Origin of the sequence: Microbacterium sp. OVT16B (assembly GCF_019969705.1) — a bacterium.
In the GTDB taxonomy this organism is placed as follows: Bacteria; Actinomycetota; Actinomycetes; order Actinomycetales; family Microbacteriaceae; genus Microbacterium; species Microbacterium natoriense.
On sequence record NZ_JAHXZA010000001.1, the window covers coordinates 2,095,434 to 2,209,006 of the forward strand.

General features: G+C 68.6%; 111 protein-coding genes and 2 tRNA genes (1 of these 113 only partly in view). 38 read left to right on the forward strand and 75 right to left on the reverse strand.

The genetic code is table 11. The features are described 5' to 3' along the window. Window positions 1-5 precede the first annotated feature (5 nt). From dinB to gatC, 4 genes are read right to left on the reverse strand one after another with little or no spacing between them, the layout of a single operon-like run. Window positions 6-1,262: a DNA polymerase IV gene (gene dinB / locus LC438_RS09980; protein WP_223586459.1), complete on the reverse strand. Its 1,257-nt coding sequence runs from the start codon at window positions 1,260-1,262 to the stop codon at window positions 6-8. Between the two features lie 51 nt (window positions 1,263-1,313). Further along, the gene (gene gatB, locus LC438_RS09985; protein ID WP_223586460.1) at window positions 1,314-2,828 is read right to left on the reverse strand and encodes an Asp-tRNA(Asn)/Glu-tRNA(Gln) amidotransferase subunit GatB; all 1,515 of its coding nucleotides are present in this window, start codon (window positions 2,826-2,828) and stop codon (window positions 1,314-1,316) included. After that, window positions 2,828-4,345 (reverse strand): Asp-tRNA(Asn)/Glu-tRNA(Gln) amidotransferase subunit GatA, encoded by a 1,518-nt coding sequence (gene gatA, locus LC438_RS09990; protein WP_223586461.1) that lies wholly within the window; start codon window positions 4,343-4,345, stop codon window positions 2,828-2,830. The genes gatB and gatA overlap by 1 nt, the downstream gene beginning before the upstream one ends. After that, window positions 4,342-4,641 carry an Asp-tRNA(Asn)/Glu-tRNA(Gln) amidotransferase subunit GatC gene (gene gatC, locus LC438_RS09995; RefSeq protein WP_105674925.1) on the reverse strand — a complete coding sequence of 100 codons (300 nt, stop codon included), beginning with the start codon at window positions 4,639-4,641 and terminating at the stop codon, window positions 4,342-4,344. Before gatC ends, gatA begins: the two co-directional genes overlap by 4 nt. Window positions 4,642-4,708: 67 nt before the next feature. Here gatC and LC438_RS10000 point away from each other — a divergent pair, with 67 nt between their 5' ends. Together LC438_RS10000 and LC438_RS10005 are read left to right on the forward strand one after the other, a co-directional pair. Continuing rightward, window positions 4,709-6,409, forward strand: a complete 1,701-nt coding sequence (locus LC438_RS10000; RefSeq protein ID WP_223586462.1) for a long-chain-fatty-acid--CoA ligase — start codon at window positions 4,709-4,711, stop codon at window positions 6,407-6,409. A gap of 45 nt (window positions 6,410-6,454) precedes the next feature. Beyond that, window positions 6,455-8,284 (forward strand): DEAD/DEAH box helicase, encoded by a 1,830-nt coding sequence (locus LC438_RS10005; protein ID WP_181155903.1) that lies wholly within the window; start codon window positions 6,455-6,457, stop codon window positions 8,282-8,284. 48 nt (window positions 8,285-8,332) lie between these two features. Here the strand turns inward: LC438_RS10005 and LC438_RS10010 are convergent, their stop codons facing one another. The 4 genes from LC438_RS10010 to LC438_RS10025 are packed head-to-tail and all read right to left on the reverse strand — an operon-like array spanning window position 8,333 to window position 13,498. Further along, window positions 8,333-8,794, reverse strand: coding sequence for a hypothetical protein (locus tag LC438_RS10010; RefSeq protein ID WP_223586463.1), 462 nt, complete (start codon window positions 8,792-8,794; stop codon window positions 8,333-8,335). Continuing rightward, window positions 8,791-11,157 (reverse strand): NAD-dependent DNA ligase LigA, encoded by a 2,367-nt coding sequence (gene ligA, locus LC438_RS10015; RefSeq protein WP_223586464.1) that lies wholly within the window; start codon window positions 11,155-11,157, stop codon window positions 8,791-8,793. Before ligA ends, LC438_RS10010 begins: the two co-directional genes overlap by 4 nt. Window positions 11,158-11,195: 38 nt before the next feature. Beyond that, window positions 11,196-12,293: a tRNA 2-thiouridine(34) synthase MnmA gene (gene mnmA / locus LC438_RS10020; RefSeq protein ID WP_105674915.1), complete on the reverse strand. Its 1,098-nt coding sequence runs from the start codon at window positions 12,291-12,293 to the stop codon at window positions 11,196-11,198. Between the two features lie 44 nt (window positions 12,294-12,337). Further along, window positions 12,338-13,498 (reverse strand): cysteine desulfurase family protein, encoded by a 1,161-nt coding sequence (locus LC438_RS10025; RefSeq protein WP_223586465.1) that lies wholly within the window; start codon window positions 13,496-13,498, stop codon window positions 12,338-12,340. A gap of 92 nt (window positions 13,499-13,590) precedes the next feature. On the opposite strand from LC438_RS10025, the gene glgX reads away from it, so the two are divergent. From glgX to glgB, 3 genes are all read left to right on the forward strand, one after another. Next, window positions 13,591-15,663 (forward strand): glycogen debranching protein GlgX, encoded by a 2,073-nt coding sequence (glgX, locus tag LC438_RS10030; RefSeq protein WP_223586466.1) that lies wholly within the window; start codon window positions 13,591-13,593, stop codon window positions 15,661-15,663. 65 nt (window positions 15,664-15,728) lie between these two features. After that, complete coding sequence (locus tag LC438_RS10035) at window positions 15,729-17,801, forward strand: alpha-1,4-glucan--maltose-1-phosphate maltosyltransferase (RefSeq protein WP_374197875.1); 2,073 nt, start codon at window positions 15,729-15,731, stop codon at window positions 17,799-17,801. Further along, on the forward strand, window positions 17,798-20,002 hold the full coding sequence (glgB, locus tag LC438_RS10040; protein WP_223586467.1) for a 1,4-alpha-glucan branching protein GlgB: 2,205 nt from the start codon (window positions 17,798-17,800) through the stop codon (window positions 20,000-20,002). The genes LC438_RS10035 and glgB overlap by 4 nt, the downstream gene beginning before the upstream one ends. Window positions 20,003-20,041: 39 nt before the next feature. Here the strand turns inward: glgB and LC438_RS10045 are convergent, their stop codons facing one another. Together LC438_RS10045 and LC438_RS10050 are read right to left on the reverse strand one after the other, a co-directional pair. Further along, on the reverse strand, window positions 20,042-20,980 hold the full coding sequence (locus LC438_RS10045; protein WP_105674905.1) for a tetratricopeptide repeat protein: 939 nt from the start codon (window positions 20,978-20,980) through the stop codon (window positions 20,042-20,044). Further along, window positions 20,977-22,932: a glycosyl transferase gene (locus LC438_RS10050; RefSeq protein WP_223586468.1), complete on the reverse strand. Its 1,956-nt coding sequence runs from the start codon at window positions 22,930-22,932 to the stop codon at window positions 20,977-20,979. The genes LC438_RS10045 and LC438_RS10050 overlap by 4 nt, the downstream gene beginning before the upstream one ends. 183 nt (window positions 22,933-23,115) lie before the next feature. On the opposite strand from LC438_RS10050, the gene LC438_RS10055 reads away from it, so the two are divergent. Next, window positions 23,116-24,165 carry an AI-2E family transporter gene (locus LC438_RS10055; RefSeq protein WP_105673370.1) on the forward strand — a complete coding sequence of 350 codons (1,050 nt, stop codon included), beginning with the start codon at window positions 23,116-23,118 and terminating at the stop codon, window positions 24,163-24,165. 7 nt (window positions 24,166-24,172) lie between these two features. On the opposite strand, the gene LC438_RS10060 is transcribed toward LC438_RS10055, so the two are convergent. The 9 genes from LC438_RS10060 to rpsB all read right to left on the reverse strand — a co-directional run bounded on the left by LC438_RS10060 (window position 24,173) and on the right by rpsB (window position 30,860). Then, a complete protein-coding gene (locus tag LC438_RS10060) occupies window positions 24,173-24,892 on the reverse strand; it encodes an alpha/beta hydrolase (protein WP_223586469.1) in 720 nt (239 codons plus the stop codon). After that, window positions 24,889-25,176 carry a hypothetical protein gene (locus LC438_RS10065; protein WP_223586470.1) on the reverse strand — a complete coding sequence of 96 codons (288 nt, stop codon included), beginning with the start codon at window positions 25,174-25,176 and terminating at the stop codon, window positions 24,889-24,891. The genes LC438_RS10060 and LC438_RS10065 overlap by 4 nt, the downstream gene beginning before the upstream one ends. A 9-nt stretch (window positions 25,177-25,185) precedes the next feature. Beyond that, window positions 25,186-25,854 carry a transglycosylase SLT domain-containing protein gene (locus LC438_RS10070; protein WP_223586471.1) on the reverse strand — a complete coding sequence of 223 codons (669 nt, stop codon included), beginning with the start codon at window positions 25,852-25,854 and terminating at the stop codon, window positions 25,186-25,188. 47 nt (window positions 25,855-25,901) lie between these two features. Next, window positions 25,902-26,480, reverse strand: coding sequence for a DivIVA domain-containing protein (locus LC438_RS10075; RefSeq protein ID WP_105673368.1), 579 nt, complete (start codon window positions 26,478-26,480; stop codon window positions 25,902-25,904). Further along, window positions 26,480-27,634, reverse strand: a complete 1,155-nt coding sequence (locus LC438_RS10080) for a phosphatidate cytidylyltransferase (protein ID WP_181155842.1) — start codon at window positions 27,632-27,634, stop codon at window positions 26,480-26,482. The genes LC438_RS10075 and LC438_RS10080 overlap by 1 nt, the downstream gene beginning before the upstream one ends. Window positions 27,635-27,640: 6 nt before the next feature. After that, window positions 27,641-28,195, reverse strand: coding sequence for a ribosome recycling factor (gene frr / locus LC438_RS10085; protein WP_105673367.1), 555 nt, complete (start codon window positions 28,193-28,195; stop codon window positions 27,641-27,643). Window positions 28,196-28,262: 67 nt separating this feature from the next. Continuing rightward, on the reverse strand, window positions 28,263-28,979 hold the full coding sequence (pyrH, locus tag LC438_RS10090; RefSeq protein WP_105673366.1) for a UMP kinase: 717 nt from the start codon (window positions 28,977-28,979) through the stop codon (window positions 28,263-28,265). Between the two features lie 91 nt (window positions 28,980-29,070). Continuing rightward, on the reverse strand, window positions 29,071-29,898 hold the full coding sequence (gene tsf / locus LC438_RS10095; RefSeq protein WP_223586472.1) for a translation elongation factor Ts: 828 nt from the start codon (window positions 29,896-29,898) through the stop codon (window positions 29,071-29,073). 50 nt (window positions 29,899-29,948) lie between these two features. Then, window positions 29,949-30,860: a 30S ribosomal protein S2 gene (gene rpsB, locus LC438_RS10100; protein WP_223586473.1), complete on the reverse strand. Its 912-nt coding sequence runs from the start codon at window positions 30,858-30,860 to the stop codon at window positions 29,949-29,951. A 914-nt stretch (window positions 30,861-31,774) separates the two neighbouring features. Between rpsB and LC438_RS18775 the strand changes: the two genes are divergently transcribed. Then, on the forward strand, window positions 31,775-32,155 hold the full coding sequence (locus LC438_RS18775; RefSeq protein WP_223586474.1) for a murein hydrolase activator EnvC: 381 nt from the start codon (window positions 31,775-31,777) through the stop codon (window positions 32,153-32,155). 69 nt (window positions 32,156-32,224) lie between these two features. Here the strand turns inward: LC438_RS18775 and LC438_RS10110 are convergent, their stop codons facing one another. From LC438_RS10110 to LC438_RS10150, 9 genes are all read right to left on the reverse strand, one after another. Beyond that, window positions 32,225-33,127 (reverse strand): tyrosine-type recombinase/integrase, encoded by a 903-nt coding sequence (locus LC438_RS10110; protein ID WP_223586475.1) that lies wholly within the window; start codon window positions 33,125-33,127, stop codon window positions 32,225-32,227. Window positions 33,128-33,366: 239 nt separating this feature from the next. Then, complete coding sequence (gene dprA, locus LC438_RS10115) at window positions 33,367-34,542, reverse strand: DNA-processing protein DprA (protein ID WP_223586476.1); 1,176 nt, start codon at window positions 34,540-34,542, stop codon at window positions 33,367-33,369. Next, window positions 34,542-36,071, reverse strand: coding sequence for a YifB family Mg chelatase-like AAA ATPase (locus tag LC438_RS10120; RefSeq protein WP_105673362.1), 1,530 nt, complete (start codon window positions 36,069-36,071; stop codon window positions 34,542-34,544). The genes dprA and LC438_RS10120 overlap by 1 nt, the downstream gene beginning before the upstream one ends. After that, the gene (locus LC438_RS10125) at window positions 36,068-36,430 is read right to left on the reverse strand and encodes a YraN family protein (protein WP_105673361.1); all 363 of its coding nucleotides are present in this window, start codon (window positions 36,428-36,430) and stop codon (window positions 36,068-36,070) included. Before LC438_RS10125 ends, LC438_RS10120 begins: the two co-directional genes overlap by 4 nt. Window positions 36,431-36,529: 99 nt before the next feature. Continuing rightward, on the reverse strand, window positions 36,530-36,856 hold the full coding sequence (locus tag LC438_RS10130) for a DUF2469 family protein (RefSeq protein ID WP_017204525.1): 327 nt from the start codon (window positions 36,854-36,856) through the stop codon (window positions 36,530-36,532). A gap of 61 nt (window positions 36,857-36,917) precedes the next feature. Beyond that, window positions 36,918-37,577, reverse strand: a complete 660-nt coding sequence (locus LC438_RS10135) for a ribonuclease HII (RefSeq protein WP_105673360.1) — start codon at window positions 37,575-37,577, stop codon at window positions 36,918-36,920. Beyond that, window positions 37,574-38,308, reverse strand: coding sequence for a signal peptidase I (gene lepB, locus LC438_RS10140; RefSeq protein WP_105673359.1), 735 nt, complete (start codon window positions 38,306-38,308; stop codon window positions 37,574-37,576). Before lepB ends, LC438_RS10135 begins: the two co-directional genes overlap by 4 nt. A gap of 118 nt (window positions 38,309-38,426) precedes the next feature. Then, window positions 38,427-38,774, reverse strand: a complete 348-nt coding sequence (rplS, locus tag LC438_RS10145; RefSeq protein ID WP_105673383.1) for a 50S ribosomal protein L19 — start codon at window positions 38,772-38,774, stop codon at window positions 38,427-38,429. Window positions 38,775-38,941: 167 nt separating this feature from the next. Continuing rightward, the gene (locus LC438_RS10150) at window positions 38,942-39,430 is read right to left on the reverse strand and encodes an MFS transporter permease (RefSeq protein WP_105673382.1); all 489 of its coding nucleotides are present in this window, start codon (window positions 39,428-39,430) and stop codon (window positions 38,942-38,944) included. A 109-nt stretch (window positions 39,431-39,539) separates the two neighbouring features. On the opposite strand from LC438_RS10150, the gene map reads away from it, so the two are divergent. Next, window positions 39,540-40,322: a type I methionyl aminopeptidase gene (gene map, locus LC438_RS10155; RefSeq protein WP_105673358.1), complete on the forward strand. Its 783-nt coding sequence runs from the start codon at window positions 39,540-39,542 to the stop codon at window positions 40,320-40,322. Window positions 40,323-40,400: 78 nt separating this feature from the next. Here the strand turns inward: map and LC438_RS10160 are convergent, their stop codons facing one another. Then, entirely contained in the window at window positions 40,401-40,691 is a 291-nt protein-coding gene (locus LC438_RS10160) for a hypothetical protein (RefSeq protein WP_223586477.1), read from the reverse strand. A 75-nt stretch (window positions 40,692-40,766) separates the two neighbouring features. On the opposite strand from LC438_RS10160, the gene LC438_RS10165 reads away from it, so the two are divergent. Then, entirely contained in the window at window positions 40,767-41,360 is a 594-nt protein-coding gene (locus tag LC438_RS10165) for a histidine phosphatase family protein (RefSeq protein ID WP_223586478.1), read from the forward strand. Here the strand turns inward: LC438_RS10165 and trmD are convergent. Genes trmD through rpsP form a run of 4 tightly spaced genes read right to left on the reverse strand, consistent with a single transcriptional unit; the run spans window position 41,357 to window position 43,332 of the window. After that, the gene (gene trmD, locus LC438_RS10170) at window positions 41,357-42,052 is read right to left on the reverse strand and encodes a tRNA (guanosine(37)-N1)-methyltransferase TrmD (RefSeq protein ID WP_105673380.1); all 696 of its coding nucleotides are present in this window, start codon (window positions 42,050-42,052) and stop codon (window positions 41,357-41,359) included. The two genes, LC438_RS10165 and trmD, sit on opposite strands and share 4 nt — an antisense overlap. An 11-nt stretch (window positions 42,053-42,063) precedes the next feature. Next, window positions 42,064-42,675 (reverse strand): ribosome maturation factor RimM, encoded by a 612-nt coding sequence (gene rimM / locus LC438_RS10175; RefSeq protein ID WP_223586479.1) that lies wholly within the window; start codon window positions 42,673-42,675, stop codon window positions 42,064-42,066. Continuing rightward, entirely contained in the window at window positions 42,659-42,889 is a 231-nt protein-coding gene (locus tag LC438_RS10180; RefSeq protein WP_105673355.1) for an RNA-binding protein, read from the reverse strand. The genes rimM and LC438_RS10180 overlap by 17 nt, the downstream gene beginning before the upstream one ends. Window positions 42,890-42,894: 5 nt before the next feature. Beyond that, window positions 42,895-43,332 (reverse strand): 30S ribosomal protein S16, encoded by a 438-nt coding sequence (rpsP, locus tag LC438_RS10185; protein WP_105673354.1) that lies wholly within the window; start codon window positions 43,330-43,332, stop codon window positions 42,895-42,897. A gap of 209 nt (window positions 43,333-43,541) precedes the next feature. Here rpsP and LC438_RS10190 point away from each other — a divergent pair, with 209 nt between their 5' ends. Then, entirely contained in the window at window positions 43,542-44,690 is a 1,149-nt protein-coding gene (locus LC438_RS10190; protein ID WP_223586480.1) for a glutamate--cysteine ligase, read from the forward strand. 2 nt (window positions 44,691-44,692) lie between these two features. Here LC438_RS10190 and LC438_RS10195 read toward each other — a convergent pair whose 3' ends face one another. Continuing rightward, window positions 44,693-45,664 carry a sugar-binding transcriptional regulator gene (locus LC438_RS10195; RefSeq protein WP_105673353.1) on the reverse strand — a complete coding sequence of 324 codons (972 nt, stop codon included), beginning with the start codon at window positions 45,662-45,664 and terminating at the stop codon, window positions 44,693-44,695. A 102-nt stretch (window positions 45,665-45,766) separates the two neighbouring features. Between LC438_RS10195 and LC438_RS10200 the strand changes: the two genes are divergently transcribed. From LC438_RS10200 to glpK, 3 genes are all read left to right on the forward strand, one after another. Beyond that, entirely contained in the window at window positions 45,767-47,476 is a 1,710-nt protein-coding gene (locus LC438_RS10200) for a glycerol-3-phosphate dehydrogenase/oxidase (RefSeq protein WP_105673352.1), read from the forward strand. 95 nt (window positions 47,477-47,571) lie between these two features. After that, window positions 47,572-48,324, forward strand: coding sequence for an MIP/aquaporin family protein (locus LC438_RS10205; protein WP_105673351.1), 753 nt, complete (start codon window positions 47,572-47,574; stop codon window positions 48,322-48,324). 26 nt (window positions 48,325-48,350) lie between these two features. Beyond that, complete coding sequence (gene glpK, locus LC438_RS10210) at window positions 48,351-49,865, forward strand: glycerol kinase GlpK (RefSeq protein WP_223586481.1); 1,515 nt, start codon at window positions 48,351-48,353, stop codon at window positions 49,863-49,865. A 60-nt stretch (window positions 49,866-49,925) separates the two neighbouring features. On the opposite strand, the gene LC438_RS10215 is transcribed toward glpK, so the two are convergent. Continuing rightward, on the reverse strand, window positions 49,926-50,807 hold the full coding sequence (locus LC438_RS10215) for a LysR family transcriptional regulator (RefSeq protein WP_223586482.1): 882 nt from the start codon (window positions 50,805-50,807) through the stop codon (window positions 49,926-49,928). Window positions 50,808-50,885: 78 nt separating this feature from the next. Here LC438_RS10215 and LC438_RS10220 point away from each other — a divergent pair, with 78 nt between their 5' ends. Further along, window positions 50,886-51,791, forward strand: coding sequence for an EamA family transporter (locus LC438_RS10220; protein WP_223586483.1), 906 nt, complete (start codon window positions 50,886-50,888; stop codon window positions 51,789-51,791). Between the two features lie 5 nt (window positions 51,792-51,796). Here LC438_RS10220 and ffh read toward each other — a convergent pair whose 3' ends face one another. From ffh to LC438_RS10240, 4 genes are all read right to left on the reverse strand, one after another. Then, on the reverse strand, window positions 51,797-53,353 hold the full coding sequence (gene ffh, locus LC438_RS10225; RefSeq protein WP_105673347.1) for a signal recognition particle protein: 1,557 nt from the start codon (window positions 53,351-53,353) through the stop codon (window positions 51,797-51,799). A 12-nt stretch (window positions 53,354-53,365) separates the two neighbouring features. Next, window positions 53,366-53,866, reverse strand: coding sequence for an RNA polymerase sigma factor (locus tag LC438_RS10230; protein ID WP_223586484.1), 501 nt, complete (start codon window positions 53,864-53,866; stop codon window positions 53,366-53,368). Further along, the gene (locus LC438_RS10235; protein WP_223586485.1) at window positions 53,863-54,537 is read right to left on the reverse strand and encodes a hypothetical protein; all 675 of its coding nucleotides are present in this window, start codon (window positions 54,535-54,537) and stop codon (window positions 53,863-53,865) included. Before LC438_RS10235 ends, LC438_RS10230 begins: the two co-directional genes overlap by 4 nt. Before the next feature lie 64 nt (window positions 54,538-54,601). Then, the gene (locus LC438_RS10240; protein ID WP_105673378.1) at window positions 54,602-55,183 is read right to left on the reverse strand and encodes a TetR/AcrR family transcriptional regulator; all 582 of its coding nucleotides are present in this window, start codon (window positions 55,181-55,183) and stop codon (window positions 54,602-54,604) included. Window positions 55,184-55,280: 97 nt separating this feature from the next. Here LC438_RS10240 and lipB point away from each other — a divergent pair, with 97 nt between their 5' ends. After that, on the forward strand, window positions 55,281-55,934 hold the full coding sequence (lipB, locus tag LC438_RS10245; RefSeq protein ID WP_105673344.1) for a lipoyl(octanoyl) transferase LipB: 654 nt from the start codon (window positions 55,281-55,283) through the stop codon (window positions 55,932-55,934). Continuing rightward, complete coding sequence (gene lipA / locus LC438_RS10250; RefSeq protein ID WP_223586486.1) at window positions 55,931-56,920, forward strand: lipoyl synthase; 990 nt, start codon at window positions 55,931-55,933, stop codon at window positions 56,918-56,920. The genes lipB and lipA overlap by 4 nt, the downstream gene beginning before the upstream one ends. Before the next feature lie 59 nt (window positions 56,921-56,979). On the opposite strand, the gene LC438_RS10255 is transcribed toward lipA, so the two are convergent. The 3 genes from LC438_RS10255 to smc form a co-directional block, all read right to left on the reverse strand. Next, window positions 56,980-57,480 (reverse strand): DUF2004 domain-containing protein, encoded by a 501-nt coding sequence (locus LC438_RS10255; protein ID WP_105673342.1) that lies wholly within the window; start codon window positions 57,478-57,480, stop codon window positions 56,980-56,982. 44 nt (window positions 57,481-57,524) lie between these two features. After that, window positions 57,525-58,397: a signal recognition particle-docking protein FtsY gene (gene ftsY / locus LC438_RS10260; RefSeq protein WP_223586487.1), complete on the reverse strand. Its 873-nt coding sequence runs from the start codon at window positions 58,395-58,397 to the stop codon at window positions 57,525-57,527. 178 nt (window positions 58,398-58,575) lie between these two features. Continuing rightward, complete coding sequence (gene smc / locus LC438_RS10265) at window positions 58,576-62,121, reverse strand: chromosome segregation protein SMC (RefSeq protein WP_223586488.1); 3,546 nt, start codon at window positions 62,119-62,121, stop codon at window positions 58,576-58,578. Between the two features lie 537 nt (window positions 62,122-62,658). Here smc and LC438_RS10270 point away from each other — a divergent pair. The 6 genes from LC438_RS10270 (at window position 62,659) to LC438_RS10295 (ending at window position 68,213) form a co-directional block, all read left to right on the forward strand. After that, the gene (locus LC438_RS10270; protein ID WP_223586489.1) at window positions 62,659-62,940 is read left to right on the forward strand and encodes a hypothetical protein; all 282 of its coding nucleotides are present in this window, start codon (window positions 62,659-62,661) and stop codon (window positions 62,938-62,940) included. Between the two features lie 39 nt (window positions 62,941-62,979). Then, a complete protein-coding gene (locus LC438_RS10275) occupies window positions 62,980-64,065 on the forward strand; it encodes a GNAT family N-acetyltransferase (protein ID WP_223586490.1) in 1,086 nt (361 codons plus the stop codon). After that, window positions 64,062-65,141 (forward strand): GNAT family N-acetyltransferase, encoded by a 1,080-nt coding sequence (locus LC438_RS10280; protein ID WP_223586491.1) that lies wholly within the window; start codon window positions 64,062-64,064, stop codon window positions 65,139-65,141. Before LC438_RS10275 ends, LC438_RS10280 begins: the two co-directional genes overlap by 4 nt. 78 nt (window positions 65,142-65,219) lie before the next feature. Then, the gene (locus tag LC438_RS10285) at window positions 65,220-65,915 is read left to right on the forward strand and encodes an ABC transporter ATP-binding protein (RefSeq protein WP_223586492.1); all 696 of its coding nucleotides are present in this window, start codon (window positions 65,220-65,222) and stop codon (window positions 65,913-65,915) included. Continuing rightward, window positions 65,912-67,234: a permease gene (locus tag LC438_RS10290; RefSeq protein WP_223586493.1), complete on the forward strand. Its 1,323-nt coding sequence runs from the start codon at window positions 65,912-65,914 to the stop codon at window positions 67,232-67,234. The genes LC438_RS10285 and LC438_RS10290 overlap by 4 nt, the downstream gene beginning before the upstream one ends. A gap of 40 nt (window positions 67,235-67,274) precedes the next feature. Then, window positions 67,275-68,213, forward strand: a complete 939-nt coding sequence (locus tag LC438_RS10295) for a Dyp-type peroxidase (protein WP_223586494.1) — start codon at window positions 67,275-67,277, stop codon at window positions 68,211-68,213. A 51-nt stretch (window positions 68,214-68,264) separates the two neighbouring features. Here LC438_RS10295 and LC438_RS10300 read toward each other — a convergent pair whose 3' ends face one another. The 7 genes from LC438_RS10300 to LC438_RS10330 all read right to left on the reverse strand — a co-directional run bounded on the left by LC438_RS10300 (window position 68,265) and on the right by LC438_RS10330 (window position 73,902). Continuing rightward, window positions 68,265-68,786 (reverse strand): hypothetical protein, encoded by a 522-nt coding sequence (locus tag LC438_RS10300; protein ID WP_105673333.1) that lies wholly within the window; start codon window positions 68,784-68,786, stop codon window positions 68,265-68,267. A 53-nt stretch (window positions 68,787-68,839) separates the two neighbouring features. After that, window positions 68,840-69,703, reverse strand: a complete 864-nt coding sequence (mutM, locus tag LC438_RS10305; RefSeq protein WP_223586495.1) for a bifunctional DNA-formamidopyrimidine glycosylase/DNA-(apurinic or apyrimidinic site) lyase — start codon at window positions 69,701-69,703, stop codon at window positions 68,840-68,842. Next, entirely contained in the window at window positions 69,696-70,388 is a 693-nt protein-coding gene (gene rnc, locus LC438_RS10310; protein ID WP_105673331.1) for a ribonuclease III, read from the reverse strand. The genes mutM and rnc overlap by 8 nt, the downstream gene beginning before the upstream one ends. A 16-nt stretch (window positions 70,389-70,404) precedes the next feature. Further along, window positions 70,405-70,614 carry a 50S ribosomal protein L32 gene (gene rpmF, locus LC438_RS10315; protein ID WP_013586329.1) on the reverse strand — a complete coding sequence of 70 codons (210 nt, stop codon included), beginning with the start codon at window positions 70,612-70,614 and terminating at the stop codon, window positions 70,405-70,407. 2 nt (window positions 70,615-70,616) lie between these two features. After that, window positions 70,617-71,111: a DUF177 domain-containing protein gene (locus tag LC438_RS10320; protein ID WP_374197887.1), complete on the reverse strand. Its 495-nt coding sequence runs from the start codon at window positions 71,109-71,111 to the stop codon at window positions 70,617-70,619. A gap of 105 nt (window positions 71,112-71,216) precedes the next feature. Then, window positions 71,217-71,714 carry a pantetheine-phosphate adenylyltransferase gene (coaD, locus tag LC438_RS10325; protein ID WP_105673330.1) on the reverse strand — a complete coding sequence of 166 codons (498 nt, stop codon included), beginning with the start codon at window positions 71,712-71,714 and terminating at the stop codon, window positions 71,217-71,219. Between the two features lie 19 nt (window positions 71,715-71,733). After that, the gene (locus LC438_RS10330; RefSeq protein ID WP_223586496.1) at window positions 71,734-73,902 is read right to left on the reverse strand and encodes an ATP-dependent DNA helicase RecG; all 2,169 of its coding nucleotides are present in this window, start codon (window positions 73,900-73,902) and stop codon (window positions 71,734-71,736) included. Between the two features lie 88 nt (window positions 73,903-73,990). Between LC438_RS10330 and rsmD the strand changes: the two genes are divergently transcribed. Beyond that, the gene (gene rsmD / locus LC438_RS10335) at window positions 73,991-74,584 is read left to right on the forward strand and encodes a 16S rRNA (guanine(966)-N(2))-methyltransferase RsmD (protein WP_181155841.1); all 594 of its coding nucleotides are present in this window, start codon (window positions 73,991-73,993) and stop codon (window positions 74,582-74,584) included. Here rsmD and thiL read toward each other — a convergent pair. Further along, on the reverse strand, window positions 74,554-75,549 hold the full coding sequence (gene thiL, locus LC438_RS10340) for a thiamine-phosphate kinase (protein WP_223586497.1): 996 nt from the start codon (window positions 75,547-75,549) through the stop codon (window positions 74,554-74,556). The genes rsmD and thiL overlap by 31 nt on opposite strands. Before the next feature lie 23 nt (window positions 75,550-75,572). Between thiL and LC438_RS10345 the strand changes: the two genes are divergently transcribed. Next, window positions 75,573-76,046: a DUF3515 family protein gene (locus tag LC438_RS10345; RefSeq protein ID WP_105673326.1), complete on the forward strand. Its 474-nt coding sequence runs from the start codon at window positions 75,573-75,575 to the stop codon at window positions 76,044-76,046. Beyond that, on the forward strand, window positions 76,046-76,264 hold the full coding sequence (locus LC438_RS10350) for a PLDc N-terminal domain-containing protein (protein ID WP_105673325.1): 219 nt from the start codon (window positions 76,046-76,048) through the stop codon (window positions 76,262-76,264). The genes LC438_RS10345 and LC438_RS10350 overlap by 1 nt, the downstream gene beginning before the upstream one ends. A 10-nt stretch (window positions 76,265-76,274) precedes the next feature. Here LC438_RS10350 and LC438_RS10355 read toward each other — a convergent pair whose 3' ends face one another. The 6 genes from LC438_RS10355 to leuC all read right to left on the reverse strand — a co-directional run bounded on the left by LC438_RS10355 (window position 76,275) and on the right by leuC (window position 82,623). Beyond that, entirely contained in the window at window positions 76,275-77,357 is a 1,083-nt protein-coding gene (locus LC438_RS10355) for a D-alanine--D-alanine ligase family protein (protein ID WP_223586498.1), read from the reverse strand. After that, window positions 77,263-78,396 (reverse strand): NAD(P)H-dependent glycerol-3-phosphate dehydrogenase, encoded by a 1,134-nt coding sequence (locus LC438_RS10360; RefSeq protein WP_105673323.1) that lies wholly within the window; start codon window positions 78,394-78,396, stop codon window positions 77,263-77,265. Before LC438_RS10360 ends, LC438_RS10355 begins: the two co-directional genes overlap by 95 nt. Then, window positions 78,386-79,138, reverse strand: coding sequence for a 1-acyl-sn-glycerol-3-phosphate acyltransferase (locus LC438_RS10365; protein WP_223586499.1), 753 nt, complete (start codon window positions 79,136-79,138; stop codon window positions 78,386-78,388). The genes LC438_RS10360 and LC438_RS10365 overlap by 11 nt, the downstream gene beginning before the upstream one ends. Window positions 79,139-79,143: 5 nt before the next feature. Beyond that, a complete protein-coding gene (murA, locus tag LC438_RS10370; RefSeq protein ID WP_223586500.1) occupies window positions 79,144-80,511 on the reverse strand; it encodes a UDP-N-acetylglucosamine 1-carboxyvinyltransferase in 1,368 nt (455 codons plus the stop codon). Between the two features lie 67 nt (window positions 80,512-80,578). Further along, complete coding sequence (gene leuD / locus LC438_RS10375) at window positions 80,579-81,175, reverse strand: 3-isopropylmalate dehydratase small subunit (protein ID WP_223586501.1); 597 nt, start codon at window positions 81,173-81,175, stop codon at window positions 80,579-80,581. Window positions 81,176-81,177: 2 nt separating this feature from the next. After that, window positions 81,178-82,623 carry a 3-isopropylmalate dehydratase large subunit gene (gene leuC, locus LC438_RS10380; protein ID WP_105673319.1) on the reverse strand — a complete coding sequence of 482 codons (1,446 nt, stop codon included), beginning with the start codon at window positions 82,621-82,623 and terminating at the stop codon, window positions 81,178-81,180. Between the two features lie 185 nt (window positions 82,624-82,808). Between leuC and LC438_RS10385 the strand changes: the two genes are divergently transcribed. After that, window positions 82,809-84,104 (forward strand): O-acetylhomoserine aminocarboxypropyltransferase/cysteine synthase family protein, encoded by a 1,296-nt coding sequence (locus LC438_RS10385; RefSeq protein ID WP_223586502.1) that lies wholly within the window; start codon window positions 82,809-82,811, stop codon window positions 84,102-84,104. After that, window positions 84,101-85,414 (forward strand): LLM class flavin-dependent oxidoreductase, encoded by a 1,314-nt coding sequence (locus LC438_RS10390; protein WP_223586503.1) that lies wholly within the window; start codon window positions 84,101-84,103, stop codon window positions 85,412-85,414. The genes LC438_RS10385 and LC438_RS10390 overlap by 4 nt, the downstream gene beginning before the upstream one ends. A gap of 21 nt (window positions 85,415-85,435) precedes the next feature. Here LC438_RS10390 and LC438_RS10395 read toward each other — a convergent pair whose 3' ends face one another. Then, window positions 85,436-86,437: a TerC family protein gene (locus LC438_RS10395; RefSeq protein WP_105673316.1), complete on the reverse strand. Its 1,002-nt coding sequence runs from the start codon at window positions 86,435-86,437 to the stop codon at window positions 85,436-85,438. 219 nt (window positions 86,438-86,656) lie between these two features. On the opposite strand from LC438_RS10395, the gene LC438_RS10400 reads away from it, so the two are divergent. The 4 genes from LC438_RS10400 to LC438_RS10415 all read left to right on the forward strand — a co-directional run bounded on the left by LC438_RS10400 (window position 86,657) and on the right by LC438_RS10415 (window position 90,214). Further along, entirely contained in the window at window positions 86,657-87,214 is a 558-nt protein-coding gene (locus LC438_RS10400; protein ID WP_223586504.1) for an RNA polymerase sigma factor, read from the forward strand. After that, the gene (locus LC438_RS10405) at window positions 87,211-88,308 is read left to right on the forward strand and encodes a DUF4349 domain-containing protein (RefSeq protein WP_223586505.1); all 1,098 of its coding nucleotides are present in this window, start codon (window positions 87,211-87,213) and stop codon (window positions 88,306-88,308) included. The genes LC438_RS10400 and LC438_RS10405 overlap by 4 nt, the downstream gene beginning before the upstream one ends. Window positions 88,309-88,424: 116 nt before the next feature. Next, entirely contained in the window at window positions 88,425-88,973 is a 549-nt protein-coding gene (locus LC438_RS10410; RefSeq protein WP_223586506.1) for a helix-turn-helix domain-containing protein, read from the forward strand. Beyond that, window positions 88,973-90,214 (forward strand): MFS transporter, encoded by a 1,242-nt coding sequence (locus LC438_RS10415; RefSeq protein ID WP_223586507.1) that lies wholly within the window; start codon window positions 88,973-88,975, stop codon window positions 90,212-90,214. The genes LC438_RS10410 and LC438_RS10415 overlap by 1 nt, the downstream gene beginning before the upstream one ends. Before the next feature lie 121 nt (window positions 90,215-90,335). Here the strand turns inward: LC438_RS10415 and LC438_RS10420 are convergent. After that, a tRNA-Glu gene (locus LC438_RS10420) sits at window positions 90,336-90,408 on the reverse strand. Between the two features lie 156 nt (window positions 90,409-90,564). Between LC438_RS10420 and LC438_RS10425 the strand changes: the two genes are divergently transcribed. Next, on the forward strand, window positions 90,565-91,203 hold the full coding sequence (locus tag LC438_RS10425; protein WP_105673312.1) for an MBL fold metallo-hydrolase: 639 nt from the start codon (window positions 90,565-90,567) through the stop codon (window positions 91,201-91,203). Further along, on the forward strand, window positions 91,200-91,724 hold the full coding sequence (locus LC438_RS10430; protein ID WP_223586508.1) for a GNAT family N-acetyltransferase: 525 nt from the start codon (window positions 91,200-91,202) through the stop codon (window positions 91,722-91,724). The genes LC438_RS10425 and LC438_RS10430 overlap by 4 nt, the downstream gene beginning before the upstream one ends. Here the strand turns inward: LC438_RS10430 and pepN are convergent. Next, on the reverse strand, window positions 91,721-94,204 hold the full coding sequence (gene pepN, locus LC438_RS10435) for an aminopeptidase N (RefSeq protein WP_223586509.1): 2,484 nt from the start codon (window positions 94,202-94,204) through the stop codon (window positions 91,721-91,723). The two genes, LC438_RS10430 and pepN, sit on opposite strands and share 4 nt — an antisense overlap. Window positions 94,205-94,216: 12 nt before the next feature. Next, window positions 94,217-94,516 (reverse strand): DUF4190 domain-containing protein, encoded by a 300-nt coding sequence (locus LC438_RS10440; RefSeq protein WP_223586510.1) that lies wholly within the window; start codon window positions 94,514-94,516, stop codon window positions 94,217-94,219. Between the two features lie 134 nt (window positions 94,517-94,650). On the opposite strand from LC438_RS10440, the gene LC438_RS10445 reads away from it, so the two are divergent. Then, the gene (locus tag LC438_RS10445; RefSeq protein ID WP_223586511.1) at window positions 94,651-95,073 is read left to right on the forward strand and encodes a MarR family winged helix-turn-helix transcriptional regulator; all 423 of its coding nucleotides are present in this window, start codon (window positions 94,651-94,653) and stop codon (window positions 95,071-95,073) included. Between the two features lie 57 nt (window positions 95,074-95,130). Beyond that, entirely contained in the window at window positions 95,131-95,988 is an 858-nt protein-coding gene (locus LC438_RS10450; RefSeq protein ID WP_223586512.1) for a 3-hydroxyacyl-CoA dehydrogenase, read from the forward strand. Between the two features lie 63 nt (window positions 95,989-96,051). Here LC438_RS10450 and LC438_RS10455 read toward each other — a convergent pair whose 3' ends face one another. Both LC438_RS10455 and LC438_RS10460 read right to left on the reverse strand, forming a co-directional pair. Continuing rightward, window positions 96,052-97,011 carry a DNA topoisomerase IB gene (locus LC438_RS10455; RefSeq protein ID WP_223586513.1) on the reverse strand — a complete coding sequence of 320 codons (960 nt, stop codon included), beginning with the start codon at window positions 97,009-97,011 and terminating at the stop codon, window positions 96,052-96,054. Between the two features lie 89 nt (window positions 97,012-97,100). Beyond that, a complete protein-coding gene (locus LC438_RS10460) occupies window positions 97,101-97,595 on the reverse strand; it encodes a hypothetical protein (RefSeq protein ID WP_105673305.1) in 495 nt (164 codons plus the stop codon). Window positions 97,596-97,735: 140 nt separating this feature from the next. On the opposite strand from LC438_RS10460, the gene LC438_RS10465 reads away from it, so the two are divergent. Beyond that, window positions 97,736-98,557 (forward strand): SDR family NAD(P)-dependent oxidoreductase, encoded by an 822-nt coding sequence (locus LC438_RS10465; RefSeq protein WP_223586514.1) that lies wholly within the window; start codon window positions 97,736-97,738, stop codon window positions 98,555-98,557. A 6-nt stretch (window positions 98,558-98,563) separates the two neighbouring features. Here the strand turns inward: LC438_RS10465 and LC438_RS10470 are convergent, their stop codons facing one another. Further along, the gene (locus LC438_RS10470; protein WP_223587466.1) at window positions 98,564-99,805 is read right to left on the reverse strand and encodes an MFS transporter; all 1,242 of its coding nucleotides are present in this window, start codon (window positions 99,803-99,805) and stop codon (window positions 98,564-98,566) included. A 98-nt stretch (window positions 99,806-99,903) separates the two neighbouring features. Between LC438_RS10470 and LC438_RS10475 the strand changes: the two genes are divergently transcribed. After that, on the forward strand, window positions 99,904-100,815 hold the full coding sequence (locus tag LC438_RS10475; RefSeq protein ID WP_223586515.1) for a hypothetical protein: 912 nt from the start codon (window positions 99,904-99,906) through the stop codon (window positions 100,813-100,815). 66 nt (window positions 100,816-100,881) lie between these two features. Next, window positions 100,882-101,979 (forward strand): serine hydrolase, encoded by a 1,098-nt coding sequence (locus tag LC438_RS10480; RefSeq protein ID WP_223586516.1) that lies wholly within the window; start codon window positions 100,882-100,884, stop codon window positions 101,977-101,979. A gap of 22 nt (window positions 101,980-102,001) precedes the next feature. Here LC438_RS10480 and LC438_RS10485 read toward each other — a convergent pair whose 3' ends face one another. The 12 genes from LC438_RS10485 to LC438_RS10540 form a co-directional block, all read right to left on the reverse strand. Beyond that, window positions 102,002-102,643, reverse strand: coding sequence for a hypothetical protein (locus LC438_RS10485; RefSeq protein WP_105673301.1), 642 nt, complete (start codon window positions 102,641-102,643; stop codon window positions 102,002-102,004). A 43-nt stretch (window positions 102,644-102,686) separates the two neighbouring features. Continuing rightward, complete coding sequence (locus LC438_RS10490; RefSeq protein ID WP_223586517.1) at window positions 102,687-103,616, reverse strand: hypothetical protein; 930 nt, start codon at window positions 103,614-103,616, stop codon at window positions 102,687-102,689. A gap of 454 nt (window positions 103,617-104,070) precedes the next feature. After that, window positions 104,071-104,454 (reverse strand): bleomycin resistance protein, encoded by a 384-nt coding sequence (locus LC438_RS10495; protein WP_223586518.1) that lies wholly within the window; start codon window positions 104,452-104,454, stop codon window positions 104,071-104,073. Further along, window positions 104,451-105,068, reverse strand: coding sequence for a DUF4304 domain-containing protein (locus LC438_RS10500; protein WP_223586519.1), 618 nt, complete (start codon window positions 105,066-105,068; stop codon window positions 104,451-104,453). The genes LC438_RS10495 and LC438_RS10500 overlap by 4 nt, the downstream gene beginning before the upstream one ends. A 94-nt stretch (window positions 105,069-105,162) precedes the next feature. Then, window positions 105,163-105,234: transfer RNA gene (locus tag LC438_RS10505), tRNA-Gln, on the reverse strand. A gap of 95 nt (window positions 105,235-105,329) precedes the next feature. After that, on the reverse strand, window positions 105,330-106,835 hold the full coding sequence (gene gltX / locus LC438_RS10510) for a glutamate--tRNA ligase (protein ID WP_223586520.1): 1,506 nt from the start codon (window positions 106,833-106,835) through the stop codon (window positions 105,330-105,332). Between the two features lie 53 nt (window positions 106,836-106,888). Further along, window positions 106,889-107,653, reverse strand: a complete 765-nt coding sequence (locus tag LC438_RS10515; RefSeq protein ID WP_223586521.1) for a class I SAM-dependent methyltransferase — start codon at window positions 107,651-107,653, stop codon at window positions 106,889-106,891. Next, the gene (locus tag LC438_RS10520; protein ID WP_223586522.1) at window positions 107,650-108,906 is read right to left on the reverse strand and encodes an MFS transporter; all 1,257 of its coding nucleotides are present in this window, start codon (window positions 108,904-108,906) and stop codon (window positions 107,650-107,652) included. The genes LC438_RS10515 and LC438_RS10520 overlap by 4 nt, the downstream gene beginning before the upstream one ends. Continuing rightward, window positions 108,903-109,670, reverse strand: a complete 768-nt coding sequence (locus tag LC438_RS10525) for a fumarylacetoacetate hydrolase family protein (RefSeq protein WP_105673294.1) — start codon at window positions 109,668-109,670, stop codon at window positions 108,903-108,905. Before LC438_RS10525 ends, LC438_RS10520 begins: the two co-directional genes overlap by 4 nt. 119 nt (window positions 109,671-109,789) lie before the next feature. After that, window positions 109,790-110,890, reverse strand: coding sequence for a branched-chain amino acid aminotransferase (locus LC438_RS10530; RefSeq protein WP_223586523.1), 1,101 nt, complete (start codon window positions 110,888-110,890; stop codon window positions 109,790-109,792). Between the two features lie 61 nt (window positions 110,891-110,951). Further along, window positions 110,952-111,995, reverse strand: a complete 1,044-nt coding sequence (locus tag LC438_RS10535) for a 3-isopropylmalate dehydrogenase (protein ID WP_223586524.1) — start codon at window positions 111,993-111,995, stop codon at window positions 110,952-110,954. Between the two features lie 64 nt (window positions 111,996-112,059). Next, on the reverse strand, window positions 112,060-113,573 hold the 3' portion of the coding sequence (locus LC438_RS10540; protein ID WP_223586525.1) for an MFS transporter. It continues 34 nt past the right edge of the window; the window shows 1,514 of its 1,548 coding nt (coding positions 35-1,548); its start codon lies beyond the right edge, outside the window; its stop codon occupies window positions 112,060-112,062.

Sequence of the window (113,573 nt, forward strand, 5' to 3'; positions counted from 1 at the left end):
GGGCCTCAATCCAGGCCGTGATCCTTCGGATGGCGCGCCGCTCCTCTGCCCTCTCCCCGTCCGATGTGGCGCGCACGGGTGATGGTCGCCGTGCCGAACCTCGCGACGGCGTCGTCCATGGCGCCCTCGACCCTGCGCCAATCCTCGTCGTCGTCCCACAGGCCGATGCCTCCGCCGCCCGCGGGGCGCAGCTTCTCGGCGCGGACCCCCACGAGACGGACCGGATCCCGGCTCTCGATCTGCTCGAACAGCGTCTGCGCCGCCTCGCCGATGCGCTGACCGACCGCTGTCGGCTCCGCGAGGGTCTGCGATCTGCTCAGGGTGCGGAAGTCGTCGAAGCGCACCTTGATCGCCACCGTCCCGGTCTCCCACTCCGCGCGTCGCAGACGAGCGGCGACACGGTCGGCGAGTCGGAGCAGCTCCGCGCGCAGGAACACGCGATCGGTCACGTCCGTCTCGAAGGTCTCCTCATGCCCGATGCTCTTCTCGATGCGCTCGGTCTCGACCATGCGCGCGTCTTCGCCCCGAGCGAGCTGCGCGAGACGGATGCCGAGCGCCGGCCCCACGGCACGATCCAGCATGTCCTGAGAGCTCTCGCGGATGTCGCGGATGGTCCGGATGCCGCGCCCCTCCAGCGCCTCGGCCGCTTTCGGCCCCACGCCCCACATCGCCCGGACCGGCCGCGGCGCGAGGAAGTCGATGGTGTCGGCCGCGGCGACCACGAGCAGTCCGTCGGGCTTCGCCATCGTCGACGCCATCTTCGCGACGTGCTTGGTCGCGGCGACCCCGACGCTGCAGGTGATCCCCACCTCGTCCTGCACGCGTTCGCGCACGAGCTGCGCGATGCGAGCGGGACTCCCCCAGAGCCTTCTGACGCCGTGCACGTCGAGGAAGGCCTCGTCCACCGACAGCGGTTCGACCAGCGGTGTGAACGATTCGAAGATCGCCATCACCTGCTTCGACACCTCCTGATACCGGTGGAAGTGCGGCAGGACGATGCGTGCGGACGGGCAGAGCCTGATCGCCTGCGACACGGGCATCGCGGCGCGGACGCCGTACCTGCGGGCTTCGTAGGAGGCGCTGGAGACGACCGAACGTCCGTCCGGCGCCCCGATGATCAGCGGCAGACCGCGAAGACTCGGGTCATCGAGAACCTCGACGCCGGCGTAGAACGCGTCCATGTCGACGTGGAGGATCCGCGTGCCCGCATCGTCGGCGCCGTCGGGCGAGACGATGCGCCCTCTGCCGTCGCCGTGTCCCATGAGTCCATTGTCTCCCGGGCCTCTGACATCGGGCCCGGGAGACGATGACGACTACTGCGCTGCGCGCTCCAGGACCAGTTCGCGCACGCGTGCGGCGTCGGCCTGGCCCTTCATGGCCTTCATGACCGCGCCGATCACGGCCCCGGCGGCCTGGACCTTGCCGTCCTTGATCTTGGCGAGGACGTCGGGCTGTGCGGCCAGTGCCTCGTCGATCGCGGCGATCAGCGCGCCGTCGTCCGACACCACGGCGAGTCCGCGTCCGTCCACGACCTCCTGCGGGGTGCCTTCGCCGGCGATGACGCCCTCGAGCACCTGACGGGCCAGCTTGTCGGTGAGCGTGCCCGCGTCGACCAGCTTCTGGAGCGCGGCGACGTTCTCCGGGCTGATCAGGTCGGACGCATCCTTCTCCTGCGCGTTCGCGAGGCGGGTGATCTCGCCTGTCCACCACTTGCGCGCGGTGGCGGGCGTCGCGCCCGCGGCGATCGTCGCCTCGACGACCTCGAGCAGGCCGCCGTTGCGGACGTCCTGGAACTCCAGATCCGTGAAGGCCCACTCCGCCATCAGACGACGACGACGTGCCACCGGCTGCTCGGGGAGCGCGGCGCGCAGCTCCTCGACGAGCTCGGCGGCCGGCTGCACGGGCAGCAAGTCGGGCTCGGGGAAGTAGCGATAGTCGTCGGCGTCCGACTTGGGACGGCCGGGCGAGGTCGTGCCGGTGTCCTCGTGCCAGTGACGCGTCTCCTGCGTGATCGTCCCGCCGTCGGCAAGGATCTGCGCCTGGCGCTGGATCTCGTAGCGGACCGCGCGCTCGACCGAGCGCATCGAGTTGACGTTCTTGGTCTCGGTGCGCGTGCCGAGCTTCTCCTGGCCACGGGGGCGCAGCGAGACGTTCGCGTCGCAGCGGAGGTTGCCCCGCTCGAGCCGAGCCTCCGAGATGCCGAGGCTGCGGACGATGTCGCGGATGGTCTGGACGTACGCCTTGGCGACCTCCGGTGCACGATGCTCGGCGCCGAAGATCGTCTTGGTGACGATCTCGACAAGCGGCACGCCCGCACGGTTGTAGTCGACGAGCGAGTACTCCGCGCCCTGGATGCGTCCGGTCGCGCCGCCCATGTGGGTCAGCTTGCCTGCGTCCTCCTCCATGTGCGCGCGCTCGATCGGGATCTGGACGATGGTCCCGTCCTCGAGCTCCACCTCGACAGACCCCTCGTACGCGATCGGCTCGTCGTACTGCGAGATCTGGTAGTTCTTGCCGAGGTCGGGGTAGAAGTAGTTCTTCCGCGCGAACCGGCTGGACTCGGCGATCGAGCAGCCGAGCGCGAGACCGAGGCTGATCGACGAGCGAATGGCCGTCTCGTTCACCACCGGGAGGGATCCGGGCAGGCCGAGGTCCACCGGCGCGATGAGCGTGTTCGGCTCGGCCGCGTGATAGGCCTCGTTCGCCGGGTTCGGCGCGTCCGAGAACATCTTCGTGTTGGTGTTGAGCTCGACGTGCACCTCGAAGCCGAGCACCGGCTCGAACAGTTCCAGCGCCTTGTCGAAGTCCATGAGCTTGGCGGTGGCCATCAGCGGGTCCCTCCCACGAGCTGCGGTGCACGGCTGAGCAGCGGCGCACCCCACGAGTCGAGCAGCACGGCCTCGAGAGCCGCACCGACCTTGTACAGACGGGCGTCCTCGCGCGCCGGAGCGATGAACTGGATGCCGACAGGCAGCCCGTCCTCGGCGGCGAGGCCGCTGGGGATCGAGATGCCGGGAACGCCGGCGAGGTTCACCGGGATCGTCGTGATGTCGTTGAGGTACATCTGCAGCGGGTCGTCGATCTTCTCGCCGAGCTTGAACGCCGTGGTCGGCGCCGACGGCGTGGCGATCACGTCGACCTCCGCGAAGGCGTTCGCGAAGTCCTGCTGGATGAGGGTGCGGACCTTCTGCGCACTGCCGTAGTAGGCGTCGTAGTAGCCCGCAGACAGTGCGTAGGTGCCGAGGATGATGCGGCGCTTGACCTCGTCACCGAAACCGGCGTCACGGGTCGCGGACATCACGTCCTCGACCGTCGGGTTGCCCTCCGGGGTGACCCGCAGACCGAAGCGCACCGAGTCGAACTTCGCGAGGTTGCTCGATGCCTCCGCGGGAAGGATCAGGTAGTACGCGGCGACGCCGTACTCGAAGTGCGGGGCTCCGATCTCGACGATCTCGGCTCCCTGCGCCTCCATGAGCGCCAGCGACGCACGGAAGGACTCGGCGACGCCCGCCTGGAAGCCGCTGTCCGGCAGCTCGCGGATGACGCCCACCTTGAGCCCCTTGAGCACGTCGCCCCTGGCGCCCTCACGAGCGGCTGCCGCGAAGGACGGCCACTGGTCACGCAGCGAGGTGGAGTCCTTGGGGTCGTGTCCGCCGATCGCATCGTGGAGCAGACCGGAGTCGAGCACCGTGCGGGACACGGGTCCGACCTGGTCGAGGCTCGACGCGAGTGCGATCGCACCGTAGCGGCTCACGCCGCCGTAGGTGGGCTTCACGCCGACCGTGCCGGTGACGTGCGCCGGCTGCCGGATCGAGCCGCCGGTGTCGGAGCCCAGCGCCAGCGGGGCCTCGAAGGCGGCCACTGCGGCGGCGGAGCCTCCGCCGGAGCCGCCGGGGATGCGGTCGAGATCCCACGGGTTGCGCGTCGGACCGTACGCCGAGTGCTCGGTCGACGAGCCCATGGCGAACTCGTCCATGTTCGTCTTGCCGAGCGGGATGAGGCCCGCTGCGCGAGAACGCGCGACGACGGTCGCGTCGTACGGGGACCGGTAGCCCTCGAGGATGCGCGAGCCGCTCGTGGTCGGCTGGTCGGTGGTGACCAGCACGTCCTTGATCGCGAGCGGCACGCCGGCGAGGGGGCCGAGGTCCTCCCCCGCGGCGCGGCGGGCGTCGAGCTCGGCGGCGGCGGCGAGAGCGCCCTCGTTCACATGCAGGAAAGCGTGCACATCGCCGTCCACGGCCGCGATGCGGTCCAGGTGCGCCTGCGTCGCCTCGACACTGGACACCTCGCGGGCGGCGAGCTTGTCGGCGAGCTCCGCCGCGGTCAGGCGGATGATGTCGCTCACTGCTCTTCTCCCAGGATCGCGGTCACACGGAAACGGCCGTCGGCCTCGTCGGGTGCGTTCTGGAGCACCTGCTCGTGCGTGAGGGTCTGCCCGACGACGTCGGGGCGGAAGACATTGCTCAGCGGGATCGGGTGGCTCGTCGCCACGACGTCGGCGGTGGCGACCTCCGACACCTTCGCGATGTTGTCGACGATGGCGTCGAGCTGGCCCGTGAGCCGCGTCACCTCGTCGTCGTTCAGCTGGATGCGCGCGAGCACGCCGAGATGGCGCACAAGATCAGGGGTGATTTCAGACACGCCTCAAGTCTAGTCAGCGCACTCGCCGCTCCCGCGCCCGTCTGCGGACCCGGCATATGCTGAGCACGTGAGCACGTTCCAGCCTCCTCGCCCGTGGGTCGCCAGCTACGCAGCCGGCGTCCCTGAAGACCTCGCTCCCGTCGAGGGTTCGCTGATCGACATCGTCGCGGCATCCGCCAGGGACTACCCGGATGCCCCGGCGCTGCAGTTCTTCGGCAGGGAGACGAGCTACGCGCAGCTGCAGGATGCGATCGACCGCGCCGCCGCGGGGCTGCGCGACCTCGGCGTCAAGGCCGGCGACCCCGTGGCGATCGTGCTTCCCAACTGCCCCCAGCACATCGTGGCGTTCTACGCCGTGCTCCGGCTGGGCGCGGTGGTCGTCGAACACAACCCGCTGTACACGCCGCGGGAGCTGCGCAAGCAGTTCGAGGACCACGGCGCGAAGCACGCCATCGTCTGGAACAAGGTCGTCTCGACCGTGCAGGAGTTCCCGGCCGATCTGGCCGTCGCCAACCTGATCTCCGTCGACGTCACGCGGGCCATGCCGTTCCTCACGCGCGTCGCCCTGCGTCTGCCCATCGCGAAGGCGCGCGAGTCCCGCGCGGCCCTCACGGAGAGCGTGCGCGGCACGATCACGTGGGACACGCTGGTCGGCTCCTCCCCGCTCCCGGCATCGCATGCCAGGCCGCAGACCGACGACCTCGCGATCATCCAGTACACGTCCGGCACCACGGGCACCCCGAAGGGGGCTGCACTCACGCACCGGAACCTGCTGTCGAACGCGGCGCAGGCCCAGGCCTGGGTGCCGTCGATCCAGCGCGGCAAGGGCTGCGTCGTCTACGCCGTGCTCCCGATGTTCCACGCCTACGGTCTGACCCTGTGCCTCACCTTCGCGATGTCGATGGGCGCGCGCCTCGTGCTGTTCCCGAAGTTCGATCCCGACCTCGTGCTGGACGTCATGAAGAAGCATCCGGCGACGTTCCTCCCGCTCGTCCCGCCGATCGCGGACCGGCTGCTCTCTGCCGCGAACGCTCAGGGCGTCTCGCTGGAGGGCATCGAGGTCGCGATCTCCGGCGCGATGGCGCTGCCGCACGAGCTCGTCGTTCCTTTCGAGAAGGCGACGCACGGGTATCTGGTGGAGGGCTACGGACTGAGCGAGTGCTCCCCCGTGCTGATGGCGAACCCGGTCGCCGAGAACCGGGTCCCCGGAACCGTCGGACTGCCGCTCCCCGGCACGGAGTGCCGCGTCGTCGATCCCGAGAACCCGACGCAGGACGTGCCTGAGGGCTCGCCCGGCGAGCTGATCGTGCGCGGACCGCAGGTGTTCTCCGGCTACTACGGCAAGCCGGAGGAGACCGAGGCCGTGTTCGTCGACGGCTGGTTCCGCACCGGCGACATCGTCACCGTGGACGACGCCGGCTTCATCCGCATCGTCGACCGCATCAAGGAGCTCATCATCACCGGCGGCTTCAACGTCGCGCCGACCGAGGTCGAGAACGCCCTGCGCCAGCATCCCGATGTGTCGGATGCCGCCGTCGTCGGCCTTCCGAGCGATCACTCCGGCGAGGAGGTTGTCGCCGCGATCGTCGTCGACGGAGCGAAGGACGTGGATGTCGAGGCCATCCGCGAGTTCGCCCGCGGCATCCTGACCCCGTACAAGGTGCCGCGCCGCATCTTCGTCGTCGACGAGCTGCCGAAATCACTGATCGGCAAGGTCCTCCGCCGCCAGGTCAAGGAGAAGCTGCTGGCGCTGACCAGCGGTTCCTGACCGCGCGCCCAGGCGCGATGGGGTCGGAGACGCTACCCTTGGTCAGTGACTGAAGAAGACGCTGTGCCCACCGACGCCCCCTCGACCCCCGGATTCGAGGAGCTCGGCATCACCGGGCCCGTCCTCAAAGCCATCAAGGACCTCGGCTACGAGACCCCCTCGCCCATCCAGGCGGCGACGATCCCCACCCTGCTGGCCGGCCGCGACGTCGTCGGCATGGCGCAGACCGGAACCGGCAAGACCGCCGCGTTCGCCCTGCCCGTGCTGGAGCGCCTCGACATCTCGCAGAAGACCCCGCAGGCGCTCGTGCTCGCTCCCACCCGCGAGCTCGCGCTCCAGGTGTGCGAGGCGTTCGAGTCCTACGCGTCGAAGATGAAGGGCGTGCACGTGCTGCCCGTCTACGGCGGTCAGGGCTACGGCGTCCAGCTGTCTGCGCTGCGTCGCGGCGTGCACGTGGTCGTCGGCACCCCCGGTCGCATCATGGACCATCTCGCCAAGGGCACGCTCGACCTGTCGGAGCTGCAGTACCTCGTGCTCGACGAGGCCGACGAGATGCTCAAGATGGGCTTCGCCGAGGACGTCGAGCAGATCCTCGCGCAGACGCCCGAGGAGAAGCAGGTCGCCCTGTTCTCCGCGACGATGCCTCCGCAGATCCGCCGGCTCGCGCAGCAGTACCTGCGCGACCCCGAAGAGATCAGCATCAAGTCGAAGACCGCGACGGGCACGAACATCACCCAGCGCTACCTCGTGGTCTCGTACGCGCAGAAGGTCGATGCACTCACCCGCATCCTCGAGGTCGAGAACTTCGACGGAATGATCGTCTTCGTCCGCACGAAGAACGAGACCGAGACCCTCGCCGAGAAGCTCCGCGCCCGCGGCTACTCCGCCGCCGCCATCAACGGCGACGTGGCGCAGGTGCAGCGCGAGCGCAGCGTCAACCAGCTCAAGGACGGCAAGCTCGACATCCTCGTCGCCACCGACGTCGCGGCGCGCGGTCTCGACGTCGAGCGCATCAGCCACGTCGTCAACTTCGACATCCCCACCGACACCGAGTCGTACGTGCACCGCATCGGCCGCACCGGACGCGCCGGGCGCAAGGGCGACGCGATCAGCTTCATCACGCCTCGTGAGCGCTACCTGCTCAAGTCGATCGAGCGCGCGACGCGCCAGGAGCCGACGCAGATGCAGCTGCCGAGCACCGATGACGTGAACACCACGCGTCTCGCACGCTTCGACGACGCGATCACCGCGGCGCTGAGCGAGACGGCACGCATCGAGAAGTTCCGCGACATCATCGCCCACTACGTGCGCAACAACGACGTGCCGGAGTCCGATGTCGCCGCCGCTCTCGCGATCGTCGCACAGGGCGAGACGCCGCTGCTGCTCGACCCGTCGAACGACCCGCTCTCCAAGGCCGTCGAGGCCGACAACCGTCCTCCCCGCGAGCGCGGAGCGCGTGACGCGCGCGAGCCCCGCACAGAGCGTCGAGGACGCGGCGACTACGCCGCCTACCGCATCGAGGTGGGCCGCCGTCACCGCGTCGAGCCGCGCCAGATCGTGGGCGCGCTGGCCAACGAGGGCGGTCTCGGCCGCGACGACTTCGGTGTCATCAACATCCGTCCCGACTTCTCGATCGTCGAGCTTCCGGCGAACATGGACGCCTCCGTGCTGGAGAAGCTCCGCGACACGCGCATCTCCGGCCGTCTCATCGAGATCAAGCCCGACCGCGGTCCGCGCGGCGGTGCACGCCGAGACGGCGACCGCCCGTCCTACGGCGACCGCGGTCCGCGACAGGACCGCGGAGAGCGCTCGTTCCGTGACGATCGCCCAGCCCGCGAGGACAAGCCTTTCCGCAAGCCGCGCCACAAGGCCTGATCGGCGCCGACCGGCGCTCAGGGAGTCCTGAGCCCCGGTCGCGCTGCATCAGCCTCGTGCGAGCCGGGCGGCGAGATCGATGAGCGCCTCGGGGTGGGCGAGCAGCCGTCGCTGCTGCGGGTTGTCGATGAGATGCTGCAGCAGTCGGTGCGCCCCGACGACGGTCGGGCTCCAGTAGCCGCCGACATGGTGGCGGCTGAGGGGCATCTCGATCGCTTCGCCGTCGACGATCACCTCGACCTGGCCGTCGTCGGGATCCACACCGGGATCCGACAGCATCAGTGCTGCGAGAGCGCCGAGCAGGAGCGTGCTCACGAGTCCTGGCAGTCGGAACCTCGTCGTCGGAACGGCGATCTCTATGCGCTCCACCGCATCCCAGGTGAGGATGCCGCGGTTCTCCATCCCCTCGCGGAGAAGCACCGCATCGGGCGTCAGCCGCAGATGATGACGACCCGGGTCTCCGACGGCGAGAGCATCGGTGACAGCGATCAGTGGACCGTAGCGCTTCACCCGAGTGCCGACGGGCCCTCGGTCACCAGCAGGTGGAACTGCGCCGCGTCCAGGATGCGGATGCCGAGCTCCTCCGCCTTCGCGAGCTTGGATCCGGCGCCGGGGCCTGCGGCGACGAAGTCGGTCTTCTTCGAGACGCTCGAGGCGGCCTTGCCTCCCGCCTTGAGGATCGCCTCCTGCGCGCCGTCACGCGTGTACCCGTCGAGAGAGCCGGTGGCGACGACCGTGAGACCGTCGAGCACACCTCCTTCGACGACTGCGGCTCCAGGACCCGGATGCCCCGGAGTCGACCACTGCACGCCCGCGTCCGCCCAGCTCCGGACGATGTCCTGATGCCAATCGACCTCGAACCAGGCGAGGAGGGAGTCGGCGATGATGCCCCCCACGCCCTCGACAGCCGCCAGATCTTCACGCGATGCCGCACGGATCGCATCGAGGGACCCGAACCACTGCGCCAGGGCGCGTGCCGCGACCGGTCCGACGTGGCGGATGTTGAGCGACACGAGGAGGCGCCAGAGCTCCTTCGTCTTCGCCTTCTCGAGCTCGGCGAGGAGCTTCGTGGCGGCCTCTGACGGCAGCACCTCGCGATAGTCCTTCCTGACTCCGAGGCGGCGGCGCACCGCGGCATCCATCGCCTCCGTGCCCGGCGGGTACTGCGCAGGGCCGAGCTTCTGGAACGGCGCCCGACGCACGAGCTCACCGGTCTCCTCGTCGACCTTGGGCTCGCCCGTCTCGGAGTCGCGCACGACCACGGAGATCGGCACCAGATCGCCGAGCGCGAGGGAGAACAGCCCCGCCTCCGTGTCGAGAGGCGCGACCGCCGGCGGCTCCGCCTGCGTGAGGGCGGCGGCGGTGACCTCGCCGAGCACCTCGACGTCGAGCGCGCCGCGAGAGCCGATGTGCTCGACGCGACCGCGGACCTGTGCAGGACAGGAGCGCGCGTTCGGGCAGCGGAGGTCGATGTCGCCCTCCTTCATCGGACGAAGCGGGGTTCCGCACTCCGGGCAGTCGGCGGGCATGACGAACTCCCGTTCGGTGCCGTCGCGCTTCTCCACCACGGGTCCGAGCACCTCGGGGATCACGTCACCCGCCTTGCGCAGGACGACCGTGTCGCCGATCAGCACGCCCTTGGCCTTCACGACGTCCTTGTTGTGGAGGGTCGCCTGGCGCACCACGGAACCGGCGACGTGCGCAGGGGCCATCACGGCGAACGGCGTCGCCCTGCCGGTGCGTCCGACGGACACCACGATGTCGAGGAGCGTCGTCTGGACCTCCTCCGGCGGGTACTTGTAGGCGATCGCCCAGCGCGGGGCGCGACTGGTCATGCCGAGCTCGTCGTGCAGCGCGAGTTCATCGACCTTCACGACGATGCCGTCGAGCTCGTGCTCGATGTCATGACGGTGCTCGCCGAAGTGCTCGACGAACCCGATGACCTCGTCGATGCTCGTGCAGACCTTCGCATGAGGGCTCGTCGGCAGGCCCCAGCCCGCGAGCAGTTCGTAGACCTCGCTCTGCGCGGAGACCGGAGGGTTCTCCCACGCGCCGATGCCGTGCACGTACATCGCGAGCGACTCGATCCGCAGCAGGCCGGCCTCGAGTTCGAGCCCGTCCTTCTTGTCGATCTGCTGGCGGAGGCCTCCGCTCGCGGCGTTGCGGGGATTGGCGAAAGCCGGGAAACGACGGGCGGCGGCCGCGCTCGCCTTCTCCTCGTCGAAGGGCTTCTTCGCTCCGCTGCGGGACTCCCAGCGCGCGAGGGCATCGGCGTAGGCGCGCTCGCGGAAGGATGCCTGCGCGGCGTTGAGGCGCTCGAAGGCGGCCACGGGGATGAACACCTCGCCGCGTACCTCCACGATCGACGGATGCCCCGTGCCGCTCAGCCGTTCGGGGATCTCAGGCAGGCGCAGGGCGTTCTCGGTGACGATCTCGCCGACACGGCCGTCTCCGCGTGTCGCCGCGGACGTGAGCACGCCGTCCTCGTATCGCAGGTTGATCGCGAGTCCGTCGATCTTGAGCTCCGTGAGCCAGTTCACATCGCGCCCCGCGGCGGCCCGCGTCTTCGCGGCCCATTCGCGGAGCTCCTCGATGGAGAAGACGTTGTCGAGGCTCAGCATCCGTTCGGCGTGCTCGATCGTGTCGAGTCCCGTCGACTCGGCGGCGCCGACCATCTGCGTGGGCGAGTCCTGCCCCTGCAGCTCCGGATGCAGCCGCTCCAGCTCTTCGAGGCGGTGCATCCAGCCGTCGTAGGTGAAGTCGTCGACCACCGAGGTGTCGCGTCCGTAGTACGCGTCTTTCGCCTCGAGTATGAGCGTGGTCAGCTGTTCGGCCTCGGTACGGGCGTCTTCCAGCGAGATGTTCTCCGGCACCCCGTCAGTCTACGATCGGGGGCCGACATCGCACGGCTCTAGACCCCGGCGGGCACCGCCGACACGGTGCGGTCGATCGTGAACTGCCCGAGGACCCTGGTTCCGACGTACAGCACGGCCGTCTGCCCCGGCGCGACGCCGTCGAGCGGCACCTCGGGCACCACCCGCAGTCCGTCCGGCTCCACGAAGGCCTGCGCGGGCACCGGCTCGGCGTGGGCGCGGATCTGCACCTCGCAGGCGAAGGATCGCTCATCGGGCCCCGCACCGGCCCAGCTGAAGCGCCGACCCGAGATCTCCGCCGTCGCGAGAGCCTCCTTGGGGCCGACGACCACGGTGTTCGAGACGGGCCGCACCTCCAGGACGAACCGCGGCTTGCCGTCGGCCGCCGGCACCCCGAGCTTGAGCCCCCGACGCTGGCCGACCGTGTACGCGTGCGCTCCCTCGTGCGAGCCGACGACGGCGCCCGCGCGATCGACGATGTCACCGGTGGCCGTGCCGACCTTCTCGGCGAGCCAGCCGCGCGTGTCCCCATCGGGGATGAAGCAGATGTCGTGGCTGTCGGGCTTCTGCGCCACGCTCAGGCCCCGCTCCTCCGCCTCGGCGCGGACGAGCGCCTTCGACGGCGTCTCTCCGAGCGGGAAGTACGTGTGGGCGAGCTGCTCTGCGGTGAGCACGCCGAGCACGTAGGACTGATCCTTCGCGTCATCGGCGGCACGATGCAGCTCGAGCCCCGAGTCGGTGGGGACGAGGTTGGCGTAGTGCCCGGTGCAGACCGCGTCGAAGCCCAGCTCCAGCGCTCTTTCGAGAAGAGCGGCGAACTTGATCTTCTCGTTGCAGCGCATGCACGGGTTGGGCGTGCGACCAGCCTGGTACTCGGCGATGAAGTCGTCGATCACGTCGTCGCGGAAGCGCTCCGAGAAGTCCCACACGTAGAACGGGATTCCGAGCAGGTCCGCTGCTCTGCGAGCGTCGAGGGCGTCCTCGATCGTGCAGCAGCCGCGACTGCCTGTGCGCAGCGTGCCGCCGGCGCGGGACAGCGCCAGGTGGACGCCGACGACCTCGTGCCCGGCGTCGACAGCGCGCGCCGCAGCGACCGCGGAGTCCACTCCCCCGCTCATCGCCGCAAGAATTCGCATCCGCCCAGTCTACGAGGGCACGGCTGGACGGGCTCCGAGTGCGTTCAACGCGCCGCGGACGCCCTCGCGTACGCATCCGCGATGACGGAGAGCACCGCGTCGACGTCGGCGTCGGTCGAGGTGCGCCCGAGCGAGAACCTCAACACGCTGCGCGCGTCCTGCTCGCTGCGCCCCATCGCCATGACGACGTGCGACGGTTCGGCGACGCCCGCCTGGCAGGCCGACCCCGTGGATGCCGCGACCCCTGCCATGTCCAGAAGGAACAGCAGGCTCTCACCGACGGCTCCGGGGAACAGCAGGTGCGCGTTGCCCGGCAGGCGGTCCACCAGGTCGCCCAGCAGCACCGCCGCGGGGACGAGCGAACGGATGCCGTCGACCAGCCGGTCGCGAAGCAGGATCAGCCGCTCCGTCTCCGCGTCGAGCTCGGCGGAAGCCAGTTCGAGGGCGGCGGCGAACGCGGCGGCGCCCGGCACATCCTGCGTACCCGCCCGAAGACCGCGCTGCTGCGCTCCGCCGTGCAGGAGAGCGGCGATCCGCGCCGTGCGGGCGACGACGAGCGCCCCCACTCCGACGGGGGCCCCGATCTTGTGCCCGGCGACGCTCAGGGCGACGAGACCGCTCCCGCCTGACGCATCGCCGCGGAGAGCACGGAACGAGAGCGGGAGATGACCGAGGGCGGACACGGCGTCGAGGTGCAGCGGCACTCCGGCATCCGCAGCGGCCGCGCTCAGTGCACGCGCGTCGTTGACGGTTCCGACCTCGTTGTTCGCGACCAGCGCGGTCGCGAGCGCAGCACCGGGCAGCGCCTGAGCGAAGCCGAAGACGGGGATGCGCGCCTCCGCGGTGACCGCGACAGGACGCAGCACGGCGCCCCCGGCGACCAACGAGGCGACGGTGTCCATCGTCGCGTGGTGCTCGGCATCCGGCATCACGATCGCGTCGGCGCCCTCCGCCCTCGCGCTCCACAGACCCTGCAGGGCGAGGTTGATCGACTCCGTCCCGCCGGAGGTGAACACGACCTCGATGGGCTCGCATCCGAGCACCGCGGCGGCGCGCTCGCGCGATTCCTCGAGCAGACGGCGGGCGTCCTGCCCCGCTCCGTGCGTGGACGAGGCGTTTCCCACCACGTCGGTCGCCGCCAACCAGGCCTCGCGCGCCTCCGCACGGAGGGGCGTGGTCGCTGCATGGTCGAGGTAGTGGCGCATCCCTACAACTCTCCCCTATTTCCGGCACCGTGGCACACGGAACTGAGTACGCCCTGTCGTGAGACCCGAGCCCCGCCCCCTAATGTGTACCTATGCCCGCGAACCGAGACTTCACCGTGCCCGGCGGTCCAGCACTCGACAACCTCGGCGTCCGTCTGCACGACGGCGTCGGCACCCTGCGCGTCTGGTCTCAGAACGCCTCCTCCGTCGAGCTCGTCGTCTTCGACGCCACCGACCTGGACTGGGTGACCGACCAGGTCGACCTCGAGCGTCTCCCCGGAGGCGTCTGGGAGGTCACGACCCCGCTCCTCCAGCCCGGAGTCCGCTACGCCCTGCGCGTCGGTGGACCGCACGGCCCGGGCAACACGTTCAACCCGGAGACCCTTCTCCTCGACCCGTACGCGCGCGGGCTTGCCCAGGGCGACGGCTACGAGGAATGGCGCTCCGTCGTCATCGTCGACGGCTTCGACTGGGGCCAGTCGCAGAAGCCCCGAGTGCCGCTCGACCGCACCGTGATCTACGAAGGACACCTGAAGGGGCTCACCAAGCGCCAGCCCGATGTTCCTCCGGCGCTCCACGGCACCTACGCGGGCCTCGCCCACCCCGCGATGATCGAGTACTTCCACTCTCTGGGCATCACCTCGATCGAGCTGCTGCCCGTGCACGCGTTCGTGCCGGAGCCTCGGCTGCTCGAACGCGGCCTGACGAACTACTGGGGCTACAACACCCTGAACTTCTTCACTCCGCACACCGCCTACGCGACGGAGGAGTCCCGCAAGGGCGGCCCCGAAGCCGTCCTCGCCGAGTTCAAGGGCATGGTCCGGCTCCTCCACGAGGCAGGTCTCGAGGTCATCCTCGACGTCGTCTACAACCACACCGCCGAGGAAGGTCTCGGCGGTCCCCGGTGGAGCATGCGCGGCATCGACAACGCCAGCTACTACCGACAGGACGCGAACGGCGCGTACATCGACACGACCGGGTGCGGCAACACCGTCAACACCTCGACGGATGCCGGCGCCCGTCTCGTCCTCGATTCGCTGCGCTACTGGGCCGAGGAGATGCAGATCGACGGGTTCCGCTTCGATCTCGCGACGGCTATCGCCCGGGACGCCGCGCACACCTACACCCCCGAGCACCCGTTGCTCACCGCGATCTCGAACGACCCGGTCCTCAAGGACACGAAGCTCATCGCCGAGCCCTGGGACGTGGGCCTCGGCGGCTGGCAGACCGGGAACTTCCCGGCGGGCTGGCACGAGTGGAACGACCGCTACCGCGATCGCGTCCGCAACTTCTGGCTCAGCGACATCGACTACGCACGACGCGCATCGGCCCCCGTGGGCATCGGCGGTTTCGCGACCAGGCTCGCCGGATCGTCCAACACCTTCGCCGATGAGCGCGGCCCCCTGGCCAGCATCAACTTCGTCACCGCGCACGACGGCTTCACCCTGCACGATCTCGTCTCCTACGACGTGAAGCACAACGAGGCCAACGGCGAGCAGAACCGCGACGGCGCCGACATGAACCGCTCGTTCAACCACGGCATCGAGGGCCCCACAGACGACCCGGCCATCCTCGCCGCGCGGCGCAAGGCGATGCGCAACCTGCTGGGCACTCTGCTGCTCTCGGCCGGCATCCCCATGCTCACCGCCGGCGACGAGGTGGGACGCACGCAGCGCGGCAACAACAACGCCTACGCGCAGGACTCGGCGATGACGTGGCTCGGCTGGGATGAGGAGCCGTGGCAGGAAGACCTCCGCGCGCACGTGTCTCGTCTCATCTCGCTCCGCTCCGAGAACCCCGCCCTGCGCCCGAGCAAGTACGCGCGGCTCGGCGAGCACATCCCCAACGCGAGCGTCATGGACTGGTTCGACCAGAACGGCGAGACGATGGAGAGCGAGCAGTGGACGGACCCGGGGAACCGGACGATCCAGTACGTCGCCGCCTCGACCCCCGACACGGAGGCCGCCAACAGGATCCTCCTGATCGTGCACGGCACCGAGGCGCCGATCGACGTGCGGCTGCCCGAAGAGATCGAGGGAGCGACGCGCTTCGTCGAGCTCTGGTCGAGCGCCGATGAGCGTCCGTCGGATGCCGCGGAGGTGTTCGCACCCGGCGACGTGCTGCCCATTCCGGGCACGTCTATGCGCCTCTTCCGGGTCGAGTGAATCGTAGCGCGACCCGCCCTGTCACCTCGCTACCCGCGTTGCTCGGGTAGCGGTACATTCAGGGTGTGGCAGCACGCGCGAGTACCCGGACCACGGCTCTTCGAAGCCCCTCTCAGATCCCCCTGCGCCCCCTCGGCGCCCATTCGGACGGCGAGGATCTGCGCACGACGCGCATCCCGCTGCTGAACGGCGCCCCCCGGGTGCCCGGCGGGTTCGCCCCCAAGGCCTTCGTCGGAGAAGTGGTGCCGTTCAGCGTCGTCGCGTTCCGAGAGGGGCACGACATCATCGGCGTCCAGCTGCGGCTGGTCTCCCCCGAGGGCGAGGAGTCACTCCACCGTCTCCGCCCTCGGAAGGACGGCACCGACGCCTGGGCCGCCGAGCTCGCCGTCGACGTCCAGGGGGCATGGACCTTCGTGTTCGAGGCCTTCTCCGACGACTTCGCGACCTGGGCGCACGCCGCGGAGCTGAAGATCGCGGCCGGCGTCGACGTGCCGGTGATGGCCGCGCTCGGCGCGGACCTCCTCCTCCGCGCCGCGGCGGAGAAGGACCGCCCCGCTCCGCAGCGCACGCACCTCGCCGCCGTCGCCGCATCCCTCGCCGACGGGGATGCCGACCTCGCTCTCGCCGCGTCGACGGATGCCGAGCTGGCGCAGATCTTCCACGATCGCCCACTGACCTCCCTTCGCTCCGCGACCGCACCGCAGACGCTCCTCGTGGAGCGCACGGCCGCGGGCGTCGGCGCATGGTACGAGTTCTTCCCGCGGTCGGAGGGCGCGAAGCGCCTGAAGGACGGCACCGTCAAGAGCGGCACGTTCCGCACGGCCGCCAAGCGCCTTCCCGCCGTCGCCGCCATGGGGTTCGACGTGATCTACCTCGTTCCGATCCACCCGATCGGCACCACCAACCGCAAGGGCCGCAACAACACCCTCACCACCGAGCCGGGAGATCCTGGCTCCCCCTATGCCATCGGAGCGGCAGAGGGCGGTCACGATGCGATCCACCCCGACCTCGGCAAGCCCGCCGACTTCCGAGCGTTCGTCCGGGCGGCGCAGGCAGAAGGGCTCGAGGTCGCCCTCGACCTGGCGCTCCAGGCCTCCCCCGACCACCCCTGGGTGGTCGAGCACCCCGAGTGGTTCACGACCCTCCCCGACGGCACGATCGCGTACGCGGAGAACCCTCCGAAGAAGTACCAGGACATCTATCCCCTGAACTTCGACAACGATCCTGAGGGCATCTACCAGGAGATGCTGCGCGTCGTGCAGCACTGGGTCTCGCAGGGCGTGAAGATCTTCCGCGTCGACAACCCCCACACCAAGCCTCTGCAGTTCTGGGAGTGGCTGATCTCCACCGTGAACGCGGCCGACCCCGACGTGATCTTCCTCGCCGAGGCGTTCACCCGCCCTGCGGTGATGCGCGCACTTGCCGCTGTCGGATTCCAGCAGAGCTACAGCTACTTCACCTGGCGCAACACCAAGGCGGAGCTCGAGGAGTTCCTGACCTCCGTCTCCCACGAGACGAGCGACTACATGCGTCCGAACCTGTTCGTGAACACGCATGACATCCTCACCGAGTACCTGCAGTTCGGCGGACGCGCCGCGTACCGGATCCGCGCGTGCATCGCGGCGACCGCGGCCCCCGTCTACGGCGTGTACGCGGGCTACGAGCTGTTCGAGAACGTGGCCCGCCCCGGGTCGGAAGAGAACATCGACAACGAGAAGTACGAGTTCAAGCTGCGGGACTGGGAGGGAGCCGAGGCCGCCGGGGACTCCCTGGCCCCGCTCCTCCGCCGCCTCAACGGCATCCGTCGCGAGCACCCTGCACTCCGTCAGCTCCGCAACCTGTCGGTCCACTGGAGCGACGATGACGCGGTGCTCGTCTACAGCAAGCATCTCGACGCCGAGTTCACCGGCACGGGGGCGTCCGACACGATCATCGTCGTCGCCAATGTCGACCCGCACTCGGTGCGAGAGACCACGGTGCACCTCGACACGACCGTGTGGGGCGTGCCGCTCGGTGAGAGCTTCGAGGTCGAAGACCTCGTCACGGGGGCTGTCTGGACCTGGGCAGACCACAACTACGTGCGCCTCGACTCGTTCAGCGAGCCGGTGCACATCCTGAAGGTGAGGGAACGAGCATGAGCTACGTCGAAGACGTGACGGCATCCGCAAACTGGGCCACCGTCGCTGGAGCGTCTCATCACGATCCGCACTCCGTGCTCGGCGCTCATCCGTTCAAGGATGCGGCGGATCGCACGACGACGCTCATCCGCGTCCGTCGACCGCTCGCCTCATCGGTCGCGGCCGTCTTCTCCGACGGCACCCGCCTCGACCTCACCCACATCGCCCACGGGATCTGGGAGGGCCAGCACGACGGCGCTCCGGTGGCCTATCGCGTCGCGACCGCGTACAACGACGATCCGGAGACCCTCGTGGGCGACCCCTACCGCCACGTTCCCACACTCGGCGACATCGACCTGCACCTCATCGCCGAAGGGCGTCACGAGAGGCTCTGGAAGGTGCTCGGGGCGCATCCCCGCACCCTCGACGGCGACACCGGCGTCTCGTTCGCGGTGTGGGCCCCCAACGCCACCGCCGTGCGGGTGGTCGGCGACCACAACGGCTGGAACGGCGAGGCGCATGCGATGCGCTCGATGGGCGTCAGCGGCGTCTGGGAGCTCTTCATCCCCGACCTCGATCTCGGCGCCAGGTACAAGTACGAGATCCGCACGCGGTCGGGCGACTGGATCCTCAAGGCGGATCCGATGGCCCAGGCCGCGCAGGTGCCCCCGGAGACGGCGTCCGTCGTCACGGAGTCCTCGCACACCTGGTCCGACGGCGCCTGGATGACGCGCAGAGCCGCCACGCACGCCGTGGCGCAGCCGCTCTCCGTGTACGAGGTGCACCTCGGGTCGTGGCGCGGCGGCCTCGGCTACCGGGACGCGGCGGATCCGCTCATCGAGCACGTCACGAACGCCGGCTTCACGCACGTCGAGTTCATGCCGCTCGCCGAGCATCCGTTCGGCGGCTCCTGGGGCTATCAGGTCTCCGGCTACTACGCGGCGACCAGCCGTTTCGGGTCGCCGGACGACCTGCGGTATCTGATCGACCGCCTCCACCAGGCCGGCATCGGCGTGATCATGGATTGGGTGCCCGGGCACTTCCCGAAGGACGCCTTCGCTCTCGCGAAGTTCGACGGTCAGGCGCTCTACGAGCATCCGGACCCCCGTCGTGGCGAGCACCAGGACTGGGGCACCCTGATCTTCGACTACGGTCGCCCGGAGGTCCGCGGCTTCCTCGTGGCGAACGCCCTGTTCTGGCTGAGCGAGTTCCACGTCGACGGACTGCGGGTGGATGCCGTGGCCTCGATGCTGTACCTCGACTACTCGCGCAAGGACGGCGAGTGGGAACCGAACGTCCACGGCGGGCGGGAGAACCTCGAGGCCATCCGCTTCCTCCAGGAGGTCAACGCGACCGCGTACCGTCTGCACCCCGGCATCCTGATGATCGCCGAGGAGTCGACGGCCTTCCCCGGCGTGACCGCGCCCACCGACCACGCCGGCCTCGGGTTCGGATTCAAGTGGAACATGGGCTGGATGAACGATTCGCTCCAGTACATCGAGCGCGATCCCATGTACCGCGCCCACCACGAGGGCGAGATGACGTTCTCCTTCGTCTACGCCTTCGGGGAGAACTATCTGCTGCCCATCAGCCACGACGAGGTCGTCCACGGCAAGGGCAGCCTGCTGGCGAAGATGCCCGGCGACCACTGGCACAAGCTCGCGAACATGCGCGCCTACCTCGCCTACATGTGGGGGCATCCCGGAAAGAAGCTGCTCTTCATGGGGCAGGAGTTCGGTCAGCTGGCCGAGTGGTCCGAGTCGCGTGAACTCGACTGGTGGCTGCTCGAGCAGCCGTCGCACGCGCAGCTGCAGGATTTCGTCGGCACGATGAACCGCACCTATCGCGCACAGGCTCCGCTCTGGGAGCGCGACAACGACGGATCGTCCTTCTCACGCCTCGGCGCGCCGAGCTGGGACCCGACGGTGATCGCCTTCGAGCGACGCGACGGACACGGCGGACGCCTGGTCGTGGTGAGCAACTTCGCCGGCGTCGAGCGCACCGGATACCGGCTGAGCCTTCCGCGGGAGGGCGTCTGGAACGAGATCCTCAACACGGATGCGGCGGAGTACGGCGGCCGTGGTTCGGGGAACCTCGGCGTCGTGGTCGCAAGACCCGACGGGGCGGAGGCGCCGACGGCGACGATCACCCTTCCCGCGCTGTCGACGATCTGGCTGCGCTATCAGGGCGAGCCGCACGTGCCGACCATCAACCACGGCTGATCGCTGCCGTGGGCCCGTGACGGGCCCACGGCGCATCGATCAGAACAGCAGCGAGGTCAGCCGGTTGCGTGCAGCGCCGACGCGGGGATCAGCGGCCCCGATGAGACCGAAGAGCTCGACGAGGCGCTCCCTCACGGCGGTGCGCTCGTCGGACGGCAGCTTCTCAAAGAGATCGAGCAGTCGCCCGAACGCGTCGTCGATGTGTCCGCCTGCGAGATCGAGATCGGCGACATCGAACTGCGCCTGCACGTCGAGCGGACCTGCGGCCGCGGCCGCACGAGCAGCCTGGAGGTCGAGAGACTGCACGCGATCGAGAAGACGCACCTGGCCGAGGCCGGCGATCGCCTCCTCATCGCGAGGGTTCTCCGCGAGCGCCTTCTCGTAGGCCACGATGGCGGCGGCGTAGTCGCCCGCCTCGATCGCGGCGTAGGCCTCGGCATGCAGCGGGGGCAGCGGCGGCTCTTCGGGCTCGGCAGCGGGCTCCGCGCCCTCTCCCACCGTGAGCGTGCCGGTGACGCCGTTCTGTGCGGCGAGCTGCAGCAGCTGGGCGAACACGTCCCGCACCTGCTGCTCCGGCACCGCACCGGTGAACATCGGCACGGGCTGACCGGCGATGACCGCCACGACCATGGGGATCGACTGCGCGCGGAACCCCTGCGCAAGCTGGGGGTTCGCGTCGACATCGACCTTGGCGAGCAGCACGCGGCCGTTCAGCTCGCGGGTCACCTTCTCGATGATCGGGCTGAGCTGCTTGCAGGGACCGCACCACTCCGCCCAGAGGTCAACGACGACGGGGACGGTGCGAGAGATCTCGAGGATCTCGCCGAAGGACTCGTCGGTGGCGTCGACGACGACGTCGGTCACGCCGGGCGCGGGTGCTCCCTGCGCGGGGGCTCCCTGCGCGGGGGCAGCGGGGCGGTTGCGGAGCGTCGACAGGTCGACGGCGCCGCGAAGGGCTGCGGGCGAGATCTCGCTCACTTGATCACCTCGACGGAGAGAAGGTCCTGCCGCACGGCGAGGAGACGGATCTGCTCCGTCGACCCCTGCGCCGGAACGGCGAAGAACAGCTGGAACTCGTACTTCGTTGCCACGCCCTTGGCGGACTCGGTGACTCCGGTCAGGGCCTTCGCCTCGGGGTTCTTCTCGAACCGGATCACGGCTTCCGCCGACGTCGGAGTGACCGTCTGCGTGTCGATCAGGGAGACTGCGACGATCGCTCCGCTGTCGAGTGTCGTCATCGAGACCGGCGGCGAATCCGACGGGACGATGTCGAAGGCGGTCTGCGAGGTCTCGGCGGCGTTGTTGGCGGCGAGGTTGTCCACCACGGCCTGCCTGCTGTCGCGGATGGAGGTCGCGTATTTGAGCGCCAGCTCATCGAATGCGCCGTAGGACGCGCTCTGCTCGTTCGCATCGACCACGTCGGCGAACGCCGCAGCGAGCTTGCCCGGAGCCAGACTGAGGAACGCGGAATCGTCCGGTACGAGTGACGTGCCGAGCCACGGGGCGACGACTTCGGGGAACACCGAGTCCGCCGACATCTCCGCGATGTTGGTGACCTTGTAGTTCGACCACGGGTCCTGCTGCGTCATGGTGAGGATGACGGGCGGCACGGTCTCGTCGCCCTTGCTCTTCGACAGCAGGAGCACGGTGCGCGGCCAGCGATCGGTCGCCTCGGGAAGCACGACCTCGACGTCATCGGTGGGGATGACCGCCGGGACGGGAGTCTCGGGGATCGCGGCGCGCAGTGCGTAGTCCGTCGCGCGCGTCGCCAGCGCGGCGCCGTCGAGACGGGTCTTCGCGAGTTCGATGTCCATCGCGGAGTCCGCATCCGCCACGGTCGACGAGATGCTCTCGAGGATCCGCTTCGCCTGCGCCTCCGTGACAGCCGGCGGCTTCTGGTTCTCCGGGGCGATGACGGTCGGCGTCGGAGTGGGGGTGGGCGAGGATGCCCCGAGCTGCGGCCACGAGTCGGCCGTGCACCCGGTCGCCAGGACGGCCGTGACCGCGAGAGCGGGAAGGGCGAGCGCCCAACGGCGGCGAGCCGGTCGCGCGCTCCGCATCTCGGCCTTCGGCGGCGTGGCGTCCGGATCGTTCTCCGTCGGCGCCTCCGGCGTCTCAGCGGCGTCTGCGGCGGCGGGCGTGGCCGAGGATTCGATCACTGCGCGTTCGGCTGCCGGCAGCGCGGCCACGTCGATGGGCTCGGTCACCGGGAGCGGGCCAGGGCCCTTGCGGCGCGGGCCGCGTCCGCGGCGCTGGTGACGGATCGCGAGGATGTAGAGGACGAGGCCGACGAGCAGGACGAGCACACCGGCGGCGACGAGGGGGCCGGCGAGCGGCGTGGAGGTGTCCAGCGGCCAGGAGACCTTGATGTCGTCGGGTGCGTTCTTCGTGCCGTCGTAGGCGATCAGCATGCTGACCCCGTCGGGCAGCTGCATCTTGTCGGCGATCAGGGTGTCGGCGTCGGTGAAGGAGTCGAGCCAGAGGTCGGATCCGGCGGGGTTGTGCCCGCCGGTCGTCGCATCGGTCGATCCGTCATCGGCGGCCGGCGTCTCGGTGGGTGCCGGCGTCGAGCCGTCGCCGGTTCCGGGATCCGCAGCATCCGACTTCTTTGCCTCGACGAGCTTCACGTTCAACGCGCCGCTCTTCCCGACGGTGACGTGGTTGTACGAGGTGTCGGCGAGCCAGGCCTTCATGTCGGCCGTACGACCGTACGCGGCGAAGATGTCTCCGCCTCCCTGCACGATCAGCGTCTGCATCCCTGGGTGCTGGCGCAGCACGTCACCGTCCAGCATCACGAACGGAGCGGGCTCCTCGACCTTGACCGTCGTCTGCTGCGAGTCGGGACCCAGGAAGATGGTTCGCTGTGCGATGCCCGCACCGATCAGAACCGTGGCCAGCACGAAGGCCACGACGGCCCATACGAAACGCACGAATAGTCTCCTCACGCGCCTCGGACATCCGTCCGAATCGCAACACTCGACGTTCCAGCCTAGCGAAAGCTCCTGTGTGTTGCCCACGAGGGCGTCGGCGGACCGGCTCCACGGCACGTCGGGAGCGTCCGGAAGGGCTCTGCTCGATAGCCTTGCTTCAGCCGATTCTCCCGAGGAGCTCCGATGAAGATCCACAACCCGTTCCGCACCGCCCTCGTGGCGACGCTCGGCGTGGGTCTGGGCGTGATGCTCATCGGCAGCCTGCAGAATCTGTCGACGATCCTGCTCTACGTCGGCACCGCACTGTTCCTCAGCCTCGGCCTCGACCCGCTCGTGTCCTTCCTCGAGCGGCGCCGTCTCCCCCGCTGGCTCGCCGTCCTCGTGACGATCCTGGCCGTGCTCGGAGTCTTCGCCGGGATCGTCCTGATCGTCCTGCCGGTGCTGGTCGATCAGATCTCCGAGCTCGTCGCGCAGATCACGGCCATCGTGCAGCGCAGCAACCTGATCGACGACACGCGGGACTGGATCGTCGCCACCTTCCCGAATCTGGATGTGGACAAGGTCTTCAGTTACCTGGAGGACTGGCTCAACACGAATCTCGCGGAGATCGGCCAGGGTGTGATCGCCGCCAGCGGGGCGATCCTCGGCGGGCTCTTCGGCGCGTTCATCGTGCTGATCCTGACCATCTACCTCACCGCGTCGACCCCGTCACTCAAGCGGGCGGTCTACCAGCTCGCTCCGGCGTCGAAGCGCGAGCGCTTCATCGACCTCGCCGAGCAGATCACGGACTCCGTGGGGTACTACGTCATGGGTCAGGTCGCGCAGGGCGCGATCAACGGCGTGCTCAGCATGATCTTCCTCTCGATCATCCAGGCGCCGTTCACCGCGGTCCTCGCCGTCGTCGCCTTCTTCTTCTCTCTCATCCCGCTCGTCGGCACGCTGACGGGATCGACGATCATCGTGCTGGCGTGCCTGATCCCCGGCCTCGGCTCCCCCGCGACCGCGATCGCCGCAGCCATCTACTACCTCATCTACATGCAGATCGAGGCGTACATCATCTCGCCGCGCATCATGAGTCGGGCGGTATCGGTCCCCGGTGCGGTCGTGGTCGTCGCCGCTCTCGCCGGTGGAAGCCTCCTGGGCCTGCTCGGCGCCCTCATCGCGATCCCTGTGGCCGCGAGCGTCCTGATCATCTACCGGCAGGTGCTGATCCCCCGGATGAACGAACGCTGATCCGTCGTCAGTCCGTCGGCCAGTGCGTGGCCAGCGGAAGCACGGAAGGATTGACGGCCGCAACGATCTCCGTGAGGACCCGCCTCGTCTGGCTCTCCCCCACCCAGAGGTGCTTGCCGCCTTCGACGGCGATCAGCCGGGCATGAGGGATCGACGCGAATCGGTCCGCCGCCTCCTTCGGGCGCAGGTAGTCGTCGAGTTCCGGAACGAGGACGACCACCTCGTGATCGGTCTCCGCCCATGCGGCGACCTCCGCCTCGGTGGCGCGGTGCAGCGGTGGGGACAGCAGGATGATGCCCTCGATGTCGTGCTCTCGGCCGTACTTGAGCGCGAGCTCGGTGCCGAACGACCAGCCGACCAGCCAGGGACGGGGAAGAGCGCGCTCGCGGACGAAGTCCATCGCGGCAGCGACGTCGAACTGCTCGGCCGCTCCGCCGTCGAACGCGCCGTCGCTCGTTCCTCTGGGCGACGTCGTCCCGCGCGTGTTGAAGCGCAGCACTCCGAGATCCGCGAGCGCGGGGAGACGGGCGGCCGCCTTCCGGAGGATGTGGGAGTCCATGAATCCGCCGGCCGTCGGGAGCGGATGCAGCGTCACCAGCGTCGCGACAGGCGCATGCGCCTCGGGAAGAGCCAGTTCGCCGACGAGAGTGAGACCATCCGCCGTCTGCAGGACGATGTCCTCACGCGCCGCCGGCAGCTCCAGGGGGCCACGGATCTCGATGGTCATGCAATCCTCCAGCAGTGCGAATGCCAATGACGGCGCGCAGCGAGGTCGGCGGCATCGCCGAGCACCCCGTCTGCACGCCAGGCCACGAGATGAGCCGTCCCCGCCTCGACGGAGCGACCGCATCCGGGGCAGATGTAGTCCTTCAGAGCTTGGGCGCCCGAGACCGGCTGCACGATCCACTCGACGCCGCGGCGCACCTCGGTGCGCTTCCAGGAGGAGAGCAGACGATCGAGGGAGTCGTCGGTGTCAGGGCGCGCCGGACGGCGTTTTCGTGAGCGGGCCATGACCCGAGCTCACCACCAGTGGTTCTTCGACCAGAACGCCTGCGCGCCCGCCCAGCTGCCGTAACGGCCGGTCGCGTAACCGGTCGCCCAGCGCAGGTTGTCCACCGGGTCGTAGCCGTTGCCCGGGACCTTGCTGCACGGGAGAGCCTGGACGAGTCCGCAGGCGCCCGAGCTCCTGTTGGTCGCGTTGGGATTCCATCCGCTCTCGCGGGAGACGATGTAGTCGACGTATCCCCAGTCGCCTTCGGCGATCCCTGCGGCCGACATCCACTCGGCGGGAGCGCCGCCGCCCGTGTAGAAGAGCGGTCCACCTCCCCCTCCGCCGCCCGTCGAGGCCGGCTTCGCCGTCGCCGTCGGGGTCGGCTTCGGGGTCACGTAGACCGAGAAGGTGCCGCGCTCGATCGGAGCGATCGTCGCACCCTCGACCGTGACGGTGAGGTTCTGCGTGTCGACCAGGGCCGCCGAGAACGCCGATTCGGTCGCGGCCTCTGCGGGCGGATCGGCCAGCGCGATACCGGTCGGCGCGACCATGGCGCCCGCGAATCCGACGACCGCGAGAGCGGCGACGATACCTGCCGCCCGACGTCCGCGGGTTCCCGTGCGCGACGACAACGCCGTGGATGCCGGAGCAGTCGTCACGTCGTTTCGTTCGGAGATCATGTCTTTTCGGGAGTTCACGATGCGTGGAAGTCTACCGGTCATCTCTGAGACGGGCCTCTGAACTCTCAGCGAACGGCCAGGATGACGTCGACCGTCGCATCGATGAGCGCATCCACCTGCTCTTCGCGGTACCCGCCGCGCTGCATGCGGAAGGCGGCAGAGCGCAGCTGCTCGGCCGTGAGCGCCTCACCGTCGCGAAGGTAGCGAACGATGCGTGCGGCGACGTGGTCCACCTCGTCGATCCGGTAGCCGAACGTGAGCACACCGGTTCGAGCGAAACGATGACGCTTGCGCCGCGCCAGATGATCCAGGATCACCTGGGCCTCCTCGCGGGCCTGCTCGACCCAGACGCCCGCACCCTGCGAGCGCACGACCCTGTCGCGCTCGCGTCCGGCGAGGGCGTCCTCGACACGACCGAGAGCCGCGTCGACCTCCGCCACCACGTAGCCGTTCTTCACCAGAGGGAAGGACGCGACGCGGACATCCGCCGCGGTCAGGTCACCGCCGCCCTCGAACGCTGTGCGAGCCGCGGACAGGAACGTGTCGACGGCAGCGCGGTGGTACCCGCGGGTCCGTCCGCTGACGAGAGAGAACGCCGGCGGAGCCTCGGTCTTGTCGAGAGCGAGAGAATCTTCTGAAGCCATCACAGCACCACCCAGGGAGAGAGAAGGAAGTAGAGGCACAGGGCGGGGATCGTCGACGGCAGGATGCTGTCGAGGCGATCGAGCAGCCCCCCGTGCCCAGGCAGCCAGGAGCTCATGTCCTTGATGCCGATGTCACGCTTGAGCATGCTCTCGGCGAGATCGCCGAGAGTGGCCGACAGCAGGATGGCGACTCCGAAGATCGCTCCGGCCCACCACGGCAGCTCGAGGAGGAACAGCGCGAGGAGCACGCCGGCGGTGATCGACGCGACGACGGCCCCGGCGAATCCCTCCCAGGTCTTCTTCGGGCTGATCCTGGGGGCCATCGGGTGCTTACCGAAGGCCAGGCCGGCAGCGTACGCTCCCGTGTCGGCCGCGACGGCGATCGCGATGAAGCTCAGCACCCACCACTGTCCACCCTCCTGACGGAGCAGGATCAGCGCCACCGCTGCGAGGAAGGGCACATAGATCTGGACGAATCCGCCGATGACGGCATCCGAGAGGACATCCCCGTAGGTGCGCCCGTCCTTCTCGACCATCTGCGCGACAAGTCGCCACACGATCACGAAGGCCACGGCGAGGAAGAGCATCACCCAGACGAGCCAGATCTCGACGAAGTAGGCAGGGCCTACCAGCAGAGCCGCGGCGATGAGCTGCGGTGCCAGATCGATCCGTCGACCGGCACCACGCAGCGCGAGCGTGACTTCGTACACCCCGAGAAGGGCGGCGGCCAGCGCCAGCGGCACGAAGTAGACCTTGTCGAACAGAAGGGAGGCGAGCAGGGCTGCGCCGAACGCGAGGCCGATTCCGATCGCGAGGATCAGGTCCCGACCGGTGCGCTGCTTGATCCGCTCATTGCGCTGCTTGATCCGCTCGTTCGCCTGATCGAGCTGGTCACGAGCATGGGAGACGTGGCTGCCCAGCTCATCGCGAGCCGCTCTCCACTGCTCCCGGATCGCGTTGTGCTCCCCCGTGCTCAGAAGAGCATCGGACTGGACGGGAGCGGGCAGCGAGGGTCGCGGCGGGATGCTCGATGCGTCGAAGGCCGGAAAGGCCTCATCGGCAAGCGGAACGCCGTCCGACGGGGTCGCCGAACCGCGCGCCTCTCGGCGCCCCGGCGGCGTGCCGTCGACGGCCTCGCGCGAATCGTCGGACATGTCCGATCACACCTCGAGGAGCTCAGCCTCTTTGCGCTTGAGAGCGTCGTCGATCAGATCGACGTGCTGGCGCGTGAGTGCGTCGAGTTCCTTCTCGCCTCGAGCGATCTCGTCCTCGCCGAGCTCGCTCTTCAGGGCGTCCAGCTCGTCTTTCGCCTTACGACGGATGCCGCGGACGTGGACCTTCGCGTCCTCGCCCTTGGCCTTCACGAGCTTGACGTACTCCTTGCGACGGTCAGCCGTCAGCTCGGGCATCGTCACGCGCACGATGTTGCCGTCGTTGGTCGGGTTGGCGCCGAGGTTCGGCATGTCCCTGATCGCCTGCTCGATGGCCTTCAGCGCGGACTTGTCGTACGGCGTGATGATGAGCGAACGCGCCTCGGGGTTCGCGAGCGAGGCGAGCTGAGCGAGCGGGGTCGGCGTGCCGTAGTAGTCCACCAGCACCTTCTGGAACATCTGGGGGTTCGCACGTCCCGTACGGACCGTGGCGAAGTCCTCCTTGGCGGCATCGACGGCGCGCGTCATGCGAGAGGTGGTTTCAGCGAGGACATCCGCGATCACGGTGACTCCTATCGTCGGGGTGTTCTGAAAATTCTATCGGTCGCGGGCTCTGAGCCCGCTGAGGCGCTCAGGCGGTGACGAGAGTGCCGATGGGCTCGCCGAGCAGCGCACGAGTCACGTTGCCCGCGGGCTCCATGCCGAAGACGCGCATATCCATGTTGTTGTCCATGCACAGGCTGAACGCCGTGGAGTCGACGACTTTCAGGCCGCGCTGCAGCGCGTCGCGGTAGGTGACCCGCTCGATGCGCTCGGCATCGGCATGCTTGTTCGGGTCGGCGGTGTAGATCGCGTCGACGCCGTTCTTGGCGACGAGGACCTCCTGGGCGCCGATCTCGAGCGCGCGCTGAGCGGCGACCGTGTCGGTCGAGAAGTAGGGCAGGCCTGCCCCTGCGCCGAAGATCACGACGCGGCCCTTCTCCATGTGCCGCTCCGCGCGCAGCGGGATGTACGGCTCAGCGACCTGGGTCATCGAGATCGCGGACTGGACGCGGGTGGGTGCGCCTGCCTGCTCGAGGAAGTCCTGCAGGGCGAGGGCGTTCATGACGGTGCCGAGCATGCCCATGTAGTCCGCACGACCACGGTCCATACCGCGCTGGCTGAGTTCGGCGCCGCGGAAGAAGTTGCCTCCACCGACGACGATCGCGATCTCGACGCGATCGACGGCGGCCGCGATGTCACGGGCGATCTGGCTGACGACGTCGGGGTTGACGCCCAGCTGACCGGCGCCGAAGGCCTCACCGGAGAGTTTCAGAAGGACGCGGCGGCGTCCGGTGCGTTCGGTCATGGGTGTTGTCCTCTCGTCCCGATTCAAGATAGTGCCTCTTGGGCATGAAGAAGGGGTTCGGATCGAGACGATCCGAACCCCTTCGACGGTGCTACGCGCCGACCTTGAAGCGCGCGAAGTCCGTCACGGTGATACCGGCGTCCTTCGCCACCTGGGCGACAGAGAGCTTGTTGTCCTTCGCGTAGTCCTGCTCGAGCAGGGCGACCTGCTTGATGAACGCGGACACACGGCCTTCGACGATCTTCGGCAGAGCCGCCTCGGGCTTGCCCTCGTTGCGGGAGATCTCGGTGACGATCTCACGCTCCTTCTCGACGGCGTCGGCCGGGACGTCCTCACGGGAGAGGTACGACGGGTTGGCGAACGAGATGTGCTGCGCGATGCTGCGAGCGGTCTCCGCGTCGTCACCCGAGTAGGCGACGACGACGCCGATCTGCGGCGGCAGGTCCTTGCTCGTGCGGTGCAGGTAGACCTCGACCTTGTCGCCCGAGATGGTGCGGACGCGACGGAGCTCGACCTTCTCGCCGATGATCGCAGCCTCTTCCGAGATGATCGTCTCGACGTTCTTCTCGCCGGCCTGAGCGGCCAGGGCCGCCTCGACCGAGTCCGCCTTGACAGCGGCAGCAGCGTCGGCGACCTTGTCGGCGAGAGCGATGAAACGCTCGTTCTTCGCGACGAAGTCGGTCTCGCAGGCGAGCTCGATGAGCGTCACAGCGCCATCCTGCTCGCGGGCGACGATGAGGCCCTCGCTGGTGGAGCGGTCGGCGCGCTTCGCGTTGCCCTTGGCACCCTTCAGGCGCAGGATCTCGGTGGCCTTCTCGACGTCTCCGTCAGCCTCCTCGAGCGCCTTCTTGGTGTCGACCATTCCCGTTCCGAGCTGCTCACGCAGCGCCTTGAGGTCGGCGATGGTGAAGTTGGCCATGTGTGGTGGCTCCTTGCTTCGTAGGTGTGTGTGCGTGGTGTTCGCGTGGATTACTTGGAGTCTGCTGCCTCGGCGGCGGCGACCTCTGCGGTCTCTTCGCCGGACTCGACCGCGACGGCCTCGTCGTGCGCCTCGGCGCCGGCCTCGTCGGCTGCGGCGACCGCGGGGGCCTCGACGAGCTCGGCGGCGTCAGCCGGAGTCTCCTCGGCCGGGGTCTCGAGAAGCTCGCGCTCCCAGTCCGCGAGCGGCTCGGCGTCGCCGGTCTCCGGGTTGTGCTTCTGCTGGAGACCCTCGGCGGCTGCATCCGCGATGATGCGGGTGAGCAGCGAGACGGAGCGGATCGCGTCGTCGTTGCCGGGGATCGGGTACTGGAAGTCGTCCGGGTCCGCGTTGGTGTCGAGGATGCCGATCACCGGGATGCCGAGCTTCTTGGCCTCGTCGATGGCGAGGTGCTCGCGCTTGGCGTCGACGACCCAGAGGGCGGACGGCGTCTTGGTGAGGTTGCGGATACCGCCGAGCGACTTGTGCAGCTTGTCGAGCTCGCGCTTCTTGAGGAGGAGCTCCTTCTTCGTGAAGCCCGAAGCGGCCGGGTTCTCGTAGTCGAGTTCCTCGAGCTCCTTCATGCGAGCGAGACGCTTCGCGATGGTGGAGAAGTTGGTGAGGAGTCCACCGAGCCAGCGCTGGTTGACGTAGGGCTGGCCGACGCGGGTGGCCTGCTCTGCGAGGATCTCCTGCGCCTGCTTCTTGGTGCCGACGAAGAGGATGGTGCCGCCGTGAGCGACGGTCTCCTTGACGAAGTCGTACGCCTTGTCGATGTAGCCCAGCGACTGCTGCAGGTCGATGATGTGGATACCGCTGCGCTCGGTGAGGATGAAGCGCTTCACCTTCGGGTTCCACCGGCGGGTCTGGTGTCCGAAGTGCACGCCGCTGTCGAGCAGCTGGCGGATGGTGACCACAGCCATGGTCGTCTCCTTGTTCTGGCGCGGTTCTGCGCCGTTGAGGTTATCGCCGATCGGATGATCGGACTGCCTGGTGCCCGACACACGCCCGCCACCTCTTGCGAGATGGACCTGTGGGAGTGGATGCCACGACCTCCGCAGAAATGCAGTGGTCGCTCAGGGCACGCGTAGTCACCTCGATTTCGAGGTGCCCCTTCAGCATACAGGATGCCGTCGCCTCCACTCCTCCTTCACGACGGCAGACCCGATGCCACTTCTCCCCCGCTTCCGTCCGGTACGCGATCTGCATCGCAGCGTCTCTGTCCGTGCGGGGCAGTATGACGCTCATGCGCACCCTGGAACGCCTCGGCACCAGCATTCTCCTCATCGCCCTGCTCCTGCTCTCGCACATGCCTGCGGACGACGCGCTCGCGTCAGCGGACCGAGCGATCACGCCCGCGCACGGCGTCTTCACGCCGGTCAGCGGGTCCCTCCTGTCTGCCAGTGGAACGGTCTCGCCCGGGAGCGGGATCCTCACGACAGGGAACACCGTCCTCAGGTCCATGAGCGGGGTCCTCACACCTACAGTCCAAGCCGTCGTGTCTGCTAGCGGGGTCCCCACACCTACAGTCCAAGCCGTCGTGTCTGCTAGCGGGGTCGTCGCACCTACAGCCCAAGCCGTCGCGTCTGTAAGCGGGGCCCGCACACCTGCAAGCCAAGCCGTCGCGTCTGCGAGCGAGACCCTCACACCTGCAGGCCAAACCGTCGCGTCTGCAAGCGGTGCCCTCACACCTGCAAGCCAAGCCGTCACGTCAGCGAGCGAGACCCTCACACCTGCAGGCCAAACCGTCGCGTCTGCGAGCGGGGCCTTCGTTTCAGCAGGGGATCCGGACGGCGACTATCCGCGGTGGGCGTGGCCGCTGGACGGGGCGCACGAGGTGACCGCTCCCTATCGCGCCCCCGCGCATGAGTACGGCCCTGGCCACCGGGGTATCGATCTGGCTTCCGCGCCCGGCTCCGTCGTTCACGCACCGGCAGACGGCGTCGTGGCGTTCCGCGGGATCGTCGTCGACCGTGCTCTGCTCACGATCGAGCATCCCGGCGGTTACGTGTCGACCTTCGAGCCGCTGACGTCAGACCTGTCCCCCGGAGACGTTGTGTCGGCCGGGCAGCCGATCGGGACCGTCGCGATCGGCGGGCACGCGGTCGCAGGCACACTGCACCTCGGAGTTCGGCTCGGCGGCGCCTACATCAATCCGATGCTTCTCTTCGGAGACGTGCCCAGGGCGGTGCTGCTTCCGTGCTGCGCCCCGCTCTAGGCCGGGGTGGCCCGCCGCACGCGGTCGAGATTGCGTCGGAGAAAGGCAGCCGCTCACGTGCTGGCGTGGTCACGCACGGGGATGCGCCAGACGATAAGTCGCCGTCAGACGCTCGGCCGACACATGGGTGTAGATCTGCGTCGTGCCGAGACTGGCGTGCCCGAGGATCTCCTGCACCGCGCGGAGGTCCGCTCCCCCGTCGAGCAGGTGAGTGGCGGCCGTGTGCCTGAGTGCGTGCGGCCCCACGGTCTCCGCCCCGACGAACGGGGCGAGCGCGTCGGCGACCAGCGAGTACACGGCTCGGGGTCCGACGCGAGCCCCACGAGCCCCGAGGAACACCGCGGGCGTTGTGGTCTCGGCTCGTGCACGGAGCGACGGACGCGCTCGGGTGAGGTAGCCGGCGACCGCGATACGCGCCGGCACCCCGAACGGAACCACTCTCTCCTTCGCACCCTTTCCGAGAACACGGGCGGTGCCGCGGTCGAGATCGAGATCGTCGATGTCGAGCCCGCACAGTTCTGAGACGCGGATTCCGGCTCCGTACAGGAGCTCCAGGATCGCGTGGTCTCGCAGGGCGATCGGATCGCCGTCGACCGCCGCGGCCTGTTTCGTTTCGAGAAGTTCGCGCATCGCGTCCTGAGAGGCCACCGTCGGCAGCGTTCGCCCACGCTTTGGCGCGACGAGGCGAAGGCTCGGATCGTGATCGATGAGTTCCTGCTCGAGCGCCCACGCGAAGAACGAACGGGCTGCCGCCGCGCGCCGTGCGAGCGTCGATCGCGCATCGCCTCTCTGCGTGGCTTTCCAGAGCCAGTCGCGCAGCACCTCGAGATCGACCGCCGCGAGATCGGCGCCGTCGAACGAGCCATCGAGGTCACGCAGGTCCGACCGATAGGCGCGCACCGTCGCCGGCGACAGCCGCCGCACCTGCTGCAGATGCTCGGTGAACGTCTCCGCCGCCGCCGCGAACTCCATGGCTACAGCTTGCCCCGCCCTACATCCAACACCGCTCAGCCTCGCCGCTTCAGCCCCATGCTCACCATGGCTCACCCGCGCCGCTTCAGCCCCATGCTCACCCCCGCCGCTTCAGCCTCATGCTCACCACGGCTCAGCCTCGCCGCTTCAGCGTGATGCTGACAGATGTGCCGTCGACGCTGTCAGAGATGAGGCGCTCTCGAGATCACGCCGCGCACATCGCTGCGATCGGAGGCCTCCTATCCCCGGTCGCGTGTCGATATGCGCCGCCATCCGTTGTCTCTGCGGTCGACCACGGACTCGACTTCGAGAAGGCCGAGCAGGGCCGTGACCTTGTCGGGCGCCAGACCGCTCCGTCGCGCGAGCTCCTGCGTCGAGGCGCGCGAGCGCGTCGGCAGGGCGTCGAGCAGCCTCGTCAGTTCAGGGTCGGTGACATTCGCACTCTGGTCGCGAACGGGCTCACCCCACAGTTCTCGGATCTCCGCTGTCGTCGTGACGCAGCGCGCGTCGTGCTCGCGAAGCAGACGATGGCAGCCCGCTGACGCCGCGGAGGTGACCGGCCCGGGGACCGCACCGAGCGGACGTCCGAGGGACGCCGCGTGCCCGGCCGTGTTGAGCGAGCCACTTCTCCACCCCGCCTCGATGACCACTGTGGCCCGGCCGAGCGCCGCGATCAGCCTGTTCCTGCTCAGGAATCTCCACTTGGACGGCGCCGTACCGCAGGGAACCTCGCTGACCACCGCGCCGCTCCTGGCGATCGCCCCCAACAACTCCTGATGTCCCTGCGGATAGGCCCGATCCACGCCACCTGCCAGCAGCGCAACGGTCGCCCCGCCGACACCGAGCGCTGCCCGATGCGCCGCTCCGTCAATTCCGTACGCGCCGCCCGAGACGATCACGACTCCGCTCGCTGCGAGATCCCCTGCGAACTCCGACGCGAGCAACTCTCCATAGGTGCTCGATGCCCTGGCGCCGACGATCGACACACGAGGCGACGCAGTGAGGACGGCAGCATCCCCTCGCACCCACAGCATCGTCGGTGCATGGTGCCCGAGGTCATCGAGGGACTCAGGCCAGAGGCCGTCGCCGGGGAGGAGCAGGGTCGCCGCGACGTGCTCCGCGTCAGTCACGGCGCTGCGGACGGCGTCTACAGAGGCACGAGGACGCCATCTGCCGAGTGCGTCTCTGAGCGCGCGCGACCGCCCCTGGTACGCGAGGGAGCCCCCGTCGTCGGCGAAGGCGAATCGGAGCGCCTCCTCTGCACCCAGTTCCGCGATCAGAGCTCCGGCGACGGCATCGCCCGGTTCGACGAGGACATTCCACGCGACACGGGCCGCGACCTCCGCTATGTCATCGTCGGGGCGCGCCCGCCGAAGGGCCTTCACGAGCGCCTCGTCCTGACGCAGAGCATCCATCACGACGTGCTGCCTCTCTTGAGCACCAGCGCACGCCCGACCTCGTCGAGCCCTGGTCGCTCGCGGCCCTCGAGGTCTGCCATGGTCCAGGCGAGCCGCAGGACGCGATCGTACCCTCGAAGTGTCAGGGCGCCGCGTTCGAGAGCGCGCTCCAACGGCACCCGTGCAGCCTGATCGATCCGCTGCGATGTCTGGCGGAGCCAGGTTCCGGGAACATCGCCGTTTAGACGCCATGGCGTGCCCTTCAGCCGAGCGGCCGCCCGCTCCCTTCCTTCGACGACACGCTGCTGCGCCTCCGCCGACGACAGCGCGGATCGCCCAACGGACACCGCCCGCGAGGTTGCGACGCGCGCCACGCGCAAATCGATGTCGATCCTGTCCCGGAGGGGACCGGAGAGTCGCGTCGCATACCGTCGAATGGCCATGGACGGGCACACGCATTCCGCCCCTCGCACACCGTAGTTGCCGCAGGGGCAGGGATTCATCGCGAGGAGCAGTTGGAACCGCGCGGGGAAGTGAGCGGTGAAGCCGGCGCGGTGCACGTCGATCTTCCCTGACTCCAGCGGCTGCCTCAACGCATCCAGCGCGACTCTGGAGAACTCCGCCGCCTCGTCGAGGAACAGCACCCCGCGGTGCGCACGGACGATCGCCCCCGGGCGCACAGCACGAGACCCTCCGCCCACGAGCGCGGTGACCGATGCGCTGTGGTGCGGTGCCTCCAGCGGAGCTCTGTGGTCGAGCACTGCGACGGAGCCGCCGGTCAGAGACCTGATCGATGCGACCTCCAATGCCTCGCCCTCCGTCAACCTCGGGAGTATCCCCGGCAGTCTTCGGGCGAGCATCGTCTTTCCCGCGCCGGGAGGACCGCTCAACAGCATGTGGTGGCCTCCAGTGGCCGCGACGATGAGCGCGGTCACCGCTTCGTCCTGGCCCACCACGTCCGCCAGATCACCGTGAGCCTCGGGGTCGACGGGAGGGGCCGCGGCGGGCACGGGATCGACCTCCGGAACCACCACATCTGCTCCGTGCCAGACGGCGACCTCCGCCAGCGAGCGAGCGGCACGCACATCGATGCCCGGCACGAGACGGGCTTCGTCGGCATTCGCATGAGGGACGATCACCTGGTCGAAGCCGGCGCGTGCCGCCGCGAACACGGCGGGCAGCACCCCTGGCACCGGTCTCACTCGACCATCCAGGCCGAGTTCGCCGATGTGCACCGTGCGGGAGATCGACCTCTGCTGCACCGCTCCCCCTGCAGCCAGCGCCGATACGGCGATCGCCAGGTCGAATCCCGATCCGTGCTTGGGAAGACTCGCGGGTGACAGATTCACGGTGAGTCGTCGGCGCGGAAGGTCGAGCTCCGCGTTCTTGCACGCATTGTGGACGCGCTGGACCGCCTCACCCAGGGCCTTGTCGGGGAGGCCGATGATCTTGAACTCCGGCGTCTGATTCGAGAGGTCTGCCTCGACCTCGACCAGATGCCCGTCGACCCCCGACAACGCGACCGCCCAGGTCCGCGCCGTCGTCATGACAGATCCTTCAGGTGTTCGAGCTGTCCGGCATCCGGATCGGGTCCGATCACGCCGATCGCGTCGAGCCGGATCTTCCTTCCCCGAACCTGATCGGAGTGCCGCTCCATCCAGGCATGTGCGAGCTGCCAGAGCCTACGTCGTTTTCGTGCGTCTATCGCCTCGAACGGATGGCCGAACGCCGTCGACCGACGGGTCTTGACCTCGACGATCGCGAGCACCTGGCCCTGCGCGGCGACGATGTCGATCTCGCCCTGCGGACATCGCCAGTTCCGGTCGAGTATCTCGTACCCGTGGTCGATCAGATAGCGGGTCGCCCGCTCTTCCCCCGCTGCGCCGAGGTCGTCTTTCGCTGCCATGTCGACAGCCTGCCGATCCGCCTCAGGAGGAGCGCGAGCGCGCTCTCACCATTCCGCGAATCGGTGGACAACTCGCCGAGGATCGCCTCTTGGGGACGGCTACTCGCCGTCGAGGGAGAGCTCCTGCGGAAGCTCGAACTCCCGACGCTGCAGCTCTTCGACGTTGACGTCCTTGAACGTGAGGACGCGCACGGCCTTCACGAAGCGATCAGCGCGGTAGATGTCCCACACCCAGACATCGCTCATCGAGATCTCGAAGTAGAAGTCGTGCTCGGTGTCACGACGGACGACGTTCACCTCGTTCGCCAGGTAGAACCGGCGCTCCGTCTCGACGACGTACTGGAACTGGGAGACGACGTCCCGGTACTCGCGGAACAGCGCCAGCTCGAGTTCGCGGTCGTAGTCGTCGAATGCTTCCTCATCCATGATGTGTCCATCCTAGAGTCGCGCGCACCACCGCGCGGCACGGAGCCGCTCAGAACGCGGATCAGAACAGCGTGGGAGCGTCCGTGATCGCCCACGATGCACGGTGATGAGGAGACAGTCCCCGTGCGCGGATCGCATCGCGATGCTCGGGGCTGGCATAGCCCTTGTTCCTGTCCCATTGGTAGTCAGGATGCGAGAGATGCAGCTCGGCCATGTGCGTGTCTCTCGCGACCTTCGCGATCACCGATGCCGCCGACACCGATGCGCAGTCGCGGTCGGCCTTCACCTGGGAGCGCACGCGGAGCGGCACCGGGTGCACCCGAGAGACGTAGTCATGGTTCCCGTCGAGCAGCACGAGAGCGCTCTCGATAGCGACGCCCTGATCCACCACGCTTTGCACCGCTCGTGACGCCGCGAGCCCCAGCGCCCTCATGATCCCGACCTCGTCGATCTCCGCCGCACTGGCCCAGCCGACACCGGATGCACGCACCCAGGCCGCGGCGCGCGCTGCGACGTCCGGACGACGCTTCTCGGTGACGAGCTTCGAATCACGCAGGCCTTCGGGAACGCGACGACGTGCACCAGCGGCATCCATCACGGCCGCTCCGACAGCGACCGGTCCCGCGAGCGCGCCCCTGCCCACCTCGTCGAGCGAGATGATCAGCTCGCACTCGCTCAGGAGCTTCCGTTCGAGGGTGAGCTTGGGCGCGACGACGGTCATTCCGGATCCGGTACGCCGTTGAAGGTGTCGTGGTGGCCGTCGATCGTCCCGAAGCGGTTCAGGGGCCAGGTCGTGAGGAACGCCTTGCCCACGACGTTCGCGAGAGGCACGAAGCCTCCGCTCGGGAGATCCTGATGCTCACGGGAATCGCGCGAGCGATCGCGGTTGTCTCCCAGCAGCCAGAGGGAATCCTTCGGAACCACCACGTCGAAGGGCGCGTTGGACGCGGCTGTGTCCCCCTGCGGGAGGTTCAGGTAGGAGAGCTCGTCGATGGGGGTGCCGTTGATCGTGATCTGGCCGAGCGCGTTGCAGCACACGACGTGATCGCCGGGGAGCCCGATGATCCTCTTGACCAGATGATCCTGCGAGTCGGTCGCGGAGATGCCGACGAGGTTGAGAACCCAGTCCACCGCCTGCACGAGCGGCGGCGCCGCCGGGGTCTGCGGCTGCGGGTCGAGCCAGCCGCCCGGGTCTTTGAACACCACGACGTCACCGCGCTCGTATCCCGTCCAATGCGGGGTGAGCTCGTCGACCAGGATGCGGTCGTTGACCATGAGCGTCTGCTCCATGGACGCCGACGGGATGTAGAAGGAGCGCACGACGAAGGTCTTCACGACGAAGGACACCAGCGCGGCGATCAGCACGATCACCAGGACGTCGCGCAGGAAGATGAGGAACCCGCGGCGCCGCTTGACGGGTGGCGTGGACGCGGTGGCGGGCTCAGTCGTCATCAAGGTTCCTTCACAGTCTCGCACCGCTCTGAGACGGCACTACCAAGGGTCGCACATCCGGCGCAAAACACAGCACCCCGGAACATCGTGTCCCGGGGTGCTGTGGAGAACCTGCGCGTCAGTTGTCGCGCTTCTCCTTGATCTTCGCCTTCTTGCCGCGCAGCTGGCGGAGGTAGTAGAGCTTCGCGCGACGCACGTCACCGCGGGTGACGACCTCGATGTGGTCGATCACCGGGGAGTGCACCGGGAAGGTGCGCTCGACGCCCACCTGGAAGCTGATCTTGCGGACCGTGAAGGTCTCGCGCACGCCGTCGCCCTGGCGGCCGATGACGACGCCCTTGAAGACCTGGACGCGAGAGCGGGTGCCCTCGGTGATGTTCACGTGGACGTTGACGGTGTCGCCGGGGTTGAAGACCGGGATGTCGGAACGGAGCGAAGCCGCATCGACGGCGTCGAGGATCTGCATGATCGTCTCTTTCTGCACTCGCCTCAGGTCGGTTGCATGTTTTCAAAGGAACAAGAACGGATGTGCATCGTACGGCGCTTGCGCGTCCGCGGGCTCCCCTGAGGCAGAACCGGTCACGGCACAAACATCCATTCTGCCATGGATGCGTGCCGCGGCCAAAACGAGGATCAGTCGCGGGGGTCGGTCTCCCGCACGACGATGACCTCGTGCACGGTGGTCTGCGGCGCGGGCTCGTCCGGCGCGGGAACCGTCGACCACGAGATGGTCTCCCGGAGACGGGCGCCGCTGCCCTTCGCCTCGCTCCACAGCTGCCACAGCTGGAGCCAGACGAGCGCGATGCCCACGATGATGGCGCCGGCCAGCAACCAGCCGAATGCGCCCTCGATGAAGCAGCCGACCGCGATGGTGAGCGCATGCCAGAGCGTGAAACCGGCGACGTCCCACCAGGACACCGCCCGCTCGATGCGGACCGATGGGCGGGAGCGCGTGAGCAGCGTGAGGAGCAGCTGCCCGACGAAGACCGAGGGCACCGCGATGAACAGCACCCAGAGCATCCCCCACCCCGCGTGGAAGACGATCCCCCCGATGACCAGCCAGAGCGGGAGCAGGAAGGCAGCCGGAAGCAGCCACCGGAAGAACGCCTGACGCAACCACATGCTCAGATCGTACGACGCGCGGCCCACCCTCACCCCGGTGTTCGCTGTGAGCGCGCGGATCTCCGCGGCCGCCGCATCAGGGAGAATGGAGTGGACGAGAGGACACCCCATGATCGAACTGCGCACCCCTGCCGAGATCGACGAGATGCGCGCAGCCGGGCGATTCGTCGCCGAGACCCTGGCGACCCTGCGCGACGAGACGAAGGTCGGCACGAACCTCCTCTCGATCGACCGTCGCGCACACGACATGATCCGCAAGGCCGGCGCCGAGTCCTGCTACATCGACTACCACCCCTCGTTCGGAGCGAGTCCGTTCGGCAAGGTCATCTGCACCTCGGTGAACGACGCGGTCCTGCACGGACTCCCCCACGACTACACGATTCGCGACGGGGACCTCGTGTCGCTCGACTTCGCCGTGTCCGTGGACGGCTGGGTCGCCGATTCGGCGGTGTCTTTCGTCGTCGGCACACCGCGCGACGAGGACCTCCGCCTCATCGAGACCACGGAGCGCGCGCTGGACGCGGCGATCCAGGCCGCTGTCGTCGGCAACCGCATCGGCGACATCTCTGCGGCCATCGCCGCCGTGTCACACGGCGAGGGCTACTCGATCAACACCGATTTCGGCGGTCACGGGGTCGGACGCATCATGCACGGCGACCCGCATGTACCCAACGACGGGCGAGCCGGTCGTGGCTTCCCGCTGCGCGCGGGACTCGTGTTCGCACTGGAGCCGTGGCTGCTCGCCACCACGGACGAGCTGATCACGGACCCCGACGGCTGGACGCTGCGCAGCGTCGACGGCTCTCGGGGTTCGCACTCGGAGCACACCGTCGCGGTCACCGAGGACGGTCCGATCATCCTCACCGACCGCTCCTTCCTCGGCGTCGACTGACTCAGCCGCCGAGTCGCGTCGGCTTCCACGACGCGGCGGCCCCCCACACGCCGTCGTTCGGGCGAAGAGAACAGTCACTCAGGCGCGACGGTACAGGTACACGTCCGTGAGATGCGGCAGATCGAGTTCCGCGCGCCCTGCGGTGTCGACATGCTCATCGAGCACACGATGGACGTCGGCCAGCATCTCCGCGCGTCGCGGCTCATCGGCGACGAGGAAACTGCTCACCGTGGTCCATCGACCGATGTAGTCGTCCCGTGAGATGACCTCCCGCCAGGTGAGCTCCTCGTGGCGGACGAAGCGGAATCCGGGAAGTTCCTCCGCGGCGGCGCGCGTGGTGTCGTCTGACGCACCGACGGCCGGGTGCACGATTCGATGGCACGAACGGTCCCAGGCGCAGCGCAGGGCGCGCCCGGATCGACGCGGCTGTGCCATATTGAGTGCATGATTCCCCAGGACCGTCACGTGCCCGACCGCGTGTACCTGGTGCGCCACGGGCAGACGATCTGGAATCTCGAGCACCGCCTCCAGGGGCAGCTCGACTCCCCTCTCACCGACGACGGCGTGCGTCAGGCCGCGTCCACGGCCCTGCGAGTCAGCGCTGTCGGCATCACGACGATCTGCAGCAGTCCTCTCGGCAGAGCCGTGCACACGGCGGGCATCATCGCCGATGTCCTCGGAGCGCGCGTCGTGGAGATCGACGAACTCGCGGAGCTGCACCACGGCGAGATGGCGGGGATGACGTGGGACGAGATAGACCTCGCATTCCCGACCGCCCGTGAGGAGCGCGCCGAGAACCGCTACGGCTGGGCGTTCCCCGGCGGCGAGAGCTACGCGCAGGTCCGTGCGCGGGCTCGTCGCGCTCTCTCGGCATGCGGGTGGGCTGCTGAGGGTGCACCGCTGATCGTGAGTCACGAGATGATCGGACGGATGCTGCGTGCGGAGCTGCGCGGGCTGGATTCCTCGACGGCCCTGGGTCTCCGGCATCCGCCCGGCGTGGTCTTCGAGATCGACCGCGGTGCGGAGAGGATGCTCTAGTCGTCCTGCTCCGACAGGAGGTCGGGTCGGCGTCGAGCGGTGCGCTCGAGCTGCTGCTCGCGGCGCCAGGTCGCGATCGCCGCATGGTTGCCGCTGAGCAGCACGTCCGGCACAGCGCGATCGCGCCACATGGACGGCTTCGTATAGGAGGGGTACTCGAGCAGGCCGTCCTCGTGGGACTCCTCGACGAGGCTCTCGGGGTTGCCGACCACTCCGGGGATCAGTCGACCGATCGCCTCGATCATCGCCATCGTGGCGACCTCTCCGCCGTTGAGGACGTAGTCACCGAGGCTGATGAGGCGCACCTCGCCGACGGTGTCCGCGTACTCGAAGACGCGCTCGTCGATGCCCTCGTAGCGTCCGCACCCGAAGATCAGGTGCTCGCGCGTCGCGAGATCCCTCGCAGTCGCCTGGGTGAAGACCTCGCCCGCCGGGGACGGGAAGATGATCGTCGGCCGTTCGGATGCCGTGGCGAGCTCGTCGAGTGCGACGCCCCAGGGCTCGGGCTTCATCACCATCCCGGCGCCGCCGCCATACGGTGTGTCATCGACGGTGCGGTGACGGTCGTACGTCCAGTCGCGGAGGTCTCGGACGTTCAGATCGAGGATACCGGCGTCCTGCGCCTTGCCGAGAAGCGACAGCGTGAGCCCGTCGAAGTACGACGGGAAGATGGAGAGGACGTCGATGCGCACGGCGGCTGCGATCACTCGGCCGCGTCTGCGGCGGCGTCCTCTTCCGAACCTGCGGCATCCGGCAGCTCCTCGAAGAGGCCGGCAGGAGGGGTCACGATGACCTTGCCTGCCGCCACATCGACGGTCGGCACGATGGCCTCGACGAACGGGACCATGATCTCCTGGTCGCCGGCCTTGACGATCAGCAGGTCCTGCGCGGGGAAGTGCTCGATGCGAGCGACCTTTCCGACGACGACGTCATCGCGGACGACATCGAGGCCCACAAGCTGCTGGTCGAACCAGGCGTTCTCCTCGACCTCGGTCGTGTCCTGGTCGATCCAGAGGATCGCACGGACGAGTCCTTCGGCGGCGGACCGGTCCTCGACATCGTCGAGGAACACGACGGGGTTGCCGTTCATCACGCGGTACTCGCGGACGGTGACGGTCTTGCCGTGCCACGGAGATGCCTCTGGCACCTGCAACGTGAACTCGGCTCCCGTGACGAATCGACGCTCGGGATTGTCGGTGTACAGCTCCAGCTTGAGCGCGCCCTTCAGGCCGTGGGCCTTGACGAGGCGGCCGACGCGAAGCTGGTTCTTGCCCAGATTGCGGTCCTTCTGCACCACGTCAGTCGTCCGCGACATCGACACGGACACGACGCCCGTCCGCCAGAGCGGAGATGAGGGTGCGAAGTGCCTTCGCGGTGCGGCCGCCGCGCCCGATCACGCGTCCACGGTCGTCGGGATGCACACGCACCTCGAGCAGATCGCCTCGCGGCGAGGTGGATGCGGTGATGTGCACATCTTCGGGGTGATCGACGATCCCCTTGACGATGTGTTCGAGCGCGGCGGCGAGCACGACGATTACTCTGCGTCGGCGGCGGGGGCCTCAGCGGCCTCCGCGTCGGCCTCGACGGCGGCGGGAGCCTCCGCAGCGGGAGCCTCCTTCTTCTCCGCCTTCGGCTTCACGACGGACTTCTTGGACGCGTCGATCTCGAACGCGGCCTTGGGCTCGGCGACCCGGAGGGTGGACTTCGCGTCCTTGTCGCCCTTGAACTTGCCCCAGTCGCCCGTGATCTTGAGAAGGGCGGTGACCTGCTCGGTCGGCTGAGCGCCGACGGAGAGCCAGTACTGGGCACGCTCGGAGTCGACCTCGATGAACGAGGGCTCCTCGGTGGGGTGGTACTTGCCGATCTCCTCGATCACGCGACCGTCGCGCTTGGTGCGCGAGTCGGCGACGACGATGCGGTAGTAGGGCGCACGGATCTTGCCCAGGCGCTTGAGACGAATCTTGACAGCCACGATTCTCCTGAATTGTGTGGAAGGAAACGAACCGATCGCCTGGAGAGTGGGGTGCACACCCGGCGGAAGCTCTGAAAGGGTGGATGAGTGCTGGATAGAGGGTCGAGCACGTCGTCCAAACCTCTATTCTGCCAGATGCGGGCTCCTGGCGCGAAACGTGGCGACACGGGGGTTGCCGTGTCGCCAGAGCTGCGTGCGAGACTGTGCTCGTGAAGCTCGAATTCGCTCCATCCGCCAGGTCCACCGTCGGCCTGGAATGGGAGATCATGCTCGCCGATCCGGTGAGCGGCGACCTCGTCGGCCGCGCACCCGAGCTGCTCGCCGCGCTGGAAGCGGAGAGCGCCGACGAGCGCCACACCGTCACCGGCGAGCTGCTCACCAACACGATCGAGGTGACCAGCGGCATCGGCACGTCGGTCGCGCACGCGGTGGACGACATCGCCAAGGCGATCGCCGCGGTCCGCGCGGCGACGGACCCGGCGGGCATCGAGCTGCTCTCGGCGGGGAGCCATCCGTTCGCGCAGTGGTATGAGCAACAGGTCACCGACAAGACCCGCTATCACAAGCTCATCGAGCGCACCCAGTGGTGGGGCCGCAACATGATGATCTGGGGCATCCATGTGCACGTGGGCGTCGAAGATCACCGCAAGGTCTTCCCCATCATCAACGCTCTCGCCGGCTTCCTCCCGCATCTCCAGGCTCTGGCCGCGTCCAGCCCGTTCTGGGCGGGCGAGAGCACGGGGTACGCCTCCAACCGCGCTCTCGTCTTCCAGCAGCTCCCCACCGCGGGTCTCCCCTGGCCTCTGCACGACTGGTCGCAGTTCGAGGGGTACCTCGACGACATGATCCGCACCGGCGTGATGGCCGACGCCTCCGAAGTGCGCTGGGACATCAGGCCCGCGCCGCGCTGGGGCACCATCGAGGTGCGCGCATGCGACGGGATGTCGACCCTTCCCGAGCTCGCCGCCGTGTCGTCTCTGGTTCAGGTCCTCGTCGAGCACTTCTCGCGTGAGCTCGACGAAGGACGCACTCTGCCCGAGCTCCCCGCCTGGTATCACCGTGAGAACAAGTGGCGAGCGGCTCGGTACGGGCTCGATGCGCGCGTGATCGTCGACGCCGACGGCATCCAGCGTCCCGTCAGAGACCACCTCGCCGAGACGCTCGAGCAGCTCGCACCGGTGGCGCTCGATCTGGGGTGCGCGAAGGAGTACGCGAGCATCGGCACGATCCTCGCCGACGGCGCCAGCCACGCGCGTCAGCTGGCGGTCGCTGATGCCGCGGGTGGCGATCTGTCGGCAGTCGTGCAGCACCTGATCCGCGAGTTCCGCTCAGGGCCGGAGACCTCGACCCACGAGTGACCTCAGTCCTCCACCAGCTGGCGGGCGAGCCCCTCGTCGAGGACGACATCGGTGACGAGGTCGGCCGCGATCGCCGATCTCAGACTGACCAGCTTCGGGATGCCGGAGACGACGCAGACTCGCCGGGGAACGCGGCGAAGCCGATCGAGTCCGGGGCCCGTGGCCCTCGCGTTGACCCGGATGTCGCGCCATGACCCGTCCGCACGGAAGAAGACCGTCGCGACGTCGCCGATCGCGTGATCCTCCCGAAGACTCCGGTAGTCGTCCCGGCTCAGATACCCGCCGACGTAGACCCGGCTGGGCACCTCCGCGGCCGGGGAGCCGAGGCTGAAGACCGCGATGTCCATCTTCGCCTGCAGATCGAGCACGCGCCGGGTGCTCCTCTCCCTCCACATCGCCTCCCGCGTGGACGGATCGTCGAAGAAGGCGGGGACGGGGAATTGCTGGACCTGCGCGCCGAATGCGCTCCCGAACCTCTGCAGGATGTCGCTCGAGTACTCGACGCCGCTGGTCTGGGTGTTGCCCGCGCCGTTGAGCTGCACGAACGTGGTGTTGTGCGTCTCCTTCTGCGTCAGTCCACGACTGACCGCGCTGATGGTCGACCCCCAGGCGACGCCGATGATCATGTTCGAGTCCACGAACTGCGAGAGCAGCCGCCCAGCGGTGAGGGCCACGCGCTCCAGCCGCTCCACCTCGCTGACGATCTCGGGCATCGGGACCACGTGCGCCGCGACGTGATGGCGGTCGCGGATGCGCTGCTCCAGCATGCCCAGGCGTTCGAGTGGCGAGTTGATGCGGATGTCGACCAGTCCGCTCTCCCTCGCGAAGCTCAGCAGCCGGGACACGGACGACCTGGAGGTGCCCAGCTCCTGGGCGATGACCTCCATCGTCTTGTCCTGCATGTAGTAGAGCTGCGCCGCGGTGAGCGCGGCGATCAGCTTCGAATCGCGTGAATGCGCGTCTGCCTGTGCCATCGCGACCTCCTGGACTCCGATCCTTGCACATATGTGCAGCGGACTTGCGCACGCCGGTCCACCGGGTCGAAGCTGGGGGCAAGCAGAGAAGAGAGGTCGAGGATGATCGAGTCGACACACTCATCGGCGGAGCGCGCCGAGGTCACAGCAGTCCGCGAAGCCGGACGCACCAGCGTCCTGGTCATCGGCGGAGGCATCAACGGCATCTCGACGTTCCGCGATCTGGCGCTCCAGGGCGTCGACGTGGTCCTGGTCGAGCGCGGGGACTTCGCGTCCGGCGCATCGTCGGCGTCGAGCCACATGATCCACGGCGGCATCCGCTACCTCGAGAACGGCGAGTTCCGTCTCGTTCGCGAATCCGTGGAGGAGCGCAACGGCCTGCTGAAGATCGCGCCGCACTACGTGAAGCCGCTGCAGACGACGATCCCGATCTACTCCACGTTCTCCGGCATCCTCTCCGCTCCCCTGCGCTTCCTGACGCACAAGAGCGGGAAGCCCCAGGAGCGCGGCGCGTTCCTGATCAAGGTCGGCCTCACCATCTACGACACGTTCTCGCGTGACGGCGGCATGGTGCCGCGCCACCGTTTCCTCGGGCGCAAGAAGTCCCTCGCGGAGCTGCCCGCACTCGACCCGCACATCAAGTACACGGCGACCTACTACGACGCCTCGATGCACGACCCCGAACGTCTGGCCCTCGACGTCCTCCAGGACGGCCGCGCTGCGCACCCCGGAGCGATCGCGCTCAACTACGTCGAGGCCATCGGCCGCGACGGCGACAAGGTCCTGCTGCGCGACCGCGAGAGCGGCACCGAGTTCAGCATCGCCTCCGACGTGGTGGTGAACACCTCCGGCCCGTGGACCGACCTCACGAACGATGCGCTCGGCGACATCACGCGCTTCATGGGCGGCACCAAGGGCTCGCACATCGTGCTCGACCACCCCGAACTGCTCGAGGCGACCCGCGGTCGCGAGATCTTCTTCGAGCACTCCGACGGCCGCATCGTGCTCATCTACCCGCTCAAGGGTCGCGTGCTCGTCGGCACCACCGACATCGACGCCGACCCTCGCGAGGTCCCGGTGTGCACGGACGAGGAGGTCACGTACTTCTTCGACCTCATCCATCACGTGTTCCCGCAGATCGACGTCTCCCGCGACCAGATCGTCTACAACTTCTCCGGCATCCGTCCGCTGCCCCGCCACGAGGACACCGCGCCCGGTTTCGTGTCCCGCGACTACCGCATCGAGGTGGACGAGAAGGGCGCCACTCCCCTGGTCAGCCTCGTCGGGGGCAAGTGGACCACGTTCCGCGCCCTGGGAGAGTCGCTCTCCGATGTGGTGCTCGGCCTGGTCGGCCGCACCCGCACCGTGTCGACCGCCGGTCGCGCCATCGGCGGCGGTCGCGACTTCCCCCGCACCGAGAAGGCGCGCCGCATCTGGATCCAGGAGAACCTCCCCGGCGCCGGCGCCCGTGCCGATCACCTCCTCGCCCGCTACGGCACGCGAGCGGCTCAGGTCTGGGACTACATCGAGCAGGGAGAAGACGCCCCCCTCGCCGGCGGCGACCTCTCCACGCGCGAGCTCGAGTGGATGGTGAAGAACGAGCTCGTCGCTCGTCTGCAGGACGTGATCCTGCGGCGCACGAGCATCGCCTTCACCGGACATGCGAGCGCAGAGGTTCTCGACGAGATCGGCGACGCGCTCGCTCCCCTGCTGGACTGGGATCGCGATCGCCACGACGCCGAGATCGAGCAGACCCGACTCCTCCTCAACGAACGACACGGCCTGAACATCTCGTCCCGCGCACGCGGCTGACGAGATTCCCACCGTCGCCCTCCTCTGCGACGTGAAATCCCTCATAACGCGGCAGGACTGAGGGGTCCTGCCGCACAAGAAAGGTCAATGAAGACATGACTGATGTGAATCTCGGTCTCTACTTCCTGTCTGAGCTCGTCGGCACGGCGATGCTCATCATCCTGGGTTGTGGAGTCGTCGCGAACGTCGCGCTCGCCAAGAACAAGGGCAACGGCGGCGGCTTCCTCATGGTCAACTGGGGGTGGGGCCTCGCGGTGTTCGCTGGTGTGCTCGTCTCCGCATACTCCGGCGCGATCCTGAACCCCGCCGTCGGCATCGGACTCCTGGTCGCCGGCAAGATCAGCTTCGCCATGTTCGCCACCGCCACCGGCGCAGAACTGCTCGGTGCGATCATCGGCGCCATCATCGTCTGGCTCGGCTACAAGCAGCACTTCGACGAGGAGCCCGAGGCCGCCAACAAGCTCGGCGTGTTCTCGACCGGTCCCGCGATCCGCTCGTACGGCTGGAACCTCGTCACGGAGATCATCGGCACGTTCGTGCTCGTGTTCGTCATCTTCGCGTTCGCGGACTACGGCGACATCGAGGTCGGAACGCCCGGAGGCCTCGGCCCGCTGACGGCACTGCCGGTCGCCCTCCTCGTGGTCGGCATCGGCGCATCCCTCGGTGGCCCCACGGGCTACGCCATCAACCCCGCCCGTGACCTCGGTCCGCGCATCGCTCACGCGATCCTGCCCATCAAGGGCAAGGGCTCGAGCGACTGGTCCTACTCGTGGGTCCCGGTCGTCGGTCCGCTCATCGGCGGTGTGATCGCCGCTCTCGTGGCGCCGGCACTGCTCCACCTCGCCTGACCCCTGAATTCAAAGGAGAACACACCATGGCTGACTACATCATCGCCATCGACCAGGGAACCACCTCCAGCCGCGCGATCATCTTCGACAAGAAGGGCAGCATCATCGCGACGGGCCAGAAGGAGCACGAGCAGATCCTGCCGCAGGCCGGCTGGGTCGAGCACGACGCGGCCGAGATCTGGCGCAACGTGCAGGAGGTCATCGGCCTGGCCCTGAGCCGCGCCGACCTGACCCGCCACGACATCGCCGCAGTCGGCATCACCAACCAGCGCGAGACCGCGGTCGTCTGGGACAAGACCACCGGTCAGCCGGTGTACAACGCGATCGTCTGGCAGGACACGCGCACGCAGGCCATCGTCGACCGTCTCGCGGCTGAGGGCGGCGTCGAGCGCTTCAAGCCCGTCGTCGGCCTGCCCCTGGCCACCTACTTCTCCGGCACGAAGATCGCGTGGATCCTCGAGAACGTCGAGGGCGCTCGCGAGAAGGCCGAGGCGGGCGACCTCCTCTTCGGCACCACCGACTGCTGGGTTCTCTGGAACCTCACCGGCGGCGTCGACGGCGGCGTGCACGCCACCGACGTCACGAACGCGTCTCGCACCATGTTCATGGACCTCGAGACGCTGGAGTGGCGCGACGACATCCTCGAGGCGTTCGGCGTACCGCGCTCGATGATGCCCGAGATCCGCTCCTCTTCCGAGGTCTACGGCGCCGCAGAGGACTCCTCGCTGCTTCGCGAGACGCCGATCGCCGGCATCCTGGGCGACCAGCAGGCCGCGACCTTCGGACAGGCCGCATTCAACGCCGGCGAGAGCAAGAACACCTACGGCACGGGCTGCTTCCTCATCTTCAACACGGGCGAGGAGATCGTCCACTCGAAGAACGGGCTGCTCACCACCGTCGGCTACAAGCTCGGCGACGGACCGACCCACTACGCGCTCGAGGGTTCGATCGCCGTCACGGGATCGCTGATCCAGTGGCTGCGCGACCAACTCGGCATCATCGACTCCGCCCCCGAGGTGGAGGAGCTGGCGAAGCAGGTCGACGACAACGGCGGCGTGTACATCGTGCCCGCGTTCTCCGGTCTGTTCGCGCCCTACTGGCGTCCGGACGCCCGCGGCGCGATCGTCGGCCTCACCCGCTACGCGAACAAGAACCACATCGCTCGCGCAGCACTCGAGGCCGTCGCCTTCCAGACGCGCGACGTGCTGGATGCCGTGAACGCAGACGCCGGTGTGGACCTGACCGAGCTGAAGGTCGACGGCGGCATGGTCGCCAACGACGCGCTCATGCAGTTCCAGGCGGATGTGCTCGGCGTCCCGGTCGTCCGTCCGGTCGTCGCCGAGACCACCGCGCTCGGCGCCGCTTATGCCGCAGGTCTGGCCGTCGGATTCTGGAACGGCCTCGACGACCTGTCCGCGAACTGGCAGGAGGACAAGCGCTGGGAGCCGTCCATGGAGGCCGACGAACGCGACCGCCAGCTGCGTCTGTGGCGCAAGGCCGTCACCAAGTCGATGGACTGGGTCGACGACGACGTGAAGTGATCTCGCTTCACTGAACGACAGGGCGGGCCCGGAGTCTTCTCCGGGCCCGCCCTGCTGCGTTCAGTCGAGATCTGTGGTCTCCAGCTCGGCGAGAAAGGCCCTGGCGACGGTCCTCGGCGCCTGCTCATCCCATGCCGCGTACTCGACCCGGATCGGACCGTCGTCGACCGGCACCGACTCGACCGCGGCCTGCGACCGGGCGACGACACCCGGAGCGAGCAGGGTCATCGCCAGCCCTGCGGAAACGAGGCCGAGGATCAGCTCTGCCGAGTCGGCCTCGAACGCCACATCCCTGACGACATCGACGGCCGCGAATGCGGAATCGCTCTGCGCGCGCCCCGACGTGCCCGCGGGGAAGTCGGCGAACACCTCACCGGCGAGATCGGCGAGTCGGACGCGCGTCCGGCGGGCGAGTCTATGATGCGGCGGCATCGCGGCGACGAGCCGCTCCCTGGACAGCGTGCGCAGGGCGACACCGCTCGGGATGCTCTCCTCTCGAAGCCCGAGGAGGGCGACGTCGAGATCGCCGTGTCGGACGGAGGCGATCAGAGAGTCGCTGTTGCCCACGGTGAGCTCGACACGAACAGACGGATGCGCCGCGCGGAACCGCGAAATGAGGGTGGGGACGTCCACCGCGGCGACGGTCGGGATCACACCGAGACGCAGAGTCCCGATGACTCGTCCGCCGGCAGCCGCGGCATCCTCCCTCGCGCCCTCCGCGGCGGCGAGGGCGACTCGCGCCCTCCGCACGAAGGCCGCACCGGCCTCGGTCACCCGGACGCTCCGACTCGTGCGGGTGAACAACCGCTGACCGAGTTCGCTCTCCAGCGCGGCGATCCGATGGCTCAATGCGGACTGCGTGACGAAGCAGCGTTCGGCTGCGCGGGTGAAGCTCGATGCGTCCGCGATCTCGACCGCGTATCGCAGTTGCTGAAGGTCCATTCATTCATGATCTCGACTCATGCATGAGTTGACAACTATGCGTTGGACTCATTCCTCTGCAGCCATCACGCTGGAATCATGAATCGACTGACCACGGTGCTCCTCACCGCTCTGGCTCCGATGGCCTGGGGCACGACATACCTCGTCACCACCGAGCTGCTACCCGCCGGGCATCCGCTGCTCGCCGGCCTTCTCCGCTCGCTTCCTGCCGGACTGGTCGCCATCGCGATCGGACGGTCCCTCCCCCGCGGCTCCTGGTGGCTCAAGTCGCTCGCCCTCGGCGTCCTGAACATCGGGGCGTTCTTCCCCCTGCTGTTCCTCGCGGCCGAACGTCTTCCCGGTGGAGTGGCGGCGGCCGTCGCCGGCGTGCAGCCGCTGATCGTCCTCGCACTCGGTTCTCTCGTGCTGCACGAGAGAATCCGTCCGCTCACCGCGGCGGCGGCGACCGTCGGCGCCGGCGGCGTCGCACTCGTCGTCCTCGGGCCCGCAGCTCAGCTGGACGCCATCGGCATCCTGGCGGCCCTGGGCGGCGTCACGGCGACCGCGGTCGGAATGATCCTCACGAAGCGCTGGGGTCGTCCGGAGGGCGTCGGGCCCATCGCCTACGCAGGATGGCAGCTCACCGCCGGAGGACTTCTGCTGCTGCCGCTCACGTTCCTGATCGAGGGGGCGCCGCCGCAGATCGACGGCGGTGCCGCGCTCGGCTACCTGTGGCTGGGCACTGTGGGCGGCCTCTTCGCCTACACGCTGTGGTTCCGCGGCATCCAGCGACTCCCGGTCATCGCCCCGGGGCTGCTCGCGCTGCTCTCGCCCGTGGTCGCGACGCTCCTCGGAGCGACCGTCGCCGGAGAGAGCTTCACACCCCAGCAGGCGATCGGAATGACGCTCGTGCTGGGCGCGCTCGTCTCAGGCCAGCTCGTCACCCGCCCGAAGCCCGTGCCGGCCGTTCCCGGCGCAGCCGAGAGCGCGCTCGTCCGACGCTGAGACGATCAGCCCTTGCCGAAGAGCTTCTGGATCTCGGCGAGGTCGGCCTCGCTCGGTGCCGCCTTCGCCCCGCCGAGGCCGAAGCCCGACCCGGTGGGAGTGGTAGGGGCGGCGAGACCGGCGTTCTCCGCGGCGCGCTTGGCCGGGTTGCCCGACCTCGAGCCGCCGGAGGACTTGCCCTTCTTGCCGCGCTTCGACGACGCTCCAGGGCGTCCCATCCCGGGGACGGGTCCCATGCCCGGGATGTTCGGCGTCCCCCCACGGGCGACCGTCTTCATCATCTTCGCGGCCTGGTCGAAGCGCTGCACGAGCTGATTCACATCCGTCACCGTCATGCCGGAACCGCGCGCGATGCGCAGTCGTCGAGAGCCGTTGAGGATCTTGGGGTTGCGGCGCTCGACCGGAGTCATGGAGCGGATGATGGCCTCGGTGCGGTCGATCTCGCGCTCGTCGAAGTCCTCGAGCTGCTGCTTCATCTGGCCCATGCCCGGCAGCATGCCGAGCATCTTCTTCATCGAGCCCATCTTCTTCATCTGCTGAAGCTGGCCGAGGAAGTCCTCGAGCGTGAACTGCTCGGTCGCGAGCTTCTCGGCCATCTTCATGGCCTCTTCCTCATCGAAGGCCTGCTGGGCCTGCTCGATGAGGGTGAGGATGTCGCCGAGGTCGAGGATGCGGCTCGCCATGCGATCGGGGTGGAAAGGCTCGAGGTCTTCGAGACGCTCGCCCGTAGAGGCGAAGATGATGGGGCGTCCGGTCACGGAGGCGACGGACAGCGCCGCACCGCCTCGGGCATCGCCGTCGAGCTTGGAGAGCACGACGCCGGTGAAGTCGACGCCGTCCTGGAAGGCCTTGGCCGTGTTGACGGCGTCCTGACCGATCATCGCGTCGATGACGAAGAGCACCTCGTCGGGGTCGACGGCCTTGCGGATGTCGGCGGCCTGCTTCATGAGCTCCGCATCGACGCCGAGACGTCCGGCGGTGTCGATGATGACGACGTCGTGCTGGTGACGACGGGCGTGCTCGACGCCGTCGCGCGAGACCTTGACCGGGTCGCCTATGCCGTTGCCCGGCTCGGGGGCGTAGACGGTCGCGCCGGCCTGCTCCGCGACGACCTGGAGCTGATTCACGGCGTTCGGACGCTGCAGGTCAGCGGCGACGAGGAGCGGGGTGTGCCCCTCGCCTTCGAGCTGCTTCGCGAGCTTTCCGGCGAAGGTCGTCTTTCCCGAGCCCTGAAGGCCGGCGAGCATGATGACAGTCGGCGCCGTCTTGGCGAACTGGAGGCGACGCTGCTCGCCGCCGAGGATCTGGATGAGCTCCTCATTGACGATCTGCACGACCTGCTGGGCCGGGTTGAGGGCCTTGTTCACCTCATCGCCGAGCGCGCGCTCGCGCACCTTCGCCGTGAACTCCTTCACGACGGACAGCGCGACGTCAGCGTCGAGGAGTGCGCGACGGATCTCGCGCACGGTGCCGTCGACGTCGGCGGCGGTGAGCTTTCCCTTCGTGCGCAGGTTGCGGAAGGTCTCGGTGAGCCGATCGGAGAGCGTGCCAAACGTAGCCATGGTGCTTCGATTCTACGCGAGCGGAACCTCGATGCTCAGCGCGGCACGGAGTTCCTCCTTCGCACGCTGATAGCGACCTCTGGCCGTCGACGCAGGGATGCCGAGAAGCTCGGCCACCTCCGTGAGCGAGAAGCCGTCCCAGTGCACGAGGCGCACGATCTCGGCGCGATCCGGATCGAGACGTGTGATCGCGTCGCGCACCTCCGTACCTGCGTCCGCCGCCGGGCTGCTCCTGTCCTCCGCCGCATCGCCGCGGATCCGATCGACCAGAGCCCAGCGTCGGCGCTGGCCGCGCGCGTGGTTGAGCAGTGTGCCTCGTGCGATGCCGAAGAGCCACATCCGCGCTCGTTCCGCGTCGACGGGGAGTACGCGTACTCGACGCCAGGCGACGACCATGGTCTCGCCGAGCAGGTCGGGGGCGTCGTCGGGACCGACGCGGCGCGAGACGTAGGAGAGGAGATCGGATGCGTTCGCCTCGACCGCCGCGGTGAGACGGGCGGAATCGGGGCTCACTCGGCCTCGCACTTGACTCCGCCATCCGCGCTGAACGTCCACGCGTCCTCCGGGAACCCGGCGCCGACGAGATGATCGATCATGGCCCCGTGCACCGCACGGTTCACCGCGAACGCGCGAGCGTCATCGGCATCGGGACGCCCCGGTGCGATCGCTGCGTCGGCAAGCCAGCCATCCGCGCCGATCAGCACGGTCATCCCGTACCTGTCCGCCTGTTCCGCGAGGATTCGCGCGGCCTCGTCGTCCGCCGCTTCCAGGTCGAGCTCACGCTCCAGCGCGCCATCGCGCAGCCAGGTCGCAACCGAGTCCTGCAGGTCACGTGTCGACACGTCGTCCTGACCGGCGTCGGTCGTCGAGGCCGGGCGATCCTCGACGAGCAACCGCACCTCACAGGCTCTGCCGCTGGGAAGCACGAACTCGTAGGAGCCATCCGGGTGCTCGAGCGCGCTGGGCCACGTGACGAGACCGGCAGCGACGGCGACTCCACCGCCGCCGACGATCAAAGCGAGCGCAGCACCGGCCGTCAGAGCCGTCCTCACGCGTCGCCGGGGTCGCTTCGCCCCCTCGGCCACCCGAGCCTCCGCCATCATCGCCCGCACGTCGCCGGGGTCGAGCGACCGGGCGACGGGTGCGGAGGAGTCGAGCAGATCGTCCAACTGTCCTGCGTCCATGAGTGCGTCCCTTCTGGATGGGTTCACTCTGTACGTGTCCGGCATTGCGCCGGATGTCCGCGGACTACTTCCAGCGCAGGTCGTCGAGGCTGTGCAGCGCCTCGTCGAGGACGGCCTCCGGGGTCCGCGACCCCGCACCGTGCTCCGCCCAGACGCGCAGCGACGACATCAGCGCCGCCGCAAAGGCGGCCCCCAGGATGTCGGAACGGATCTCTCCGACCCCGCCGGCTCGCGCCGCATCGGAGATGGCGGACGACAGCCGCGCGTGACGCATGCCGGTCTCGCGGACCAGCTCCTCGTCGAGGCCCATGGCCGCACGGTTGCGAAGCGCGAGGGCGAGCGGGTCGGGGGCGAAGTCCTGCACGACTGCGTGCAGCACGCCGCGCACCTGCGCCGCCTCGGCGCCGGCGGAGAGCGCTCCGAGAGTCGCTGCCGCCTCCGCGAGCCGTGCGTCGAACTCCGCCCAGATCACGTCGCTCTTCGAGGCGAAGTAGTTGAAGAAGCTGGAGCGGCTCACGCCCGCGCGCTGGGTGATGTCGGCGATCGACGTGGACTCGTAGCCGCGCTCGAGGAACAGCTCGCAGGCCGCTTCGGCGAGAGTCTCCCTCGACGACGCCTTCGGGCGTCCTGCTCGGCTGATGGTCATGGTCACACGCTACCGCGCGGCGCGCGGAGGAGCGAAAGCCTCCACCTCTGAGTATTGTTAGACTGCATCCAACTAATAGAGCGAAGGTGGCACGAGCATGCTCGACGTCCTCACCGCGGGGCTCGCCCCGGATTTCGTCCCCTACACCGACGGCTGGGATCTGCAGCGCCGCATCCATGCGGATGTCGTCGCGGGAGTCCGCACCGACACGCTGATCCTCCTCGAGCACGAAGCCGTGTACACCGCGGGGAAGCGCACCGAGGCGCACGAGCGCCCACAGGACGGCACGCCCGTCGTCGACGTCGATCGCGGTGGCAAGATCACCTGGCACGGGCCGGGGCAGCTGGTCGGCTATCCGATCGTTCGCCTCCCCGAGCCCATGGACGTCGTGGCGCACGTCCGTCGACTGGAGCGCATCCTGATCGAGGTGCTCCGCCCGCTCGGCGTCGACGGCTACCAGGTCGATGGACGCAGCGGCGTCTGGGTGCGCCGCCCCCTCTCCGAAGACAAGGTCGCGGCGATCGGCGTCCGCGTCCAGCAGGGCGTGACCATGCACGGCTTCGCCGTCAACTGCGACAACACCCTCTCCGGATTCCGCGGCATCATCCCCTGCGGCATAACGGATGCCGGTGTCACCACCGTCAGCGAGGTCGTCGGCGCCGACATCTCGCCGTCCGACATCATCGGCGGCGTGATCGCCGCCTTCACCGACGAGTACGCATCCGCCGAGTACGCAGGAGCACCCGCATGACCGCCGCCCCGGAAGGCCGCAAACTCCTCCGCCTGGAGATCCGCAACGCCGAGACCCCCATCGAGCGCAAGCCCGCCTGGATCAAGACCAAGGCGAAGATGGGACCGGAGTACACCGCCCTGCACTCGCTCGTGAAGAGCGAGGACCTGCACACGGTGTGCCAGGAGGCCGGGTGCCCCAACATCTACGAATGCTGGGAAGACCGCGAGGCGACGTTCCTGATCGGGGGGTCGCAGTGCACGCGCCGCTGCGACTTCTGCCAGATCGACACGGGCAAACCCGCCGACTACGACACCGACGAACCGCGTCGCGTCGCCGAGAGCATCGTCCGGATGAACCTCCGCTACGCCACCGTCACCTGCGTCGCCCGTGACGACCTGCCCGACGGCGGTGCCTGGCTCAACGCCGAGACCATTCGGCAGATCCACGCGATGAACCCGAACACCGGCGTCGAGCTCCTCGCCACGGACTTCAACGGCGACCCTGCACTGCTCGGCGAGGTCTTCGAAGCCCGCCCCGAGGTCTTCGCGCACAACGTCGAGACCGTCCCGCGCATCTTCAAGCGCATCCGCCCCGCGTTCCGCTATGAGCGCTCGCTCGACGTGATCACGCAGGCTCGGGATGCCGGTCTCATCACGAAGTCCAACCTCATCCTCGGCATGGGCGAGGAGCCGGAGGAGGTCGTGCAGGCGCTGAACGATCTGCACGACGCTGGGTGCGACATCATCACGATCACTCAATACCTCCGGCCCTCACCCCGCCACCTCCCCGTGGCCCGCTGGGTCAAGCCTGACGAGTTCGTCGCGTTCAAGGAGGAAGCGGAGCGGATCGGCTTCCTCGGCGTCCTCGCCGGTCCCCTCGTGCGCTCGTCCTACCGCGCCGGGCGGCTGTGGGCGCAGTCGATGGTCTCGAAGGGGCGCGAGATCCCTCCGCACCTGGCGCACATCGCGGAGAGCGCCGACCTGGGATTCGCTCAGGCCGTCTGACCGGCCTCGTCTCGCGTCGCCTCGCTCCGGCGGGGCGGCGCGGGAATGCGTCTCCGACCTCAGTCGGCGCTCATGACCGACTGCACGCTGCCGTCGGAACCGAGGTTCACGAGCAGCACGTCATCGGTGGAATCGGCGTCGAGAGCGTACTCGAGGACGGCGAAGGGCTCGGAGCCCCCGTGCTCGTCGGCGAGGATCGTCATGCTCATGAGGCGCAGGGAGCGGATGATGTCGACCGCGGCATCGCCGCTCACGTCGACGAGGACCTCCTCGAGTTCCTCTCCGTAGGCCTCCTGCTGCTGCAGGATGTACTCGGTCACCTCGCTCGTGCGATCGTCCACCTCCGAAAGCATCCCGCGCCGAGCGGTGGCGTCGACATTCTCCAGTCCGGAGATGAGGGATGCGGCGATGTCGAGCGCGTCGGCGGAGACGTCGTCCTGGTCGGGCGCCGTCAGATCCACGGTGACGCTCTGGTCGCCGAGCTCCACCGTCTCCGACCAGAAGATCGAGCCGTCGGGACCGGAGGAGAGCAGTCCGAAGTAGTCGTGTTCGATCGCCATACCGCTATGAAACCAGCCTCGTGCTCGCGGCGGTAGTCCCGCTCTCAACCAACAAGGGACTGCACGAACACGTGGGGGGTGAAACCGGTGAGATCGTCGATCCCCTCGCCCTGTCCGAGGAGCTTGACCGGGATGCCGGTGCGCTCCTGAACGGCGAGGACGAAGCCGCCCTTGGCCGAGCCGTCGAGCTTGGTGAGCACGAGTCCGGTGACCCCGGCGTGCTCGAGGAAGGCCTCGGCCTGCATCACGCCGTTCTGGCCGGTCGTCGCGTCGAGAACGAGGAGAACCTCGCTGATGGGAGTCTGCTTCTCGATCACGCGGCGGATCTTGGACAGCTCGTCCATCAGCCCGCCCTTGGTGTGCAGTCGACCCGCGGTGTCGATGATCGCGATCTCGATGCCTTCGCGCTGCGCGAACTCGATCGTCTGGAAGGCGACGGATGCCGGGTCCTGCCCCTCCTGCTGCGGGCGGACGATCGCCGCTCCCCCGCGCTGCGCCCAGGTCGCGAGCTGGTCGACCGCGGCCGCACGGAACGTGTCGGCCGCGCCCACGACGACGCTGCGCTGATATCCGCGGAGGAACTTCGTGAACTTGCCGATGGTGGTGGTCTTGCCGACGCCGTTGACGCCGACGACGAGCACCACTGCGGGGCGTTCCGTGAGCTTGAGTGTGGTGTCGAACTTCGCGAAGTGCTCTTCGAGGGTCTCGCGGAGCATCCGCTGGAGATCCTTGGGATCGGTGGTCCGGTAGCGCTCCACCTTCTCGCGCAGCTCCTCGACGACCCGCTCGCTGATGTCGGGGCCGAAGTCAGCCGTGATCAGCGCCGTCTCGAGGTCCTCCCACGTCGTCTCGTCGATCGTGGGCTTGACGAACATGCCGCGCAGTGCGCGACCGAGGGACCAGGACTTCTCCGCCATGCCTCCAGCCTACGGGTAGCATGCGGAAATGATCCGCGAGCACCCGCTCCGGTCGAGGCCTCGCTGCCACGCTGACGTCGGGAAATCCAGGACGAGACGGATGCCGGGCGGCGTGTCGCGCCTCGACTCACCGAGTCGAAACGGAACGGTCCGGGTTTCCCGAGCGGCGACGCCGGTATCAGCTCGCCGCGGCCGCCCGATCGCCCACACGCTGTCCGACGACGGCCGAGACGCCGTCCTGGCGCATCGAGACGCCGTAGAGGGCGTCGGCGATCTCCATCGTGCGCTTCTGGTGGGTGATCACCAAGAGCTGAGAGCTCTCGCGCAGCTGCTCGAACACGGTCAGAAGCCGGCCGAGGTTGGCGTCATCGAGCGCAGCCTCGACCTCGTCGAGGATGTAGAAGGGGCTGGGCCGCGCCTTGAAGATCGCGACCAGCAGCGCCACCGCCGCGAGCGAGCGCTCCCCGCCGGACAGCAGAGACAGGCGTTCGATCTTCTTCCCCACGGGGCGCACAGAGACCTCGATGCCCGTCGTGAGCATGTTGTCGGGATCGGTGAGCGAGATGCTCCCCGTTCCGCCGGGGAACAGCAGCGGGAAGACCTCGCCGAACGCCGTCTTCGTGTCGTCGAATGCGCTCGCGAAGATCGTCTGCATGCGCTCGTCGAGGTCGGCGATGATCGTCAGCAGATCCTGTCGGGTCTGCGTGAGATCGGCGAGCTGCTCGGTGAGGAACGCATGCCTCTGCTCCAGCGCGGCGAACTCCTCCAGCGCGAGCGGATTGACTCGTCCGAGCTGCGCGAGCTTGCGCTCGGCATCCGCCAGTCGACGCTGCTGGATGCGGCGATCGAAGGGGATCGCGGTGTCGTCTACGCCGTCACCCTCGGGTGGCTCCACGCCAGGATCACGCGGAACGAGCTGATCAGGCCCATATTCCGCAATGAGAATATCTTCGTCTAGTGCGAGTTCCGACGAGACGCGCTCGAGAAGGCTGTTCAGGTGCAGCTTCTTCTCGTGGATCTGCAGCTCGAGCCCGTGGACGCTCTCGGTGAGGCCGGCGAGACGCTCGCGGAGTGAGTTCTCCTGGGTGCGCAGCGCGGTGAGCTCCTCGTTCTGCGCGGAGCGAGCGGCCTCCGCCTCCGCCAGGGCGACACGGGCCTCGGTCACCGAGCGGTCGAGGGAATCGAGGATGCGAGGAAGCTCCTGCGCCACCCCGGACGCCGACTCGCGCTGGGCACGCCGCACGACAGCCCTGCGCGCCGCCTCCGCCGCAGCATCCCGTTCCTGTTCGCGCTGCCGTTCCAGCGACGCGACGCGTGCTTGGCCCGCTCGCACGCGCTCCCGCAGGGTCTCGATGTCGAGGCGTGCCCGCACCTCCCCCTCACGGGCGAGCTCGAGCGCCTCGAGAAGGCCATCTCTGGCAGAGGCGTCGAGGACCGGGCGAGGTGCGTCGACGGCCTTCTCCAGCTCCGCCTTCGCGGCGTCGGCCTTCGCCTCGGCCTCGGCGACGGCGGCCTGCGCCTGGTCGAGTCCTGACTTCAGCCGCTCGCACTCCGCGACCGCGGACTCGTGTCGCACCGTGATCCGGTTGACCTGCTCCGCGTGGCTCGCCAGTGCGGCGTCGTGCTCGCGCAGCGCGCGCAACGCGTCCTTCGCCTGACGGCGAGTCGTCTCCATGAGGTCGTTCGCCTCCTCGCGGGCCTCACGGAGCGAGTCGACGATCACCTGCACCTCGGCGAGCCGCTCCGTGGCGGCGTCGCGCTCGGCGGCGAGCTCGATGCGCGAACGCTCCCCGCCCGAACCGGTGCGCAGGGTCTGGGCGGTGACGACGTCTCCACCCAGCGTGACGATCGTGGTCGTGGTGTCGCCCGTCGCATCCAGGGCCGACCGAGCCGCGCGTGCGGCATCGAGGTCGTCGGCGATCAGGACATGCGAGAGGATGCCGAGGACTCCCTCTGGCGCGGTGACGGTGTCGATCGCGGGGGTCACCCCGGGCATCGACGGCAACGACGCCGACGGACGCGGCGCCCCGGCGACGACGAAGTCCACGACTCCCCTGCGCTGCTCGGCCGCGTCCGCCGCGAGCGTGAACGCATCGGCGGGCGTATCCACGAGCACGCCCTCCACGAGGGGACCGAGCACGGCGGCGACGGCCGCCTCGAAACCCGAGCGGACCTGCACCGAGTCGCCCACGAGTCCGCGGATGCCCGCGCCCCCCGTCCTGACGATCTCCGCGGCCCCGCCGGACAGAGACAGTGCGCTGCCGAGGGCCGCCGCTTTGGCCGTCAGCGAATCCACCTCGCGCTCGGCCGCGTGCAGCCGCTCACGCAGGGTCTCACGTTCGGCCTCGGCGGCCGTCGCCGCCTTTTGTGCCGCATCGTATGCGGCTGCGTGCTCGGCGGCCGTGCCATCCGGCGCCTCGGCGTCATCGATCGACTCCAGAGCCTCCGCCGCTTCCCGGCGACGCGCCTCGGCCGCCTCCAGCGCGTTCTCCTGACGGAGCACAGCGCCGCGGACGGCGGCGAGAGTGGATGCGGCGGCCTCTGCTGCTCCTCGAAGCGCGGTCAGACGCATGTCGTACTCGGAGACGAGCGCGCTCTGCTCGGCGATGTCGACGTCCAGGGTGTCCAGCTCTGCGCGAGCGTGCACGACCTCTCTGCTCGCGACCGTGGCCGCATCCTGCGCGTCGCCCAGACCGGCGGAGATCTCGGTGATCTCGTCCTTCGCCTCGTCGATGGTCGCCTGTGTGACGGTCACCGCGGTCACCGCGGCGTCGTCCTCCTCCGATCCGAGGAGCGCGAGGCGCTGATTCGCGAGCGTGTAGAGCCCGCGCATCCGCTCCTGCACCTGCTCCAGGCCGAAGGCGATCCCGCGCGCCCTGTCAACCGCGACGGAGTTCTGATCCTGCTCGAGGCGGGTGATCCCCGCGCGCACCGCCTCCGCCTGGTCGGAGAGCACCAGGCGCTCGGTGTGGCGTTCGTGCTCGGTGCGCGTGTGATCCGCGAGAGCCGCGCGGAGCGCGACGACGTCGTCGGCGAAGATGCGGGCCTTCGCATCGCGCACGACGGCAGCGATCGTCTGCGCCTCGCGGGCGATCTCGGCCTGGCGTCCCAGGGGCTTGAGTTGTCTGCGGATCTCACCGGCCAGGTCGCTGAGGCGCGTGAGATTCGCCTCCATCGCGTCGAGCTTACGCAGGGTCTTCTCCTTGCGCCGTCGATGCTTCAGGATGCCGGCGGCCTCCTCGATGAAGCCACGACGGTCTTCGGGCGAAGCCTGGAGAACGGTGTCGAGGCGCCCCTGACCGACGATGACGTGCATCTCACGGCCGAGACCGGAGTCGCTGAGCAGCTCCTGCACGTCGAGAAGCCGGCAGTTCTCCCCGTTGATCGCGTACTCGCTGGATCCGTTGCGGAACAGCGTGCGGCTGATCGTCACCTCGGCGTAGTCGATCGGGAGGGCTCCGTCGGCGTTGTCGATCGTGAGCTGGACCTCGGCGCGCCCCAGGGGTCCTCTCGTCGAGGTCCCGGCGAAGATGACGTCCTCCATCTTGCCGCCGCGGAGCGTCTTGGCCCCCTGTTCGCCCATGACCCAGGCGAGCGCGTCCACGACGTTCGACTTGCCGGATCCGTTCGGCCCCACGATGCAGGTGACCCCGGGTTCGAAGACGAAGCTCGTCGGCTGCGCGAACGATTTGAACCCCTTGAGCGTCAGGCTCTTCAGATGCATGCGGAGGCCACTCGGTCGGGGAGAATCACGCCCATACGCTACCGGAATCACGGGCGTCGGCGGGGATACCGCGCGGAACGCGACCGAACCCGATCGCCTCGCGACACGCCGTGCGACACGCCCGGTGCTTGACTCCCGATCCGAACGTTCGCTACGGTAACCACCGGATCGCAACACGAAAAGGAGGTTACCGATGATGATTCAGCTCAACGCACAGGCCACTGGCCTCGCCGCGCGTGTTTATGCCGCGCCGCGTTCTGCGTTCTCGGTGACCGCTTTCGGCGACCGTCGCAGCGCGCTCTCGTAGAACCGCACTCTGAGTTTCGCCCGCCACAGGTGGGTTCTCTCTTCGTGGTCTCTCCGCGCCCCGTCCTCTGATCTCCTCGCAGATCACGGCCACCGCCGTTCCGGCTCCCGCTCTTCTCAGCGGCATCCGTCGGCGGACCTCCACCGCACCCACCGCTCCCGCCGAACGGCTCCGGTCGTCGTCGGTGGCGTCTCCGCACCCCATCACCATCATTCATCGAAGGAATCACCGTGAATACCACGCTGTACGCCAGCACCACCCACCCGCCGGATACCGAGGACCAGCTGGTCCTGCAGATCCCCGCACCCCGCGATCAGCGGCGCCTGGCGCTCGCCGATCGGCTGTCCCTGAGGATCGGTCTGTGGCTGCTCCAACGGGCGCAGCGGCCTCGTCGGGCACCGCGCGCACTCGCGCTCGCTCCCGACGACGGCTTCTTCATCGAGCGGCGGGAACGTTCTGCCGCCGAGACTCACGCCCTGCTCATGTACGAGCTGCAACGGCAGATGCGCTGACCAACGCGCAGTGAGAGCTGCGCCGACAGGAGAACACACATGAGCATCCCGCTCACCGACACCGCCACGCTGCATCCGCTCGTGCTCCCCGCACGGGCGGATGCAGCGGACGCGGCCGACCTCATCGAGTACGCGCGAGTGCGGAACGCCTCGCTGACCGAGACCACGGGCCGAGACGACGATCATCTCGCGCCGGCTGCACTGCTGGCGCTCCTCCGGTCGGACGCCGACCTGGAGCGCCGGCAGTGGCTGATCCGCATCGGCGAGGAGGCCATCGGCCTCGGCGTCCTGAACATCATCGCGGACGACGGCGGCCGCGCGGCCTACTTCACGATCAACCTGCTCCGGTCTGTATGGAGCAGAGGCATCGGTACTGCGGCGCTGCGCTTCATCGAGCAGCAGGCCGCGATCGCAGGAGTCGCGCGGCTGCTGGTCTGGATCGAGCACACCGACGCCGACGAGTCCCGGCTGGACTCACCCACCGGCTTCGGGAGCATCCCGAAGGACCACGGCGCTCGTTTCCTGCTCCGCCACGGATTCGCGCTGGAGCAGGTCGAACGCGTCAGCGCCTTCGAGCTGAGTGGCGACGCCGACCGGCTCCGCACTCTGCACGCGGAGGCCGCTGCGCACGCGCAGGGATACCGCATCGTGAGCTGGCAGCTGCCCACTCCCGCAGAGTTCGTCGACGGGTACGCCCGCCTGAAGCAGGCCATGTCGACGGACGCCCCTGACGCCGACCTCGACATGCCGGAAGAGGAGTGGGACGCGGAGCGTGTCGCTCGTCACGACGACCGCTACCTCCAGCGCGGGGAGACGGTGCTCGTCACCGCCGCCCGGCACGCGGAGACGGGTGAGCTCTGCGCCTTCAACGAGCTGTCGATCGGCGGGGAGCTGGGTCTCACGACCCACCAGGCCGACACCCTGGTGCGTTCTGCGCACCGCGGGCATCGACTCGGGATGCTCGTCAAGACGGCCGGGCTGCTCGACTGGAGGGCTCTCCGACCCGACAGTCCCCGCGTGATCACCTGGAACGCCGAGGAGAACCGGCCGATGCTCTCCATAAACGAAGCCCTCGGCTTCACCCCGATCGCCTACGAAGGCGCCTGGAGGAAGGACCTCTCATGACCACCCCGACCATCACGATCTCTCCGCTCGTGGTGCCACGAACCCTGAGCGATGACGACGCCGGCGACTTCCTCGCGTTCGCCGCCCTGAACCGCCGCATCTGCGATGAGGCCGTCGGACTGCCCGATCTCTCCCCCTCCGCCGAGGAGCTGCTGCCCTCATGGCTGGACGACACGGACACCCAGGAGGTGGGTTTCGTGGCTCGTGTCGACGGAGAGATCCTCGGCATGGTTTCGGTCGCGTTCGCGCAGGAGGACGGTGCGCAGACGGCCGAGATCGACCTGCTCGTCGCGGAGGAGCACTGGGGCCGCGGCGTCGAGGAGGCGCTCCTCGCACGCGCCGAGGAGGAGTCCCGGTCGCGCGGACGCAGCATCCTGCAGACGTGGACCCTGCACCGTCCGATCGACGCGGAGCGCATGCTGACGCCCGGCACGGGGTGGGGCCGCATCCCGGCCACTCCCCTGGCCGATCTCTTCGCCGGCGCGGGATACGGCCTCGAGCAGGTGGAGCGCAACAGCGAGCTCGATCTGCATGCTGACGACACCGGCATCCGGCAGGCGCTGGCGGATGCCGAGGCCTTCGCGGGGGCCGACTACCGCGTCATCTCCTGGAACCTGCCCACCCCTGCCGAACTGCGAGAGGGGTACGCCTCCATCCTCGCCCGGCTGTCGACGGATGCTCCGAGCGGTGACATGGAGTTCGTGGCCGAGCACTGGGACGCCGAGCGCGTGGTCCGCCGAGAGTCGCGGCTGCTCGACGGGGGTCAGCTGGTCTCCGTCGCCGCGGTGCAGCATGCGCCGACCGGCGCGCTCGTGGCCTACAACGAGCTGGTCATCGCGAAAGAGCGCGCAGGGGTCACCCATCAGTTCGGCACCCTCGTCGCGAAGGAGCACCGCGGTCACAGGCTCGGGACGATCGTGAAGTGCGCCAACCTGCTGCGGTGGCGCGACCTCGTCCCCGCGGCGACGGTGGTCTCGACCTTCAACGCCGAGGAGAACCGGCCGATGCTCGACATCAATGAGGCCATCGGTTTCGTCGCGGTCTCGTACGCCGGCGCGTGGCAGAAGAGGATCTGAGACATCATCCGTCCGATGTAGCCGGATCACTCCTCTGGCCGATGACGGCGGTGAGGGCGTGACGAGAGGCTGGGAAGCATGAACTCCTCCGTCCTCGAAGCTCACGCCCTCACCAAGACCTACGGCACGACCCGTGCCCTCGCCGGGATGGACCTGGCGATCAACCGCGGCGAGTCCGTCGCGATCATGGGCGCGTCGGGGTCGGGCAAGACGACCCTCCTGCACGTGCTCGCGGGGATCGTCACCCCCGACAGCGGCTCGGTGACCTTCCGACCCGCGGTCGGCGACGCCATCCTTCTCACCGGACTCGGCGAGTCCGCGCGCTCGCGGCTGCGGAGGGAGCGTCTCGGCTTCGTCTTCCAGCAGGGTCTCCTCATCCCCGAGCTCACCGCCGTCGAGAACGTCGCACTCGCCTCCATGATCAACGGGACCAAGCGAGCGGATGCCGTGCAGCATGCGGCATCCTGGCTGTCCGCCCTCGGACTCGCAGGCATGGCAGACCGGCGCATCGGCGAGCTGTCCGGAGGTCAGGCGCAGCGCGTCGCCATCGCGCGCGCCCAAGCGACCGGCGCCGAACTCGTGTTCGCCGACGAACCGACGGGCGCCCTCGATTCGCGCACCTCGCACGAGGTCATGGACGCGCTGCTGTGGTCGACCACCGGACAGGGCCGCACGCTCGTCGTCGTCACCCACGATGCGGAGGTCGCCTCCCGCTGCTCGCGGACGATCGCGGTCCGCGACGGCCTGATCGTCTCCTCGGCGGTGACGGCATGAACCCGCGCGTCCTCGCGCTGCTGCTGCGCCCGTCCCCCGGGCAGGCGGGAGTGTTGATGCTCCCCGTCGTCGCGTTCGGCGTGGTGACGACGCTCGTGCTCACCGTCGTCGGCGGCGCTCAGTCGTTCTGGACCTGGACCGACGAGTTCGCGCCCCTCTACCAGGCGCTCGCGGCGATCGCCCTCGCGCTTCTCATCGTCCCCCTCATGAGTCTGGGCGGCGCCGCCGCGCGGCTGTCGGCTCGACGCCGCGACGAGCGCCTGTCGACTCTGCGTCTGCTGGGCGTCACCCCGCTCGGCGTCGGGGTCGCCACGGTGTTCGAGTCCGTGCTCCTGGCCGGTACCGGTGCGCTCGTCGGGGTGCTCGGTCATCTCGCCATCAGTCCGCTCATCGCCCTGATCCCGTTCCGGGGTCAGGCGCTCGGGCTCGGCGCGGTCCTGCTCCCGCCCCTGCACGTCCTCGCCGTCATCGCCGGGGTGCTGCTCGTCGCGGCCGCCAGCGCTGCGATCGGTCTGCGTCGAGTCGTGATCTCGCCGCTGGGAGTGCGGATGCGGGCCACGGCATCCGGTGTGCACTGGATCCGCTTCGTGCTCGGCGCCTCCGTGATCGCGATCGCCTTCCTCCTCATCAAGCTCGTTCCGCAGATCGCCGGTCTCGTGACGACCATCGTCGTGCTCGCCGCTCTCTTCGGCGCCGCTCTCGCGGTCCTCAACCTCGTGGGACCGTGGGTGCTCAAGGTGTCGGCGTCCCGTCAGCTGCGCCGAGCCGAGGTGCCCGAGAGACTGCTCGCCGCACGGATCGTGCTCGACTCCCCCAAGTCCGCATGGCGCCAGGTGAGCGGCATCGCGATGGCGAGCTTCATGGCCGTGTTCGCCGGAACCGGAGTCTCGCTCATGAACGTGATGAGCGCCGCGGGCGCCGAGAGCGGAGACATCGCGATCGCGCGCGACATGCGCACCGGACTGATCATCACGCTCGTCGCCTCGTTCCTCATGGTCGCGGCATCCGTCGGAGTGAACCAGGCCTCGTCGATCCTCGACGAGCGCGAGCTGCACCGCAGCCTGCACTATCTCGGTGTGCCCATGGAGACGGTCGACCGAGCCCGTCGGCGCGCGATCATGTCGCCGCTGCTCATCACGTCCATCGGCTCCGCGCTCTGCGCCGGCCTCCTCGTGTTCCCGCTTCTGGGGATCGCCATGATCATCGCCCCGGAGTCCCTGCTCACCATCGCGCTCGTCGTCGCTGTCGGCATCGGGGTGGTCTGGGCGGGTGCACTGGCGACGCGACCGCTCCTCGCCCGCTCGTTCCAGGCGGCCTGAGCCGCCTGCTAGTCTGCTCGCTGACCGTGAGGAGACGAGAGTGTCGGAACGCCGTGTGCCCATTGCCCCGCAGCAGGTCGATGCGCCGCTGACGAGGACGGCGATCTTCCTGGTGGTCACCCTCGCGGACACCGGGACGGATGCCGCGCGGGAGGTCGTCTCCGGCATCGAGGACCTCGTGAAGACCGTCGGCTTCCGAGACCTCGGCGCGCGATTCTCCTGCACCGTCGGGATCGGCGCGCGGGTGTGGGAACGGCTCACCTCGCACCCGCTGCCGTCGGAACTGCACGCGTTCCCCGAAGTCCAGGGGCAGGTGCACACGGCGGTCTCCACTCCGGGGGATCTGCTGTTCCACATCCGTTCCGAGAGGCAGGATCTCTGCTTCGAACTCGAGCGGCTGATCCTGGAGCAGCTCGGCGACGCCGCGCACGTCGACGACGAGACCTGGGGGTTCCGCTACTTCGACGCGCGCGATCTGCTCGGCTTCGTCGACGGGACGGCCAATCCCGTCGGTCCCGATCTGCCTGAGGCCACCCTGGTCGGGGCGGAGGACTCGGCGTTCGCCGGCGGCAGCTACGTCGTGGTGCAGAAGTACCTGCACAACCTCGGTGCGTGGCAGAGTCTGTCCACAGAGCAGCAGGAGGCGATCATCGGGCGGCGCAAGGCCGACAACGTCGAACTCGACGATGCGGCGTCGGGCACCCAGCAGGCGCACAAGTCGCTCGCCACGATCGTCGATGAGACGGGCGAGCACGACATCCTCCGCGACAACATGCCGTTCGGGCGGCCCGGCGCCGGCGAGTTCGGCACCTACTTCATCGGCTACTCACGCCATCTCTGGGTCACGGAGAAGATGATCGAGCGCATGTTCATCGGCGACCCGCCGGGCCTGCACGACCGCATCCTCGACTTCTCGACCGCGCGCACGGGGACGACGTTCTTCGCGCCCTCTGCGACGTTCCTGGCCTCGCTCGGCTGACTCCGCCATCGTCGCCCGGCCTGAGCCGCGACCGATGGCGCCGATCGAGTCTCACGTGTCGTACTCGCCCGAATCCCAAGGGGCGTAGAACGCCATGTAGTCCCCCGGCTCGACCGTGACGTTCCAGTACCATTCCTCGTCCGGATCGTCGGCATCGGGGCCGTTCAAGACCATCCCGAACACGTGTCCGTGCGCCACGATGCTGAACGGGGCGATCGTGATGTCGTCGAAGGTCACGGGACCGAGCTGCGCCAGCAGGGCGGCAAGGGCATCGGACTGCTCCGTGAAGTCCGCCGGATTGCCCGGGAGCGCCGAGTCCTCCGGCCGAGGTCCGAGTGCCACGATCTGCGCGTCCATGAGATCGCCCTCGCCGTCGAACAGGTACCGCGCGACGAACTCGGCGCTCGCTCCGGACGTCACGGCACTCGTGAAGGGCGTGGTGATGAAGAACTGCTGACCGTCCGCGGTCCTGCCGACGTACCGTGCGTGATAGTCGTCATGAGCGATCAGGAACACGTCGGGCGCCGGCGCGTCATCGTGATCGAAGAGGACTCGGTCGAGAGAGGCAGGCATGCCATCAAGCTACACCGGACGCCGAACCGCTCACTGCGCAGCAGGCCCGCCGTTCAGCGTCGCCGCTGACACCTCGGGCAGAAGTGCGATCCTCGGTTCATGAAGCTCTCGCGCACGATGGGTGTTCCGCATCGATGGCACGGTGCGCCCTGCTGCCCGTAGGCGTTGAGCGAGTGCGAAAAATAACCGGCCTGTCCGTTGACGTTCACGTACTGCGCATCGAAGCTGGTGCCGCCCTCTGCCAGCGCCTTCGCGAGCACCGAGCGCACCTCGGCGAGGAGTCGCCGAACGGCCTGCGTCGACAGCGCGTTCGCCGGTGTCTCGGGGTGGATGCGCGACGCCCACAGCGACTCGTCCGCGTAGATGTTGCCGACGCCGCTGATCACGCCCTGATCGAGCAGCACGCGTTTGATGGCGCTGCCGCGGGCGCGGAGCGCCGCGCGGAACGCACCGTCATCGAACTCGGGATCGATCGGATCGCGAGCGATGTGGACGACCTGGGACGGGATCGACGTCCGTCCGTCGATGACGAGCGGATCGACCGCGAGCGAGCCGAACGTGCGCTGATCGGAGAAGACGACGGCCAGCTCGCCGTGCGTCGGATGCTCCAGATGGATGCGGATGCGCTCATGGCGCTCAGCCGGAGCCTCCGGCGCCCGGAGCAGCATCTGTCCGCTCATGCCCAGGTGCGCGATGAGAGCATCGCTGCCGGCGTCGAGCGGGAGCCAGAGGAACTTGCCACGCCGCTCAGCTCCGGTGAAGGTACGTCCTTCGAGACGTCCGACGAAGTCCGCTGCTCCGGCGGGATGCCGGGTCAGTGCGCGCTCGTCGAAGACGCTGACCGCGGTGATCTGCGAGCCGATGGCGGCGGGAGCGAGACCCGCTCGCACCACCTCGACCTCTGGCAGCTCAGGCACGCTCGTCGAGCACGCGCCAGGCGTTGAGCGCCGCCGCCATCTCCGCGGTCTTCTTGCTGGTGCCGTTGCCCGTCATGCTGACGTCCCCGACGACGACGGTCGCGGTGAACCGACGGTCGTGATCAGGCCCGCTGGCCTCGATCGAGTACTGCGGCGGCGTCGCACCGACGCGCGCGGCGAGCTCCTGCAGGCTCGTCTTCGGGTCCATCGCCGCGCCGTACCGTTCGGGGTCGGCGAGGAGAGGCTTGGTCAGCCGGAGCACCAGCTCCGTGGCGGCATCGGGACCAGCCGACAGATAGGTGGCGCCGATGACGGCTTCCATCGTGTCGGCGAGGATCGAGTCCTTGTCGCGTCCACCGGTCTGCTCCTCGCCGCGGCCCAGCAAGAGATGATCGCCGAGGCGGATGCCCCGGGCGACCTCTGCCAGTGCAACGGTCGAGACGACACTCGCCCTGCGCTTCGCCAGCTCGCCCTCATCGAGGTCGGGATTCGTGGTGAAGAGCATGACGGTCACCGCCTGCCCGAGGACCGAGTCGCCGAGGAACTCCAGGCGCTCGTTGTGAGGGATCCCGCCGTGCTCGTACGCGTACGAACGGTGGGTCAGGGCCAACTCCAGAAGCTCCGCGTCGATATCGACGCGGAGCTTATCCGGAAGAGGCCGTGCCCCGTCGGGCGCCTCTGTCAGCGACGTGATGAGCGTCTCAGACGTCGGCGACCTTGCGGCCCTTGTACTCGAGGAAGAGCTCGGTGCCCTGCGAGTCGGTGACGACCTTCGCCTGGTGGGGGCGGCTGTAGACGACCTTGCCGTTCTCGATCGTCTTGACGAGGGCAGGAGCCTCCGCCTTCCACTGCGCGCGGCGCGAGCGGGTGTTCGAACGGGAAACCTTGCGCTTCGGGGGGTTACCAGCCATGACTAGCTCTCTTCTTTCTCGGCGGCGCGGCTCTCTGCCGTTCCGTCTTGGTCTGTGATCTGCTGGAGCGCACTCCATCGAGGATCGATGGGAGCGGCCTGCTCCGTTCCGGTGCTCACGGTCAGCCTCTCGCCCGTTCTCGGGTCGAGACCCAGGCAATCCGGCTGACACACCGGCTGAAAAGGAAGCGACAACACGGCCGCATCCCTGACCAGAGTTTCAAGATCCACGTGGTCGTCTTGAACCTCGAAGTCAGTTTCTTCCTGACCAGGATACGCGAAAAGCTCCTGGAACTCGACTTCGACAGGCTGTGCGATGTCGATCAGGCATCGGCCGCACACTCCGGAGTACTCACCTTCGGCCGTTCCGGACACCAGAATGCCCTCGTGGACGGACTCGAGACGCACATCGAGGTCGAGTTCAGAGCCCTCGGCATAGGTGACGATCCCCTCGCCCCACTGCTCGTCGAGACGGACGGTGAAGGCGTGCTCGCGCATCTCTCCCGGGTGGCGGACGATGTCGCGGACAGGGAGGATGAAGGGGCCATTCAGACGGGGACGCACCCCGCCATGTTACCGGCTCTCACCTGGGTGATCGCCGACTCAGATCCCGCGTGCGCCGGTGTCGAGGAAGGCCGCGACGGCCGGAGGCACGAACGGCGTGACATCTCCCCCGAGGCCCGCCACCTGACGGACCAGGGAGCTGGACACCATCGCGTGCGAGGGGTCGGGCAGCAGGAACACCGTCTCGATGTCGGCCAGGTGCCTGTTCACGATCGCCATGGGTGATTCGTAGGCGACGTCGATCTGCGATCGGATGCCCTTGACGAGCACCCCCGCGTTCACGTCGCGCGCGTAGTCGACGAGCAGGCCCATGCTCCACGAGCCGATGACGATGTTGCCGCCCATGCCGTCTTCGGCGATGGACTGCTCCAGCAGCGCGAGACGCTGGGCGATGGGCAGCATGGCCTCTTTGCCGGGATTGTGCACGACGAGCACGTGCAGCTCGTCGTACAGCTTCGCCGCACGACGGATCACATCGAGGTGACCCAGGGTCGGCGGATCGAAGGAACCCGGGACGACGGCGATCCGGCTGCTCATGCCACCAGCCTAAGGCACGTCAGTTCTTCGCCAGCGCCGCACGGTCTTCGTCGGTCACACGTCGCTCGATCGCCGCTCTCAGGCCGGGGTGCGCATCGAGGGAGGGATCGGATTCGAGGATCGCCTCCGCGAGTTCCCGCGCGCGCACGATGAGGCCGGAGTCCTTCACCACGCGCAGCAGCTTCAGCGAGGAGCGGACGCCGGCCTGAGCCGCTCCGAGCACATCGCCCTCTCCCCTGAGCTCGAGGTCGACCTCCGCCAGTGCGAAGCCGTCGAGGGTGGCGGCGACGGCATCCACCCTCTCGCGCGCGACCGAACCGGATTCCGCCTCCGTCACCAGCAGGCACAACCCGGGGACACCACCACGTCCGACGCGACCCCGGAGCTGGTGCAGCTGCGAGACGCCGAACCGATCGGCGTCCAGCACGATCATCGTCGAGGCGTTGGGCACGTCGACGCCGACCTCGATGACCGTGGTCGCGAGGAGCAGGTCGATCTCACCCCTCGCGAAGGACTGCATCACAGCGTCCTTCTCATCGGAGGGCATCTTCCCGTGCAGCACCGCACGTCGCAGGCCGCCCAGCGTCGGATGCGTGGCGAGGGCCTCGTCGAGCTGCACGACGCCCCAACGGGGCCCGTTCGCGCCCTCGGGCGCGGGAAGCGCTCCGGCCTCGGCGGTCTTCTTGGTGGTGTCGATGGCCGCGCACACGGCGAACACCTGCCGCCCCTGGGCGATCTCCTCGGACGCGCGCTCCCACACGCGGTTGAACCACCCCGGATGCTCTGCGAGGGGCGCCACGAACGATTGGATGCCCGCTCGTCCGGCCGGCATCGTCCGGATGACGGATGTGTCGAGATCGCCGAAGACCGTCATGGCGACGGTCCGCGGGATCGGCGTTGCCGTCAGCACGAGGGCGTGCGGACTCGATCCCTTCGCTCGCAGCGCCTCGCGCTGCTCGACTCCGAAGCGATGCTGCTCGTCGACGACGACGAGGCCGAGATCGGCGAAGGTCGTCTTCTCACCGAGCAGCGCATGGGTTCCCACGACGATGAGCGCCTGACCCGATGCCACGCGCAGCGCAGCCTTGCGCCGGTCGGCGGCCGGCATCTGGCCGGTGAGGAGCGTCGGCATCACGAGCGGCGCGAGTTCGGGGCCGAGCATCTTCGCGATCGACCGCAGATGCTGGCCTGCGAGAACCTCCGTCGGAGCGATCAGCGCGGCCTGGCCTCCGGACTCCGCCACCTGCAGCATCGCCCTGAGCGCGACCAGCGTCTTGCCCGAGCCGACCTCGCCCTGCACGAGGCGGTTCATGGGCCACGCGCCGACGAGGTCTTCCGCGACCTGGTCGCCGACCGTCTGCTGGTCCGGGGTGAGGGTGTACGGGAGCGCCGCGTCGAATCGTTCGAGAAGCCCACCGGGCCGCGCGGGGCGCGTCGTCGCCGCGAGCGCGCGCACCGCATCGCGCTGCTGCAGCAGTGCCGTCTGAAGGGTCAGCGCCTCGTGCATGCGCAGCGTCCGCACCGCAGGATCGATGTCGTTCCGGGTCTTCGGGCGATGGATCTGGTCGAGGGCCTCTCTCGCGGTGAGCAGCTCCTCTCGACGGCGGACGGCGTCGGGCAGCGGCTCCGGGACATCGCCGAGATCGTCGAGGACTCTGACCACGAACTTCGCGATCTGCCAGGTCTGCAGGCTCGCGGTCGCGGGATAGATCGGGATGAGGACGGCGGCTCGCGCGTCGGCGCGTCGACGCGCCGCATCCTCGTCGTCGAACAGCTCGTACTCCGGATGGGCGAACTGCGTGACGCCGTTGAACTCCCCCACCTTGCCGGAGAAGACCCCGCGTCTCCCGACCGCGAGCTCCTCGGAACGCCACTTCGCCGCACCGAGGTTCTTCGCGAAGAAGGTCAGGGACATCTTGCCGATGCCGTCGCCGATCACCACATCGACCATGGCGCCCTTGCGGTTGCGCATGGCCCGCGCGCTGGACGAGAGGACCTCGGCGACGATCGTGACGGTCTCCCCGAGCGGCAGCTCGCGGATGGGCGTGAGCTCGCCTGGGTCGGCGTAGCGACGTGGGTAGTGCGACAGCAGGTCGCCGACGCTCTGCATTCCGAAGGCGCGGTTCAGCGTCTTCGCGGGCGTCGGCCCGAGCGCCTCGTCCAGCGACGAGTCGAGAGTGAGCGGCATGACAACGACTCTATCGACGCCGACGGACACCGAAACCGGTGACCGGCCCTGCGCCATCCCTCCGTCACCTCTGTCGTATCGTGAACAGGTGACGAGGATCATCGCCGGCAAGGCCAGAGGAGCGCGCCTCGACGTGCCGAGCTCGGGCACCCGCCCGACCAGCGACCGGGTGCGGGAGTCGCTCTTCGGTGCGCTCGAATCCGCGGAGGCGATCGCGGGTGCGCGTGTCCTCGATCTGTACGCCGGCTCCGGTGCGCTGGGCCTCGAGGCGCTCAGCCGAGGTGCCCTGAGCGTCGACCTGGTCGAGCGGGGCCGCCCGGCCGCCGCGATCGTGCGACGCAACGCCGCGACCACGGCGAAGGCCGGCGGTGTCGCGATGGCCCGCGTGCACGAGAGCGCGGTGCATCCGTTCCTCCTGCGCGCCGCAGGGCCCTACGACCTGGTCTTCTCCGACCCGCCCTACGACATCGAGGACGCGGCGATGAACGCAGACCTCCTCGCGCTCGCCCCGCTCCTCTCCCCCGACGCGCTGGTCATCGTCGAACGCGCGAAGCGGTCGGCCGCACCCGACTTCGACGGCGCCGGACTCTCCCTGTTCCGGGAGAAGAACTACGGCGACACGACGCTCTGGTGGGCCGAGCCCGCCGACGATCAGCCCGCCGCGGAGTCCCAGTCCCGATAGGGATCCCAGCCGCTGATGTCGACGGGCACCTCATCGCAGAGGAGCGACTCGGCGCCTGCCGTGCGCACCACGCCGATCGCGCGGAAACCGGCCGGAACGGAATCGGCGGGGAAGGTCGCGAGCAGGGCGTGGTCCTCGCCGCCCGCCAGCGCCCTCGTCGGGTCCGCCCCGAGGCGGGCGCCGTCCAGGGCGATCGTCACACCGGATGCCGCCGCCAGGCGCCGCGCGTCCAGCGCGAGGCCGTCGGAGATGTCCATCATCGCCGTCGCCCCGGCGACGGCGGCGAACGGACCGAGTCCGATCGGCGGAGACGGGCGCAGCTGCGCGTCGAGCGCCGCACGCTCCCCCTCGGCGAGCTGCGTGGGGTCGACCGGGACAGGGGTCTCGCCGTCTCGGAAGCGGCCAAACAGCACGGCGAGTCCGCGGGCCGCTGCTCCCAGCTCTCCCGCAACCGCCACGACGTCACCGGGCCGAGCCCCCGCCCGCGTCACGGCAACTCGCCCCTCGAGGTCTCCGAGTGCCGTCACCGCGACCGTGAGCACGTCGGACACGGTCAGGTCGCCGCCGACGACCGAGCACCCTGGAGCGAGGGCTGCGCAAGCGTCTCGGAAGCCGTCGGCCAGACTCTCCACGAAGGACAGCCGGAGGTCGCGGGGCACGGCGAGAGCCACCAGCAGCGCGGTCGGGCGCGCCCCCATGGCCGCGACGTCGGCGAGGTTGACAGCGGCCGACTTCCAGCCGAGGTCGTAGCCGCTCGACCAGGCGAGACGGAAGTCCGGGCCGTGCACGAGCGTGTCCGTCGTCGCGACGACGGTTCCCGACGGCGCAGCGATCACGGCGGCGTCGTCGCCGGGCCCGATGATCGTGTGCGAGGCGGGAGCGGTCCTGGCGAGGATGGCCCGCAGGATCTCTCCCTCGGAGAGCTCTCCGAGGTGCGGATCGTCGGCATCGGGTCGGGAGGGCATGAAGTCAAAGGTAGCCTGGAAGCATGCGCCTCTCTCGCCGTCTCGCCGTCGCCGCGGGTGCAGTGGCTCTGCTCGCCGCACTCTCCGGATGCTCGACGACGATCCACCTCGAAGCGGCCAAGGACGCGAACAATCCCGCCTGCGCCGACGTGTCGGTTCTCCTGCCATCGGCGCTCGGAGAGCTCGACAGGGTGTGGACGGATGCTCAGGCCACCGGAGCCTGGGGAGACGACCCGACGGTGGTGCTCCGCTGCGGCGTCGCCGTGCCTGCTCCCTCGGCGCTGGTCTGCCAGACCTTCAGCGGCGTCGACTGGCTCGTGCTCGACCAGGAGGAGGACCGCCAGCGACTCGTCACGTTCGGCCGCGACCCCGCGATCGAACTGAGCATCCGCCGAGGCACCGAGGTGGACTTCCGCACGATCGTGGACAAGCTCTCCACGAGCATCCAGGCCGGTCTCCAGCCGGCGACGGCGAAGTGCACGGCTCGGGAGGGCTGATGAATCCCCTGATCCCCACCGCCTTCGACGTCGCCATGAGCGTGCTGGCCGTCGCGGCGATGCTGTTCACGCTGTGCGCGTTCGTCTCGATGGTGCGCGATCGCAAGGCGACAGGGTCGACCTTCCTGGTCTGGCTCCTGATCGTCCTGCTGTTGCCCGTTCTGGGGGCTCTCGCGTGGTTCTGCTACGGACGCGCGGAAGTCGCCGCACGCCCGTAGCGGTAAGCGCTCAGCGGCGCAGGCCGGCCTCGATCAGCTCGGAGATCAGATCGCCGTAGCTCAGTCCCGAGGCGACCCAGCACTTCGGGAACATCGAGATCGGCGTGAAGCCGGGCATCGTGTTCAGCTCGTTGACGACCAGCTCGCCCGCCGGCGTCAGGAACATGTCCACGCGGGCCAGACCACGACCGTCGACGGCTTCGAACGCGCGGACACCGGCCTCCTGGATCGCCGAGACCTCGGCATCCGTGAGCTCCGCCGGGCACACCACGTCGACGCCGTCTCCGCCGAGGTACTTGCCCTCGAAGTCGTAGAAGCCGCGCGAGGTCAGGACGATCTCCCCCGGCAGCGACGCCCGGACGCCCTCCGCGCCCTCGAGAACGGCGACCTCGATCTCGCGGCCGGACACTCCGGTCTCGATGAGCACTTTGTCGTCCTCGGCGAACGCGACGGCCAGCGCCGCATCCAGCTCGGCGAGGTCGTCGACCTTGGACACGCCGACGCTGGACCCGGCACGGGCGGGCTTGACGAAGAGCGGCAGCCCCAGCGCCTCGGCCGAGGTGCGCACGCCTGCGGCATCCGTGGTCCATTCGCGGGCGCGCACCGTCACCCAGGGCGCCACGGCGATGCCTGCGGCCTGCAGCGCGATCTTCATGAAGTGCTTGTCCATGCACAGCGCGGAATCGAGCACGCCGCCGCCTGCATACGGGACCTCGAGCGTGTCGAAGTAACCCTGGATGGTGCCGTCCTCGCCGTGCGGTCCGTGGAGGATGGGCAGGACGACGTCGATCTCGCCGAGCCCGTCGATCGAGCCGTCGGGCTGCACGACGCGCAGGGTGCGGTCTCCGCCGGGCTCCGGCCACAGCACCCGGGTGCCGTTGTCCACGACCTCGGGAAGGTGCGCGGCATCCAGCGGGAACTTCGCCGGGTCGTCCTCTTCGAGCACGAACGCCCCCTCGCGGGTGATCCCCACGGGGATCACGGCGTAGCGGTCGCGGTCAATCGCGCCCAGAACCCCGCCCGCCGTTGCGGAACTGATCGAATGCTCGCTGGAGCGCCCTCCGAAGAGCACCACCACCGTCTGCTTGTCCAAGATTGGTCCTCTCCCCCTGCGGGGTGTCGTCGTCCGTCGTCAGGTGCGGTGCGATGTCACGGGGATCCATCTTCCCGTCCAGCACCATCTTCACCTGTTCGACGATGGGCATGTCGACCTCCGACTCGCGTGCCAGCTGCAGCACCGGAGCGACGGACGCGAGTCCCTCGGCGGTCTGCTGCATCTGCTTCACGACGTCCTGGAAGCTGTACCCCTGGCCGAGCAGGCGCCCGGCCGTGTTGTTGCGGCTCAGCGGAGACTGGCACGTGGCGATCAGATCGCCCAGGCCGGCGAGTCCCTGCAGAGTCTCCGGGTGCGCGCCGTTGGCGACCGCGAAGTCGGTCATCTCCACGAGTCCGCGGGTGATGATCGACGCTTTGGTGTTCTCGCCGTACCCGACGCCGTCGACGATGCCGATCGCGACGGCGATGAGGTTCTTCAGCACGCCGCCGAACTCGGTGCCGATGACATCCGTGTTCACGAAGGTGCGGAAGTAGCTGTTGCGCGCTGCCCTGGCGATCGTCTCCGCCGTCTCCAGGCTCCGCGAGGAGATCACGGCCGCGGTGGGCTGCTCACGCGCGATCTCGAGCGCGAGGTTGGGGCCCGAGGCCACCGCGATCCGCTCCGGGTCGCAGCGGAGCTCCTGCTCGATGACCTGGCTCATGCGCAGACCCGTCGAGCGCTCCACGCCCTTCATCAGGCTGACGATCTTCACGTCGCTGTCGGCGAGAAGGGGGCGCAGCGCCTTGAGGTTCTCGCGGAGCGACTGGCTGGGCACCGACAGGTACACCTGCTCGACGTCGCGCATCGCGATCGCGAGCTCATGCGTCGCCGCCATCGTGCGGGGCAGATTGATGCCCGGAAGGTAGCGGGAGTTCCGCTTCGCCTCGTCGATCTCGTGGGCCAGCTCGGCGCGACGCGCCCACATGGTCACCTGCGCTCCGCCGTCGGCGAGGATCTTGCCGAAGGTCGTTCCCCAGCTTCCGGCGCCGACGACGGCGACCTTCGGCCCCGCCTGCGGGGTTCTCTTAGGAGTCAAGGCGACCCGTCTCCTTCTGACCGTGCGACGCCGGGTTCCAGCGCTCCGCGGGAGCCTTCTCGTCGCGGAGGTCTTCCAGCAGCGCAGTGATGGCGTTCATCAGACGGTTGGTGGCCTCGGTGAGCGCGGACTGCTCCCCCGCACGCCCGCGGAGGTCCGAGAGGTCCACGGGGTCGCCGATGACGATATTCACCGGCTTGCGCAGAGGCCACAGGCTCAGACCCTTCTGGTAGCGGCCCATGATCGCCTGCGTGCCCCACTGCGCCATCGGGATGAGCGGGATGTCGTCGGCGAGTGCCAGACGCACCGCGCCGGACTTCCCCCGCATCGGCCACAGGTCGGGGTCGCGGGTCAGCGTGCCCTCCGGATAGACGATGACGCCCCGCCCGTGCTCGACGAGCTCCTCGGACTGCTTCATGGTCTGCTTCGCGGCCGTCGCCGACGAGGAGCGTGCGACCGGGATCATCCCGGTGCGGCGGAGCAGCCACCCCAGGACCGGGATCTTGAACAGGCTGTCCTTCGCCATGAACCGCGGAGCACGTCCCAGCCGCCACACGGCGACGGCGACGATCAGCGGATCGAACTCCGAATAGTGGTTGGGCGCGAGCACGAAGGCGCCCTGAGCGGGCAGCTTCTCCTTGCCCGTGACCCGGATCTTCGCGAGCAGCGAGATCAGCGGGACCACGATCACCGCGAGCGGCCAGAACAGGCTCGGTCGCCGCGTCTCCGACCTGGTACCCATTGCGGTCACCGGATGACGTCGAAGTCGGCCCCGAGGGCGTCGAGCTTCGCCAGGAACTTCTCGTAGCCGCGGCTGAGGATGTCGACGCCGGACACCTTCGACTCGCCGGTCGCCGTCAACGCGGCGATCACGTGGCTGTAGCCGCCGCGGAGGTCGGGCACCACGATGTCAGCGCCGTGCAGCGGCGTGGGTCCGGTGATCACGGCAGCCTGCTCGAGGTCGCGACGGGGCACCCGACGCGGACCGTCCTGGAGGCCACGCGGATGCACGACGATGTCGGCGCCCATCTTGACGAGCGCGTCCGTGAAGCCCATGCGGTTCTCGTAGACCGTCTCGTGCACGACAGAGCGGCCGTGGGCCTGCGTGAGCGCCACGACCAGCGGCTGCTGCCAGTCGGTCATGAAGCCGGGGTGCACGTCGGTCTCCACGACGACGGGCATGAGCTCGCCGTCGCGGCGGAAGAGGATGCCGTCCTCCTGGATGTCGAACCAGCCGCCCGCCTTGCGGAACACGTTGAGGAAGGTGAGCATCTCCTGCTGCTTGGCGCCTCCGACGAAGATCTCCCCGTCGGTGGCGAGGGCGGCGGAAGCCCAGGATGCGGCCTCGTTGCGATCGAAGATCGAACGGTGGTCGTAGCCGCGCAGCTTCTCCACGCCCTCGATCACGATGACGCGGTTGGGCTCGTAGGAGATGATCGCGCCCATCTTCTGCAGGACGGCGATGAGATCCATGATCTCCGGCTCGATGGCCGCGTTACGCAGCTCCGTGGTGCCCTCGGCGCGGACGGCGGTGAGCAGGACCTGCTCGGTCGCCCCGACGCTCGGGTACGGGAGGTGGATGTTGGCCCCGTGCAGTCGGGCGCCGCCGGTGGACAGGCGGATGCCGCTGGGCAGCTTCTCGACGATGGCGCCGAACTTGCGCAGCGCGTCCAGGTGGAAGTCGATCGGACGGTCGCCGATGCGGCATCCGCCGAGATCGGGGATGAACGCCTGCCCGAGGCGGTGCAGAAGCGGACCGCAGAACAGGATCGGAATGCGCGACGCACCGGCGTGGGCGTCGATCTCCTCCATGTGCGCGGACTCGACACCGACCGGGTCGAAGACCAGGGAGCCCGGCTCGTCGCCCGGCGTGACCTGGACGCCGTGCACCTCGAGCAGCGAGCGCACCACGGCGACGTCGCTCAGATCGGGCACATCCCGGAGTGTGCTCGCTGTCTCGCCGAGGAGGGTCGCGACCATCGCCTTGGTGGCGAGGTTCTTCGCCCCCTTGACGTCGACGCGGCCGCGCAGCGGGCGCCCTCCGCGAATGGCGAGGACGTCTCCGGTGAGAGCGGGAACTCCGTCCGGAAGAGCATCGCGCACGGGTGTCGTCATTCGGAGCCTCACTTCAATCCACTGTTTCGGGGGCGGGTTTGCCCCTGGCTCGCCCGCCCCTTCCGTGTCACTGAACGGGGAGGGTTCGAGGCCGCCACGACTCGCGTCGGGCCTCGAACTGCGCGATCTTGTCTTCGTTGCGCAGCGTGAGCCCGATGTCATCGAGCCCTTCGAGGAGCCGCCATCTAGTGTAATCGTCGATCCCGATGTCGGCCTGGATCCCGCCGATCGACGCGGTGCGCTCCTCGAGGTTCACGGTGATCTGCGCCCCGGGATTCCGGTCGATCTCGGCCCAGATGCGCTCCAGATCCTCTTCGGAGATCGTGGCGGCGAGCAGGCCCTGCTTGCCCGAGTTCCCCCGGAAGATGTCGGCGAATCGCGGGCTGAGCACGACCGAGAAGCCGAAGTCGCGCAGCGCCCAGACGGCGTGCTCACGGCTGGACCCGGTGCCGAAGTCGGGCCCGGCGACGAGCACGGATGCGCCCTGGAACGGCGCCTGGTTCAGCACGAAGTCAGGGTCCTGACGCCAGGCGTGGAAGAGGGCGTCGTCGAAGCCGGTCTTGGTGACGCGCTTCAGGAACACCGCGGGGATGATCTGGTCGGTGTCGACGTTCGAGCGCTTCAGCGGCGCCGCGATGCCGGTGTGGGTGGTGAACTTCTCCATGATCAGACCTCCGCCGTCTCGTTCAGATCGCTCGGGCTGGACAGGGTTCCGCGGATGGCGGTCGCCGCGGCGACCAGCGGTGAGACCAGATGAGTGCGCCCGCCCTTGCCCTGACGGCCCTCGAAGTTGCGGTTGGATGTCGAGGCGCAGCGCTCCCCCGGAGCGAGCTGGTCGGGGTTCATGCCGAGGCACATCGAACAGCCGGCGAAACGCCACTCCGCACCGAAGTCCGTGATGATCCGGTCCAGGCCCTCGGCCTCGGCCTCGAGGCGCACGCGAGCAGACCCGGGGACCACCATCACGCGGACCCCGTCTGCCTTCTTCTTGCCCTCGATGATGGACGCGAAGGCCCGCAGATCCTCGATGCGGCTGTTGGTGCACGAGCCCATGAAGACGGCATCCACCGGCACCTCCTTGAGCGGGGTGCCCGGAGTCAGGTCCATGTACTCGAGCGCGCGCTCGGCGGCGGCGCGCTCGTTCGGGTCGGCGATGTCGGCTGGGTTCGGGACGGATGCCGACAGGGAGCTGCCCTGACCGGGGTTGGTGCCCCACGTGACGAACGGCTCCAGCGCGTCGGCGTCGATGAACACCTCGGCGTCGAAGACCGCACCCTCATCGGTGGGAAGAGTGCGCCAGTAGGCGACGGCGTCCTCCCAGTCCTGACCCTTCGGAGCGTGCGGCTTGTCCTTCACGTACGCGAAGGTCGTCTCGTCGGGAGCGACCATGCCCGCGCGGGCTCCCGCCTCGATCGACATGTTGCAGATCGTCATGCGGCCCTCCATCGAGAGCGCGCGGATGGCGCTTCCGCGGAACTCGAGGACGTACCCCTGACCTCCGCCGGTGCCGATCTTCGCGATGACCGCGAGGATGATGTCCTTGGCCGTGACGCCGGGTCGGAGAGTGCCCTCGACGTTGATCGCCATGGTCTTGAAGGGCTTGAGCGGCAGCGTCTGCGTCGCCATGACGTGCTCGACCTCGCTCGTGCCGATGCCGAACGCCATCGCGCCGAACGCGCCGTGGGTTGAGGTGTGCGAGTCGCCGCAGACGACGGTGATGCCCGGCATGGTCAGTCCCAGCTGAGGACCGACGACGTGGACGATGCCCTGCTCAGCGTCGCCGAGAGAGTGCAGGCGGACACCGAACTCCGCGGCGTTGCGGCGGAGGGTGTCGATCTGGGTGCGGCTGGTGAGGTCGGCGATCGGCTTGTCGATCTCCCACGTGGGCGTGTTGTGGTCCTCCGTGGCGATCGTGAGGTCGAGCCGCCGCAGGGGGCGACCCTCGCTGCGGAGACCGTCGAAGGCCTGCGGGCTCGTCACCTCGTGCACGAGGTGCAGATCGATGTAGATGAGGTCCGGTTCGCCGTTCTCGCCCTTGACGACGAGGTGATCGTCCCAGACCTTCTCGGCCAGGGTGCGTGCGGAAGCGGATGCTGCTGCGGGGGTGTTCATCGAATGTCTCCTGAAGCTGGCGGTTCGGCCCACAGTGGACTCCGCGACGAGGAGGGGCTCAGAACGAGGTCTCGTCGCGGCCGCTAAGAAGGAGCACGATCCGCATGACGTCAGATTACCACCGGTTCCGCGTGCTCCGGCACGGCGTGACACGCTGAGGAATCCGCACCACCGAGAGGCACCGCATGACCGTCGACACCGCCAGCTTCTTCACCCGAGCGCTGCACGCGGGGCGCGATCGGGAGACGGCTTCATCGCGCGCGACGCCGATCTACCTCACGGCGGGCTTCGAGTTCGACGACTTCGACCACGCGGCCCATCACTTCGGCACCGGGGACGGATTCGGGTACACGCGCACCGGCAACCCGACGATCCGCGCCGTCGAGCGTCAGCTCGCGGCTCTCGAGTCGGGGGCGGACGCCGTCCTCGTGGCCAGCGGTCAGGCGGCTGTCGCCGTCGCCCTGCTCACGGTCGCAGGGGCCGGCGACCACATCGTCTCCTCCGCACACATCTACGAGGGGACCCGCGGGCTGCTCGTCGACAACCTCGCGCGTCTCGGCATCGAGACGACCTTCATCGACGACATCGGCGACCCCGATGCCTGGCGTGCCGCGATCCGCCCCACCACACGCGCGCTGTTCGCGGAGTCGATCGCGAACGCGCGCAACGACATCCTCGACATCGCCGGCGTCGCCGTGATCGGCGACGAGCATGCGGTCCCGCTCATCGTCGACAACACCCTCGGCACGCCGTATCTGGTGCGTCCGCTCGAGCACGGGGCGTCCATCGTGGTCCACTCCGCGTCGAAGTTCCTCGCCGGCCACGGCTCGGTGCTGGGCGGCGTGGTCGTCGACGACGGACGCTTCGACGCGGATCGCGCGGGTCACAACGCCCCGCACCTGGTGCTCCCCGGGCGCGGCGGACTGCCGAGCGTCGCCGCGCGACACGGCGGCCTCGCCCGCATCGCGTACGCGCGGGAGTCCGTGGCTCCGCGCTTCGGCGCATCGCCGTCGCCGCTCAATGCGTTCCTCATCGGGCAGGGAGCCGAGACGCTGGGGCTGCGCGTCGAGCGCCAGTCCAGGAACGCGCTCGACGTCGCCCGTTGGCTGGAGGCGCACGACGCGGTGGAGAGCGTGGACTACGCGGGGCTGGAGAGCCACTCCGACCATGCGCTCGCGCAGCGGTACCTCGGCGGAGGCCACGGCTCGATCTTCACGTTCACTCTCCGTGGCGGTCTGGAGGCGGCGCGTGATGTCGTCGAGAGCGTGAGCGTGTTCACGCACATGACGCACATCGGCGACGTCCGCTCGCTCGTGCTGCATCCCGCGACCACGAGCCACGCGTACCGGACCCAGGAGGAACGCGACGCGCTCGGCATCCGACCGGGCACCCTCCGAGTGTCCATCGGCATCGAGGACGTCGACGATCTCATCGCCGATCTCTCGCGGGCACTCGCCACCGTCTGGGAGAAGGTCGCATGACGCGCCAACAGCACTTCGGCTGGTTCCTCGCCCGCGGCTTCGGGCCGCAGGGATGGGGATACCCATCGCTCGACTGGGATTACGACTGGACCCGCCCCGACGTCTATCAGGAGGCCGCTCGCACCCTCGAGCAGGCCGGATTCGACCTGGTGATCATCGAGGACGCCCCGTCGCTCGGATCCGCCGAGACGATCGACCTCCGCGTGCGCCACGCCTTCGGCGGGCCCAAGCACGATCCGCTGCTCCTCGCGCCCTACATCTTCCAGGCGACCCGTCACCTCGGCGTCGTGCCGACGGTGAATCCGGCCGCCTACCTCCCCTACACGGCGGCGCGGCAGTTCGCGACCCTCCAGCACCTCAGCGGTCACCGGCTGGGCCTCAACGTCGTCACCGACACCGGGAGCGCTCGGCACTTCTCCGCCGCACCGCAGCTCGGACACGACGAGGCGTACGACCGCGCCGAGGAGTGGCTCGACGGCATCCGCTCGCTCTGGCGCAGCTGGGACGACGGCGCACTCCTCGCCGATCGCGCGAGCGACGTGTACGCCGACGGCTCCCGGCTGCGCGCCGTGCAGCACCGTGGCGAGCACTTCGCCTTCGACGGACCGCTCAACGCGATTCCTTTCCCGCACGGCGAGCCCGCGATCGTGTCGCCGGGCGGCTCAGGGCGAGGCCTCGGGTTCGCGGGCGCGAACTCCGATGTGCAGCTCGCGCTGGCGCCTCTGCACGAGGCTTCTGTGCGCGCCTACCGTGCGAAGATCCACGACGCCGCGATCGCCGCCGGCCGGACGCCCGAGGACATCAAGATCCTGTTCGCGATCCAGCCCGTGATCACCACGTCCGCCGAAGAGGCCGACCGCATCGTGGCGGCCTCGGCTCGACCGGACGACGCGGCACTCGTGCAGATCGCGCGCAAGCAGTCCAGCGATCTCGAGACCGACCTCACGGCCCTCGACCTCGACCGGCCTCTGGACGTCTCGATCTTCGGGGCGCATGTGTCGCGGGGCAGCATCCAGCGCCTGATCGGCGACCGCGGAGAGGACGCCCCGCTGCGCGCGCACTTGACCGCCCTGGCCAAGGCCGGTCGCATCTCCGACCGCACGGGATTCGTCGGCACCGCGGAGGAGTTCGCCGATCTCATCGAGGAGCTCGGCGAGTGGGGCAACGACGGCGTGCTGCTGTGGGGCGACTTCCACCCCGTCACGCTGCACCGCACACTCGATGAGCTGGTCCCTGTGCTGCGTCGCCGTGGCATCCTCCGCCGGGAGTACGTCGACGGCGGGCTGCAGGCGAACCTGCGCGCCTTCTGAGCGCGCAGGTTCGCCTCAGGACTACTCGCTGATCGACGCCTTCTCCGCACGCTTCTCGCGCGCCGAGGCGATGAGGCTGGCGACGGTCGCACCGACCATCGAGACCAGGATCACCGTCAGCGACAGCCAGATGGGGATGTCAGGGGCCCAGTCGATGTGCTGCCCGCCGTTGATGAACGGCAGCTCGTTCACGTGCATGGCGTGCAGCACGAGCTTGATGCCGATGAACCCGAGGATCACGGCGATGCCGTAGTGCAGGTAGCGCAGGCGGTCGAGCAGGTCGCCCAGCAGGAAGTAGAGCTGGCGCAATCCCATGAGAGCGAAGATGTTCGCCGTGAACACCAGGAAGCTGTTGTGCGTGATGCTGAAGATCGCGGGGATCGAGTCGATCGCGAACATGAGGTCGGTGACGCCGATCGCCACGAAGACGATGAGCATGGGCGTCCAGACCCGCTTGCCGTCGACGACGGTGCGGAGCTTGTTGCCGTCGTACTCGTCGCTGATGTCGACACGACGACGCAGCAGACGCACGATGAAGTTCTCGCGCTGCACCTCTCCGTCGTGGTCGCCCTCGGGCATCGCCTGCCTGATCGCCGTCCAGATGAGGAACGCGCCGAAGATGTAGAACACCGGCGAGAAGTTCTCGATGATCGCGACGCCGAGAAGGATGAAGATGCCGCGCAGGACGAGCGCGATGATGATGCCGACCATCAGCACCATCTGCTGCAGTCGCCGTGGAACCGCGAACTGCGCCATGATCAGCACGAACACGAAGAGGTTGTCGATGGAGAGGCTGTACTCCAGCGCCCACCCGGTGAGGAACTCGCCCGCGTACTGACCGCCGGCGAACAGATAGAGCAGACCGGCGAAGATCAACGCCAGCGCGACGTAGAAGACCACCCAGAGCGTGGATTCCTTGGTCGACGGGATGTGCGGTCGGAATTTGGCGAGCAGCAGATCGCCGATGAGGATGAGCACGAGGACGACGAGGGCGCCTACCTCGAACCAGACGGGGATGTTCACGGGTGCGCAGCACCTTTCGGGGAGGGTCGGAAAAGAACCGAAAGTCTCTCCCCCGCACAGTGTGCGTCGCGCGCCCGGAGCAGCTCAGTCGATGCTCGTGATGACGTTACGCGCGGAATCGGGATACTCCCTCTCGCTTCTGCAATGCTAGCGGAGTTTTCTGAGACGATCGGAGCTCAGCCGACACTTTCCGGGTGAGAGACACCGAACGGAAGAACGATGCCCGTACAGACGAGTGATCAGAAGTGGGCGGCGCAGGCCGCTGGAGGCGACGAGAGCGCCTTCCGCGAGCTCTACCGCGCCTACATCCGCCCGGTCTACTGGATCGCCCACGGCATCCTCGGCTCCGCACCGGATGCCGAGGACGTGGCCCAGGAGACCTTCGTCGCCGCGTGGCGGAAGCTCCCCGGCTTCGAGCTGCAGGGAGAGTCCATCCTGCCCTGGCTCGCGACGATCTGCCGCTTCCAGGCCGCGAATCGGCTGCGCCAGAAGCGACGGGACCAAGCCCACACCGCGGATGCGATGGACGAGAACCTGCCGGCGACGGTCAGCGTCGAGGACCAGGTGATCACCTCGGCGCTCGCGGAGCGGATCGCGCAGGAGGTGGGCTCCCTGAGCGAGCTCGATCGCGAGATCTTCCGCCTGTGCGCCGCCGAGGGGTACGCCTACCAGGCCGCCGCAAAGGAGCTGGGCGTCAGTCACGCCGTGGTTCGGAACCGTCTCTCGCGAGTGCGCACCCGACTGCGCGGTGCCGTCAAGGAAGCGAGCGAGGCATGACCGACAACACCACCACCCCAGACCTCCCCGAGCTGTCGGATGCCGCGATCGCACGCATCGAGTCGGCCGTGTTCGACGAGATCGAGAGCGAGCGCGCCCCCAGGAGGACGCCCGCGGAGCGCTCGCGTGCGCGCCGTCGCGGATGGCTCACCGGCGCCGGGGTCGCCGCGGCCTTCGTCGTCGGCGTCCTCGTGACACCGCCGATCCTCTCCGCCGTCGACGGGTCGGCATCGAGCACGGCGGACGGCGCGATCTACTCCGACGGAGTGGCGTCGGACACCTCCGGCGGCTCGCAGGACAAGAGCACCGAGCTCGCCCCGGGGACCGCCCCCGACGGTGCCCTGCAGAGCGCCGACGCCGGAACCGGTCGCGAGATCATCGCGACCGCCGACGCGACCGTGCAGGTGAAGGACATCGCGAAGGCCGCCGAGGGCATCGCCGCGCTCGCGGAGAAGCACGGCGGCTTCGTGGAGAGCACCCAGATCGGCAAGGGCGGAGGCGTCGTGTACGACACGACTCAGCCGGCCGCACCCGATGACGGCGGCTACGGCTGGATCAGCATCCGCGTCCCCTCGGCCGACCTCACCGCGGTCATCGACGCCCTGTCGGAGTCGGGAGAGGTGCTGTCGACGTCGATCTCGAAGCAGGACGTCACGTCGACGGCCATCGACCTCCGCGCTCGCGTCGATGCGACCAAGACCTCCGTGCAGCGACTCACCGAGCTGATGGCGCAGTCGGGGTCCGTGTCCGAGCTCATCGAGGCCGAGGTCGCTCTGACAGATCGTCAGGCGCAGCTCGAGTCCTACGAGCAGCAGCTCGCATCCCTCGAGGATCAGATCGCGATGTCGACGCTGCAGGTGCAGCTCACCCGCGCCTCCGCTCCGACGACGGCGGACCCCGCAGGGTTCGGTGACGGGCTCCTCGCCGGCTGGAACGGCCTCGTGGTCTCCCTGAACGCCCTCGTCATCGCGATCGGGTTCATCCTCCCCTGGCTCGGGATCGCCGCGATCGTCGTGCTGCTCGTGTGGCTGATCCGGCGTGTGCGCCGCTCGCGCCGAACGGCCGCATCGGACGCCACCGCCGACGAAGACTGAGAAAGCAGCATCCGAAGAAGCCGTTCCCGCACGGGTGGGAGCGGCCTTTTCGTTGTCTTTCCGGGGTATACAAGAAGTCTTGTGCATCTCTGCATCCGCCTCTAGCGTTGCATCCCGTGGAAGACATCTCCGTGATCACCGCCGTGCATCACCCGCTGCGCCGGCGCATCTACGACTATCTGCTGCTCTACGGGGCGTCTCAGGTCACGACGCTGGCCCGCACGCTCCACAGCCAGGTGGGCAGCATCAGCCACCACCTCCGGATGCTCGAGCGCGCAGGAGTCGTGGAACGTGCGGACGACCCGACCGGCGACAGGCGGACCAGCTGGTGGAAGCTCGCGCGCAGAGGGCTGACGTGGTCGGCGGATGACTTCGCCGACTCCCCCGCCGACGCCCTCCTCGCTCGCGAGGCGCAGCGCCAGGGCATCCGCATGCAGATCGAACGCCTGCAGCGCTGGCATCGCAGGCACGGCGATCCCGCGATGGCCGCCTACGACGGCTCGAACACCGAGACGACGGCGTGGGCCTCACCTGACGAACTTCGCGATCTGAGTGCCAGGCTGCTCACGACGCTGCGGGAGTGGCAGGAGTCGATCGACCTCGACGACGGCCAGGAGCGCACGCCGGTCTTCTTCTTCGCCCACGCATTCCCCACGGAGCCCTGATGACCACGGCAGAGCCTCGCCAGCTCGTCGAACCTCCCGAGTTCCGGCGCGACGCCCGCGTTCACGCCTGGATCGGCGTCAAAGCCCTCTCCGACGCCGGAGACGCGCTGTGGAGCATCGCCCTCGCATGGACGGCCGTGCAGATCGCCTCTCCCGCCGTCGCAGGGCTCGTCGTCGCCGCGGGCACGGTGCCGCGCGCGCTCGTCCTGGTCTTCGGCGGCGTGCTCGCAGACAGGGCGAACGCGCGGAGAGTGATGATGCTGTTCAACGCGCTGCGCGTCGTCGTGCTGATCGCGGTCGCCCTGTGGGTCCTGGCGGAACCTCCTTCCATCGCCGTGCTGCTGTTCGCTGCCATCGCGTTCGGGGTGTGCGACGCCTTCTACGAGCCGTCGGCTGGCACCATCGCGCGGCAGCTCGTGCGGCCATCGGATCTGCCTGCGTACGGCGCCGTGGCGCAGACCGCCTCCCGCCTCGGCACGATGGCGGGCGCCGCGGCGGGCGGCGTGCTGGTGGCGCACGCCGGGCTCGGCGGGAGCGCGACGGCGAACGCGCTCACCTTCACACTCGTCGTCGCGTTCATCGCGATCTGGCTGCGGCCGCGCTTCGCCCTCGCTCGAGCGCCCAGGGAGTCGGCGCTGCGCGGCATCGCTCAGGGCTTCGCCCACCTGGGGCAGAACGCGACGACCCGCACCCTGGTGCTGGCGCTCTCCGGTCTGAATCTGGCCGTCGGCCCCGCCGTCGGCATCGGACTCGCTCTGCGCGCCCACGAGCAGCACTGGGGTGCACAGGCGGTGGGGCTCTTCGAGGCGCTCCTCGGACTCGGCGCCGCGCTCGGCGCGATCTCGGTGGCACGCTGGCGACCGCGCAAAGAGGCGCGGGGCGGGTTCTGGGCGCTCGTCGTGCAGGGCGCGGCGATCATCGCTCTGGGCCTCGGCCCGCTGTGGTCGGTCGCCGCGGCCGCGTTCGTGATCGGATGCACTGCGGGGTACGCCTCCGTCCTGCTCAGCGCGACGTTCTCGGCGACCGTCGACACGGCCTATCTCGGCCGCATGAGCTCGCTGACGCGGCTCGGCGACGACTGCCTGATGCCGCTCGCCATGGCCGTCTTCGGGCTGATCGCGTCGTCGTCGGCCCTGTGGCTGCCGTTCGCCCTCTTCGGCGGAGGGATGATGGCGCTGATGATCCTGCCGCTGCGCAATCCGCTGTTCCGTGCCCTGTCGCTCCGCCCCACGGCGGCGTGAAGCGCCACGGCATCCCCGTCACGCGACGACGCCCACCCGGACGGAGAAGAGACCGACGCAGGAGCACACCACCCGGAGACGACGAAAGCCCTCGGAGAACCGAGGGCTTTCGTGTGTTGTGTGACCCCAGCGGGATTCGAACCCGCGTTACCGCCGTGAGAGGGCGGCGTACTAGGCCGCTATACGATGGGGCCGTCTTGCGGAGCGTTTCCGTCCCGCGACAACTGTTCAAGTATGCCACGACGATTCTCGCGTCGCCAAATCGGGGCCGCACCGACCAGATTCCCGGGCGTGGCGCACGCTCGCGAATCCGGTTTGCCCCCGACGCGGAACAGGAGTTGACTCATCCCATGCGCGTCACGAAGTACGAACATGCCACCCTCCGCATAGACGAGAACGGCGAGACCCTCCTGGTCGATCCGGGCTCGTTCACCGCTCCCCTCGACGACCTCGGTGATCTCGTCGCCGTGGTGGTCACCCACGAGCATCCAGACCATTGGACGCCCGAGCACCTCGATCGCATCCTGCGCGCCGCACCGGGAACGCCGATCTTCGCTCCCTCCGGCGTCGCACGAGCCGCGGACGGCTACGAGATCACCGAGGTGGCTCCGGGCGACACCGTCCAGGCAGGACAGTTCACGCTCAGGTTCTTCGGCGGACGGCACGAGGTGATCCACTCCTCCCTACCCCTCGTCGAGAACGTCGGAGTCCTCGTGAACGACGACTTCTACTACCCCGGCGACTCCTACGCGATCCCGGAGGGCGTCGAGGTGGGCACTCTGGCCGCGCCGCTGGGTGCCCCCTGGCTGAAGATCGGCGAGGCGATGGACTACGTCCTGGCCGTGAAGCCCCGTCGCGCCTTCGGCACCCACGACATGACCCTCTCGGTCGCGGGGAAGACCATGCACCGGCAGCGCCTGCAGTGGGCGACCGAGCAGAACGGCGGCGAGTTCTTCGTGCTCGAGCCGGGCGAGTCCCTCGACCTGTGAGCGTCAGACGTCTTCTGCCGGCTCCGACGACGCGGTTGCGATTCCGTGAGATGGAACTCGACGATCTCGACGACATGGCGGCGCTGCTGGGAGACCCTGAGGTCATGTCGTTCTACCCGGCGCCGAAGAGCCGTGCCGAGTCCCTCGACTGGATCGAGCGGATGCAGCTCGGGTACGCGGAGCACGGACATGCGCTCTGGATCGTCGAGACGCACGACGGCGCGTTCATCGGCGACTGCGGGATCACCTGGCAGTCGTACAACGCGGTGCCCGTCCGCGAGGTGGGGTATCACGTCCGCAGGGATCAGCAGCGCAAGGGATACGCGACGGAAGCCGCTCTCGCGTGCGTCGAGCTGTTCCGTCAGGAGTTCGCGCCCGGCGTGCTGACCGCGATCATCCATCCTGACAACGACGCGTCCCGCGGAGTCGCGGAGAACCTCGGCATGACGCACATCGCTGACGATCACGCCCACCCCTGGATCGTTCGCACAGTCATGGGGATGGACGTGTCGCCCGTCTAGCTCTGCGCCGCCCGTACCCGCAGGTCGCGGGCGAGGTGGTCTCTCTGCTCCACGACGATCCGGGTCAGCGCCGCCGGCGCGTCCTCGTTCTGTGCGAGCCAGGCGTCGACGAGGTCGAGGGATTCCGTCGCGGGGAACAGTCCGACCACGAGCCGCTGGGCGAGCTCGATGCTGCGGGTACGCCATGCATCGGCGATGCGGGAGAAGAACTCCTCGTCGAACTCTGCGATGAGGTCGCGGCGCCCACCGGCACGGAACCCGCCGATCGACGCATCGAGATGATCGTTGCTGAGGGTCAGATCGTTCCAGGCCGCATCCCAGGCGGCTGCGCGCACCGAGGCGCTCGGACGGGATGCCAGCGCACGTCGCCCCGCCGTACGGCCGCTCCCCGTGTCGTCGCGCTGCTCTTCGGCGGCGATGTCGTCTGCGGTGGCGTGCCCCGTGGCCGCCAGTGCCATGAGCAGCTGCCAGCGTAGGTCGGGATCGATCGTCAGGCCCTCCGGGGACTCGCCGTCCAGCATCGCGCGCACCTCGACGTGACGGGCGTCGTCCAGTACGGATGCCGCCGCGAGCGCTCGTGCCCATGAGAGCTGCGCGTCGCTTCCCGCGTCGGCCGCGCTCATCGTGCGCCACGTGCACTCGGTCCATGCGCGCTGCTCCTCATCGCGACGCGCATCCGAGACGAAATGGCGGAGGGCGAACGCCGCGTTGGCGAGGATCCCGGCAAGGAGTCCGACGTTGGGCTCACCGGGGGCATGATCACGCACGATCGCCAGGTAGCGGGCGGCATCCAGTTCGCCGTCTCGCGTCGCATTCCACAGCGACGACCAGAGGAGCGCCCTCGCGAGGGGATCCTCCACGGAGGACAGCGAGGATGCGACGGTCGCGAGCGACTTCTCGTCGAGCCGAACCTTCGCATAGGTCAGGTCGTCGTCGTTCACGATGACGAGCTCCGCAGCCGGCAGCTCGAAGGGCGTGCGCTCCTCGGCGATGTCGAGCGCCGTCTGCCCGGTCCGCACCAGTCGGCCGTCCCTCCAGCCGTACGCCCCGACACGAAGGCGATGCGGGCGCGCATCGCTCTGCACGAGCACCCTGCGTCCGTCGGCGTCGGTCTCGAGGTGGAGCGTCGACACGCCGGACGTCTCCAGCCACGCGCGAGACCATCCCCTCATGTCGCGCCCTGACACATCGCTCAGCTGCACGAGGAAGTCGTCGAGCGTCGTATTGCCGAAGGCGTTTACGGCGAAGTACCTGCGCGCACCCTCGAAGAACGCGTCGTCACCGACGAAGGCGACCAGCTGCTTGAGCACCGCAGCGCCCTTGGCGTAGGTGATGCCGTCGAAGTTCAGCTTCGCCGCTTCCAGATCGGTGATGTCGGCCACGATCGGATGCGTGGTCGGCAGCTGGTCCTGCTGGTACGCCCACGCCTTGCGATTGGCGGCGAACTTCACCCAGGCGTCGTGGAACCGGGTGGCGGCGGCCGAGGCATGGGAGCCCATGTAATCGGCGAAGGACTCCTTGAGCCACAGGTCGTCCCACCACTTCATGGTGACGAGATCGCCGAACCACATGTGCGCCATCTCGTGGAGGATCGTGTTGGCGCGAGCCGCGCGCTGCGCGTCCGTCGCGGCCCCGCGGGAGAGATACGACTCGGTGAAGGTGACGAGGCCGGGGTTCTCCATCGCGCCGAGGTTGTACTCGGGCACGAAGATCTGGTCGTACTTGCCCCAGGGGTACGGGTACGCGAACGCGTCGGTGAAGAAGTCGAGCCCCTGCCGCGTGATCTCGAGGATCTCGTCCGATTCGAGGTGCTGTGCGAGCGAGCGGCGCGCGAAGACCCCCAGCTCGATGCGCTGATCGTCGCGAGCCCATTCGCCGTCGACGCGCGCGTAAGGACCGGCGGCCACGGACGTGATGTAGCTGGAGATCGGAAGGGTCGGAGCGAACTCGACGCGCTGGACGCCGACGCCGACGTCGACCTTCGCCGGGGACTGATTCGACAGCACCTCCCACCCCGCTGGAGCGTCCACCACGAACGTGTAGGACGCCTTCATGTCGGGCTGCTCGAAGCACGCCATGACACGACGGGAGTCGGCCGGCTCGTACTGCGTGTAGAGGTAGGTGTGCTGGTCGACGGGGTCGTGGAAACGATGCATCCCCTCCCCGGAGCGGCTGTAGGCGCCGACGGCGTCGACGATCACGACGTTCGTCGAAGAGAGACCACGCAGTCGGATGCGCGCGCCGTCGAAGTCGACGTCCACCTCGCCGCCGTTGAGCTCGACACGATCGACGGACTCCCCGATGAAGTCCAGCCAGGTCTCCCCCGTCTTCGCCTCGAACTCGACGACCGTCCTCGTCGGGAATCCGGTGCGGGCGCGCTCCGGCGCTCCGGTGAGGTCGAGTTCGACGCGGATGCTGCGCACGGTGACCGCTGCGGATCGCGCTGCGGTCTCCTCGCGGGTGAGGTTGGCTGTGTCCATGCCTCCATCCTGTCATCTGACGCCGGAGGCTATTCCTCCCGCGATCGCGACGGCGGCGATGATGCCGACGATGATCCAGCCGGCGACCGCGAGGTAGCCCAGCACCAGTCCGGTGATCGCGAGACCGGCGCCGGCTTCCCCGCGCTCGCGGATCTGACGGAGGGCGATGTGCCCGAGGATCACCGGGAGGATCGCGAACCCGCAGATACCGAGGACAAGGGTCGCGATGGCGAGACCGTTGGTCGGTCGGGGCGGCGGGACGGCGGGGTTCTGGGGGGCGGCGGGCGGTACCGGCGCAGCAGGTGTGGTCATGCCTCCAGCGTACGAACGAGAGCACCGCTCGTGGTCGCGCCGCTGTCGCAGTCCTGTCGCGGTCCTGCGACAATCCGTCGGTTGCGGAATGCAACATACGGGCATAGTGTTGCATAAGACAACAGGAGGTCGATATGGACACCAGGGAGAACGACAGTGCGACGGTCCTGCGCAGCCTCGTCGCGATCTCCCGCCGCGGTCTGGTCGATGCGAGCTTCGGCGACGCCCCGCTCTCGATCACCGATCAGTCGATCGTGATGGCCATCGCCGAGCGCCCCGGCATCCGCTCGATCGACATCGCCAAGATGTTCCGCTTGAACCGCTCGACGGTGTCACGCCAGCTGGCCGGACTCATCGCGCTCGGCATCGTGCGCGACACCGCTCCTCCGTCCGGCCGAGGGCGCCCGCTCGAGCTCACACCCGAGGGGATGGATGCGTATCGCGGCACCCTCGAAGCCCTCCAGCAGATCATCGACCAGCACCTCGCCCGCTGGACGGATGCCGAGGTGTCCCGCTTCGCGCACGACCTCGAGCGATTCGATCGAGGCGACGCCTGAACTCCGGCCGACACGGCCGCCCCAGAGACCCACGAGGTCGCAACAGAAGGAAGAGAAATGAAGAACATCACCGTTCTCGGCACCGGCGTGCTCGGATCGCAGATCGCGTTCCAGACCGCCTTCCACGGATTCGACGTCGTCGCCTACGACATCGATCAGCCTGCGCTCGACCGCGCGGCCGACCGGTTCCGCGGCCTCGCCGCCCGCTACACCGCCGACGGCGTCGCGGGAGCGGCCGACGGCGGCGCCGAGGCTGCGATCAGCCGCATCCGGCTCTCCTCGGATCTCGCCGACGCGGCGCGCGACGCGGACCTGATCATCGAGGCCGTTCCCGAGAACCTGGAGCTCAAGCAGGGCATCTACCGCACCCTCGCCGAGACCGCCCCCGCGAAGACGATCTTCGCGACCAACTCCTCGACGCTGTTGCCCAGCGACATCGTGGACTCGACAGGACGCCCCGACCGGTTCCTCGCCCTCCACTTCGCCAATGAGATCTGGGCCCACAACACGGCGGAGGTCATGGGGACCCCCGCGACCGACCCCGCCGTCTACGCCGAGGTCGTCGAGTTCGCCGCGCAGATCGGCATGGTCCCGATCGAGATCAAGAAGGAGAAGGCGGGCTACCTGCTGAACTCGCTCCTGGTGCCGTTCCTGCAGGCGGGCGCGGAGCTTCTCATCGACGGGATCGCCGAGCCCGCCGCGATCGACGCCACCTGGCGCATCGGGACAGGGGCTCCGAAGGGGCCGTTCGAGATCTACGACATCGTGGGCCTCACGACCGCGTACAACATCTCCCGAATGGGCGGAGAGAAGCAGCAGCGCTTCGCAGACCTGCTCAAGGAGCAGTACATCGACAAGGGCAAGCTGGGCATCGCCACCGGCGAGGGCTTCTACACGTACCCTCGCGAGAGCTGAGTCGCGGCATCCGCTCCGTCGGGCCGGTCGTCGCATATCGTGCGACGACCGGCCCGACGCGCATCAGCCGAGGAGCCGGCGTATCGCCGTCTCTGGTGCCACCGACAGGTCGAGCGTCCTGCCGCGCGCGTACTCTCGGAACACCCGCGGGTCGATGTAGCTCCCCCGCGCCACCGCGACGGTGTTTCCGAGCGCTCCGGCCGTCGCCTGCACGGCGAGCCTCTCGGCCCGTCGTCGCTCCTGACGCGCGTCGAGCACCCCGATCCTCGCGAGAGCGTCCGCGGCGAGGATCGTGCCGTGGAGCGTGCGGAAGTCCTTCGCCGAGTATGCGGCGCCGGCGATCTCCCGCAGGTAGCTGTTGATCTCGCCTGACGTGATCCTGACGCGTCGACGCCCCTTGCGATAGGCGAGCAGCGCCGAGCGCGGCGATCCGGCGGAGAACTCCTCGATCGCGTCCGCGAGGTCGGCGTCGTCGACCTCGATCGCCGCTACCCGACCGCTCTTCGCGGGGAAGCTGAGAGACACCCTCGCGCCGTCCACCCGCACGTCCCGCCGCTGCAGGGTGCTGAGCCCTCGGCTTCCGTGCGTTCTCAGATAGCGCTCCGACCCGATGCGCAGCGCCGCGTCGTCGAGCAGGCGGAACGCGACGGCAAGCGCACGCTCGCGCGTGAGACCCTCGGCCCGCAGAGCCCCGGTCGCGCGCCGTCTCGCGAGCGGCAGCGCCTCGGCCAGCATCAGCGCTCGGGAGAACTTGCGACGATCACGGCGGGTGCGCCACAGCGGGTGGTAGAGATACTGCCGCCGTCCCGCGTCGTCGACGCCCACCGCCTGGATGTGGGCGTGCGCGTCGGCGGCGATCCAGACGTCCGTCCAGGCCGGCGGGATCACGAGCTCGCGGATGCGCGTGCGATCCTCATCCCCCGCCGCTTCGCCCTGCGCGTCGAGATAGCGGAACCCGCGCCCCGCACGCACTCTGCGGAACCCGGGGTCCTCTCCAGGCACGACCCGCACCAGCGTGACCATGCGCGCTCCCTCCGCCCGAGCTCCTCCGGTCGACCTTGCCCCGTCTTCCCGGGCGCCGTGAAGGGCGTGGCGCGCAGCGAGAGGTCGTGCTAGGCGCCGCGCTTCTCGGGTGCGGCGAAGACCGCGCGCATGTGATCACTCGTGAGGAAGTCGGCGATGCCGATCATGATCAGACTGAACACGATCTGCTCGGTCACCATCCACAGCGGGTACAGGCCGGGTATCGCCGCCAGCACCAGGGTGATCACGGGGAAGATCTGGGCGAACAGCCTCAGACGCAGATACGCCCAGCGCCATCCGAGCGACGCCCGCCATGCGAAGTAGAACAGGGTCGCCGTCATCGCGAGCACGACCAGCGTGCGCATCCACACCGAGAACGGCACGGGCTCGCCCTGCGTCGCGAGGATCAGTGCCACGACCACGGCCCCCACCCCGAGCACCAGCTCGACGACGAGCAGCCAGATGATCCAGGTGAACGCGCGTCGCGTCCGAGGGTGCGTCCGGTCCCCCTCGTCGATCGCGTAGCCGGCCTGACGCCCGCCCGCGATGCGGTCCAGGCGGAGGAACAGGGATTCGAGAGGCATACGCGAAGCCTATTCCGGGCCGACCTCTCCCCCATCGTCCGAACGATGGAGATCAGCGGATGCCGGAGCACGGCACCTCGTTCAGACGGTTCATCGGACCTCCCCTGGGCCGCCATCGGCTGCGGTGCTAGTTTGTGCGGATGACCGACGTCGCCCTCATCACCGGAACCTCCTCAGGCATGGGCCTGTTCACCGCCGTCGAACTCGCGAAACGAGGGCTGCAGGTCGTCGCGACCCTGCGCGACACCGGACGATCGGATCGTCTTCGCGCCGCTGCAGCCGCCGCGGGTGTCGACCTCGACATCCGCGCACTCGACGTCGTCGACCATGCCGCCGCCGCAGAGCTCGTCGACGCCGTGACGCGCGACCACGGGCACATCGACCTGCTCATCAACAACGCAGGCCAGGGCAACGTCGGCACCGCGGAGCTGCTGCCCATGTCGCAGATCCGTTCCCAGCTCGAGGTCAACTACCTGGCGCCGGTCAACCTCACCAAGCTGGTGCTCCCCGGCATGCGCGAGCGCGGTCGAGGGAGGATCCTCACGGTGACGAGCGTCGGGGGCGCCGTAGGGCAGCCGTTCGCCGACGCTTACTGCGGCGCGAAGTTCGCGGTCGAGGGCTTCATGCAGTCCCTCGCGGTGGTCGCCGAGCGGTTCGGCGTCCAGGTCGGGGTCATCGAGCCGGCGGCGGTCGCGAGCGAGTTCGTCGCGAATGTGGAACGGCCTTCGGATGCGGGCCCGTACACTCCGCTGCTCGCCGCGTACATCGCGCGCTCCACGGGTGCGTTCGCCAACGCGCAGTCCGCGGAGAGCGCCGCGGTCGCGATCGCCGACGCGGCGACCGCGCAGGACTTCCGGTTCCGCACCCAGACCTCACCCAGTGCGACCGCCTTCGTGAGCACCTCGCTGGCGGATGCCGACGGCGAACGCGTCCTCGGTTTCACTCGACCCTGGATCGGCTGATCTCCGTCACGAGTCGACGGTCACGCCGTTCGCCGCCTGCGGAACGACCCGCTCGAGCGCGAGCGCGAGGAGGCAGACGATCAACGCGCCGGCGACCATCACGCCGATGAACCAGCCGTCCAGCCCCTCACCGAGCATGACCCCGGCGACGAGAGGCCCCGTGATCGCGCCGCCCTGGAACGCCGCCGCGTTGATCGCGTTGTAGCGTCCGCGCGTCCTGTCGCTGGCGAGGTCGTTGTAGATCGCGGGGACGGTCGGCTGCAGCATGGTCTCGCCGAACGCGAAGACCCCCATGTATGCGATCACTCCGATCGCCGCCGCGAGCGTACCGGGGAGGAAGCCCGTGGCGCCGAGGATGATCCAGGACGCCGCCCAGATCAGCGCCATCACCTGCATCACGCGGGTGCGTCGCCTGCCGTTGATGAGCTTGAGCACCGCGAACTGCAGCAGCACGATCACCGCCGTGTTGACGGCGAACGCGAAGCCCACGACCTGCGTGGAGACGCCGGAGACCTGCCGCGCGAAGGCCGGGAACCCCGCCTCCATCTGGCCGTAGCCGATGAACACGGAGATGAACGTCAGAAGCGTGAGCCAGAGCACGGCCGGACGCCGCAGTATCTCGCGATACCCGCCGGACTTCGCCTCGCCGTCGGACTCTTCCGAGTGCGTGCGGACGTTGCGCAGCGGGCCCAGCAGCAGGCCGAGCGGGATGAGGCATGACAGCGCGTCGGCGAGGAAGATCGCGGTGAACGTGCCCGGGTCGTCGACGTTCACGAAGAAACCGCCGATCACGCCGCCGACCCCGATCCCGAGGTTGACGAGGGCGAAGTTGACGCCGAAGTACTGCTGGCGCACCTCCCCGTCGACGACGGCTGCGATGAGGGCGTTGAATCCGGGCCACGAGACGCCGAAGTTCACACCGATCAGCATGACCGCGATCGTCGCGACCGCCGGGTGGGTGGCGAAGGCGAGCAGCACGCAGCCGGCAATCATGGCGAGAAGCCCGACGATCAGGACGCGTTTCGCCCCGATGCGGTCGATCAGCGTGCCTCCCGGCCCCGTCACGACGAGACCGGTGATGGCGATGAGACTCATCAGCGCGCCGGAGAAGCCGAGGTCGAACCCGCGCACCTCGTGCAGATAGATGATCGTGAACGGCAGCGTGAGCCCACGTCCGAGCGTCTGGATCGCGACGGTGGACAGCAGCCACCGCCCCTCGACGGGCAGGGCGTTCCAGAAGCTTCTCATTCCGACCACCCGTGCATTCTTCCGGATGCCGGGGACATTCTCGGACCACGCCGGATTGTCCACGCCGTCCCCTGTCTGAGATCATCCTGAGTATGGCCATGTCTTTCGAGGATTTCCGCGCATCACTCCTGAACGCCGATCAGCGGGCAGCGCTGGGGATCCAGCTGTCGGACGCCGACGCCCAGCTCGTCGTCGCCGATCCGGCATCCGCGCAGAACTGGTACGGATACTGGCTCTCCACGCTCCCGCAGACCCCGCCCCCGCCTGCCGCGCCTGCACCGGCTCCGCAGCCGACGCCCGCCCCTGAGACGACGCAGCAGCCTGCGCCGTCGCCCGAGCCGCAGCATGCCGCCACGTTGCCGTACGAGGCGCCCCCTGCGCCCTTCCCCGGCGACGTCCAGCAGACTCTCCCGATCCACGACACCGCCGTCCACGATCCGCAGCAGCCGACCGCCTACGCCGCGGCGTCTCCGTACCCCGACTACGCTGCATCGCCCGCGGAAGCCCCTGCGAAGAAGTCGCGCGTCGGGCTCTGGGTCACGCTCTCGATCCTGTTCGCACTGATCCTGATCGCCGTGCTCGTGGTGGTCTTCGCGCTCGTGACCGCGCGGCACTGGGTCAAGACCGACGTGGCGGCGCAGCCCGAGACGTTCCACAGCGAGGAGTACAAGACCGGAAGCTACGACGTCACGATGGACACGGTGGACCCCTGCTGGGTCGACCAGGACTGGACCGACTGCATCAACGCGATGGCGGCGCAGTACGACGCCAACTGCGCGGGCGTCACCCTGACCGACACCGCGACCTCCCTCTGCAGTGACTACCTCGCCGAGATCGATCGCATGAGGGCCGAGGACACGGGAGACTTCATCGTGGCGACGCTCGGCGGTTGGGGCAGCCTCCACCGTACCGAGGAGGTCTCGACCAGGCAGGTGTCGAACAACGACGACAAGCCGGCCGTGACGCACAAGGCCGTCTGCTACCTGGGCTTCCTCGGAGAGTGCAAATAGCGGCACCCCGCGGGTCAGCGGTTGCACCTACTGTGGAGTCGCTGACTGCGACGGAGACGAGGACCGATGTCGGAACTGCAGAACACCCTGGATGGCCACATCGCACGCGGCACGGCTCCGGGAATCGTCGTCGCCGACGGCGACCGCTCCGGGTCGATCGCGATCACCTCGTCGGGCGACCTCTCCCCCGACGCGATCGTGCGGATCCAGTCGATGACGAAGCCCGTCGTCGCCGTCGCCGCTCTTCGCCTCGTGCAGGACGGACGTCTCGACCTGGATGCCGCCGTGCAGGACTGGCTCCCTGAACTGCGCGACCGGCGCGTGCTCCGCACCCCGGAGTCGCCCCTGGATGACGTCGTCGCGGCGGAGGGTCCGATCACCGTCAGGCATCTGCTCACCAACACCTCCGGGTACGGAATGACGACCACACCATGTCCTCTGCACGACGCGATGGTCGCGAACCGCACGGAGGCCGGGCAGGAGGCCGTCGAGCTCGGTGCGCAGGACTGGCTCGACGCTCTCGCGACCCTACCGTTGATGTGCGAGCCTGGGCACGGGTGGCGCTACCACCACTCGTTCGGCATCCTCGGCATCCTCCTGTCCCGCCTCGTGGGTCGGCCGCTGGAGGAGCACCTCGCGGTCGATGTCTTCGAGCCGCTGGGGATGATCGACACGGGGTTCACCGTCCCGGTCGAGAAGGCCCATCGGCTTCCTGCCGCCCACCGCCACGATGACGAGCAGGGCCTGATCGAGATCGAGCCGGCCGGCGCGGGCTTCTACGTGGCGCCCGCCCCCTTCGATCTCAGCCACGCCGAACTCGTCTCGACGGCCGCCGACTACTCGGCGTTCGCGACGATGCTCGCGAACAGCGGGCGAATCGGAGACGAGACGTTCCTGAGCGAAGACCTGGCTGCGCAGCTGCGCAGCGATCAGGTGCCCGCGTCGGTCAAGACCCCGGACAGCTTCTTCCCGGGGTTCTGGGACGGCATGGGGTGGGGATTCGGCGTCGTCGTGCACACCGAAGGCCCGCGCCGCGGACGCTACGGGTGGTCGGGCGGACTCGGCACCGACTTCTACGTCGACGCGGACGGTTCCTTCCGCGTCGTGTTGACGCAGGTCGAGATGGGCGCGCAGGTGATGGGTCTCTTCGCAGACCTCAGCTGACCTCGCCGCGCGACGACCCCTATCAGCCCGCGCAGGTCTGCGCGGAGTCGGTGAGATCTCGCAGCCGTCCGCTGCTCCCGGCGATGTCCAGGACATTCAGCGTGAGGATGCCTGCGAACTCGTGCAACTGCGTCGCTGCGCAGCCGTCCCACTCCCCTGAAGGAGCACGTAGATACTCGTCCTCGAAGTCGGCGAGGAGGAGTGCGTAGTGGCGGGCGACCGCGGATTCGCCGATCACCTCCGAGCTGCAGGCCAGTGAGACCGCATCGAGGGACTGCTTTGCCTTGCCCCAGTCGAGGAGCCTGGAGTCGCGGTCCAGCGGGCGCAGCGAGTACCCGGCAGTCAACTCGCTGAGGCTTCCCCTGAGGACGATCAAGCTGTCGACACACCGTTGATCGGCCGCGTTTCGACGCTCGTTGACGGAGATATCCGTCGCCACCTCTGCGGACCAGGATGTCAAAGCGATCGAGACGATCAACGCGATGACCGCACAGAGGAGGGCAAGGAAGGCCATCGCGAAGATGCCCGCCTGAAACCTCCAATTGCCGTCATGGAAGAACTGCTTCCATGGGGCCGCCGGTTCTGTCTTCTGCTCGACACCCTTTCGAAGCAGCCGCGACGGGGACAGCCGGATGTGACGTTCACGATACGGACGGCGAGTCATCGCGGGCCTCCCTGCACGCCGATGCACGGCGTTCCATCCCCGTTCAACAGATCGCATCGATCGTCAGCGTCGTCGGCACCATCTGGACGACGCCGTCGTACGAGGCGTACCCGCGAACCTCCGCCCATCGGCCCCCGCACTCGAAGTCCTCCGACGTGCTGGCAGTCAAAGCGACGGCTATCGATATGCGCTCGGCCGACCGGTATCTGTCGGGGACGATGATCCACCGCAATCCCGACGGCTCCGAGATCTTCCCGGTGAGAACCTCCCACTTGCTCCATGCCATCGACTCCGCGTCCCAGGTGCTGATCTCCACCTTGTCCGATCCGTGCTCGAACCCCGGTGACGAGATGACTCCGAGGTATAGCGGCTCAGTTCCGCCCTCGTCAGCCGGATTCGAGTAGGTCACGGTCGTGCGTACCTGGCTTCCCGGGCGGATCCTCTTGTCGTAAGAACTGGTCGAGGTGCTGACAGACAGTTCTGCGTCTGGCGCACCCACCTCGACCTCGAAGACGATCGCGCCTTTGCATGCGTTCGTGCCGTCGAGGACGCCGTCGAAGCCGTCGCACCCGACGGGAAGTCCTTCGGCGCTGACGAGACGCTCCCAGTCGACGGGATGACTCTGTCCGCCCACCTGCATAACGGCCGAGTCCTCGCGCACCTTCAGTTGCAGCGTCTCGTTCTCCTGAGTCCTCAGCGCGAGAGTCATCCACACGCATCGGGGGATCGTATTGTCGGCGCAGATCTCCGCACGCGACTGCGCATTGCTCGTCACCGACTGTGGAAAGTCGAGGGAGATCCGCGCATTCGTCGTGGCGCCTTCGGTGATGTTCTCGGCGACGTCGTTCCAGAAGTACACGGTGGCCGCGAACGTGTCCCCCGCATGAAGATCCACGTTGCGCAGCTGCGTTTCGGACCCCGGAGCCCTGAAGAAGTAGAAAGCGGTCTCATCGATGTCGTGCGAGTCGTCCACGATCGAGTTGATCACGGGTGCTCCGGCCGGATGGCAGTATGTGAACTTCGGCCGATCGGGCCCCCAGGTCCACCGCTTCTGTTCGGAGTCCATCGGCAACTGCGGCAGCAGGTCGACCTCCGGTGCTGCGGTGGGAAGCGGATCCACCGGTTCGGCCTGCTCCGTGCCCTCGTCATCCGCGCACCGCACGGGTGCAGACGTCGGTGATGCCGACGCAGAAGGCGTCGGCCCCACCCGTTCGGCAGTAGAGACGGGTGCACAGCCCGTCGTGATGAACAGCAGAGCCCCGCACGCGAGTCCGAGAGCGAGCATTCCGACACGCCCGGAGACAATCGTCTTTCTGCTCATCTGGCCCCGTCCTGGTCCTGGAGACGAAGTACTTCGTCGCCGCATCCTATCGAGCGGGACGGCTGCGATCACCGAAGATGTCGCTCATCACCCGACGACCCCATTGTCACGGTTCACGCGACCGACCGACGTCGTCGATCAGAGCCAGCTGCGTGCCGTCGAGATCGACGAGATAGGCGATGCGCAGCCCCGAGTTCTCCAGCCGGGGCGCGTGCAGGCGCGGAAACCCCGTCTGCGCGATGGGAATGCCTGCCCCCGTCGCCGCGGCCCAGAGGTCGTCGAGGTCGGCGACACGGATGCTGCAGCGGAACGAGCTCGACAGCGGTTCGAGGTCGGGGTACGGGAAGAACTCGAGCTCGACCGTACCCCGTTCGAGGATCAGCCAGCCGTCGTCTCGAAACGTCTCGCGGAAGCCCATCCTCCCGTAGAAGCGACTGGTCGCCGGGAAGACCCGCGACGGCAGGTTCGGAACGGCGCGGTCCCGATTCATGCCTGACCCTCGTTCTCGACGAGGAGCCGTTCGAGATCCGCGCGCAACGCTGTCGCCCGTTCCGGAACTCGCGGGAGAGCCACGTCGACGATCCGACGCGCCAGCCCCCGATCCCCCACCAGGAGCGCGACGCGCACCCAGGTGCGCAGCTGCGCCGGATGGAGATCCCCGTCCGAACAGCGGCGAGCCTGCTCATGGAAGCCGGCGGGGAAGTCGCTCAGCGGTCCGAAGAAGGCGTCCGCCTGCCTCTGCCACTCCGACACCAGGAAGGCGACGGACTCGGACGCCTCGGCATCCGTCCGCCCGTACGCGAACTCGGCGTCGGAGGAGTTGCGGAAGCCGGAGACGATCGAACCGCGCCACGCGCAGTCGTACTCGTGCATCGACGCGACCGGAACGGCATCCCCACCGGCGACACCCCCGAGCGCCGGCAGGTGGGCGCCGAGGTTGATCTGAAAGACCGCGCTGCGCGGGCGGTGCTGCACCTCCACGACGTGCACGACGGGACCGTCGAGCTCGCGTCGGAGCACGTCGCCCATGCGGGCGAACCCGGCAGCGGTGAGCAGCGGGAAGAACTGCCTGCGCAGCTCGCTCGTGATGGTCTTGCGATCCATGAAGCACTCCCCGGTTCGTCTGCGGCTCAGCTTAGCGATCAGACCCCGCCCGAGAAACGACGAAACCCCCGGGTGACCGGGGGTTTTCATCGTGCTGGGGTACCTGGACTCGAACCAAGAACAACTGAACCAGAATCAGCCGTGTTGCCAATTACACCATACCCCAAGGGCGAAACCTGAGCCTCGCACCGAGATTCAAGCTTACCCGAGCGGTGGCCGAACGCCAAAACGGCCGCTCCGGCACACCGCCCGGGCGCGTCGTCAGCTCTGGAGCGAGGACGACAGCGCGCGAAGGCGACGCAGCGACTCGTCCTTGCCGAGCAGCTCCATCGACTCGAACAGCGGCGGAGACACACGGCGGCCCGTGATCGCGACGCGCGGAGGACCGTAGGCGACGCGCGGCTTGAGCTCCAGGTTCTCGACGAGTGCGGTCGCGAGGGCGTCCTGGATCTTCTCGGGCGTGAACTCCTCGACCGGCTCGAGCGCGGCGACGCACGCGTCGAGCACCTCGGCGGCGTTCGCGGGGAGACCCTTGAGCGCATCGGCCTCGTAGGAGATCTCGTCGGTGAAGAGGAAGCCGAGCATGCCGGGCACCTCGCCCAGCAACTGGACGCGCTCCTGGACGAGCGGCGCGGCGCGGAACGCCAGCACCAGCTGCTCGTGCGTCGGCTCGTCGAACAGACCGGCGGCGGCGAGGTACGGGATCGTCCGCTCGGCGAAGTCCTTCACATCCAGCATCCGGATGTGGTCGCCGTTGATCGACTCCGCCTTCTTCTGATCGAAGCGCGCCGGGTTCGGGTTCACGTTCACGATGTCGAAGGCCGCCGTGAACTCCTCCAGCGAGAAGACGTCGCGGTCGGGGCCGATGGACCAGCCGAGCAGCGCGAGGTAGTTCAGCAGACCCTCGTGGATGAAGCCGCGGTCACGGTGCAGGAACAGATCGGCCTGCGGGTCGCGCTTGGAGAGCTTCTTGTTGCCGGTCTCCCCCAGCACGAGCGGCATGTGCGCGAAGCGCGGCACGAAGGTCGTCACACCCGCGTCGATGAGAGCCGCGTACAGCGCCAGCTGGCGCGCGGTGGACGGCATGAGGTCCTCGCCGCGCAGCACGTGGGTGATCCCCATGAGCGCGTCGTCGACCGGGTTCACGAACGTGTAGAGCGGCACCCCGTTGGGGCGCACGACCACGAAGTCGGGGAAAGAGCCGGCCGGGAAGGTGACCTCGCCGCGGATCAGGTCGATGTAGGTGAGGTCTTCATCGGGGACGCGCAGACGCAGCGCGGGCTGACGGCCCTCTGCACGGAACGCCTCCTTCTGCTCCTCGGTGAGGTCGCGGTCGAAGTTGTCGTAGCCGAGCTGCTTGGCGCGGCCGTTGGCCTCGTTGCGCGCATCGATCTCGGCGGCGTCGGAGTAGCTCTCGTAGAGGGCGCCGCTCGCGACGAGCTTGTCGATCACGCCGCGGTAGATGTCGTGGCGCTGCGACTGGCGGTACGGCTCGTGCGGGCCGCCGACCTCGACGCCCTCGTCCCAGTCGATCTTGAGCCAGGTGAGCGCGTCGACGAGCTGACGGAAGCTCTCCTCGCTGTCGCGGGCCGCATCGGTGTCCTCGATGCGGAACACCATCTTGCCGCCGGTGTGGCGGGCGTACGCCCAGTTGTAGAGTGCGGTGCGCACCATGCCGACGTGCGGCAGGCCGGTCGGAGAGGGGCAGAAGCGGACGCGGACGTCGGCACCGCTGGCGGTCGTGGTGAGGGGGTGAGGAGTAGCCATATCCCCTCGATTCTACCGGGAGCGGATGCCGTCTCCCCGTCTGCTCCGTGGGCTCAGCGGGCCGCGCTCGCCGCGATCGCCGCGGTGTGCTCCAGCGGCAGCAGGTCATCGATGACGCGTTCGGCCACCACGGCGTCGAACGCGTGGCGGAAGCGCTCCCTGTCGGCGGCACAGAGAGAGGCGTAGAGCGCGCCGGCGCCCGCCACACCGCCCTCCACCGACGTCCACAGCGCACCGGGATCGGCCTTCCAGACCCAGGTGTGCTCTGCCACATCGAGTGCGGCGAGACCCGCCTCGCGCAGCATCCCTTCGAAGCCCTCTGGCGTGCGCTCGAACTCCTCCTCCGGGGCCAGGCGCCCTCCCGCCAGAGGCACGACGCCGGCCCGCTCCGTGACCTCGCCCCACAGCCAGGAGGGCGACCGCGTCCAGATCGAGGCGATGACGGCGCCCCGACTCACCCTGCGCAGCTCGGCCGCGGCGGAGCGCGGCGAGTCGACGTGGTTGAGCACGAAGTTCGCGACGGCGACGTCGAAGTCCTCGTCGTCGAACGGGAGGGACGGTAACCGCCCCGCAACGGTCTGGATGTGCGGATGCCGGCGCAGCGACGCGCTCCGCATGGTCTCCTCCGGCTCGCAGGCCGTGACGCTCCAGCCCTGCTCCGCCCACGCGGCCGCCAGGGTGCCGTCACCGGAACCCACATCGACCAGGTCGCGACCGACCGCCGGCCCGAGCATCGCGCTCATGACGGGCAGCGTGCCGGCGCAGAGCGCCGCATACGAGGCGGAGTAGGCCTCCCCGACGCCCGCCCAGTCCTTCATCGCGAACCGGAGCGGCCGAACGGCGACATCACGACGATCGCGACCACGATGACGGATGCCGCGATCCCGAGTCCCGCGTACTGGAAGTTCGACAGGATCACCCCGGCGAGGACCGCCCCCGCCGCAGCGGACAGGCTCATCAGCGAGTCGCTGCGTCCCTGCCGACGAGTGCGCAGCTCGGGGGCGCTCGCCTCCGTGAGCAGCGCCGCACCCGCGACGGTCGCCGCGCTCCATCCGAGGCCGAGCAGGATCAGAGCGACGATGACGCCCCACGCCTGATCGTTCGCGAAGACGGCGAACCCGAGGGCTCCGGCCAGCAGCGCCTGCCCCAGCAGGACGACGCGCAGCCGACCCCAGCGGTCGGCGAGGATGCCGAAGAGAGGCGAAAGCGCGTACATGCCTCCCACATGGAGAGCGATCGTGACACCGACGAGCGCGGAGACGTCGGCGGGCGTGGTCTCCATGCCGTGCATCGCGTGCGCCATGTGCGAGAGATGCACGGGCGTCATCGCCATCACCGAGGCCATCACCACGTGAGAACCCGCGACCGCGAAGATCGCGTACCGCGCGACGACGGGGCTGTCCTTCCTGACGATCCCGGCCGCCGCGGCCGCGGCTGCAGTGGCGAGCTTCTGCGCCGCCAGCAGCGGATCGGGGCGCAGCGCCACCAGGTACAGGATCAGCGCGGCGCACTGGGCGACGAAGGAGAAGGCGTACGAGCCCGTCTGCGGCGGCATCCCGAGCGCGTGCCCCACGACCTCGCCCGGCCCCAGCAGCAGCGGCCCAGCCACTCCTCCGATCGTGGTGGACCACACGACGATCGACAGGTCACGGCCCCGATGCTGCGGCGCCGCGAGGTCGGTCGCGGCGAACCGCGACTGAAGGTTGCCCGCGTTGCCCGCCCCGATCGTCAGGGTGCCCAGCAGGAGCAGCGGGAAGATGCGCAGCGCGACGGCCAGCACGACGATCGCGATGCCGGTCAGCGCGAACACGTTGCCGAGGGTCAGCGCGCGACGGCGCCCGAACCGTGCCGCCATGCGGGCGAGCGGGATCGAGCACAGCGCAGGGCCGAGCGTCACCGACGCGGTGGCGAGTCCGGAGAGGCCGTCGTTGCCGGAGAGGTCTGCGGCGAGCAGCGCACCGAGGGAGACCGTGGCGCCGAACGCGATGCCACCCAGCACCTGCCCGAGCGACAGGACGAGGACCGTGCGGCGCTGGACCTCGACCTGTCGTTCGGGCGTGAGGGTGGTCACTGCGCGTCGCGGACGGAGTTGCGCAGGATGCCGAGGCCGGTGATCTCCACCTCGACCGTGTCGCCCGCCCCGAAGGCGCCGACTCCGGCCGGAGTCCCGGTGAGGATCACGTCGCCGGGGAGCAGCGTGAACACCGCGGAGGCGTACTCGATGATCGCGGGGACGGAGTGGATCATGTCGGTCAGCGGCGCATGCTGACGCACCTCGCCGTTCACACGGGTCTCGATGGTGGCGGATGCCGGGTCGAAGTCGGTCTCGATCACGGGGCCCAGAGGGCAGAACGTGTCGAATCCCTTGGCCCGAGACCACTGGCCGTCCTTGCGCTGGAGGTCGCGCGCGGTGACGTCGTTGCCGATCGTGTAGCCGAGCACGTGGTTCAGCGCGTCCGCCGCCTTCACGTTCTTCGCGACCCTGCCGATCACGACGGCGAGCTCGCCCTCGTACTCCGTCTGCTGCGACAGCGCGGGCCGGATGATCGCGTCGCCCGGACCGATCACGGCCGTGTTCGGCTTCAGGAACAGCAGCGGCTCCTCCGGCGCCACTCCCCCCATCTCGGCGGCGTGGTCGTGGTAGTTCTTGCCGACGCACACCACCTTGGAGCGCGGGATCACGGGAGCCAGCAGCGCGGCATCCGCCAGCGGCACGCGGGCACCTGTCGTCTCGTATCCCGTGAACAGGGGGTCACCGGCGAGCACGACCAGGTCGGACTCGTCGACGATCCCGTACATGATGGCGTCGTCGTGGCTGAATCGTGCGATCTTCACCCGTTCAGCCTAGCCAGCCGCGCTCCTCTTCGAGACCCCGACCGACGTCGAGACCCCCGCCGGCCCGGTGGGGCAGACGGGGGTCTCGGCGATGCGGCGCGCTCGGGGCGCGAGCGGCGTCAGGCGTCCAGACGGACCAGCCAGCCGTGACGGTCCTCGCGGCGGCCGTACTGGATGTCGGTGAGCTCCTCGCGCAGGGAGAGCGCCAGCTCGCCGAGGGGCTGCGGCTCGTCGAACCCCTCTCCGACCAGCGCGCCGATCGGCGTGACGACCGCGGCGGTGCCGCAGGCGAAGACCTCGACGATGTCTCCGGAGGCCACGCCCTGGCGCCACTCGTCGATCGAGATCGGCCGCTTCTCCACGGTGTAGCCGCGATCCTCCGCGAGCTGCAGCAGCGAGTCGCGCGTGATGCCCTCCAGGATGCTGTCGGACTCGGGCGTGACCACGCGGCCGTCCTTGAAGACGAACACGACGTTCATGCCGCCGAGCTCCTCGACGTAGCGGTTCTCGTTCAGGAACACGACCTGGTCGCAGCCCTTCGCGCTCGCCTCGCTCTGCGCGAGCAGGCTCGATGCGTAGTTGCCGCCGGTCTTCGCCTTGCCCGTGCCGCCCTTGCCCGCACGCGCGTAGTCCTCGGACAGCCAGATGCGCACCGGCTTCACACCACCGGAGAAGTACGCCCCGGCGGGGCTCGCGATCACGTAGTAGGCGACCTTCTGCGCCGCGCGGACACCGAGGAAGGCCTCCTTGGCGAACATGAACGGGCGCAGGTACAGGCTCTGATCGGCGCCGGACGGAACCCAGCGGCCGTCGACGGCGATGATCTCGCGCAGCGACTGGATGAAGTATTCGGTCGGCAGCTCCGGCAGCGCCAGGCGACGGGCGCTCGCCTGCAGGCGCGCTGCGTTGCGATCGGGGCGGAACGTGTGGATCGACCCGTCGGCGTGACGGTAGGCCTTGATGCCCTCGAAGATCTCTTGCGCGTAATGCAGCACGGAGGCTGCGGGGTCGAGCGGGATCGGGCCGTAGGGCTGCACCCGGGGGCGGTGCCAGCCGCCGTTCACCGACCAGCAGATGTCGACCATGTGGTCTGTGAACACCACGCCGAAGCCGGGGTTCTCCAGGACCTCGGCGACCCTCGCCGGCGTCGCCGCGTTCAGGTTCTTCGTGACCGCGAACTCCAGCGGAGCCACGGTCGCCTCGGTGTCGATCGTCGTCATGTCGTCATCCGTTCCTCGTGGGTGGGCGCATCATCGCGCTGCTTCAGCCTACGCCTGTCGTTCAGAGGCGCGCGGCGATCGCGGAGCCGATCTCCGCCGTGCTGCGGGCGCCGGTGCGCGCCGCGATATCGGCCTCGACGGCCGCACTGACCCTCGCCGACTCCTCCGCCAGGCCGAGGTGGTCGAGCAGGAGCGCGATCGACAGGATCGCGGCGGTCGGGTCGGCCTTCTGCTGGCCGGCGATGTCGGGCGCGGAGCCGTGCACCGGCTCGAACATCGAGGGGAAGGCGCCGTCGGGGTTGATGTTGCCCGACGCGGCGAGACCGATGCCGCCGGTGACCGCACCGGCGAGGTCGGTGAGGATATCGCCGAACAGGTTGTCGGTGACGATCACGTCGAACCGCGACGGGTCGGTGACCAGGAAGATCGTCGCGGCGTCGACGTGCAGATAGTCGACCGCGACGTCCGGGTGCGAAGCGGCGACCTCGTTCACGATCCGCTGCCAGATGGCGCCCGCGTGCACGAGGACGTTGGTCTTGTGGACGAGCGTGACCTTCTTGCGACGGCGCTCGGCGAGCTCGAAGGCGTAGCGGACGACGCGCTCGACGCCGAACGCCGTGTTCACGCTGGTCTCGTTGGCGACCTCGTGCGGAGTGCCCGCGCGGATCGCTCCCCCGTTGCCGACGTACGGCCCCTCGGTGCCCTCCCGCACGACGACGAAGTCGATGTCGCCGGGGTTCGCGAGCGGTCCGGGGGCGCCGGTGAAGAGCTTCGACGGACGCAGGTTGACGTAGTGGTCGAGAGTGAACCGCAGGCGCAGCAGCAGCCCCCGCTCGATGTTCGCGTCCTTGAGGCGCGGGTCTCCGGGCTGGCCGCCGACCGCGCCGAGGAGGATCGCGTCGTGTGCGGCGATCGCCGACAGGTCGTCGTCCGTCAGGGTGTCGCCGGTCTCCAGGAAGCGCGCGGCTCCCAGCGAGAACCGGGTCTTGTCGAACGTGACATCGCTCGCGGCGGTCACGGCGTCGAGGACCTTCTCCGCCTCGGCGATGACCTCGGGTCCGATGCCGTCACCCGGGATGACGGCCAGCTTCACGACACGCGACATGACACTCCTTGCATGAGGGAACCGGCACCCATCGGAACGGATGCCGGTCCCCCCAGCGTACTGGTCAGTGAGACGGGGTCGTGCGCAGTGTGACGGCGGCGATGGCACCCGCCGCGACGACGAGGCCCGCACCGATCAGCGACGTCACCATGACGCCCGACCCGAAGGCCGTCGCCGCGGCATCCCACAGCGCGCCCCCGAGCTGCTCCGGCAGTTTCGCGGCCGCGGTGTAGGCGCCGGCGAGGGTCTCGCGGGCGGCGACGGCCGCATCCTCCGGCAGTCCGGGCGGGAGCACGAGGGCTCCGCGGTAGAACGCGGTGATGATGCCGCCGAGGATCGCCGTGCCCAGCACGGCGCCCAGCTCGTAGGCGGTCTCGGAGACCGCGCTCGCGGCTCCCGCCTTCTCCGCGGGGGCGCTCGACAGGATCAGTTCGTTCGAGATCGTCTCGGCCGCGCCGATGCCGATGCCGAGCACGATGAAGGCGACGACGAGCGGCAGGACGCCGTGATCGGAGGTCGTGAACGCCACCAGCAGGTACCCGGCCACCGAGAACAGCAGCGCGGCGGGGATCAGCACCCGCGGACGCACCCGTCTCGAGATCGGGACGACGAGGAGACCGGCGATGATCATCGCCGCCATGCCGGGGACCAGCGCGAAACCGGCCTCCATCGGAGAGAGTCCGAGCACGAGTTGCACGTGCTGGGAGACGAAGTAGAGGAAGCCGACGAGGGCGACGACGCTCAGGAGATTCACCATGATCGCCCCGGAGAAGGATCCGCGGCGGAACAGGCCCATGTCGAGCATCGGGATCTCGGCGCGGTTCTGCCGACGCACGAACAGGTATCCCATGAGGAGGCCGAACGCCGCGAAGGCACCCGCCTTCCACGAGGGGCCGTCCACGGCCAGCGTCTTGATCGCGTAGACGACCGGGATCATCGCGGCCATCGACAGCACGATGCTGACGGGATCGATGCGACCGGGGTTCGGGTCACGGCTCTCCGGCACCAGCAGCGGCGCGAGGATCAGCAGAGGGATCAGAACCGGGACCGCGACGAGGAACACGGAGCCCCAGGCGAAGTGCTCGAGGAGGAAGCCTCCGACGATAGGTCCGAGTGCGGCGCCCGCCGAGAAACCGGCCGCCCAGACGGCGATGGCCATGCGGCGCTGCTCGCGATTGCGGAAGATGGAGCGCAGCAGCGACAGCGTCGACGGCATCAGCATCGCGCCGAAGAAGCCGAGCAGTGCGCGCGCACCGATCAACAGGCCCGCCGTCGGGACGAAGGCGGCCAGCGCCGAGACGGCCGCGAAGCCGGTCGCGCCGATGAGCAGGAGCTTGCGGCGACCGAAGCGGTCGCCCATGGTCCCCATCGTGACGAGGAGTCCGGCGAGGACGAGCGGGTAGACGTCGATGATCCACAGCTGCTCGGCGCCCGACGGCGAGAGCGCCATCGAGATCTCGGGCAGCGCGAAGCTCAGCACGGTGTTGTCCACCGACACCAGCAGCACTGGCAGCATGAGCACGACGAGCGCGGCCCAGCCTCGCGCCCCTACACGGGGAGCATCGGTCTCGGCGTTGT

Coding starts and splice junctions, on each gene's coding strand:
- map (WP_105673358.1), top strand. CDS start 39,540: ATGATCGAACTGCGCACCCCTGCCGAGATCGACGAGATGCGCGCAGCC.
- LC438_RS10165 (WP_223586478.1), top strand. CDS start 40,767: ATGATTCCCCAGGACCGTCACGTGCCCGACCGCGTGTACCTGGTGCGC.
- LC438_RS10025 (WP_223586465.1), bottom strand. CDS start 13,498: ATGCGCCACTACCTCGACCATGCAGCGACCACGCCCCTCCGTGCGGAG.
- LC438_RS10320 (WP_374197887.1), bottom strand. CDS start 71,111: ATGCGCGAGCACGCCTTCACCGTCCGTCTCGACGAGCAGTGGGGCGAG.
- LC438_RS10450 (WP_223586512.1), top strand. CDS start 95,131: ATGAAGAACATCACCGTTCTCGGCACCGGCGTGCTCGGATCGCAGATC.
- LC438_RS10390 (WP_223586503.1), top strand. CDS start 84,101: ATGACGCGCCAACAGCACTTCGGCTGGTTCCTCGCCCGCGGCTTCGGG.
- LC438_RS10200 (WP_105673352.1), top strand. CDS start 45,767: ATGATCGAGTCGACACACTCATCGGCGGAGCGCGCCGAGGTCACAGCA.
- LC438_RS10280 (WP_223586491.1), top strand. CDS start 64,062: ATGACCACCCCGACCATCACGATCTCTCCGCTCGTGGTGCCACGAACC.
- LC438_RS10400 (WP_223586504.1), top strand. CDS start 86,657: ATGCCCGTACAGACGAGTGATCAGAAGTGGGCGGCGCAGGCCGCTGGA.
- LC438_RS10205 (WP_105673351.1), top strand. CDS start 47,572: ATGACTGATGTGAATCTCGGTCTCTACTTCCTGTCTGAGCTCGTCGGC.
- LC438_RS10275 (WP_223586490.1), top strand. CDS start 62,980: ATGAGCATCCCGCTCACCGACACCGCCACGCTGCATCCGCTCGTGCTC.
- LC438_RS10120 (WP_105673362.1), bottom strand. CDS start 36,071: ATGACGACGGCGCGGACCTGGGCGGTCGCGTTGTCGGGGGTCGACGGG.
- LC438_RS10365 (WP_223586499.1), bottom strand. CDS start 79,138: ATGGGTACCAGGTCGGAGACGCGGCGACCGAGCCTGTTCTGGCCGCTC.
- LC438_RS10285 (WP_223586492.1), top strand. CDS start 65,220: ATGAACTCCTCCGTCCTCGAAGCTCACGCCCTCACCAAGACCTACGGC.
- LC438_RS10455 (WP_223586513.1), bottom strand. CDS start 97,011: ATGGTCACGCTGGTGCGGGTCGTGCCTGGAGAGGACCCCGGGTTCCGC.
- LC438_RS10415 (WP_223586507.1), top strand. CDS start 88,973: ATGACCACGGCAGAGCCTCGCCAGCTCGTCGAACCTCCCGAGTTCCGG.
- smc (WP_223586488.1), bottom strand. CDS start 62,121: ATGCATCTGAAGAGCCTGACGCTCAAGGGGTTCAAATCGTTCGCGCAG.
- LC438_RS10240 (WP_105673378.1), bottom strand. CDS start 55,183: ATGACCATCAGCCGAGCAGGACGCCCGAAGGCGTCGTCGAGGGAGACT.
- rimM (WP_223586479.1), bottom strand. CDS start 42,675: ATGTCGCGGACGACTGACGTGGTGCAGAAGGACCGCAATCTGGGCAAG.
- LC438_RS10130 (WP_017204525.1), bottom strand. CDS start 36,856: ATGGATGAGGAAGCATTCGACGACTACGACCGCGAACTCGAGCTGGCG.
- LC438_RS10300 (WP_105673333.1), bottom strand. CDS start 68,786: ATGCCTGCCTCTCTCGACCGAGTCCTCTTCGATCACGATGACGCGCCG.
- LC438_RS10150 (WP_105673382.1), bottom strand. CDS start 39,430: ATGTGGTTGCGTCAGGCGTTCTTCCGGTGGCTGCTTCCGGCTGCCTTC.
- LC438_RS10535 (WP_223586524.1), bottom strand. CDS start 111,995: ATGTCGCGTGTCGTGAAGCTGGCCGTCATCCCGGGTGACGGCATCGGA.
- ffh (WP_105673347.1), bottom strand. CDS start 53,353: ATGGCTACGTTTGGCACGCTCTCCGATCGGCTCACCGAGACCTTCCGC.
- gltX (WP_223586520.1), bottom strand. CDS start 106,835: ATGGCTACTCCTCACCCCCTCACCACGACCGCCAGCGGTGCCGACGTC.
- LC438_RS10440 (WP_223586510.1), bottom strand. CDS start 94,516: ATGACCACACCTGCTGCGCCGGTACCGCCCGCCGCCCCCCAGAACCCC.
- LC438_RS10445 (WP_223586511.1), top strand. CDS start 94,651: ATGGACACCAGGGAGAACGACAGTGCGACGGTCCTGCGCAGCCTCGTC.
- LC438_RS10220 (WP_223586483.1), top strand. CDS start 50,886: ATGAATCGACTGACCACGGTGCTCCTCACCGCTCTGGCTCCGATGGCC.
- LC438_RS10500 (WP_223586519.1), bottom strand. CDS start 105,068: ATGGATCGCAAGACCATCACGAGCGAGCTGCGCAGGCAGTTCTTCCCG.
- LC438_RS10385 (WP_223586502.1), top strand. CDS start 82,809: ATGACCGTCGACACCGCCAGCTTCTTCACCCGAGCGCTGCACGCGGGG.
- murA (WP_223586500.1), bottom strand. CDS start 80,511: ATGACGACACCCGTGCGCGATGCTCTTCCGGACGGAGTTCCCGCTCTC.
- LC438_RS10290 (WP_223586493.1), top strand. CDS start 65,912: ATGAACCCGCGCGTCCTCGCGCTGCTGCTGCGCCCGTCCCCCGGGCAG.
- rpsB (WP_223586473.1), bottom strand. CDS start 30,860: ATGGCTGTGGTCACCATCCGCCAGCTGCTCGACAGCGGCGTGCACTTC.
- LC438_RS10110 (WP_223586475.1), bottom strand. CDS start 33,127: ATGGAGTTCGCGGCGGCGGCGGAGACGTTCACCGAGCATCTGCAGCAG.
- LC438_RS10480 (WP_223586516.1), top strand. CDS start 100,882: ATGTCGGAACTGCAGAACACCCTGGATGGCCACATCGCACGCGGCACG.
- dprA (WP_223586476.1), bottom strand. CDS start 34,542: ATGGATGCTCTGCGTCAGGACGAGGCGCTCGTGAAGGCCCTTCGGCGG.
- LC438_RS10075 (WP_105673368.1), bottom strand. CDS start 26,480: ATGGCTTCAGAAGATTCTCTCGCTCTCGACAAGACCGAGGCTCCGCCG.
- coaD (WP_105673330.1), bottom strand. CDS start 71,714: ATGAGCAGCCGGATCGCCGTCGTCCCGGGTTCCTTCGATCCGCCGACC.
- lipB (WP_105673344.1), top strand. CDS start 55,281: ATGCTCGACGTCCTCACCGCGGGGCTCGCCCCGGATTTCGTCCCCTAC.
- LC438_RS10530 (WP_223586523.1), bottom strand. CDS start 110,890: ATGACGACGATCGACACCGAGGCGACCGTGGCTCCGCTGGAGTTCGCG.
- LC438_RS10235 (WP_223586485.1), bottom strand. CDS start 54,537: ATGGACGCAGGACAGTTGGACGATCTGCTCGACTCCTCCGCACCCGTC.
- LC438_RS10255 (WP_105673342.1), bottom strand. CDS start 57,480: ATGGCGATCGAACACGACTACTTCGGACTGCTCTCCTCCGGTCCCGAC.
- LC438_RS10475 (WP_223586515.1), top strand. CDS start 99,904: ATGTCTTTCGAGGATTTCCGCGCATCACTCCTGAACGCCGATCAGCGG.
- LC438_RS10055 (WP_105673370.1), top strand. CDS start 23,116: ATGAAGATCCACAACCCGTTCCGCACCGCCCTCGTGGCGACGCTCGGC.
- LC438_RS10515 (WP_223586521.1), bottom strand. CDS start 107,653: ATGAAGGACTGGGCGGGCGTCGGGGAGGCCTACTCCGCCTCGTATGCG.
- LC438_RS10485 (WP_105673301.1), bottom strand. CDS start 102,643: ATGACTCGCCGTCCGTATCGTGAACGTCACATCCGGCTGTCCCCGTCG.
- pyrH (WP_105673366.1), bottom strand. CDS start 28,979: ATGACCGAACGCACCGGACGCCGCCGCGTCCTTCTGAAACTCTCCGGT.
- dinB (WP_223586459.1), bottom strand. CDS start 1,262: ATGGGACACGGCGACGGCAGAGGGCGCATCGTCTCGCCCGACGGCGCC.
- LC438_RS10195 (WP_105673353.1), bottom strand. CDS start 45,664: ATGGCACAGGCAGACGCGCATTCACGCGATTCGAAGCTGATCGCCGCG.
- lepB (WP_105673359.1), bottom strand. CDS start 38,308: ATGACGACTGAGCCCGCCACCGCGTCCACGCCACCCGTCAAGCGGCGC.
- LC438_RS10060 (WP_223586469.1), bottom strand. CDS start 24,892: ATGACCATCGAGATCCGTGGCCCCCTGGAGCTGCCGGCGGCGCGTGAG.
- LC438_RS10350 (WP_105673325.1), top strand. CDS start 76,046: ATGAATCCCCTGATCCCCACCGCCTTCGACGTCGCCATGAGCGTGCTG.
- pepN (WP_223586509.1), bottom strand. CDS start 94,204: ATGGACACAGCCAACCTCACCCGCGAGGAGACCGCAGCGCGATCCGCA.
- tsf (WP_223586472.1), bottom strand. CDS start 29,898: ATGGCCAACTTCACCATCGCCGACCTCAAGGCGCTGCGTGAGCAGCTC.
- LC438_RS10125 (WP_105673361.1), bottom strand. CDS start 36,430: ATGGCAGCGAAAGACGACCTCGGCGCAGCGGGGGAAGAGCGGGCGACC.
- LC438_RS10470 (WP_223587466.1), bottom strand. CDS start 99,805: ATGAGAAGCTTCTGGAACGCCCTGCCCGTCGAGGGGCGGTGGCTGCTG.
- thiL (WP_223586497.1), bottom strand. CDS start 75,549: ATGCCCTCCCGACCCGATGCCGACGATCCGCACCTCGGAGAGCTCTCC.
- rplS (WP_105673383.1), bottom strand. CDS start 38,774: ATGCAGATCCTCGACGCCGTCGATGCGGCTTCGCTCCGTTCCGACATC.
- leuD (WP_223586501.1), bottom strand. CDS start 81,175: ATGGAGAAGTTCACCACCCACACCGGCATCGCGGCGCCGCTGAAGCGC.
- LC438_RS10405 (WP_223586505.1), top strand. CDS start 87,211: ATGACCGACAACACCACCACCCCAGACCTCCCCGAGCTGTCGGATGCC.
- LC438_RS10425 (WP_105673312.1), top strand. CDS start 90,565: ATGCGCGTCACGAAGTACGAACATGCCACCCTCCGCATAGACGAGAAC.
- LC438_RS10080 (WP_181155842.1), bottom strand. CDS start 27,634: ATGTCCGACGATTCGCGCGAGGCCGTCGACGGCACGCCGCCGGGGCGC.
- mnmA (WP_105674915.1), bottom strand. CDS start 12,293: ATGCGAATTCTTGCGGCGATGAGCGGGGGAGTGGACTCCGCGGTCGCT.
- LC438_RS10135 (WP_105673360.1), bottom strand. CDS start 37,577: ATGACCGTCGTCGCGCCCAAGCTCACCCTCGAACGGAAGCTCCTGAGC.
- LC438_RS10345 (WP_105673326.1), top strand. CDS start 75,573: ATGCGCCTCTCTCGCCGTCTCGCCGTCGCCGCGGGTGCAGTGGCTCTG.
- glgX (WP_223586466.1), top strand. CDS start 13,591: ATGCCCGCGAACCGAGACTTCACCGTGCCCGGCGGTCCAGCACTCGAC.
- leuC (WP_105673319.1), bottom strand. CDS start 82,623: ATGAACACCCCCGCAGCAGCATCCGCTTCCGCACGCACCCTGGCCGAG.
- glpK (WP_223586481.1), top strand. CDS start 48,351: ATGGCTGACTACATCATCGCCATCGACCAGGGAACCACCTCCAGCCGC.
- LC438_RS10465 (WP_223586514.1), top strand. CDS start 97,736: ATGACCGACGTCGCCCTCATCACCGGAACCTCCTCAGGCATGGGCCTG.
- LC438_RS10460 (WP_105673305.1), bottom strand. CDS start 97,595: ATGCCTCTCGAATCCCTGTTCCTCCGCCTGGACCGCATCGCGGGCGGG.
- LC438_RS10495 (WP_223586518.1), bottom strand. CDS start 104,454: ATGAATCGGGACCGCGCCGTTCCGAACCTGCCGTCGCGGGTCTTCCCG.
- ftsY (WP_223586487.1), bottom strand. CDS start 58,397: ATGGCGGAGAAGTCCTGGTCCCTCGGTCGCGCACTGCGCGGCATGTTC.
- glgB (WP_223586467.1), top strand. CDS start 17,798: ATGAGCTACGTCGAAGACGTGACGGCATCCGCAAACTGGGCCACCGTC.
- LC438_RS10065 (WP_223586470.1), bottom strand. CDS start 25,176: ATGGCCCGCTCACGAAAACGCCGTCCGGCGCGCCCTGACACCGACGAC.
- LC438_RS10215 (WP_223586482.1), bottom strand. CDS start 50,807: ATGGACCTTCAGCAACTGCGATACGCGGTCGAGATCGCGGACGCATCG.
- lipA (WP_223586486.1), top strand. CDS start 55,931: ATGACCGCCGCCCCGGAAGGCCGCAAACTCCTCCGCCTGGAGATCCGC.
- LC438_RS10330 (WP_223586496.1), bottom strand. CDS start 73,902: ATGCCGCTCACTCTCGACTCGTCGCTGGACGAGGCGCTCGGGCCGACG.
- gatB (WP_223586460.1), bottom strand. CDS start 2,828: ATGGCCACCGCCAAGCTCATGGACTTCGACAAGGCGCTGGAACTGTTC.
- rpmF (WP_013586329.1), bottom strand. CDS start 70,614: ATGGCTGGTAACCCCCCGAAGCGCAAGGTTTCCCGTTCGAACACCCGC.